This is a genomic window from Amycolatopsis sp. NPDC049868 (genome assembly GCF_044461365.1).
In the GTDB taxonomy this organism is placed as follows: domain Bacteria; phylum Actinomycetota; class Actinomycetes; order Mycobacteriales; family Pseudonocardiaceae; genus Amycolatopsis.
In genome coordinates this window covers 279268-363686 of record NZ_JBITKV010000010.1, presented here as the reverse complement: position 1 = coordinate 363686, position 84419 = coordinate 279268, and the positions used below count along the sequence as shown (strand labels likewise).

Annotated in this window: 89 protein-coding genes (1 of these 89 running past the window's edge); 40 read left to right on the top strand and 49 right to left on the bottom strand. The window is 69.0% G+C overall.

The genetic code is table 11. The features are described 5' to 3' along the window. The 4 genes from ACIBTM_RS34410 to ACIBTM_RS34395 form a co-directional block, all read right to left on the bottom strand. Nucleotides 1–290 (bottom strand): hypothetical protein (locus tag ACIBTM_RS34410; RefSeq protein WP_395881295.1); only part of this gene is annotated, 290 nt, incomplete at its 3' end. Nucleotides 291–300: 10 nt separating this feature from the next. Then, nucleotides 301–645, bottom strand: coding sequence for a hypothetical protein (locus ACIBTM_RS34405; protein WP_395881294.1), 345 nt, complete (start codon nucleotides 643–645; stop codon nucleotides 301–303). Between the two features lie 191 nt (nucleotides 646–836). Further along, a complete protein-coding gene (locus tag ACIBTM_RS34400) occupies nucleotides 837–2042 on the bottom strand; it encodes a class I SAM-dependent RNA methyltransferase (RefSeq protein WP_395881293.1) in 1206 nt (401 codons plus the stop codon). Beyond that, nucleotides 2039–4066, bottom strand: coding sequence for an APC family permease (locus ACIBTM_RS34395; protein ID WP_395881292.1), 2028 nt, complete (start codon nucleotides 4064–4066; stop codon nucleotides 2039–2041). Before ACIBTM_RS34395 ends, ACIBTM_RS34400 begins: the two co-directional genes overlap by 4 nt. Nucleotides 4067–4218: 152 nt before the next feature. On the opposite strand from ACIBTM_RS34395, the gene ACIBTM_RS34390 reads away from it, so the two are divergent. Further along, nucleotides 4219–4884, top strand: a complete 666-nt coding sequence (locus ACIBTM_RS34390) for a potassium channel family protein (RefSeq protein ID WP_395881291.1) — start codon at nucleotides 4219–4221, stop codon at nucleotides 4882–4884. Continuing rightward, nucleotides 4884–5540, top strand: a complete 657-nt coding sequence (locus ACIBTM_RS34385) for a potassium channel family protein (protein WP_395881290.1) — start codon at nucleotides 4884–4886, stop codon at nucleotides 5538–5540. The genes ACIBTM_RS34390 and ACIBTM_RS34385 overlap by 1 nt, the downstream gene beginning before the upstream one ends. Here the strand turns inward: ACIBTM_RS34385 and ACIBTM_RS34380 are convergent. Together ACIBTM_RS34380 and ACIBTM_RS34375 are read right to left on the bottom strand one after the other, a co-directional pair. Further along, a complete protein-coding gene (locus ACIBTM_RS34380; protein WP_395881289.1) occupies nucleotides 5537–6265 on the bottom strand; it encodes a DUF3159 domain-containing protein in 729 nt (242 codons plus the stop codon). The genes ACIBTM_RS34385 and ACIBTM_RS34380 overlap by 4 nt on opposite strands. A gap of 9 nt (nucleotides 6266–6274) precedes the next feature. After that, nucleotides 6275–6655 carry an OB-fold nucleic acid binding domain-containing protein gene (locus tag ACIBTM_RS34375; RefSeq protein WP_005164535.1) on the bottom strand — a complete coding sequence of 127 codons (381 nt, stop codon included), beginning with the start codon at nucleotides 6653–6655 and terminating at the stop codon, nucleotides 6275–6277. Nucleotides 6656–6758: 103 nt separating this feature from the next. Between ACIBTM_RS34375 and ACIBTM_RS34370 the strand changes: the two genes are divergently transcribed. Continuing rightward, entirely contained in the window at nucleotides 6759–7466 is a 708-nt protein-coding gene (locus ACIBTM_RS34370; RefSeq protein WP_395881288.1) for an alpha/beta fold hydrolase, read from the top strand. On the opposite strand, the gene ACIBTM_RS34365 is transcribed toward ACIBTM_RS34370, so the two are convergent. Both ACIBTM_RS34365 and dut read right to left on the bottom strand, forming a co-directional pair. Next, complete coding sequence (locus ACIBTM_RS34365; protein WP_395881287.1) at nucleotides 7463–8116, bottom strand: DUF3710 domain-containing protein; 654 nt, start codon at nucleotides 8114–8116, stop codon at nucleotides 7463–7465. The genes ACIBTM_RS34370 and ACIBTM_RS34365 overlap by 4 nt on opposite strands. Further along, nucleotides 8116–8598: a dUTP diphosphatase gene (dut, locus tag ACIBTM_RS34360; protein ID WP_007033571.1), complete on the bottom strand. Its 483-nt coding sequence runs from the start codon at nucleotides 8596–8598 to the stop codon at nucleotides 8116–8118. Before dut ends, ACIBTM_RS34365 begins: the two co-directional genes overlap by 1 nt. Nucleotides 8599–8622: 24 nt before the next feature. Between dut and ACIBTM_RS34355 the strand changes: the two genes are divergently transcribed. Further along, entirely contained in the window at nucleotides 8623–9117 is a 495-nt protein-coding gene (locus ACIBTM_RS34355; protein WP_395881286.1) for a DUF3093 domain-containing protein, read from the top strand. 108 nt (nucleotides 9118–9225) lie between these two features. On the opposite strand, the gene ACIBTM_RS34350 is transcribed toward ACIBTM_RS34355, so the two are convergent. Further along, nucleotides 9226–9534, bottom strand: a complete 309-nt coding sequence (locus ACIBTM_RS34350) for a DUF4193 domain-containing protein (protein ID WP_005164528.1) — start codon at nucleotides 9532–9534, stop codon at nucleotides 9226–9228. A gap of 454 nt (nucleotides 9535–9988) precedes the next feature. On the opposite strand from ACIBTM_RS34350, the gene cei reads away from it, so the two are divergent. Continuing rightward, on the top strand, nucleotides 9989–10672 hold the full coding sequence (cei, locus tag ACIBTM_RS34345) for an envelope integrity protein Cei (RefSeq protein WP_395881285.1): 684 nt from the start codon (nucleotides 9989–9991) through the stop codon (nucleotides 10670–10672). A gap of 68 nt (nucleotides 10673–10740) precedes the next feature. Here the strand turns inward: cei and ACIBTM_RS34340 are convergent, their stop codons facing one another. Next, nucleotides 10741–11559 carry an inositol monophosphatase family protein gene (locus tag ACIBTM_RS34340; RefSeq protein WP_395881284.1) on the bottom strand — a complete coding sequence of 273 codons (819 nt, stop codon included), beginning with the start codon at nucleotides 11557–11559 and terminating at the stop codon, nucleotides 10741–10743. 67 nt (nucleotides 11560–11626) lie between these two features. Here ACIBTM_RS34340 and ppgK point away from each other — a divergent pair, with 67 nt between their 5' ends. The 4 genes from ppgK to ACIBTM_RS34320 all read left to right on the top strand — a co-directional run bounded on the left by ppgK (nucleotide 11627) and on the right by ACIBTM_RS34320 (nucleotide 15186). Continuing rightward, nucleotides 11627–12388, top strand: coding sequence for a polyphosphate--glucose phosphotransferase (ppgK, locus tag ACIBTM_RS34335; RefSeq protein ID WP_395881314.1), 762 nt, complete (start codon nucleotides 11627–11629; stop codon nucleotides 12386–12388). Nucleotides 12389–12634: 246 nt separating this feature from the next. Then, the gene (locus ACIBTM_RS34330; RefSeq protein WP_016332951.1) at nucleotides 12635–14035 is read left to right on the top strand and encodes an RNA polymerase sigma factor; all 1401 of its coding nucleotides are present in this window, start codon (nucleotides 12635–12637) and stop codon (nucleotides 14033–14035) included. Between the two features lie 117 nt (nucleotides 14036–14152). Further along, nucleotides 14153–14584, top strand: a complete 432-nt coding sequence (locus tag ACIBTM_RS34325) for a hypothetical protein (protein ID WP_395881283.1) — start codon at nucleotides 14153–14155, stop codon at nucleotides 14582–14584. A gap of 83 nt (nucleotides 14585–14667) precedes the next feature. Continuing rightward, on the top strand, nucleotides 14668–15186 hold the full coding sequence (locus tag ACIBTM_RS34320) for a pyridoxamine 5'-phosphate oxidase family protein (protein WP_395881282.1): 519 nt from the start codon (nucleotides 14668–14670) through the stop codon (nucleotides 15184–15186). Nucleotides 15187–15289: 103 nt separating this feature from the next. Here the strand turns inward: ACIBTM_RS34320 and ACIBTM_RS34315 are convergent, their stop codons facing one another. Together ACIBTM_RS34315 and ACIBTM_RS34310 are read right to left on the bottom strand one after the other, a co-directional pair. Then, nucleotides 15290–16489 (bottom strand): hypothetical protein, encoded by a 1200-nt coding sequence (locus ACIBTM_RS34315; protein WP_395881281.1) that lies wholly within the window; start codon nucleotides 16487–16489, stop codon nucleotides 15290–15292. A 46-nt stretch (nucleotides 16490–16535) separates the two neighbouring features. Next, the gene (locus ACIBTM_RS34310) at nucleotides 16536–16913 is read right to left on the bottom strand and encodes a hypothetical protein (protein WP_395881280.1); all 378 of its coding nucleotides are present in this window, start codon (nucleotides 16911–16913) and stop codon (nucleotides 16536–16538) included. 16 nt (nucleotides 16914–16929) lie between these two features. Here ACIBTM_RS34310 and ACIBTM_RS34305 point away from each other — a divergent pair, with 16 nt between their 5' ends. Together ACIBTM_RS34305 and ACIBTM_RS34300 are read left to right on the top strand one after the other, a co-directional pair. Further along, nucleotides 16930–17766 (top strand): class I SAM-dependent methyltransferase, encoded by an 837-nt coding sequence (locus ACIBTM_RS34305; RefSeq protein WP_395881279.1) that lies wholly within the window; start codon nucleotides 16930–16932, stop codon nucleotides 17764–17766. Beyond that, entirely contained in the window at nucleotides 17763–18953 is a 1191-nt protein-coding gene (locus ACIBTM_RS34300; protein WP_395881278.1) for a hypothetical protein, read from the top strand. Before ACIBTM_RS34305 ends, ACIBTM_RS34300 begins: the two co-directional genes overlap by 4 nt. Here the strand turns inward: ACIBTM_RS34300 and ACIBTM_RS34295 are convergent. After that, on the bottom strand, nucleotides 18945–19154 hold the full coding sequence (locus tag ACIBTM_RS34295) for a hypothetical protein (RefSeq protein WP_395881277.1): 210 nt from the start codon (nucleotides 19152–19154) through the stop codon (nucleotides 18945–18947). The two genes, ACIBTM_RS34300 and ACIBTM_RS34295, sit on opposite strands and share 9 nt — an antisense overlap. After that, entirely contained in the window at nucleotides 19151–19735 is a 585-nt protein-coding gene (locus ACIBTM_RS34290; RefSeq protein ID WP_395881276.1) for a hypothetical protein, read from the bottom strand. Before ACIBTM_RS34290 ends, ACIBTM_RS34295 begins: the two co-directional genes overlap by 4 nt. A gap of 110 nt (nucleotides 19736–19845) precedes the next feature. Between ACIBTM_RS34290 and ACIBTM_RS34285 the strand changes: the two genes are divergently transcribed. The 3 genes from ACIBTM_RS34285 (at nucleotide 19846) to ACIBTM_RS34275 (ending at nucleotide 23190) form a co-directional block, all read left to right on the top strand. Further along, nucleotides 19846–21024, top strand: coding sequence for a sensor histidine kinase (locus ACIBTM_RS34285; RefSeq protein WP_395881275.1), 1179 nt, complete (start codon nucleotides 19846–19848; stop codon nucleotides 21022–21024). After that, a complete protein-coding gene (locus ACIBTM_RS34280; RefSeq protein WP_350594320.1) occupies nucleotides 21021–21683 on the top strand; it encodes a response regulator transcription factor in 663 nt (220 codons plus the stop codon). Before ACIBTM_RS34285 ends, ACIBTM_RS34280 begins: the two co-directional genes overlap by 4 nt. 67 nt (nucleotides 21684–21750) lie before the next feature. Next, nucleotides 21751–23190: an APC family permease gene (locus ACIBTM_RS34275; protein WP_395881313.1), complete on the top strand. Its 1440-nt coding sequence runs from the start codon at nucleotides 21751–21753 to the stop codon at nucleotides 23188–23190. On the opposite strand, the gene ACIBTM_RS34270 is transcribed toward ACIBTM_RS34275, so the two are convergent. From ACIBTM_RS34270 to ACIBTM_RS34260, 3 genes are read right to left on the bottom strand one after another with little or no spacing between them, the layout of a single operon-like run. Further along, nucleotides 23165–23833: a DUF6885 family protein gene (locus tag ACIBTM_RS34270; protein WP_395881312.1), complete on the bottom strand. Its 669-nt coding sequence runs from the start codon at nucleotides 23831–23833 to the stop codon at nucleotides 23165–23167. The genes ACIBTM_RS34275 and ACIBTM_RS34270 overlap by 26 nt on opposite strands. Then, a complete protein-coding gene (locus ACIBTM_RS34265) occupies nucleotides 23833–24249 on the bottom strand; it encodes a GNAT family N-acetyltransferase (RefSeq protein WP_016332939.1) in 417 nt (138 codons plus the stop codon). The genes ACIBTM_RS34270 and ACIBTM_RS34265 overlap by 1 nt, the downstream gene beginning before the upstream one ends. Before the next feature lie 46 nt (nucleotides 24250–24295). Then, on the bottom strand, nucleotides 24296–25090 hold the full coding sequence (locus ACIBTM_RS34260) for an EamA family transporter (RefSeq protein WP_395881274.1): 795 nt from the start codon (nucleotides 25088–25090) through the stop codon (nucleotides 24296–24298). A gap of 339 nt (nucleotides 25091–25429) precedes the next feature. Here ACIBTM_RS34260 and ACIBTM_RS34255 point away from each other — a divergent pair, with 339 nt between their 5' ends. The 3 genes from ACIBTM_RS34255 (at nucleotide 25430) to ACIBTM_RS34245 (ending at nucleotide 27166) form a co-directional block, all read left to right on the top strand. Further along, a complete protein-coding gene (locus ACIBTM_RS34255; protein WP_016332937.1) occupies nucleotides 25430–25609 on the top strand; it encodes a hypothetical protein in 180 nt (59 codons plus the stop codon). 107 nt (nucleotides 25610–25716) lie between these two features. Then, nucleotides 25717–26580: an alpha/beta fold hydrolase gene (locus ACIBTM_RS34250; protein WP_395881273.1), complete on the top strand. Its 864-nt coding sequence runs from the start codon at nucleotides 25717–25719 to the stop codon at nucleotides 26578–26580. Continuing rightward, the gene (locus tag ACIBTM_RS34245) at nucleotides 26561–27166 is read left to right on the top strand and encodes a TetR/AcrR family transcriptional regulator (RefSeq protein ID WP_395881272.1); all 606 of its coding nucleotides are present in this window, start codon (nucleotides 26561–26563) and stop codon (nucleotides 27164–27166) included. The genes ACIBTM_RS34250 and ACIBTM_RS34245 overlap by 20 nt, the downstream gene beginning before the upstream one ends. Before the next feature lie 82 nt (nucleotides 27167–27248). Here ACIBTM_RS34245 and ACIBTM_RS34240 read toward each other — a convergent pair whose 3' ends face one another. The 5 genes from ACIBTM_RS34240 to ACIBTM_RS34220 form a co-directional block, all read right to left on the bottom strand. Then, nucleotides 27249–28430, bottom strand: coding sequence for an ROK family protein (locus ACIBTM_RS34240; protein ID WP_395881271.1), 1182 nt, complete (start codon nucleotides 28428–28430; stop codon nucleotides 27249–27251). A gap of 11 nt (nucleotides 28431–28441) precedes the next feature. Next, nucleotides 28442–29902, bottom strand: a complete 1461-nt coding sequence (locus ACIBTM_RS34235; protein WP_395881270.1) for a sugar ABC transporter permease — start codon at nucleotides 29900–29902, stop codon at nucleotides 28442–28444. Between the two features lie 23 nt (nucleotides 29903–29925). Further along, nucleotides 29926–30699 carry an ATP-binding cassette domain-containing protein gene (locus ACIBTM_RS34230; protein WP_395881269.1) on the bottom strand — a complete coding sequence of 258 codons (774 nt, stop codon included), beginning with the start codon at nucleotides 30697–30699 and terminating at the stop codon, nucleotides 29926–29928. Between the two features lie 78 nt (nucleotides 30700–30777). Then, complete coding sequence (locus ACIBTM_RS34225) at nucleotides 30778–31911, bottom strand: sugar ABC transporter substrate-binding protein (protein WP_395881268.1); 1134 nt, start codon at nucleotides 31909–31911, stop codon at nucleotides 30778–30780. 325 nt (nucleotides 31912–32236) lie between these two features. Then, complete coding sequence (locus ACIBTM_RS34220; RefSeq protein ID WP_395881267.1) at nucleotides 32237–33991, bottom strand: DEAD/DEAH box helicase; 1755 nt, start codon at nucleotides 33989–33991, stop codon at nucleotides 32237–32239. A gap of 264 nt (nucleotides 33992–34255) precedes the next feature. Here ACIBTM_RS34220 and ACIBTM_RS34215 point away from each other — a divergent pair, with 264 nt between their 5' ends. Then, complete coding sequence (locus ACIBTM_RS34215; protein ID WP_395881266.1) at nucleotides 34256–35359, top strand: YihY/virulence factor BrkB family protein; 1104 nt, start codon at nucleotides 34256–34258, stop codon at nucleotides 35357–35359. Nucleotides 35360–35482: 123 nt separating this feature from the next. Further along, nucleotides 35483–38614 (top strand): efflux RND transporter permease subunit, encoded by a 3132-nt coding sequence (locus tag ACIBTM_RS34210; protein ID WP_395881265.1) that lies wholly within the window; start codon nucleotides 35483–35485, stop codon nucleotides 38612–38614. Between the two features lie 88 nt (nucleotides 38615–38702). Here the strand turns inward: ACIBTM_RS34210 and ACIBTM_RS34205 are convergent, their stop codons facing one another. Both ACIBTM_RS34205 and ACIBTM_RS34200 read right to left on the bottom strand, forming a co-directional pair. Beyond that, nucleotides 38703–39539, bottom strand: a complete 837-nt coding sequence (locus tag ACIBTM_RS34205; protein ID WP_395881264.1) for a hypothetical protein — start codon at nucleotides 39537–39539, stop codon at nucleotides 38703–38705. Between the two features lie 123 nt (nucleotides 39540–39662). Continuing rightward, on the bottom strand, nucleotides 39663–39905 hold the full coding sequence (locus ACIBTM_RS34200; RefSeq protein WP_007033595.1) for a DUF3039 domain-containing protein: 243 nt from the start codon (nucleotides 39903–39905) through the stop codon (nucleotides 39663–39665). A gap of 58 nt (nucleotides 39906–39963) precedes the next feature. Here ACIBTM_RS34200 and ACIBTM_RS34195 point away from each other — a divergent pair, with 58 nt between their 5' ends. From ACIBTM_RS34195 to ACIBTM_RS34180, 4 genes are read left to right on the top strand one after another with little or no spacing between them, the layout of a single operon-like run. Further along, the gene (locus ACIBTM_RS34195; protein WP_395881263.1) at nucleotides 39964–40770 is read left to right on the top strand and encodes a sporulation protein; all 807 of its coding nucleotides are present in this window, start codon (nucleotides 39964–39966) and stop codon (nucleotides 40768–40770) included. Then, nucleotides 40770–41414, top strand: a complete 645-nt coding sequence (locus tag ACIBTM_RS34190) for a hypothetical protein (RefSeq protein ID WP_395881262.1) — start codon at nucleotides 40770–40772, stop codon at nucleotides 41412–41414. Before ACIBTM_RS34195 ends, ACIBTM_RS34190 begins: the two co-directional genes overlap by 1 nt. A gap of 9 nt (nucleotides 41415–41423) precedes the next feature. Beyond that, nucleotides 41424–42341 carry a pseudouridine-5'-phosphate glycosidase gene (locus ACIBTM_RS34185; protein ID WP_395881261.1) on the top strand — a complete coding sequence of 306 codons (918 nt, stop codon included), beginning with the start codon at nucleotides 41424–41426 and terminating at the stop codon, nucleotides 42339–42341. Then, nucleotides 42338–43219 carry a carbohydrate kinase family protein gene (locus ACIBTM_RS34180; RefSeq protein ID WP_395881260.1) on the top strand — a complete coding sequence of 294 codons (882 nt, stop codon included), beginning with the start codon at nucleotides 42338–42340 and terminating at the stop codon, nucleotides 43217–43219. Before ACIBTM_RS34185 ends, ACIBTM_RS34180 begins: the two co-directional genes overlap by 4 nt. 80 nt (nucleotides 43220–43299) lie before the next feature. On the opposite strand, the gene ACIBTM_RS34175 is transcribed toward ACIBTM_RS34180, so the two are convergent. Then, nucleotides 43300–43653, bottom strand: coding sequence for a DUF3099 domain-containing protein (locus ACIBTM_RS34175; RefSeq protein ID WP_126731478.1), 354 nt, complete (start codon nucleotides 43651–43653; stop codon nucleotides 43300–43302). Nucleotides 43654–43670: 17 nt separating this feature from the next. After that, nucleotides 43671–44936: an amidohydrolase gene (locus ACIBTM_RS34170; protein ID WP_395881259.1), complete on the bottom strand. Its 1266-nt coding sequence runs from the start codon at nucleotides 44934–44936 to the stop codon at nucleotides 43671–43673. Between the two features lie 27 nt (nucleotides 44937–44963). Here ACIBTM_RS34170 and ACIBTM_RS34165 point away from each other — a divergent pair, with 27 nt between their 5' ends. The 4 genes from ACIBTM_RS34165 (at nucleotide 44964) to ACIBTM_RS34150 (ending at nucleotide 50136) form a co-directional block, all read left to right on the top strand. Beyond that, on the top strand, nucleotides 44964–46460 hold the full coding sequence (locus ACIBTM_RS34165; protein ID WP_395881258.1) for a methyltransferase: 1497 nt from the start codon (nucleotides 44964–44966) through the stop codon (nucleotides 46458–46460). Then, entirely contained in the window at nucleotides 46460–46894 is a 435-nt protein-coding gene (gene dtd / locus ACIBTM_RS34160; RefSeq protein WP_395881257.1) for a D-aminoacyl-tRNA deacylase, read from the top strand. The genes ACIBTM_RS34165 and dtd overlap by 1 nt, the downstream gene beginning before the upstream one ends. A gap of 247 nt (nucleotides 46895–47141) precedes the next feature. Next, the gene (locus tag ACIBTM_RS34155; RefSeq protein WP_016332919.1) at nucleotides 47142–48173 is read left to right on the top strand and encodes a sigma-70 family RNA polymerase sigma factor; all 1032 of its coding nucleotides are present in this window, start codon (nucleotides 47142–47144) and stop codon (nucleotides 48171–48173) included. Nucleotides 48174–48477: 304 nt separating this feature from the next. Next, nucleotides 48478–50136, top strand: a complete 1659-nt coding sequence (locus tag ACIBTM_RS34150) for a fumarate hydratase (protein ID WP_395881256.1) — start codon at nucleotides 48478–48480, stop codon at nucleotides 50134–50136. Nucleotides 50137–50309: 173 nt separating this feature from the next. On the opposite strand, the gene ACIBTM_RS34145 is transcribed toward ACIBTM_RS34150, so the two are convergent. The 9 genes from ACIBTM_RS34145 to ACIBTM_RS34105 form a co-directional block, all read right to left on the bottom strand. After that, entirely contained in the window at nucleotides 50310–50642 is a 333-nt protein-coding gene (locus ACIBTM_RS34145) for a hypothetical protein (RefSeq protein ID WP_395881255.1), read from the bottom strand. Nucleotides 50643–50876: 234 nt separating this feature from the next. Next, a complete protein-coding gene (locus ACIBTM_RS34140) occupies nucleotides 50877–51344 on the bottom strand; it encodes a hypothetical protein (RefSeq protein WP_395881254.1) in 468 nt (155 codons plus the stop codon). A 36-nt stretch (nucleotides 51345–51380) separates the two neighbouring features. Then, nucleotides 51381–52178 carry an ABC transporter permease gene (locus tag ACIBTM_RS34135; RefSeq protein ID WP_395881253.1) on the bottom strand — a complete coding sequence of 266 codons (798 nt, stop codon included), beginning with the start codon at nucleotides 52176–52178 and terminating at the stop codon, nucleotides 51381–51383. Next, nucleotides 52156–53010, bottom strand: coding sequence for a 2-aminoethylphosphonate ABC transporter permease subunit (locus tag ACIBTM_RS34130; protein ID WP_395881252.1), 855 nt, complete (start codon nucleotides 53008–53010; stop codon nucleotides 52156–52158). Before ACIBTM_RS34130 ends, ACIBTM_RS34135 begins: the two co-directional genes overlap by 23 nt. Continuing rightward, a complete protein-coding gene (locus ACIBTM_RS34125) occupies nucleotides 53007–54068 on the bottom strand; it encodes an ABC transporter ATP-binding protein (protein ID WP_395881251.1) in 1062 nt (353 codons plus the stop codon). Before ACIBTM_RS34125 ends, ACIBTM_RS34130 begins: the two co-directional genes overlap by 4 nt. Beyond that, complete coding sequence (locus ACIBTM_RS34120; protein WP_395881250.1) at nucleotides 54065–55084, bottom strand: 2-aminoethylphosphonate ABC transporter substrate-binding protein; 1020 nt, start codon at nucleotides 55082–55084, stop codon at nucleotides 54065–54067. The genes ACIBTM_RS34125 and ACIBTM_RS34120 overlap by 4 nt, the downstream gene beginning before the upstream one ends. Nucleotides 55085–55100: 16 nt before the next feature. Beyond that, nucleotides 55101–55775, bottom strand: coding sequence for a phosphonatase-like hydrolase (locus ACIBTM_RS34115; RefSeq protein WP_395881311.1), 675 nt, complete (start codon nucleotides 55773–55775; stop codon nucleotides 55101–55103). After that, nucleotides 55769–56881 (bottom strand): TIGR03364 family FAD-dependent oxidoreductase, encoded by a 1113-nt coding sequence (locus ACIBTM_RS34110; protein ID WP_395881249.1) that lies wholly within the window; start codon nucleotides 56879–56881, stop codon nucleotides 55769–55771. Before ACIBTM_RS34110 ends, ACIBTM_RS34115 begins: the two co-directional genes overlap by 7 nt. Nucleotides 56882–57063: 182 nt before the next feature. After that, entirely contained in the window at nucleotides 57064–57840 is a 777-nt protein-coding gene (locus tag ACIBTM_RS34105; RefSeq protein ID WP_016332909.1) for a GntR family transcriptional regulator, read from the bottom strand. 326 nt (nucleotides 57841–58166) lie between these two features. Between ACIBTM_RS34105 and ACIBTM_RS34100 the strand changes: the two genes are divergently transcribed. After that, the gene (locus ACIBTM_RS34100; RefSeq protein WP_395881248.1) at nucleotides 58167–58973 is read left to right on the top strand and encodes a S1 family peptidase; all 807 of its coding nucleotides are present in this window, start codon (nucleotides 58167–58169) and stop codon (nucleotides 58971–58973) included. Nucleotides 58974–59055: 82 nt separating this feature from the next. Here ACIBTM_RS34100 and ACIBTM_RS34095 read toward each other — a convergent pair whose 3' ends face one another. Further along, nucleotides 59056–60162: an NAD(P)H-dependent flavin oxidoreductase gene (locus tag ACIBTM_RS34095; RefSeq protein ID WP_395881247.1), complete on the bottom strand. Its 1107-nt coding sequence runs from the start codon at nucleotides 60160–60162 to the stop codon at nucleotides 59056–59058. 8 nt (nucleotides 60163–60170) lie between these two features. Next, nucleotides 60171–61787 (bottom strand): acyl-CoA synthetase, encoded by a 1617-nt coding sequence (locus tag ACIBTM_RS34090; RefSeq protein ID WP_395881246.1) that lies wholly within the window; start codon nucleotides 61785–61787, stop codon nucleotides 60171–60173. 73 nt (nucleotides 61788–61860) lie between these two features. Here ACIBTM_RS34090 and ACIBTM_RS34085 point away from each other — a divergent pair, with 73 nt between their 5' ends. After that, nucleotides 61861–62649, top strand: coding sequence for a crotonase/enoyl-CoA hydratase family protein (locus ACIBTM_RS34085; RefSeq protein WP_395881309.1), 789 nt, complete (start codon nucleotides 61861–61863; stop codon nucleotides 62647–62649). A 105-nt stretch (nucleotides 62650–62754) separates the two neighbouring features. Here the strand turns inward: ACIBTM_RS34085 and ACIBTM_RS34080 are convergent, their stop codons facing one another. Continuing rightward, a complete protein-coding gene (locus ACIBTM_RS34080; protein ID WP_395881245.1) occupies nucleotides 62755–64314 on the bottom strand; it encodes an acyl-CoA synthetase in 1560 nt (519 codons plus the stop codon). A 52-nt stretch (nucleotides 64315–64366) separates the two neighbouring features. On the opposite strand from ACIBTM_RS34080, the gene ACIBTM_RS34075 reads away from it, so the two are divergent. The 3 genes from ACIBTM_RS34075 to ACIBTM_RS34065 are packed head-to-tail and all read left to right on the top strand — an operon-like array spanning nucleotide 64367 to nucleotide 67619. Next, nucleotides 64367–65395, top strand: a complete 1029-nt coding sequence (locus ACIBTM_RS34075; RefSeq protein WP_395881244.1) for a Zn-ribbon domain-containing OB-fold protein — start codon at nucleotides 64367–64369, stop codon at nucleotides 65393–65395. Nucleotides 65396–65403: 8 nt separating this feature from the next. Continuing rightward, nucleotides 65404–66459, top strand: a complete 1056-nt coding sequence (locus tag ACIBTM_RS34070) for a thiolase domain-containing protein (RefSeq protein ID WP_395881243.1) — start codon at nucleotides 65404–65406, stop codon at nucleotides 66457–66459. Beyond that, nucleotides 66456–67619, top strand: coding sequence for a thiolase domain-containing protein (locus ACIBTM_RS34065; protein WP_395881242.1), 1164 nt, complete (start codon nucleotides 66456–66458; stop codon nucleotides 67617–67619). The genes ACIBTM_RS34070 and ACIBTM_RS34065 overlap by 4 nt, the downstream gene beginning before the upstream one ends. 111 nt (nucleotides 67620–67730) lie before the next feature. On the opposite strand, the gene ACIBTM_RS34060 is transcribed toward ACIBTM_RS34065, so the two are convergent. The 3 genes from ACIBTM_RS34060 to ACIBTM_RS34050 form a co-directional block, all read right to left on the bottom strand. Then, a complete protein-coding gene (locus tag ACIBTM_RS34060; protein ID WP_395881241.1) occupies nucleotides 67731–68753 on the bottom strand; it encodes a YhjD/YihY/BrkB family envelope integrity protein in 1023 nt (340 codons plus the stop codon). A gap of 222 nt (nucleotides 68754–68975) precedes the next feature. After that, nucleotides 68976–69764 (bottom strand): transglutaminase family protein, encoded by a 789-nt coding sequence (locus tag ACIBTM_RS34055; protein ID WP_395881240.1) that lies wholly within the window; start codon nucleotides 69762–69764, stop codon nucleotides 68976–68978. Nucleotides 69765–69786: 22 nt separating this feature from the next. Next, a complete protein-coding gene (locus ACIBTM_RS34050; protein ID WP_395881239.1) occupies nucleotides 69787–71013 on the bottom strand; it encodes a cytochrome P450 in 1227 nt (408 codons plus the stop codon). A 243-nt stretch (nucleotides 71014–71256) separates the two neighbouring features. On the opposite strand from ACIBTM_RS34050, the gene ACIBTM_RS34045 reads away from it, so the two are divergent. After that, the gene (locus ACIBTM_RS34045) at nucleotides 71257–72420 is read left to right on the top strand and encodes a steroid 3-ketoacyl-CoA thiolase (RefSeq protein ID WP_395881238.1); all 1164 of its coding nucleotides are present in this window, start codon (nucleotides 71257–71259) and stop codon (nucleotides 72418–72420) included. Between the two features lie 3 nt (nucleotides 72421–72423). On the opposite strand, the gene ACIBTM_RS34040 is transcribed toward ACIBTM_RS34045, so the two are convergent. Further along, nucleotides 72424–72909: a pyridoxamine 5'-phosphate oxidase family protein gene (locus ACIBTM_RS34040; RefSeq protein ID WP_395881237.1), complete on the bottom strand. Its 486-nt coding sequence runs from the start codon at nucleotides 72907–72909 to the stop codon at nucleotides 72424–72426. Nucleotides 72910–72949: 40 nt separating this feature from the next. Further along, nucleotides 72950–73795, bottom strand: a complete 846-nt coding sequence (locus ACIBTM_RS34035) for a hypothetical protein (RefSeq protein WP_395881236.1) — start codon at nucleotides 73793–73795, stop codon at nucleotides 72950–72952. 63 nt (nucleotides 73796–73858) lie between these two features. Between ACIBTM_RS34035 and ACIBTM_RS34030 the strand changes: the two genes are divergently transcribed. After that, a complete protein-coding gene (locus ACIBTM_RS34030) occupies nucleotides 73859–74734 on the top strand; it encodes a GNAT family N-acetyltransferase (RefSeq protein ID WP_395881235.1) in 876 nt (291 codons plus the stop codon). Between the two features lie 133 nt (nucleotides 74735–74867). Here ACIBTM_RS34030 and ACIBTM_RS34025 read toward each other — a convergent pair whose 3' ends face one another. Together ACIBTM_RS34025 and ACIBTM_RS34020 are read right to left on the bottom strand one after the other, a co-directional pair. Beyond that, nucleotides 74868–75773 carry an SDR family oxidoreductase gene (locus ACIBTM_RS34025; RefSeq protein ID WP_395881234.1) on the bottom strand — a complete coding sequence of 302 codons (906 nt, stop codon included), beginning with the start codon at nucleotides 75771–75773 and terminating at the stop codon, nucleotides 74868–74870. Next, nucleotides 75770–76567, bottom strand: coding sequence for an SDR family oxidoreductase (locus tag ACIBTM_RS34020; protein ID WP_395881233.1), 798 nt, complete (start codon nucleotides 76565–76567; stop codon nucleotides 75770–75772). The genes ACIBTM_RS34025 and ACIBTM_RS34020 overlap by 4 nt, the downstream gene beginning before the upstream one ends. A 92-nt stretch (nucleotides 76568–76659) precedes the next feature. On the opposite strand from ACIBTM_RS34020, the gene ACIBTM_RS34015 reads away from it, so the two are divergent. The 5 genes from ACIBTM_RS34015 to ACIBTM_RS33995 are packed head-to-tail and all read left to right on the top strand — an operon-like array spanning nucleotide 76660 to nucleotide 80857. After that, nucleotides 76660–77409 (top strand): enoyl-CoA hydratase family protein, encoded by a 750-nt coding sequence (locus ACIBTM_RS34015; protein WP_395881232.1) that lies wholly within the window; start codon nucleotides 76660–76662, stop codon nucleotides 77407–77409. Further along, on the top strand, nucleotides 77409–78269 hold the full coding sequence (locus tag ACIBTM_RS34010; protein ID WP_395881231.1) for a CoA transferase subunit A: 861 nt from the start codon (nucleotides 77409–77411) through the stop codon (nucleotides 78267–78269). The genes ACIBTM_RS34015 and ACIBTM_RS34010 overlap by 1 nt, the downstream gene beginning before the upstream one ends. Continuing rightward, nucleotides 78266–78991: a CoA-transferase subunit beta gene (locus ACIBTM_RS34005; RefSeq protein ID WP_395881230.1), complete on the top strand. Its 726-nt coding sequence runs from the start codon at nucleotides 78266–78268 to the stop codon at nucleotides 78989–78991. The genes ACIBTM_RS34010 and ACIBTM_RS34005 overlap by 4 nt, the downstream gene beginning before the upstream one ends. Beyond that, nucleotides 78988–80034: an NAD(P)H-dependent flavin oxidoreductase gene (locus ACIBTM_RS34000; RefSeq protein WP_395881229.1), complete on the top strand. Its 1047-nt coding sequence runs from the start codon at nucleotides 78988–78990 to the stop codon at nucleotides 80032–80034. The genes ACIBTM_RS34005 and ACIBTM_RS34000 overlap by 4 nt, the downstream gene beginning before the upstream one ends. 31 nt (nucleotides 80035–80065) lie before the next feature. Next, a complete protein-coding gene (locus tag ACIBTM_RS33995; protein ID WP_395881228.1) occupies nucleotides 80066–80857 on the top strand; it encodes an alpha/beta fold hydrolase in 792 nt (263 codons plus the stop codon). Nucleotide 80858: 1 nt separating this feature from the next. Here the strand turns inward: ACIBTM_RS33995 and ACIBTM_RS33990 are convergent, their stop codons facing one another. Then, nucleotides 80859–81335, bottom strand: a complete 477-nt coding sequence (locus ACIBTM_RS33990) for a DUF2000 domain-containing protein (RefSeq protein WP_395881226.1) — start codon at nucleotides 81333–81335, stop codon at nucleotides 80859–80861. A 103-nt stretch (nucleotides 81336–81438) separates the two neighbouring features. Between ACIBTM_RS33990 and ACIBTM_RS33985 the strand changes: the two genes are divergently transcribed. Then, the gene (locus tag ACIBTM_RS33985; RefSeq protein WP_378445247.1) at nucleotides 81439–81906 is read left to right on the top strand and encodes an Lrp/AsnC family transcriptional regulator; all 468 of its coding nucleotides are present in this window, start codon (nucleotides 81439–81441) and stop codon (nucleotides 81904–81906) included. Here the strand turns inward: ACIBTM_RS33985 and ACIBTM_RS33980 are convergent. The 3 genes from ACIBTM_RS33980 to ACIBTM_RS33970 form a co-directional block, all read right to left on the bottom strand. Beyond that, nucleotides 81903–82460: a sugar O-acetyltransferase gene (locus ACIBTM_RS33980; RefSeq protein WP_395881225.1), complete on the bottom strand. Its 558-nt coding sequence runs from the start codon at nucleotides 82458–82460 to the stop codon at nucleotides 81903–81905. The genes ACIBTM_RS33985 and ACIBTM_RS33980 overlap by 4 nt on opposite strands. Before the next feature lie 207 nt (nucleotides 82461–82667). After that, the gene (locus ACIBTM_RS33975; RefSeq protein WP_395881224.1) at nucleotides 82668–83804 is read right to left on the bottom strand and encodes a DUF1996 domain-containing protein; all 1137 of its coding nucleotides are present in this window, start codon (nucleotides 83802–83804) and stop codon (nucleotides 82668–82670) included. A gap of 202 nt (nucleotides 83805–84006) precedes the next feature. After that, nucleotides 84007–84419, bottom strand: the 3' portion of a protein-coding gene (locus ACIBTM_RS33970; RefSeq protein ID WP_395881223.1) for an anti-sigma factor family protein. It continues 343 nt past the right edge of the window; the window shows 413 of its 756 coding nt (coding positions 344–756); its start codon lies beyond the right edge, outside the window — the gene reads right to left on this strand; it ends in the stop codon at nucleotides 84007–84009.

Sequence of the window (84419 nt, the reverse complement as noted above, 5' to 3'; positions counted from 1 at the left end):
AAAACGCTCGACTGGTCAACACCAGCCGAGCGCATGCGTAATCTACTGACGACCACATAGGCCATCAGGTGTTGCGAGGACCCCAAGAATCCGCCCACCGGCGACGGGCTCCTCGGCATGCCCATATTCAGCCCCAAACGTTTGTGTGTCGCGAAAACCACTTTCGGGACATCACACGTCGCGAAAGTGGCTTTCGCGACACACGCCCAGACCGCGGGCCTCGCCAATGCCTTCACTGCCCCTGGACCGAGCGGGAAGAAATGCCAGCCCATTCCAACCCGAACCGCCACGTAGAACTCCTCAAAGGTAAATGGCCGCCGGAGTTCCCCGATTGCCCGTCATCTGGTCCAGCGCCCATGCCCGTCCGAAATCGGCCAGTGCGGGCCCCGACCAGTAAGCGGGAATACTGATTCCCTTCCACAAGGGCATCTTCGGCCCGCTCAGGGTTCCGTGACTGACCTGCACCTGGACCGCGCCTTCCACCCAGGTGAAGACGAAGTGCGCGTACATGAACATCCACGCTTGCCTGCCCAGCAGATCGCGCGCGAGCACCGGCCCCTCGGAGGGGTACGGCGCCGTGTAGATCACTTGCTTTCGGCCGCTGCGGTAGCTGATCTCCTGTGCCGTGACACCAGGAGGAAGCATTGAAGGCTCCACTCGATCAGTCCTCCACAATGGTGATCGTGCCGTGCCCATCACAGCCGGAACAACCTTTTCCATCACAGTCGCCACAGACTGAAGTAAGATAGTTCATGATGTGAGCAAGTTAGCGAGCACGACGACACCCGGACAAGCCGAACGAAGCCATTCCATTCCGACGGATTACAAATTCCGAATTATTGCAGCAACGCAACGCATTCGACGTGGTGCGTCATCGGGAAAGCGTCGAAAGCGCGCAAATCCACCAGCCCGTATCCGTGCTCCTTGAACAGCGCGATGTCGCGCGCCAAGGCGGCCGGGTCGCACGCCACGTAGACGATCCGGTCCGGAGATCCCTCCACAATGGACTCCACGACGGCCTTGCCCGCGCCCTTGCGCGGCGGGTCGAGGACGACGACGTCCACCGGTTTGGGGGCGTCGGCCAGCAGGTGTTCGACGCGACCGGAGCGCCAGCGGACCTGCGGGAGGTCGGCAAGGTTCTCCTCGCCGTCGGCGACGGCACGGCGGCCGGACTCGATGGCCAGGACACGCCCACGCGGGCCCACCTGCGAAGCGAGCACAGACGCGAAAAGACCGACGCCGGCGTACAGGTCCCAGGCCACGCCGTCGCGCGGCGCCTCCGCCCATTCCGCGACGACGGCGGCGAGCGCGTCCGCGGCGGCCGGGTGGACCTGCCAGAAGCCGTGGGCGTCCAGGCGCCAGTCGCGACCGGCGGCGTGCTGCACGGCGATGCCGCCCGCCAGCTGCCGCGACCGGGTCTTCCCGTGGACCGTCGAAAGGTCGCGAAGGTGCACCTGCTCCTCGCCGTCCTTGGTGACCTCGATTTCGCTGCCGGGCCGCCAGTTGCGCGACACGACGTCGTCGAGCGCGCCGGGGACGGTGATCGGGCAGTCGTCGACCGGGATCACGCGGTGACTGTGGTGCGCCCGGAAGCCCGCCTTGCCGTCCTTGCCCGCGACGAGCCGGACCCGGCTGCGCCAGCCCAGCGGGCCACCGTCGAGCGCTTCGACGACGACGTCGCGCTCGATCCCGGCGAGCCGCTTCAGCTGCTCCATGACCACGGCGGCCTTGAGTTCACGCTGATGTCCGGGCGTGGCGTGCTGCCAGTCGCAGCCGCCGCACTCCCCCGGCGCCGCGAGCGGGCACGGCGGCTCCACACGTTCGGGCGATGCTTCGAGCACCTCGATCGCGTCGGCGCGGCAGAACGAGCCGCCCTTGTCCTCGGTGACCGAGGCCAGGACCCGCTCGCCGGGCAGCGCGTGCCGGACGAACACGACCCGGCCCTCCGTCCGTGCGACGCAGTGCCCGCCGTGCGCGACCGCGCCGACCTCCAGCTCGATCGTTCGTCCGAGCCAGGTGCCGGTCGACGCGTCCACACTCATTCTGCTTTGTCCTTCTTCTTTTCAGGTTGCTTGGCCACCGGAGTGAACCCTCGGCGCACGTCGCCGGCCGCCGGACGGGCCTTCCGGTCGCGTTTGATCGCCTTTTCCGACGATTCGAGCTGCCACGGCACGCTGGTCACCATGACGCCGGGCTGGAACAGGAGACGTCCCTTCAGCCGCAGCGCGCTCTGGTTGTGCAGGACCTGCTCCCACCAGTGCCCGACCACGTACTCGGGGATGAACACGGTCACCACGTTGCGCGGATTGTCGCCGCGGACACGCTTCACGTAGTCCAGCACCGGTTTCGTGATCTCGCGATACGGCGATTCGATCACCTTCAGCGGCACCTTGAAATTGTGCTCGTCCCATTCCTGGACGAGTTTGCGGGTCTCGACGTCGTCGACGTTCACCGTGACGGCTTCGAGGACGTCCGGCCGCACGGCCTTGGCGTAGGAGACCGCGCGCAGGGTCGGCAGGTGCAGTTTCGAAATCAGCACGATCGCGTGGTTGCGCGAAGGCAATACGGCCGGTTTCCGGTCTATCTCACGCAATTCCTCGGCCACCCGGTCGTAATGCTTCCGGATCGCGGTCATCAGCACGTAGATCGCCACCATCGCCGCGATCGCGATCCAGGCGCCGAGCAAGAACTTCGTGACCAGCACGATCACCAGCACGGTGCCGGTCATGGTGAGGCCGATCGCGTTGACCGTCTGCGAACGCCGCATCCGCCGTCGCACCGTCGCGTCGGTCTCCCTGGCCAGCAGGCGGTTCCAGTGCCGGATCATGCCCGCCTGGCTGATCGTGAAGGAGACGAACACGCCGACGATGTAGAGCTGGATGAGCTTGGTGACCTCGGCGTCGAACGCGATGATCAGCACCAGCGCGAAGGCGGCGAGGAACAGGATGCCGTTGGAGAAGGCCAGCCGGTCGCCGCGGGTGTGCAGCTGACGCGGCAGGTAGCGGTCCTGGGCGAGGATCGAACCGAGCACCGGGAAGCCGTTGAACGCGGTGTTCGCGGCCAGCAGCAGGATGATGCCGGTGGCGAAGGAGATGTAGTAGAACGCCGGGGTGAAGTCGGCGAACACCGCCTGCGCGATCTGCGCGACGATCGTCTTCTGCTCGTAGCCCGCCGGAGTGCCGGTGAGCTGCGTTTCCGGGTGCTCGGCGAATTTGACGTCGGTGATGATCGCCAGCGTGATGATGCCGATCAGCATCGTCACCGCGAGCACACCCATCATCAGCAAGGTGGTCGCGGCGTTCTTCGATTTCGGCTTCTGGAACGCCGGGACACCGTTGCTGATCGCCTCGACCCCGGTCAGCGCCGCCGCACCGGAGGAGAACGTGCGCAACAGCAGGAAGAAGAACGCGAAACCGGTCAAAGAGGCTTCTTCGTGCAGCTGGAAGTCCGCGCTCTCGGCCCGCATGTCGGCTCCGGACACCGCCTCGATCAGGCCCCAGATCACCATGCCGAGGATGCCGATGATGAACCCGTAGGTCGGGATCGCGAACGCTTTGCCCGATTCGCGAACTCCGCGCAGATTCAGCGCGGTCAGCACGACCACGATGATGACCGCGGCGATCACCTTGTTCTGCGCCACCCACGGAATGGCCGAACCGATGTTCGCCACGCCGGACGACGTCGACACCGCGACCGTGAGCACGTAGTCGACCAGCAACGCGCTGGCGACGGTGAGGCCGAATTTGCCGCCCAGGTTGGTGTTCGCGACTTCGTAGTCACCACCACCGCTGGGATAGGCGTGCACGTTCTGCCGATAGGACGCCACCACGACCAGCATGACGAGCGCGACGGCGACGCCGATCCACGGCGCGAACGCGTACGCCGACAAACCGGCGACGCTGAGGGTCAGAAAGATCTCCTCAGGCGCGTAGGCGACGCTCGACAACGCGTCGGACGCGAAAATCGGCAGCGCGATGCGCTTCGGCAGCAGCGTATGCGAGAGGCGGTCGCTCCGGAATGGACGTCCGAGGACTAGCCGCTTCAATACGGTCGGGAACTTCGACACCACCGAAGAGTAACGGCGACGCGCAGCGTCTCGGTTGAGGGTGGCGGAGGGGAGGATGGTGGAGGTAACGGGCAGTGCCCAAGGTAGGTTCGGCGCTGGTCTGTCCGGGTACCTGCGGGCGGGTGAACGTCCGACGACGAAGGAGGCAAGGCGTGCACGTGGTGATCATGGGATGCGGCCGGGTAGGCGCATCCCTGGCCGCGGCGCTGGAGCGGCTGGGGCACGAAGTCGCCATCATCGACAAGACCCAGCAGGCGTTCCGGCGGCTCGGCAGTGATTTCCACGGTCAGCAGGTGGTCGGCGTCGGCTTCGACCGGCAGGTGCTGATCGAGGCCGGGATCGAACGCGCGGGGGCTTTCGCGGCGGTGTCCAGCGGCGACAACTCCAACATCATCTCGGCGCGGGTGGCCAGGGAGAACTTCGGCATCGACAAGGTCGTCGCCAGGATCTACGACCACAAACGCGCGGCGGTCTACGAACGGCTCGGCATCCCGACCGTGGCGACCGTGCCCTGGACGACCGACCGGTTCCTGCGCACCCTGCTCCCCGACGGTGTCGCCTCGGAGTGGCGTGATCCGTCGGGCAGCGTGGCGCTGCTGCGGCTCCCGCTGAACGAGGGCTGGGTCGGGCACAGCGTGCGCGACCTGCAGGACACCACCGGCGCGCGGGTCGCGTTCATCATGCGGTTCGGCACCGCGGTCCTGCCCGACACCAAGGCCGTGATCCAGGCGGACGACGTCGTGTACGTCGCCGCGAAATCAGGCACTGTCAGCGACGTGACCAGCGTCGCCGCTCGCGAACCGGAAGAGGAGAACTGATGCGGGTCGCGATTGCCGGGGCAGGCGCGGTCGGCCGGTCGATCGCCGCGGAGCTGATCGACGGGCGCCACCAGGTGATGCTCATCGAACGCGAGGCCGACCAGTTCGAGCCGCATACGGTCGAGCAGGCGGACTGGGTGCTGGGCGACGCGTGCGAGGTCTCGATCCTCGAGGAGTCCGGGATCGAGGAATGCGACGTCGTGATCGCCGCGACGGGCGACGACAAGGCGAACCTGGTGGTCTCGCTGCTCGCGAAGACCGAGTTCGCGGTGCGCCGGGTGGTGGCGCGGGTCAACAACCCGGCCAACGAATGGCTGTTCAACGACGCCTGGGGCGTCGACGTCGCCGTCTCGACCCCGCGGATGCTCGCGGCGATGGTCGAGGAGGCGGTGAGCGTCGGCGATCTGGTGCGGCTGATGACGTTCCGGCAGAGCCAGGCGAACCTCGTCGAACTCACCCTCCCGGAGGAGACGCCGCTGGCGGGCAAGGCGGTCAGCGAGATCAACCTGCCGCGTGACGCGGCGCTGGTGACGATCCTGCGCGGCGACCGGGTGATCGTGCCGCAGCCGGAAGACCCGCTGGAGCCGGGTGACGAGCTGCTGTTCGTGGCGACGTCGGACGTGGAGCCGGAGATCCGGTCCGCACTGGGTTACTAGTTCTCCGTGGCGGGCGCCTGCGCGTACTTCGCGCGCAGGCGAGCCTCCACCTCTTCGTCGGTCTCTTCGCGCGGGGCGGCTTCGGCCTGCGCCTTGAGGTGCTTGTCCGACCGCCGCACCGCCCAGACGACGGTGAGCAGGCCGAGCGCGTACAGCGGATAGCCCATCGCGATCTTCGCGAAGGCCAGCCAGCCGGTGTAGTCCTCGTCGTAGAGCCAGCGCTGGACGACGAACCGGGCACCGAAGATCAGCGCCATGGCTGCGGTCGCGATCGAGTAGGAGATCAGCGACTTCTTGTCCTTGCGCCAGGCGTGGCCGCTGCCGTTCAGCGCGTTCCACACCACGCCGGCGAGCGGCCAGCGGACGACGATCGACAGGACGAAGACGCCGCAGTAGACCAGGCTCGTCCAGATGCCGAACAGGAAGAAGCCCTTGGCCGAACCGGTCCGGTAGGCGATGAACGCCGCGATCGCCACGCCGAAGAACCCGGAGATCGCGGGCTGCAGCGGCTCCTTGCGGACGATGCGCAGCACGGTGATCGCCACCGCGCTGCCCACCGCTGCCCAGATCCCCACCGTGAGCCCGAAGATCGCGTTCGCGATCACGAACACGATGACCGGCAGCGAGGAGTAGAACAGCCCGGACAACCCGCCCATCTGTTCCAGCAGGGTGGGCTGGGGCTTCTTGTCTTCGGTCTTCTCTTCGCCGCCGACGGGTTCAGTCACGATGCGGGATCAACTCACAGGGCTCTGAAGTTCGTAATAGGGGTTGTAAAGCACCTTCTGACCATCACGTTCGGCCATCCGGCCGCGCACCTTGATGGTTCGCCCGGGTTCGATCCCGGGGATCCGGCGGCGTCCGAGCCAGATTAGCGTCACACCCTGTGTGCCGTCGAACAGCTCGGCCTGCAGCGTCGCCGCCTCGTTGGTCGGGCAGAGCTCCACACTGCGGAGTCTGCCGAGCACCGTCACCTCTTGACCCGACCGGCAGTCGCAGGCTCGCTGCGCTCCGCCGGCCTCGGATTTTTCGGACAGATCGTCGGCGTCGAGATCCTCGACGTCGCTGGTCAGCTTGCGGACCAGCCGGCTGAAGTAGCCGCCGTCTTTGGCGGGCATAACGGTGCTCCTGTGCTCCGGGGCCCCCGACTTGAACGGCCCGTGCGTAATCCAGCGTAACTGTGCACGGACCAGGACAACGGGTTTGGGAGAAGATCGCAACGTGACCTCCGCTATTCCGCCTACGACGGCAGTAGTACTCCCCGGCACCGGGTCCGACGAAGTGTTCGTGCGCGCCGTGTTCGCCGGTCCGCTGCGGGCGCTCGGCATCCGGTTGCTCGCCCCGCCTCCGCCCGCCGGCGACCGTCTCGCGGACGGCTATCTCGCGGAGCTGGACAGGCTGTCCGGCGAGCACGGTCCGCTGCTCGTCGGCGGCATCTCGTTCGGCGCGCACCTCTCGGCGGAGTGGGCGGCGCGTAATCCCGGTCGCTGCACCGGCCTGCTGGCCGCGCTCCCGGCCTGGAACGGCCCGGCCGGGCGAGCACCCGCGTCGCTCGCCGCGCGGCTGTCAGCGGATCTGGTGGCCGAAAACGGGGTCGACGGCGCGCTGGCGAAATCCTCCGACGGCGTCCCGGAGTGGCTCGCGGCGGAACTCGGCCGCGCGTGGCGGCGGCACGGTGCCGGGCTGGCGGCGAGCCTGCGGACGGCGGCGGCCCGTCCCGCCCCGTCGCTCGAAGACCTGAAGGGCCTCGACGTGCCCGTGGGGATCGGCGCGTGCGTGGACGATCCGATCCATCCGGCGGAGGTCGCCCGCGCGTGGGCGGACGCCCTGCCGCGCGCCGAGGTCGGCGAGTCGACGCTCACCGCCCTCGGCGCGGACCGGGAGTCGCTGGGCCGGGCGACCGTGCTGGCCTGGCTGAGGGTTCTTTAACCCTGCTGCTCGGCGATGTGCTGCGCGACGGCGTCGGGCAGCGTGATGGTCAGCGGGGTGCGGACCGGCATCGGCGCGTCACCGCGGTCGACGATGGTGTGCCGCACGATCTCCCGCAGTACGGCGGGCGCCTGCGACGCCTGCGACTGCGGACCGGCGATGACGCCGCGGAGCATCCAGCGCGGGCCGTCGACCCCGACGAACCGCAGCGCGACGTCGCCGATGATCGCGGACAGCTCCAGGCCCCATTCCCCCATGCCGACCGAGACCTTGGCGCCGTCGGCGCGCAGCTGCTCGGTGAGCTCGGTGCTGACGTCCTTCCACAGGCCGCCGGACCGCGGCGCCGCGTAACCGCTGACGGTGATCTGGCCCTGTTCGGTGACGACGTGCACCGCGCGGACGCCGCCGCTCTCCGGGTCCATCTCGACCTGGACCTGGGAACCGTCGGGCACCGGCACCTTCACCGAGCCGAGGTCGATCCTCGGGATGCCGTCCTCGGGCGCGTCGGCGAGGTCGAAGGGGCCGTCGGAGGTCTCCGACAGCTGCGACTCGATCTCCTCGTCCGCGTCATCGGTTACGGGACGCTCCTCGACGTCGGGCGCGGCGTGCCGTCCGCTCGGCTTCGCGCGCTTGCGTCCGAAAATCCCCACTAGTTCTCCGTTCCTTCCCTGGCTCCGGCTCCCAGTGTGGCGTGTCCGCCCGTGGAGCCATACCCTCCCTCGCCGCGCTCGGACGGCTCGAGCTCGGCGACCTCGACGAACTCGGCCTGTTCGACCCGTTGCACGACCAGCTGCGCGATCCGGTCGCCGCGGGTGAGCACGACCTTCTCGGAGAGATCATGGTTGATCAGGCAGACGCGGATCTCACCGCGGTACCCGGAGTCGATCGTGCCCGGGGTGTTGACGACCGAGAGGCCGACGCGGGCGGCGAGACCCGAGCGCGGGTGGACGAAGCCCGCGTACCCGGGCGGCAGCGCGATCGCGACACCCGTGCCGACCACGCCGCGTTCACCGGGCGCGAGCACGAGATCCGAGGTGGTGACGAGGTCGGCGCCCGCGTCACCGGGGCGCGCGTAGGCGGGAAGGGGGACCGAAGGATCGATCCGGGAAAGCAGTACCTGAACGGTGGACACGGGCGGCGAGACTACCCTGAAGACGTGGGTGAAAGTGTGAGCGCGGCCGAAGGCGGCGACGTCAAGCATTCAGAGCGGCTCTATGTCCCGTGGTGGGGCTGGCCGCTGCCGCTGCTGGGCGGCGGGTTGCTGGCGGCGGAGATCGACATGGGCTATCCCGGGCTGCGCGGGTGGCTGCCGTACGTGGTGCTGATCCCCGCGGTGATCGCGCTGATGGTCTCGCTCGGCCGGTCGAAGGTGAAGGTGACCGGCGGCGCCGAGCCGGAGCTGTGGCTACGCGACGCGCACCTGCCGCTCAAGTTCGTCGGCGACGTCGACGTCATCGACAAGGAAGCGAAGCGCAAGGCGCTCGGCCGCGACGCCGATCCGGCGGCCTTCGTGCTGCACCGGGGCTGGGTCGGCCCGGTCGTGCGGGTCTGGCTCACCGACCCCGACGACCCGACGCCGTACTGGCTGTTCAGCACCCGGCATCCGGAGAAGGTGGCCGCGCTGCTCCGCCACCCCGCCTCGAAGTCCTAGACACGGGCTCGTGCTTGTTCAGGAAAGGGGGCCGGCCACTCGGCCGGCCCCCTTATTCCTGTTTCAGTCCCCGAAGCCCCTGTCGCGCCGTCCCCTGTGCCCGTAGGCTCAGGCACAGTCGCGGCAGATGAGCCGTCCGCCACTCTCCTCGGCCAGCCTGCTGCGGTGGTGCACCAGGAAGCAGACGGAGCAGGTGAACTCGTCGGCCTGCTTGGGCACGACCTTGACGGTCAGGTCCTCCCCGGAAAGTCCGGAGAGGTCCGCGCCCGGCAGCTCGAAGTTCTCGGCGGTCGCGTCCTCGTCGACGTCCACGACGCCGGACTGGTTTTCGTTACGCCTTGCCTTCAGCTCTTCCAACGAGTCTTCGGCCAGCTCGTCGGCTTCGCTGCGGCGCGGAGCGTCGTAGTCGGTCGCCATTAGTCCCTCACCCCTGCGATGCTTTCGATGTCAGATGGCCCGGACCCGCGAGCGCGCGGCTCGTGAGTCCTTCGTGCCGCTGGTTAACGTCCCAGCGCCCCTGTTTGTGCCCGGCTGGGCAGTGAGCGAGGTCTCTCTTTTGCGCCTCTTACTGCCGCCTGAGCCCGCGAAGGGTAGCTCACGCCGATACCGGCTCTGCAACGAGTCAGACATTGCCGCGATTACGTCACCCAACAGGGGGAACCCTGCTGTCAAGACGCCTGTCGTCCGAATGGGTTGCCCCCGCGTCGGGTACCTCACCCCATGGGCTCGGCCGCTTGCCCGGAGTGGCCATCGCGTGGTGCTATCCGGAGGCCCGCGCCGATCATCCTCGCTGTAACGCATAGGCTGATCGGACACGATGGTGAGATGAAGCACCGTCCGGGGATCCGGGCTTTGGGGAAGGGACTGGCAGGTGGCGTCGGGGAACGGCATCGGGGACCGCGGGGCGAGGCCGTATCGCAAGCACAAGCCGCTGCCCGCGCTCATCGTCATCGGGGTGATGGCCCTCGTCGCGGTCATCGTCTGGGTGAACGTCGTCGCGAGCAAGTCCGACATCGACGCCAGGGTCCGCTGCGATCCGCCGCCCGTGCCGCAGCAGGGTGTCACCTACACGCCGCTGGCGCACAACGGCCTCGACGACCGCGCACCCGTCCCGCCGGACAAGGTCGCCGTCCAGGTGCTCAACGGATCCCAGGTCCGCGGCCAGGGCGGCATCGTCACCAACACGCTCCGGGAACTCGGCTTCTCCCAGATCGTCGAGCCGGACGTCGACCCGGCCTACAAGAACGCCGAAGCCAAGTGCCGCGGCCAGATCCGCTTCGGCGAGAACGGCGCGGCCGCGGCCCGCACGCTGAGCCTGGTGGTCCCGTGCGCCGAACTGGTCAAGGACAACCGCAAGGACGCTTCGGTCACCCTCACCACCGGCACCCTGCTCGGCGACATCCGCCCGAAGGCGGAGGCGCGCCAGGTCCTCGACCAGCTCACGCAGTGGTCGAAGGCGCAGCAGGGCAGCGGCGGCGGTGAGCAGTCCGCGGGCGGCGGTGCCCCGGTGCTCGACCAGGCGCTGCTGAAGGCCGCCCGCGAAGCCCCCTGCTGACCCGCTCTCAAACGCTATGAACGGGCCGTTCCTTGCAAATTTTGCAAGGAACGGCCCGTTCATAGCATTCAGATCGTGCCCACACCCGAGTCGATCAGCGCCTGCCGCAACGGAGCCGCGATCGACGGCGCCACCGCGAACGTCGCGTCCGGCCCCAGCTCCGCGTCCTGCCCCGGCAACGACACCTGAGCGCCCGCCTCGGCCGCGATGAGCGCTCCGGCGGCCCAGTCCCAGTGCCCGAGGCCGTGTTCGACGTAGGCGTCCAGCCAGCCCGCCGCGACGGCGCACAGATCCAGCGAGGCGGCCCCGTTGCGCCGGACGTCCCGGACCCGGGTCGCCAGTTCCGCGACGAACCGGGCCTGTTTCGTCCGCCGTTCGACCTTGTAGGCGAATCCGGTGCCGACGAGCGTCAGATCCAGCCGAGAGGGGGCGTTGACCGCCAGCGGCCGCCCGTCGAGGAACGCGCCCTGCCCGCGCGCGGCGGTCCAGCGGCGCCCGCTGACCGGTTCGACGACGGCGCCCGCCACCGACACCCCGCCGACCTGCGCGGCCACCGAGACGGCGAACCAGGGCAGCCCGTAGAGGAAGTTCACCGTCCCGTCGATCGGGTCGACCACCCAGGTCACGCCGTCACCGGCGATCCCCCCGCCCTCCTCGCCGAGCACGGCGTCGTCCGGGCGCAGCTCGGCGAGCCGGGCGCGCACCAGCCGTTCCGACTCGTGGTCCACCGCGGTCACCACGTCGGTGTCGGCGGATTTGGTGTCCACCCGCACCTCGCGGCCCGCGTTCATCCCGGTCCAGGCCTCGTGGACCAGCTCGGCGGCTTCGCCCGCGACACGCTCGGCGACACCCTTCAGCAACGTCTCGTCAACTCCCACGTCCGCCATGTCACCACATCCGGTTAAAGTCTCCGAGGCAGGCTTCTGAATCGTGCGAGAAGGGACCACGTCCGTGGTGGAGGCGACCCGAGGTTTCGGTATCGACATCGGCGGCAGCGGGATCAAGGGCGCGCTGGTGGACTTGGCGCAGGGACAGCTGATCGGCGACCGGATCCGGGTCGACACGCCGAAGCCGTCGACCCCCGAGGCGGTGGCGGACGTCGTCGCCGAGATCACCGGTCAGGCGGGCTGGGACGGCCCGGTGGGTGTCACCCTGCCCGCGGTGGTCAAGAAGGGGGTCGCGCACACCGCGGCCAACATCGACCGCAAGTGGATCGGCACCGACGCCGACGCCCTGTTCGCCAAGCGACTCGGCCGCGGCGTGGACGACATCGCGATGCTCAACGACGCGGACGCCGCCGGCATGGCCGAGATGCGCTGGGGCGACCCCGCGGCGCGGCGCGGCGTGACGGCGCTGCTGACCTTCGGCACCGGCATCGGCAGCGCGCTCTTCCAGGACGGCAAGCTCGTGCCCAACACCGAGTTCGGCCACATCGAGGTCGACGGCTTCGACGCGGAGAAGAAGGCCGCGGCGTCGGTGAAGGACAACGAGGAGCTGTCGTATCCCGAATGGGCGGAACGGGTGAACAGGTATCTCTCCGTGCTGGAAAATCTGATCTGGCCGGATCTGTTCATCGTCGGCGGCGGGGTCAGCAAGAAGTCGCACAAATGGGTCCCGCTGCTGGACATCCGCACACCGGTGATCGTCGCGTCGTTGCAGAACAACGCGGGCATCGTCGGTGCGGCGGCCGCCGCGGCGGAGGGCATCGAGCACTGACGCGACCACGCTGACATCAGCCCCGCGGATGTCACTTCGGCGCGTCGCACGGCGTGTCGCGCCCGCCGGTCGGTGGTCCGCGCCGCGACGCTGTCACGTATCGTCGTTACAATGGAACACGGCCCCCGGCGGCGGCACTCACGAGAACGAGGGAAACCGCAGGCCGAGGGGTGTTCCCCGAAGTTTGAGGCAGCCGAGACCATCACGCCTCGGCTCGTCATGATCGACCGCTGCGAAAGGGCGTAAGTGGCAGCCGCAAGAACCGCAACCCGAAGCGGGACGAAGACAGCGACCGCAGCCGGCGAGCCGGCCGACGAGGCAGCCACCGACGCGGCGAAGCCCGCGGCGCGCAAGACCGCCGCCAAGGCGGCCGGCGCGAAGAAGGCCCCGGCGAAGAAGGCTCCGGCCAAGAAACCCAGCACCAAGAGTGCGAAGACCGAAGACGGCGACCCGGAAGACGGTCCCGGCGACCTCGACGAGGCCGACCTCGAGACCCCGGATCTGTCCGACCTCGAAGAGGTCGAGGTGGATGTCGTCGACGCTTCCGTCACCGAGGAGACGGACGAAGACGCGGAGTCCGAGGAGGACGTCGAAGAGACGCCCGCCCGCGGGCGCCGCACGTCGACCGACAAGAACGCCGGCAAGTCTTCCGACAACCCGGACTTCGTCTGGGACGAGGAAGAGTCCGAGGCGCTGCGCCAGGCCCGCAAGGACGCCGAGCTCACCGCTTCGGCCGACTCGGTCCGCGCGTACCTCAAGCAGATCGGCAAGGTCGCCCTGCTGAACGCCGAGGAGGAGGTGGAGCTCGCCAAGCGCATCGAGGCCGGGCTCTACGCCGCCGAGCGCGTCCGCAACGCCGAGGAGGAGGGCGAGAAGCTCGTCACCCAGATGCGGCGCGACCTCAAGTGGATCGTGCGCGACGGTGAGCGGGCGAAGAACCACCTCCTGGAGGCGAACCTCCGGCTCGTGGTCTCGCTGGCCAAGCGCTACACCGGCCGCGGCATGGCGTTCCTGGACCTGATCCAGGAAGGCAACCTCGGTCTGATCCGCGCGGTCGAGAAGTTCGACTACACCAAGGGCTACAAGTTCTCCACGTACGCCACCTGGTGGATCCGTCAGGCGATCACCCGCGCGATGGCCGACCAGGCCCGCACCATCCGTATCCCGGTGCACATGGTCGAGGTCATCAACAAGCTCGGCCGTATACAGCGTGAACTGCTGCAGGACCTCGGTCGCGAGCCCACCCCCGAAGAGCTCGCGAAGGAAATGGACATCTCCCCGGAGAAGGTCCTCGAGATCCAGCAGTACGCCCGCGAGCCGATCTCGCTCGACCAGACCATCGGCGACGAGGGCGACTCGCAGCTCGGTGACTTCATCGAAGACTCCGAGGCCGTCGTCGCGGTCGACGCGGTGTCGTTCACGTTGCTGCAGGACCAGCTCCAGTCGGTGCTGCAGACGCTGTCCGAACGTGAGGCGGGGGTGGTGCGGCTGCGGTTCGGCCTCACCGACGGCCAGCCGCGCACGCTCGACGAGATCGGCCAGGTGTACGGGGTGACCCGTGAGCGCATCCGGCAGATCGAGTCGAAGACGATGTCGAAGCTGCGTCACCCGTCGCGTTCGCAGGTGCTGCGCGACTACCTGGACTGATCCCAGGATTCCCGGAAGACCCCGTCACCGCTCCGGTGGCGGGGTTTTTCGCGTCTCGCTCGTAACGTCATTCGATCCTCCGCCGACTCGTTCTGCAACGACGAGGAGGTGCCCTCCATGGCAGGCAATCGGGAAACGGCCGCGCAGCGCCGCCGGAAGCTGGCTGTGGTCGGCCCGTGCAGACCGATCGGGCAGAAGAAGACCAAAGCCGCGGATGCCCAGACGCCCGCTGACCGCACCAACGCTTCCAAAGTCATCCCGCTCAAGCGCATTCGCACCCTGCTCGACAGCTACTGTCAGCCTCCACCCGTACAGGCACAACGAGGTTTGAACAGGACCGCTCTCCTTACAGAGCTCTGCCGACTCACCAGGCAACCGGATGCGGCTTCAGCACTCCGTGTCGCACGGGACCTGATCCAGCGCACGCGGAAGTCCCCAAGAACAACCAGCCTGGCGGCGGCCGACACCCGGGGAGTCAACTTCGGAGAACGCTGCACTCGCATCCGCTCGGTTGTCGTCAACCCGGTCGGCAACGGCAAACGCCGTTGAGGTCCCGGTGCGTCGCACCGAATCCCAACGCGGGGTTTTCGTGCCTGGTGTCGAAACGCGGCCCGCCCGTTCGACGCGTGGGTATGACGAAACCTCACGCCACCAAGAACCTCGACCGCTACGGATCCGCGGAACTCCCCTGGAGCCGCGCGCGGGATGTCCTCGCCGAGGACACCCCGACCGCCGACCTGACCTTCTTCGTGACCACCGTGCGTCCCGACGGGCGCCCGCACTCGGCGGGCGTCGGCGCCGTGTGGGTGGACGACGCCCTGTACTTCAAGGGCGGGCCGGGCACCCGGCGGTCCCGCAACCTGGCCGCGAACCCGGTGTGCGCCGTTTCGGTGCGGTTGCGGGGAATCGACCTCACGATGGAGGGCGAGGCGCACCGGGTCACCGACCCGGCGACGCTGGAACGGGTCGCGGCGGTCTATCGGACGGGCGGCTGGCCCGCGACGGTGGAGGGCGACGCGCTCACCGCCCCCTTCAGCGCGCCCAGCGCGGGCGCCCCGCCCTGGTACCTGTACCGCCTCGCCCTGCGCCGGGCCATCGGCGTGGCGGGCGCCGAACCCCATGGCGCGACCCGCTGGGACTTCACCCCGTGAACCCAGCGGTCCGTGAAGGCCTCCTTGCCTACCCTGAAGGTCGTGAAGGCCTCCTTCCTTACCCTGAGAGTAGGGAAGGAGGCCTTCACGGACTTGCGAGACTTCAGGACCGACCGGTCAAGGTGGTCCACGGGACGTGCACGGTGACCCGCTCCCGGAGCTGTTCGTTCATCAGCCACAGCTCCCCCGTCGCCGGCCAGTACGACAGGTTCTGCGTGTTCACCGGCGCCCGGCCGCTCAGCCGCGACGTCGAGGTGCCGCCGACTCCGCCGTGCAGGCACGAAGGATGGTCGCCCGCCACCCCGGCGTACTCGGGGCACACGCCGGTCAGCACGAAATATCCGTTGCGCGCCACCGCTCCCTGCATGCCCCACACCGGTGACACGAAGCCTTCCTTCGCGTGCACGGTGCCGTCGGCCGAAAGCTGGGGCAGCCCGGTCGCGCGGTCGAACGGCCACCGCAGCACCCGGCCGCCCGCCGCGTTCGGGATGTGTTCCGCGGTCACGATCGAGCCGTCACTGTGGTCGAACGACATCGTCGCGAGACAAGGCCGTGTCCCGGGCGCGTTGGTGCAGGCGCCGCCGCCGGGGTACCAGTACGCGCCGATCTGCGGCATCGCGTAGTCGTAGAACGCCGCGTGGTACTTGCCGTCCGGGCCCTTGCCGACGACGCCGGAGCTGTCGTCGACCTTCCAGAAGTGCGTGGTGTCGAAGACCCGCACCACGCCCCCGGTGGTCGCGACGAACAGCCGGTTCCCGATCCAGGTCATGCCGTGTCCATGCCCTTGCACGACGGCGAAATTGTCGTTCGACGTCGGTTCGACGAGCAGCACGTGCCGATATCCCAGCCCGGTCGCGTCCACAAAGGACAGACGGACCATGGTGTCGCCGGGGGTGTGCCAGGACGTCGCCACCACCCGCTTGCCGCCGACCTTCCCGGTCGCCGCGTCGGCGTCGCCGGAACCGGTGAGTCCCTGCGGGATCCAGTCGTTGGTCTTGTCGTCGTTCGCGTCTTCCCAGCAGAATCCCGCCGGGTTCAGCGCCGCCGCGAGATACGTGGCGTGACACAGCGGCCGCGCCTTCCGGTTCGCCGACGACAGGATCTCCGGCAACCCGCGAGCCGGGAGGTGGTTCTCCAGCGCGGCGATCCGGGCGCCGTAGGTGCCGAAGCTCGAACCGGAGGTCCAGCGGAAACCGTCGACCGCGGCCGCGTCCAGCTTCGGGAAGGCGGCCGCGGCGGAGGCGACGCCCGGGATGAGCGCGAACACCAGCAGGAGTGAAGCGAGAAGTCCCAGCCTCTTCATGCCCGCGAGCTTTCCGGTCGCGCGCATACTTTCGATACAAACCGCGTCAGGACACGGAAAGCCCATGCTCGGCCAGGGATTCTTCGACGCGCAGCCGTTCGATCTCCCGGTCGAAACCCTCCGGCAGTTCGGCCAGCCGGTGATCGACCTCGACCTCCCGGCAGGCCTCGACGAGCAGCGCGTCGTACGCCTGCCTGGTGCCGTACCGGCGGACGGCGGAGGCGCCGGACGGAAGCTCCGCCAGCAGCCGGTGCACCCGGCGGAGATCGGCGGCGAGTTTCTCGATGGGTGGACCGGCCGGGAGTTCCGGTCGCCGGCGGCCGCGCCACCATCGCACCCCGGCCGGCACTTTCAGCGCGCACCAGAAAAGAGCCGAAGGCGCCACGGCGACAACGGCGTACAACGCGACAGGCCCGATGGCCATGACTCATGGTAATCCCGTGCGGAGCGGCGGAGAACCCGCGAATCCGGGCTATATTCGCGACGTGCTGACCGAGGGCTACCGCTATCCGGACGCCGGCGACCATGTCACCGGCGTGTTCATCCGACGGCACGAGCCCTACGACGGCTATTGGACGGCCAGCGAGGACCGCGCGCTCGGGAAGGTCGCCGAACGGCTCACCGCGATCCTCGGCCCGCGCGAACGGGTCAAGGCGCTCGACGCCGGTTGCGGGGAAGGCCGCCTTCTCCCCTGGCTCGCCCGGTTCGCCGCCGACGTCACCGCCGCGGATCCCGACCCGGACAGGCTGGCCAAGGCACGCGGGACCGTCGTCGAGGACACCGAGTTCTCCTTCGCCGTCTCGCCGATCACCGGCTTGGACGGCGGCCCGTACGACCTCGTGGTGTGCAGTCACGTCATCCAGCACGTGCCGACGCCGGACGTCGGGCCGATCCTGCGGCGGCTGGCCGGGATCACCGCGCCCGGCGGCGTGCTGGTGCTCGCCTACAGCCGGTCGCCGATCGGACAGGGCGCGTTCAGTCTCGACAGCGTCGAAGCGGGCGACGAAGTCCGTTCACGCCGTGTATCGCGCGAAGAGTTCGACAAAGCGCTGCACGACGGCGGCCCGGCGCTCCCGGTGCGCCACCTGGACCCGGTGGAGATCGCCGCCGACGCCGCCGAGGCGGGCTGGCGCACCGAGTGGGAGTGGACGTATCACGTCCTCGACGATCTCGGCCCGGCCGACGAGCACATCGACCGCGACGAGCTGGTCAACGCCTCCGGCCCGCTGCGCCGCCACCTCGGCCGCGACCTGATCACGCTGCTGCGCCGCGCATGACCGCGGTGCTCCTCACCTTCGCGTGGGCGGTCCCGCTGTCCGAGCGGGAGGCCGAGAAGGTGCTGGACGGCGGACGGGACCGCGGTCTGCTGGCCCACCTCGACGGGAAACTCGGCGACGAGTGGACGGCGGCGGAGGATTTCCTGGCCAGCTATACGAAACCGCCGCGAAGACGGGTGCTGCGCAAACGCAGGCTGGCGATCCGCGTCGGCGAGGCCGGCCTGCCGTGCGAACTCGTCGTCACCTGGCATCCCGGCTATCACGCGATGACACTGGTCCTCGCCACCACGATCACCGGCGCGGCGGCGAAGGGGCCCGCCGCCGAGTACGACCTCGCCATCGCCGTCCTGCAAAGCCTTCAGGGCCGGGAGACGACGAACGGCGAGAAAGGACTTCACGGCGGCTACGGCGACAAGACGTTCCCGTCGCTCCTCAAGGCCGTCACCCACATCTTCGAGGACCTGACCAAGGGCTGCGGCCTGACCGAGGGGCTCGGCCGCAAGGGCTGGTGCGTCGAACTGCGGTCCCACGACGGGCATCCGCCTGCCCAGCGGGTCGCCGCCGATCCCCGACCGTTCTACGGGATGGCGACCAGCGACGAGGGCTGGCGGTTCGTGCCTCGCGAGGTCGCCAGGGACGCGCTCGGCCCGTCATGGGGCACGCGTTCCTTCGTCGCCGCGTACACGATGGCGGGCGGAATCGTCTGCCTCAACAGCAAGGATTCCGAGTACGTCGAGCACCAGGCCGAGCTGATGCGCGGCACGTTCGGCGACGCCGAGCCGTACTTCGGCATCGACAGCGAGATCGGCGGGCTCGACCACGGGATGCTCTTCATCCTCGAACGTGTCCTGATCCGGATGGCGCTGGCCGACCAGTGGCTGGCGTCGATGAAGAAGACCGGGAGCCGCACCCGGCTGTTGCGCGGCTCGCTCGACGACATCCTCGAAATGCTGCATTCGGTGCTCCCGCCCGAGATCGATTCGCTGGAGCGCCGCCTGGTCACCAGCATGGGCGTGGAGCGGATCATCGCCCAGCTCGACCGCCAGGCCGAGGCGATGGACGAGGAGACCAGGTACGCCTACGAGAACACGGTGAGCGCGCGGGTCACGCGGCTCACCGTGGTGACCGTCGTGCTGACGGTCGTCACCATCGTCCTCGGGGTCTTGCAGGTGCTCGTCTCACTCTGACCGGCGGCGCTGCTTGCGGGCGCGTTCGGCGAACAGCACCCCCACGCCCGCCGCCACCATGAGCGCGCTCACCACCACGTGCATCCCCGGCGGGAGCAGGTGGAGCTGGACGAACCAGCTCGGGTTCGTGCTCCCCAGCAGCCGGTTGATCAGTCCGCCCCCGCCCTGTACCAGCAGGAGGATCCCCAGCAGTTCGATCATCGTCGTGCCCCTTCCTCGACGTTGGCCTTGGGTGAGAACTCCTGCCACAGCGGCCCGGTGGCGAACCAGATGGCGGTCAAGACCCCCAGCCTCGGCAGCCAGCCCCACAACGGGTCGACCTGCGCGGTGCCGCCGACCACGACGATCAGCAGGAGCAGCACCCCGGCGGCCAGCCCGCAGGCCAGCACGCATTTGAACCAGTCACGCCATTCGGCGCGCACCTTCTCCCGGCCCCTCGGTTTGGGCGGCGGTGGCGGCCCGCCCGCGAACCGGTGCGCGAACCGCACGTCGGCCCACTTGATCATCGAATGCCCGAACACCACGCTGAAGCCCAGGTACACCGCGGCGAGGCCGTGCACGAAGTTCGCCGTGGCACCGTTGCGCAGATCGATGACCGTCGCGACCAGCACGACGACGTCGATCACCGGGGTCAGGAGCAGCAGCGCGACACCGGTGCGCTTCAGCTTGAGCGGATAGCGGGCGACGAGGCCGGCGAGGATGGCGACCCAGAAACCGATCTCCCCGCCGGCGATCACGGCCGCCATCGGGTTTTCCGCGATGAAGTCCCAGATCTTGTTCACGAGCCGAGTCTGGCTCGCGAGATGACGAAGCCGCGTCGGCGGACGGCACGAGATCATCGTCATCAGTTCGTAGGACCCCGTGGCGTGTGCCGGTGTGCTGGGATGGAACGGTGCCCACGTTCGTCCCGCGCCTGAGCCACCTCGCCGAATGGAAACAGGACCTCGTCATCGCCTCCGGCACCTGGGTCCTCGGCGTGCTGGTCTATCTCAGCGGGATGCACGTGCTGCTCAACGGCAAGGACGACACGCCGTTGTGGATCCGGCTGAGCGAACTGACCGTGTTGTGCCTGCTGGAGGTGCTGCGCCGCAAAGTCCCCTTGGGACTGCTGTGCGGGCTCGCCGTCCTCGCCGTGGACATCGCGTTCGGTCCCTCGCTGCCGATCTTCGTCATCTTCACCGATTTCCTCTACGCGACGACGCTGTACGGGTCACGGCGGGTCAGCAGGGTGATGATCGGCATCGCCGCGATCGGGACGCTCGCGGCGGTCTGCCTGGCGCTCCTCTTCTCCGCGCAGTGGCGTACGGCGATCCTTGTCGCGTTCGCCTTCTTGCCGTTCCTGGTCACCCCGGTGTGGTGGGCGGCCAACGTCCGTCAGCAACGGGACATCGCCGACAACGAGCGGGCGAACGCGGTCCAGCTGGCCACGATCGGCGAACTGGACCGGAAGGCCGCCGTGGCGGGGGAACGGTCGAAGATGGCGCGGGATCTGCACGACGTCATCGCCGGGCATCTCTCGGCGATCGCGATCCAGTCCGAAGCCGCGCTGTCGATGGCCACCGCCGACCCGAAGCTGTCCAGGAAGGTCCTGGAATCGGTGCGGGAGAACAGTGTCAGCGCGCTGGAGGAGATGCGCGCGATGATCGGGCTGCTGCGCGCGGACACCGAGATCGAGACGACCGCGCCCGCCCGGCTGGCCGAACTGTCCAAATTGGTCGAATCGGCGCGGGCGAGCGGGCTGGTGGTCGAACTCGGGGCCGTGCCGGACCGGTCCGCCCACCTGCCCGCGGCGGTCGACCTGACCGCGTACCGGATCGCGCAGGAGGCGCTGACCAACGCGATGAAACACGCTCCCGGCGGGCGGGCCGTCCTCGACATCCGGTCGAGCGGCGGCATACTCACCGTCGAGGTGCGTAATGATCTTCAGCCGGGCCGCCCCGGCGACGGCGGGACCGGCCTCGGCCTGCTGAACATGCGGGAACGCGCCGCCGCGGTGGGCGGCACCTTCACCGCCGGGCCGTCCGGCGGTCGCTGGCTGGTCCGCGCCGAACTGCCTCTGGAGGGGTCTTGAGCGACGGGAACATCAGGGTGCTGGTCGCCGACGACCACGGCGCGATCCGGGCCGGGCTGATGATGATCCTCGGCAACGCCGAGGGCATCGAGGTGGTCGGCGAGGCCGCGGACGGCGCCATCGCCGTCCGCCAGGCGAAGGCGCTGAAGCCGGACGTCGTGCTGATGGACGTGCGGATGCCCGGGGTCGACGGCATCGCGGCCACCCGGGAACTGACCGCGGAGGGGCTGTGCGAAGTCCTCGTGCTCACCACCTTCGATCTCGACGAGTACGTCCACGCCGCGCTGCGGGCGGGCGCGGCCGGGTTCCTGCTGAAGTCGGTGGAGGCGTCGCGGCTGATCGAGGCGGTGAAGCTGGTCGCGGCGGGCGAAGGAGTGCTCGCGCCACAGGTCACGCGGAAGCTGATCGCCGCCTTCGCCGCCGGGACCCGTGAACCTTCCGTCGTCCCCGCCGGGCTCGAAGACCTGACCGAACGCGAGCGCGAAGTGCTGGCGTGCCTGGGCGGCGGCCTGTCCAACGCGCAGATCGGGACGCGGCTGCACATCGGCGAGACCACGGTGAAGACGCACGTCTCCCGGGTGCTGACGAAACTGGGGCTGCGGTCACGCGTGCAGGCGGCGATCCTGGCGCAGGAGAACGGCGTCGTGCTGGAGGGGTGAAACCCCACCGATCTGCGAGGTGGACGGTGATCTTCTAGCGTGACCCTTCATGCGGCGAACTCTGGACGTGGACGAGGTCCTGAAACGGCAGGATTCCGGTGAGCTGAAACGCCGCCTGCACGGGCGCGACCTGATCGGGTTCGGGGTCGGCATCATCATCGGCACCGGCATCTTCACCCTCGCCGGGGTCGAGGCGAAGACCCACGCGGGCCCGTCGGTCACGCTGTCGTTCGTGCTCGGCGCCGTCGTGGCGGGGATGGCCGCGCTCTGTTACGCCGAACTCGCCTCCAGCGTGCCGACGGCGGGAAGCGCGTACACCTACGCCTTCGCCACCCTCGGCGAGACCTTCGCCTGGATCATCGGCTGGGATCTGCTGCTCGAATTCGCCCTCGGCGCGGCCGTCGTGTCGCGCGGCTGGTCCGGCTATCTCGCGAATCTGATGGGGCTCTCCCCCGACTGGTTCGGCGAAGACGCGAAGGTCAACATAGGCGCGGTCGTGATCATCGCCGTGCTGACCGTGATCGCCGTCCTCGGCATCAAGGAGTCGGCGCGGGTGACGAATCTGCTCGTGCTGGTCAAGGTCGCGGTCTGCGTGCTGATCCTCGCGGTCGGCGTGTTCTACATCCGCGGTGAGAACCTCACCCCGTTCATCCCGGCCGCGCAGCCGCCGACGGAGACGGCCGGGACCCTGCACCAGCCGATCGTGCAAGCCGCGCTCGGGCTCGAACAGTCCGTCTACGGTATCGCCGGCATGGTGACCGCCGCCGCCGTCGTCTTCTTCGCCTACACCGGTTTCGAGGCGCTCGCCAACCTCGGCGAGGAGACCGTGAACCCCAAACGCGATCTGCGGGTCGGCATCCTCGGCGCGCTCGGCGTCTGCGCGCTGCTCTACATCGGTGTCTCGCTGGTGCTGACCGGGATGGTGCCGTTCGCCGAGATCGACACGGGCGCCCCGCTCGCCGACGCCTTCGACCGGGTCGGCCAGCACTGGGTGGGCGCGCTGATCTCGCTCGGCGCGGTCACCGGGCTGACGTCGGTGATGATGGTGGAACTGGTGACGATCGGCCGGATCGGGTTCGCGATGGGCCGCGACGGCCTGCTGCCGAAGAAGTTCGGCATGGCGCATCCGCGCTGGGGCACCCCGCACCGGATGACCATCGCCGGCGCGGTGCTGATCGCGGCGCTGGCCGCGTTCGTCCCGATCTCCGAACTCGCCGACATGGTCAGCATCGGCGCCCTGTCGGCGATGATCATCGTCGCGCTGGCCGTCCCGGTGCTGCGCAAGCGCCGCCCGGACCTGGAACGTCCGTTCACCGTGCCGTTCTCGCCCTATCTGCCCGTCGTGGCGGCGCTGGCGTGCTTCTACCTGATGCTGAACCTGGACGTGATGACGTGGCTGCGGTTCGCCGCGTGGCTGCTGCTCGGTCTGCTGATCTACGTCTTCTACGGGCGCAAGCATTCCCGTTTCGCGAAAGACGACCTCAGCTCCACAGACCTGCCGTCGTGATCGCGGCGACGGCGGCCTCGGCGTCGCCGTCGTCCACCACGACCAGCATCCGCTTCAGCGCCGCGGCCACCCATTCCACCGGCTGGTCGTGTAAACCGTTGTCCCCCAAGGACGGATAACCGTCCATAATGGACACCAGAGTGCCTTCGGCGCCGATCCGCATCCCGGCGGCCAGCACGTGATGCCCGCCGGGCGGGCGCCACCGCGACGACCACAGCGGCGGGATACCGGTGTCGAGATAGTCGAGCAGCGCTCGCGCCGGGGTGTCGTGCGCGCCGAATTCGGCCGGATCGACCTCCGCGATCAGCGCGACCCTCGGCAGCCGCCACAGCGCCGCCAGGAGCATGAACAACGAGTGCGGAGCCCAGTTCCCGGTGGCGGGCACGGCGACGAGCCGCCCGCCCGACAGCGTCCCGATCGCTCGCGCCAGACCTTCCGGCGTGGCGCCCGCCAGCGCCGCGACCTCGGCCTGGCCCGCGACGTCGAAGCCCGCCGCGCGCAGGGCGGCCAGCGCCGTGAACGGCCCGGCGAGCCCGTCCCGCTGCGGGAGTTCGGCCCGCGCGACGGCGACGAGGTGCTCGCCCCCCGGCAGCCAGCGGCGACCGGACAGCCCCGTCCGGTCGCCGTCGATTCCGGAGGACATCAGTCTTCGAACGTCCACGACTGCATGATGAACGGGCCGTCGTTCGACGCCCCGGCCGAGGTGTAGGTCGCCAGCGCGGCCTTGTTGTCCGTTTCGACCCCGACCCACATCCCGCGGCAGCCGCGCTCCCGCGCGATCCCGGCCAGCGCGTCGACGAGGTCGCGGCCGATCCCGCGCCGCTGATAGTCCGGGCTGACGTCGAGTTCGTTGAGGAACATCTCGGTGCCCTTGTCCGGATGCGTCACCTCGGTGCCGGTGATCATCCCCGCGGGCTCGCCGTCCTCGTAGGCGATCAGGAGGTGGTTCTCCTCCCCCGCGAGGAACTTCTCGGACGCCTCCCGTTGCGCGGGGCCGTCGAACAGGTGCTGAGCGGCGACGACCTCCTCGACGGTGCCGGCCCGCCGGATCTCGGCCACGTGTCCTCCCGGTGCTGAAAGCGCCACAGACCGCTCAGTATCCCGCTCAGAGGGGCGCCGAGTCATCACGTTTCCCCGGAGAGCGCAGTGCCACCCCGGCGACGACGGCCAGCGTGCCGAGCGCTTCGGGCAGGGCCGGGACCTGACGGAGCCACAGGAAGCCGATCACCCCCGCCGTGACCGGCAGCAACGCGAGCAGCAGCGCGAACCGCGCCTGCCCGGCCTTGCGCAGGACCACTTGGTCGAGCGCGTACGGCACGACGGTCGAGAGCACGCCCACTCCGACGCCGAGCAGCAGCAAACGTGGCGAACCCCACACCGCGCCGGTGCCGAGCGCCAGCGGTGACAGCACCACGGTGCCGACCGCGAACCCGACGGCCAGCCCGTCGATCCCGTTCCCGCCGACCGCGACCCGCTTCCCGAGCAGGATGTACCCGGCCCAGGCGGCCGCCGCGCCGAGGGCGAACAGCACGCCGAGCAGGCTGCCTTCGAGCCGGACGTCCGCGATGGCGAGCACGCCGGCCGCCACCAGCAGCAGCGCGAAGACGTCGCGACGAGTCCGCGAGCCGAACGCGGCCACCACCACGGGCCCGGCGAACTCGAGGGCGACCGCGGTACCCAGCGGCAGCCGCGCGATCGCCTCGTAGAAGAGCACGTTCATCCCGGCGGTGACGACACCGAAGGCACCCGCGAGCAGGAACGTGCGGCCGGTCCACGCCGAGCGGGGTGGCCTGCGCCACGCGAGGAGGACCACCGCCGCCCCGAGACAGCGGAGCCAGGCCACCCCCGCGGGGGAGGCGACCGAAAAGAGACCTACGGCGACGGCCGCACCGGCGTACATCGAAATTCCGCTGAGAACGAACAAGATCGGCGACGGCACGCTCGGAAGACGGTTCCGGACGACTGCGATTCCCACCCCCGCATGGTGCCTGACGTGGGGAAAGGTCCCTCGATGGGGAGTCTTCTCCCACGTTGCGTGATTACGCTACGGCATACGAGGTAATTACCAGTGACAAATGAGACACCCGCACGGGAACACTTGCGGGCCGCCAAACGTCTGGAAGAGTGGAAGCACGAACACGGCGGGGCCGGGAACGAACGTTGCCGGCATCAGTGCCGAAGTGGTCGTAGCTGGATCGATGGCACCGGGCCACCGGTGCCGGGACGGAGGGAGACTCCAATGACTTCACCGACGCTCACCCGCCCCGAACTGACCGCTGCCGACCGATGCGACCGGTGTGGAGCTGCAGCCCAGGTTCGAGCCATTCTCAGCACCGGTGGCGAGTTGCTCTTCTGTGGTCACCACGCCCGCGCACACGAGACGAAGCTCAAGGAAATGTCCGCGGACATTCAGCGGTAGCCCACCAGTCCACGACCACCGGCGGCCGGCTACTCCCCCAGGGGAGAGAGCCGGCCGCCCTGTTTTTGCCCTTCAAAAACATACAGACAGCATGTATGTTAGTTGCCATGACGACCAGCGACCTCCTCGGCGAAGCCCACGTGGCGGATCTCGGCGACGCCCGCATCCGCTACCGCGACCGCGGCGAAGGCCCTCCCGTGGTCTTCGTGCACGGACTGCTGACCAACGGCCTGCTCTGGCGCAAGGTGGCGCCCGCGGTCGCCGACGCCGGCTTCCGCTGCCTGACCCCGGACTGGCCGCTGGGTTCGCACGAGATCCCGGTCCCCCACGCCGAGCTGACCCCGCCCGGGGTCGCGGCGCTCATCGCGCGGTTCCTCGAAGCGCTCGACCTGACCGATGTGACCGTGGTCGCGAACGACACCGGCGGCGCGCTGACACAACTCCTCATGACCACGAACCCGGAGCGGGTGGGCCGGGTCGTGCTGACCCCGTCGGACTCCTTCGAGCGCTTCCTGCCGCCGTTGTTCGCGGGGCTGAGCCCGCTGGCGCGGATCCCCGGTGGCGTCGGGCTGGTGACCGCGGCGCTGCGCTGGCGGTGGCTGCTGAAGACCACGGACTTCCTCTGGCTGGCCAAACACCCGGTCCCGGACCACATCCTCGACGCGTATCTGCTGCCCAGCCGCCGGAGCGCGGAGATCCGCGACGATCTGCGCCGGTTCATGGCGAGCGTCGACAATCGCTACACCCTGACCGCCGCCGAGCGGCTGCCCGCCTTCCAGAAGCCCGTGCTGCTGGCCTGGGCGCCCGAAGACCGGCACTTCCCGTTGTGGGTGGGCCGCAAGCTCGCCGGGGTCCTGCCGGACGCCGAACTGAGGACGATCGAGGACTCCTACGCCTTCGTGCCGGAGGACCAGCCGGAGCGGCTGAGCGGCATGATGGTGGAATTCCTGCGTGCCCACGCCACGACGTAGCCAGACCGAACGTTCGCAGTCGACGCAGGCCGCGTTGATCACGGCGGCGCGGACGCTGTTCGCCGAGCAGGGTTACGCCGCCGTGCCCGCCGACGAGATCGTCCGGGCGGCGGGCGTCACCCGCGGCGCGCTGTACCACCACTTCGGGGACAAACAGGGGCTGTTCCGTGCCGTGATCGAGCAGATCGAAACGGGGATCACCGAGGAACTCCAGGCCGTCCGGGCGTCGACGGACGACCCGTGGGCGGGGGCGCTCGGGGTGCTGAGCCGGTTCCTGGACCTGTGCCTGCGGCCCGAGGTGGTGCGGATCGCGCTCACGGACGCCGTGTCGGTGCTCGGCTGGCAGGAATGGCGTGAGCTGGAGAACCGGTACGGGCTGGGCATGATCACGGAGATCCTGGAGTCCGCCGCGGCGGACGGGCTGCTGATCGACGCGCCGATCCCGGAGCTGGCGCAACTGGTGCTGAGCGCCTGCGCGGAGGCGGCGCTGATGATCGCGCACGCCGAAGACCGCGAAGCCGCGAAGGAGAAGGCCCTGGCCGCGCTGGTGGCCCTGCTGTCCGGCCTCGTGAAGCAGCCGGGCTAGTCCTCCGGTCACCAACGCCATGAACGGTCCGTTCCTTGCGAAATTTGCAAGGAACGGACCGTTCATGGCACGCGAGTGTGGCCTAGACGGTGTCCAGAATCATCTCGAAGGCCGCCTCAGCCGCCCCCAGCAGCTTCACGTCCGCCCCGAGCGCGGAGCTCACGATCTGCGTCCCGCCCACGGCCCGGCTGACCAGGCTCCGCCGCCGGACCTCGGCCGCCACCGACTTCACGACCGAATCGGGCAGCACGGTGAGCAGGTCGCCCAGCACCACCAGCTGCGGGCCGAGCAGGTTGACCACGTTCACCAGGCCCAGCGTCAGCCATTCCGCGAACTCCGAGAGCCGCTCCTCGGCCGCGTGCGGATCCCGGCCCAGCGCGCGCAGCTCGAACAGGATCGCCCCGCGCGGGGTGTCCTCGGGCAGATCGAGCGCTCGGCACAGTGCCGCCTCGCCGACCTCGGTCTCCCAGCAGCCGCTGGACCCGCAGTAGCAGGGACGGCCGCCCGGCCGGATCGCCATATGCCCGATCTCGCCGACGTAGCCCGCGCCGCCGCGCAGCGACGAGCCGTCCGCGATGATCCCTCCCCCGACACCGACGTCGGCGGAGACGTACACGGCGTCGGACGAGCCTCGCGCGGCGCCGCGCAGGTGTTCGGCGATGGCGCCGAGTTCGGCGTCGTTGCCGACCAGGATGGGAATACGCAGCACACCGCCGAGCCGTTCCCCGAGCGCCACGTCGGTCCAGCGCAGGTTGGGCGCCTCGTGGACGTGCCCGTCGGCCCGGCGGACGACGCCGGGCACGGACACGCCCGCGGCGATCGGCTGGACACCGAGGTCACCCGCCAGGACGGTGGTCGACTCGATCACGTGCGTGATCACCTCGTCGGCCTCCCGCGTCCGGCCGTGGAGGTTCCAGCTGTTGCGCCCGAGGATCTGGCCGCCGAACCCGACGAGCGCGATCGCCACGTGTTCGACCTGGAGGTCGACCGCGAGCACCACCGCCGCGTGCGGCTGCGGCAGGACCAGGAGCGAGGGGCGGCCCGCCCCTCGTCCCGGCCTCGGGACCCGCTCCTCGACGACCCCCGCTTCCGCGAGGCCGTCGACGAGGGTCTTGATGGTGCTGCGGTTGAGCCCCAGCTCGGTGGCGAGGGTCGCCCTGGTGCTCGGGCCGCTGACGTGCAGCAACCGGAGCAAGGTCGTGCGGTTGTGCCTGCGCACCTCGTCTGGTCGTGCAACGGGTGTGCTGGTCACGGGCTTCATCATTCCATGCGGACTCAGCGCGGCGACGCAGCCGCGCGGCGACGGGACAACGCGTCCACTGTGGCCGCGAGAAGCAGCACCAGACCGGTGACGATGTTGACCACCGCCGCCGACTGCTTCAGCAGGCCCAGCGCGTTCTCGACGACCGCGAGCACGAGACCACCGATCACCGCGTCGACGACCCGGCCCTTGCCGCCGAACAGCGACGTACCACCGATGACGGCGGCGCCGACCGCGAACAGCAGCGTGTTGAGGCCACCGGCCTGCGGGTCGACCGAACCGACCTTCGACGAGTAGACGATCGCGCCGACCGCCGCCACCGCCGAGCAGATGACGAACACCGAGGCGCGGATCTTCTCGACGTTGATACCGGCACGGCGGGCCGCCTCGCGGTTGCCGCCGACGGCGTAGATGTGGCGGCCGTACTGCGTGCGGTTGAGCACGTAGGTGCCGAGCACCAGCAGGCCGAGCACGATCGGCACGACGTACGGGACGCCCGAGATCACGATGTTCGGGTTCGGCGCGCGGTTCAGCGTGAGCAGATAGGTCGCGATCGCGGCGACCACGCCGATCGCGCCGACCTTGAACAGCACCATCGGCGTCGGCTGGGTGACCAAGCCCCGCTTGAGCCGCGAGAAGTGCTGGCCGAGTGTCACCGCGGCGAAACCACCGGCGGCGATCAGGAAGAGCACCCAGCTGCCCACTGTGGACAGATTGCCGTTGGCGACCTTGAACAGCACGTCCGAGGTGCTGATGCCGAGCGTGCCGCCCTCGCCGATGAACTGGAGGATGACGCCCTGCCAGGCGAGGAAGAGCGCCAGGGTCACGACGAACGAGGGCATGCCGATCTTCGAGACGAGGAAGCCGGTGAGGACACCGATCGCGCCACCGACGCTGATCGCGAGCAGCATCTCGATCCACGCGTTGGCCGCGGTTCCCGACAGCACGAGCGCGATGGCGAGCACGGCGAACCCGACGCCCGCCCAGATCCGCAGGATCACGCCGAGCAGCGCGGCGACGGCGAGGACGACGAGGAACGCGATGAACACGCCGTTCCCCATGCCGCCCAACAGGTTTCCGTTGCGCACGTAGTGCATCGCCAGCACCGCGGCGGTGACGCCGGAGGCGGTGCCCGCGGACAGGTCGATCTCGCCGAGCAGCAGCACGAACACGATGCCCATCGCGATGATCGCCTTGCCGGCGCCCTGCGCCATCAGGTTCGCGATGTTGTTCATCGTCAGGAAGGTGTCCGACAGCGAGGCGAACACGATCACCAGCACGAGCAGGCCGAGCAACGCCGGGAGCGAACCCAGCTGTCCCGCCTTGAGCCGGGAGAAGTAGTCACCGACCGCTTCGCGCGTCGACATCGATGTCGTGTCGATGCCGAAGTCCGTGATGGCCGCCGACGGGTTGAGCGCGGCGGCCGCCGACTTGCCCCCCTCCGGCGAGGCGGGCTTTGCAGGTGTCTCAGTCATTTCCGGTTCTTTCTCGCCTCGGGTCAGAGGACGGCGGCTTCGGGGCGGGCAAGGCCGAGGTCGCCGGAGCGACCGGCGGTGATCAGTTCCACGACCTGGCCGTGGGTGACGTCCTTGGTGTGCACCTCGGCGACGAGACGGCCGAGGTAGAGCACCGCGATCCGGTCGGCGACCTCGAAGACGTCGGCCATGTTGTGGCTGATCAGCACCACACCGAGGCCCTGTTCGGCGAGGCGGCGGACGAGGTCGAGCACCTGACGGGTCTGCGCGACACCGAGCGCGGCGGTCGGCTCGTCGAGCAGGACGACCTTCGAGTCCCACAGCACGGACTTCGCGATCGCGACGGTCTGCCGCTGCCCGCCCGAGAGGGCCGAAACGGGCGTGCGGACCGACTTCACGGTGCGGACCGACAGCGAGGCGAGCGTCTCGCGGGCGGCCTTCTCCATGCTGGCCTCGTCGAGCAGCCATTTGCTGCCGCGTTCCCGGCCGAGGAACATGTTCTGCACGATGTCGAGGTTCTCGGCGAGGGCGAGGTCCTGGTAGACGACCTCGATCCCCAGATCCGCGGCGTCACGCGGGCCGTGGATATGCACCGGCTTGCCCTGGAACTTCACCGTTCCCGAGTCGTAGCCGTGGATCCCGGCGATCGACTTGACCAAAGTGGACTTACCGGCGCCGTTGTCGCCGACCAGCGCGGTGACCTCACCGGCGCGCACGTTGAAGTCCACGTCGTGGAGGACGTGGACCGGCCCGAAGCTCTTGTTCAGCTGCTTCAGTTCGAGGATGGGTTCACTCATGGGGTTCTCCCGGCTGGGTACCGGGCCGGTGCGCTCCGTCGTGAGAACGCACCGGCCCGGTCGTCTGGATTTAACGGGTCAGGAGATACCGAGCTGCGTGCACGCCGCGGCCAGGTCGCCGCCGCAGATCTCGGCCGCCTTGACGTAGCCCTGCGTCACGACCTCCTTGACGCCTTCCTTGGTGGTCAGCTTCGGATCGAGGAGCACGGACTTGACCTCGCGGTTGCCCTTCGGGTCCTTCGCCTTGCCGGTGGCCAGCGCGTCGGCGCCCGCCTTGTCGCCCTTGGCCAGCAGGACGGCGAGCTTCGCCGCGGCCTCGGCCTCTTCCTTGATGGGCTTGAAGACGGTCATGTACTGGTCGCCGCGCAGGATCGCCATGAGGCCGTCCGCGGTGGCGTCCTGGCCGGTGACCGGGACCTTGCCGTTGAGGCCGTTCTTCTTCAGCACGGTGATGACCGCGCCGGCGAGACCGTCGTTCGCGGCGACGACGCCGTCGACCCTGCCCTTGTTGTCGGTCAGGATCTGCTCGAAGGTCTGGCCGCCCTTCTGGTTGTCCCAGTTGTCGATGGCCTGCTCGCGCACGAGCTTCAGGTCGCCGCTGGCGAACTTCGGCTGCAGGACGGACTTCTGGCCGTTGGCGAACAGCGTCGCGTTGTTGTCGGTCGGGGCACCCTCGATCATGACGACCTCGGCGCCCTTCTTGTCCTTCAGCGCGTCGGCGAGGCCCTGGCCCTGGAGCTGGCCGACCTTCTCGTTGTCGAACGAGACGTAGTAGTCGGAGCTGCCGCCGAGGTTGAGGCGGTCGTAGTCGATGGTCGGGATGCCCGCGGCCTGCGCCTTGCGGGCGACCGCCGCGCCGACCTCGCCGTTGATGGCGGCGATGATCAGGACCTTGACGTTCTGCGCGATCATGCCGTCGGCCAGCGTGGTGAACTTCTGGACGTCGCCCTGGGCGTTCTGGACGTCGGCGTCGAAGCCCGCGTCCTTGAGCGCCTTGGTCAGGAACGGCTTGTCGAAGGACTCCCAGCGCGCGGAGGTGGCGGTCTCCGGCAGGATGACGCCGACCTTGCCACCGGCGGCGGCGCCGCCCGGGGCGGGCGCGGACTGCGAGGAGTTGCCGCTGCCCGAGTCGGCGGTGTTGGCGCCGCAGGCGGAGAGCACCAGGCCGGCGCCCACCGTCGCGGCGAGGAGGGTAAGGGTTCTGCTGCGCATCCTCGTTCCTTCCGGATCTTGCCCGCGGGCGGCGATCCTGAGGGACCGGTCGCACCATCGCGCATATGTTGTGGGCGACAACATATGCCGCCGAACGGGTTTCGCGGAAGACGGCTGAATCGATTAAGCCTCGTCAAATGGACACGGTTTGGCAACGTGGCCGTAGCAAGACGTACGAAGTCTAAGTGCGTTGACGGTGTGACCGCCACCACTCACTCAGCGTGATCTTTGCAGCTCGGGTTCTCTGCCCCCGAACGCTATGAACGGTCCGTTCCTTGCAAATTTTGCAAGGAACGGACCGTTCATAGCGCTTGCTACGGGGCGGTCACCAAGAACGCAGCGTGACGATCCGCTCTTCGAGTTGCTCCACCGAAGCCATCGCCGTCGGCGGCCCGCCGCAGACCCGGCGCAGTTCGTTGTGGATCGCGCCGTGCGGCTTCTTCGTCCGGTGGTGGTGCACGCCCACCAGCGCGTTCAGCTCCTTGCGCAGGCTGCCGAGCCGCTCGCTGACCGACTGCGGCCGCGCGACCGGCGCGGCCTCTTCGGCCTTGGGCTTGCGCCGCTTCTCGTCGGAGAGCTGCTCCTCCTGCCGCTTCCGCAGCAGCGCGCGGACCTGGTCCGGTTCGAGCAGCCCCGGCAGGCCGAGGTACTCCTGCTCCTCGTCGGAACCGGAGAACACCGCCGTGCCGAACGAGTTCCCGTCGTAGATCACCTGGTCGAGCTCCGCGGAGGCACCCAGCGAGGTGAACGCCTTCTCCTCCTCGCCCGGCTCGTCCTCGGTGCGGTTGGCCTGGGCCAGGAGTTCGTCGTCCCAGCCCTCCTTCTCGCGGTGTGGCTTGCCGAGGACGTGGTCGCGCTGCGCCTCCAGCTCGCTGGCCAGTTCCAGCAGCACCGGCACACTCGGCAGGAAGACCGAAGCCGTCTCGCCGGGCTTGCGGGAACGCACGTACCGGCCGATGGCCTGCGCGAAGAACAGCGGGGTCGACGCGCTCGTGGCGTAGACACCGACGGCCAGGCGCGGGACGTCGACGCCTTCGGACACCATCCGGACCGCGACCAGCCAGCGGTCGGTCGAATCGGAGAACTCCTTGATCCGCCCGGACGCCTTGGGGTCGTCGGAAAGGACGACCGTCGGGTTCTGGCCGGAGATGCGCTGCAGGATCTTGGCGTAGGCACGCGCCGAGTCCTGGTCGGTGGCGATCACCAGACCGCCCGCGTCCGGGATGCCGTTGGCCCGAAGCTGCGTGAGACGCGTGTCCGCGGCCTGCAGCACCGACGGAACCCACTCGCCTGCCGGGTCGAGCGCCGTGCGCCAGGCCCGCGCGTTCTGCTCGGCGGTCAGCGGCTCGCCGAGCCGCGCGGTGAACTCCTCCCCCGCGCTGGTGCGCCAAGAGGCTTCACCGGAGTAGGCGAGGAAGACGACCGGCCGGACCACGCCGTCGGCGAGCGCGTCGGCGTAGCCGTAGGCATGGTCGGCCTTGCTGCGCTGGAAACCCGAGCCGTCGGCCTCGTAGGTGACGAACGGGATCGGCGAGTCGTCGCTGCGGAACGGCGTCCCGGTGAGCGCCAGACGGCGGACGGCGGGGGTGAACGCCTCGCGGATCGCGTCGCCCCACGATTTCGCGTCGCCGCCGTGGTGGATCTCGTCGAGGATGACCAGGGTCTTGCGGTTCTCGGTGCGCACGCGGTGCAGCGTCGGATGCGCGGCGACCTGCGCGTACGTGAGCGCGACACCTTGGTAGTCACGCGAGGTGACACCGGTGCCGTTGCGGAAGTTCGAGTCGATCGCGATCCCGGCGGCCGCGGCCGACGCCGCCCACTGGTGCTTCAGGTGCTCGGTCGGCGCGACGATGGTGATCTTCTCGACGGTCCGGTCGCTCAGCAGCTCGGCGGCGATCCGGAGACCGAACACCGTCTTGCCCGCGCCCGGCGTCGCCACGGCCAGGAAGTCCTGCGGCTTCTTCGTGAGGTACTTCGTCAGCGCTCGCCGCTGCCAGGCACGCAGCGGGCGGGCCGTGCTGTCCTTCGCCGCGGGAGGCGCGCCCAGCTCGCCTCGATCGCGTTCAACGGTTTCCGACATGCAGGTTCCCCTCCTCCCTCACCCGAAACGCCTGGTCATCCACCCTGACACAAGCGAAAACCCCCACTTGGGTATCCGGCCGCGACGCCGGCGCCTGAGGTGAGGGCACTCCGAGAACCCTACCTCGGAGCCCCGTGGAACGCCGGAAGCGCCACCCCCGTTGTCGGGTTACTCACCCGAAAACCCAGGGGTGGCGAGCCGAATGGCGTGGCATGGACCATGCTGGACACCGTCAAGGGCGCTCGGCGCCGGCGGAGGAGCTGCATGAGCGAGGAGAACGGCCGTCCCGACACGGCCGCCGAGGTCGCGAAGGGCCGCAGGGGGCCGTTGCGCCTGCTCAGCCGCACGCTCAGCAAGGCGTGGGACGGCAACATCTTCTCCGAGGCCGCCGAAGCCGCGTTCTGGCAGACGTTGTCCCTGCCCCCGCTGCTGCTCGGTCTCCTCGGTTGCCTGGGCTTCGTCGGCGACTGGTTCGGCCAGGAGGTCGTGACCGCGGTCCACGACCGGATCATCACCTTCAGCAAGACGATCTTCAGCGACAACGCCGTCCACGACATCATCGAGCCGACGGTCAACAGCATCCTCACCGTCGGCAAGGGCGAGATCGTCTCCGTCGGCTTCCTGATCTCCCTGTGGGCCGGTTCGTCGGCGATGTCGTCGTTCGTCGACGCGATCACCGTGGCGCACGACCAGTACGGCGTCCGCAACGACGTCTGGCAGCGGATCTTCGCGCTGCTGCTGTACCTGGCCGGGCTGGTCATCCTGGTGGTCGGGCTGCCGCTGCTGGCGATCGGGCCGGACCTGCTCCCCCAGTTCTTCCCCACCGACTGGCGCGGCACGGTGTCGTACTGGGTCGGCACGCTGTACTACCCGGTGCTGGCCGTGATGATCGTGCTGGCGCTGACGACGCTGTACAAGCTCGCCCTGCCGCGCAGGCTGCCGTGGCACCGGGGGCTGCCGGGCGCGATGCTCGCCATGGTCGTGTTCCTGCTCTCCAGCATCGGGCTGCGGATCTACCTGAACTGGATCACCAAGACCGGTTACACCTACGGCGCGCTCGCCGCGCCGATCGCGTTCCTGTTGCTGATGTTCTTCATCGGGCTCGCGGTGGTCGGCGGCGCGTACTTCAACAGCGCGATCCAGGAACTGTGGCCCGCGAAGGCGACGAAACGCCAGCGCCGGAAATGGCGGCGGCTGGAAATGGAACGCGCGAACGAACGCATCCGTGCCGAAGAGGGTCGCAAACTGTGGGAACGGACGACGGTCCCGCTCCGCCGTCCCCGCCAGAACAGCGAGAGCGAACCGGAACAATCGGTGAACGAAGAGACGCAGAGCGAAACCGATCAGGTGTCCGAACGGCGAAGCTGAGGGAAACCTCATCCCGAAGTCGTACTCCGATTCCACCCGTGGTGTGAATCCATTCCACCCCCCGCCGTGAAAAGCTCGCGGTAATCCGCACGTTCCCGAGCTGCCTTTCTGGGGGATCCCGTCATGTCCACGCTGGCCAGACTGAGCCTGCGCAACCGAAGTCTCATCGGGCTGCTCGCCCTGGTGGTGATCGGCTTCGGCGCCTTCGCCCTGCCGCAGCTGAAGCAGCAGCTGTTCCCATCACTGCAGTTCCCGCAGGCGCAGGTCATCACGCCGTACGCAGGCGCGTCACCGGACGCCGTCGACCGTCAGGTCACCGAGCCGCTCGAAGGCGGTCTGCAGGGTTTGAAGGGGCTCGAAGAGCTGAGCTCGACGTCGTCGGAGGGGCTGTCGCGGATCACCGCGCAGTTCGAGTTCGGCACAGACATCGACGCGGCCGTCGGGCAGATCCAGCGCGTCGTCGACGGGCTCAAGGCCCGGCTGCCGCAGAACAGCGAGCCGTCGGTGGCCGCGGGATCCACCGACGATCTCCCGGTCGTGCTGCTCGCCGCCGGGACCACCGGTGACCCGCAGGCGCTCGCGCCCGCGCTGACCGGGGAGGTCGCGCCGGAACTGCGCAAGATCGACGGCGTCCGCGAGGTCGACGTGACCGGTGCGCGGCAGCCGCGGGTCACCGTCGCGCTGGACTACGCGAAGCTGGCGGCCGCGGGTGTCGACCCGTCGTCCATCGCCACCACGCTGCAGACCGCCGGTGCCGCCGTTCCGGCCGGGACACTGACCGAAGGCGGCAAGACGCTCACCGTCCAGGTCGGCGGCGGACCGACCACAGTGGACACGATCAAGAACCTGTACCTGACGCCGTCGCAGCCATCGCGTCCCGGGGCGCCGGCGGGCAAGCCTGTGAAGCTAGGTGACGTCGCGGACGTCCAGGCCGGGTTCGCGCCGCCGACGTCGATCACGCGCACCAACGGCAAGCCGAGCCTCGGGCTCTCGATCACCATGGTGGAGAACGGCAACGCGGTCGCGATCTCGGAAGCGGTGCGGGACAAGCTGCCCGAGCTGTCGAAGAAGATCGGCGCCGAGATGAGCGTCGTGTTCGACCAGGGCACCCCGGTCAAGGACGCGATCAGCGGCCTGACCACCGAAGGCCTGCTGGGGCTGGCGTTCGCGGTCGTGGTGATCCTGCTGTTCCTGATGTCGGTGCGCTCGACGCTGGTGACGGCGGTGTCGATCCCGCTGTCGGTGGTCGTGGCGCTGCTGGCGTTGTGGACGGGCGATCTTTCGCTGAACCTGCTCACCCTCGGCGCGCTCACCATCGCCATCGGGCGGGTGGTCGACGACTCGATCGTGGTGCTGGAGAACATCAAACGACATCTGGCGTACGGCGAGGAGAAACAGCGCGCGGTCCTCGACGGCGTGCGTGAGGTCGCGGGTGCCGTGACGTCGTCCACCCTCACCACCGTCGCGGTGTTCCTGCCGATCGCCTTCGTGGGCGGGTTCGTCGGCGAGCTGTTCTCGCCGTTCGCGATCACGGTCACCGTGGCGCTGCTGGCGTCGCTGCTGGTCTCGCTGACGATCGTGCCGGTGCTGGCGTACTGGTTCCTCAAACCGCCCAAGACCCCGGCGGACGAGCGCGAGGCCGAGCTCACGCGTCAGGCCGCCGAGGACAAGGAACGCCGCGGGCTGCTTCAGCGCGGGTACGTCCCGGTGATCCGGTTCGCGACCCGGCGCCGCGTCACCGTCGTACTGCTGGCGCTGATCATCTTCGGCGGCACGGTCGGGCTGGCCTCGCAACTGAACACCAACTTCCTCGACCAGTCCGGCTCGACGACGCTGAGCCTTTCGCAGAAGCTCCCGCCCGGCACCAGTTCCGAGGCCAAGGAGAAGGCCGCGGGCGCGGTGGAGCAGGCGCTCGCCGCCGAACCGGCCGTCGAGACCTACCAGGTCAGCATCGGCGGGGGCGGTTTCTTCGGCGGCGGCGGGACGGCGACCAGCATCCAGGCCACCGTCGCCAAGGACACCGACCTCGACGCGCTGTCGGATCGCTTGCGGGGCAAGCTGGACAAACCGGAGCTCGGCGAGGTCAAGATCGGCGCGGAAGCGGGCGGGTTCAACTCCGACCAGGTCTCGATCACCGTCACCGCACCGGACGAAGCGGCGCTGAAGCCCGCCGCCGAGCAGGTCCGCCAGGCGCTTTCCGGTGTCCCGGACCTCACCGAGGTGACCAGTGACCTCGCGCAGGGCTCGCCGCGCGTGCAGGTCGAGGTCGATGCCGCCAAGGCCGCCGCGAGCGGGCTTTCGGCGACCACGATCGGCCAGATCGCGAACCAGGCCATCGCCGGCCGCACGGTGACGCAGCTGCCGGTCGATGGTCAGCGCACGGACATCGTGCTGCGCGCGGGCACGGCCCCGGTGTCGGTCGACGCGGTCAAGGCGCTGCCCATCCCGAGCGCGACCGGCGTGGTCCGGCTGGACTCCGTCGCCACCGTGTCCACAGTGGACGGGCCGGCCGCGGTGCACCGCACCTCGGGCGAACTGAGCACCACGGTCACCGCCAAGAACACCGGCGCGGACCTGGCCGCCACCACGAAGGCTATCCAGTCCAAGTTGGACGGACTGACCTTCACCGGTGGCGCGGCGTACAAGCTCGGCGGTGTCAGCGAGGATCAGCGCGAGGCGTTCGGGAACCTGTTCCTCGCGCTGCTGGCCGCGGTCGCGATCGTGTACCTGATCATGGTGGCGACGTTCCGCAGCCTGATCCAGCCGCTGATCCTGCTGGTGTCGATCCCGTTCGCGGCGACCGGCGCGATCGGGCTGCTGCTGGCCACCGGGACCGCGCTGGGCCTGCCCGCGCTGATCGGGATGCTGATGCTCGTCGGGATCGTGGTGACCAACGCGATCGTGCTGATCGACCTGATCAACCAGTACCGGGCCTCGGGGATGAGCGTCGCGGACGCGGTCGTCGAAGGCGGCAGGCGACGGCTGCGGCCGATCCTGATGACCGCGGCCGCGACCATCTTCGCGCTGATCCCGATGGCGCTCGGGCTGACCGGGCAGGGCGGGTTCATCGGGCAGCCGCTGGCGATCGTGGTGATCGGCGGGCTGGTCAGCTCGACCCTGCTGACGCTGATCCTGGTGCCGACGCTGTACACGATGGTCGAGACGCGGAAAGAGAAGCGCCGCGCGAAGAGGGCGGCCCGCCGGTCCCCGGCGGCTCCGCACTCGGAAGACCTCACCCCGGAACCCGCCCGGTAACCCGTAACTCGCGTGATCGAAGCCGTAACTCGCGTGATTGGAGCAGGTACGCCTCCAATCACGCGAGTTACGCGTCTGACCACGCGTGTCACGCCTTCCGGAACCGCCAGGTCTTGCTGTCGAAGGCCACACACCACGAAGGCGACAGCACGACGACCCGCAGGGTCCCGTCGGCGGCGACGTCGATGCCCTCGGTCTCGAAATTCCCGCTGCAGGTGCTCTTCAAGGGCAGCTGCCCCAGCGACGTCACCCGCCCGGTCACGTCCGAACCCGACAGCGCGCCGGAAAGATCCACCTGCAGCAGCGGCTTCGTGGTCCCGAACAGCGAACCCTCGGGATCGTCGGACGAGCACAGCAGCCGGGTCGCGGTGAGGAAGTCGCAGCCCTGGATGTCCCGCACCGGCTTGTCGAGCCGGATCGCGGACGAGTACGGCAGGTTCGCCGAAGGGTTCGTGTGCGCGACGCCGGGCATCGGGTGCACGAGGAGCCGGTCCATCGTGCCCCACTCGCCCGCCACCATCCAGCGCGCGTCCGGGGTCACGGCGGCGAACGAGTTGTTGTTCGCCTCCCATGATTCCAGCGTGTGCGTGTAGTTCGCCCACTGCCCGCCGGGCGACTCGACGCGGAAGAGCTTCGCGCCCCTGTCGTCGCGCTGGTACGGCTCGACGTACCAGCCTTGCGCGGAGCCCGGGTCGCCGACGTGGTTCCAGCCCTGGGTCGACAGGCTCATCGGGACGGTCGCGATCCCGGTGTAGCGGTAGATGGTCCCGGACGACCGTTCGATGGTGGCCAGGCCCTGGCCCTCGTCGAGCGGACGGGCGTTGTCCGAACCGACCGTGGTCCAGCCCGTGACGGCTTGGGCGGCGGCGGGTGAGAACACCGCGACCAACGCGGCGATGGCGAGCACGATCCCGGTTCTACGCATGAAGGCTCCGTCCCGGCTGGGTTTCGCTGGCGGGTACTGATTACCAGCGAAAACCGGGCCGGGCAGCCACCATGTGAAGGATTTTCAGATTTTGTCCGGTTTCGGACACCGGACGGCCATGGCTCAGTCGCCCGGCTTGAGACCGTCGTAGATCTTCTTGCAGTCCGGGCAGACCGGCGAGCCGGGCTTCGCCGACTTCGTCACCGGGAAGACCTCGCCGCACAGCGCCACCACGTGCGTGCCCATGACCGCGCTTTCGGCGATCTTGTTCTTGCGCACGTAGTGGAACATCTTCGGCGAATCGTCGTCGGTGCCGTCGGTGCCCTCGGGACGGGTATCCGGCTTCGGAAGGGTCTGTGTACTCACCCCTCCATAATGCCCCAAATCCTCCTGCGCACACCGACGACCTGGCAGGATCTCGCCCATGTTCCAGAAGGTGCTCGCGACGTTCGGCTCGGGCGGGGCCAAGATCGACGCCCGGCTGCTCGACCGCACGGTCTCCCCCGGCCGCCCGTTGCGCGGCGAGGTCCTGCTGCTCGGCGGCGAAGTCGATCAAGAGATCAACGGCCTCTCGGTGAAGCTGCTCGCCAGGGTCACGGTCCCGGACGAGCGCCGCCCCGGCGTCGAGGACCTCGAGTTCGGCACCCAGCAGCTGGCGGGCAACGAGCGGATCGGGCCCGGCCAGCAGGTCCGTATCCCGTTCGAGGTGGCCCTGCCCTGGGAGACGCCGATCTCCAGCGTCTTCGGCAAGCCACTGAACGGGATGGCGGTCGGCCTGCAGACCAGCCTCGACATCGCGAACTCCGTCACCGACCCGGTCGACGTCGACGGCGCCGCGATCGAGCCGCTGCCCGCGCAGAAACGGATACTGGACGCCTTCAGCCGGATCGGCTTCGTCTTCCGCGAGGCCGTGCTGGAACGGGGCCGGGTCGACGGCGCGGTCCAGCAGCTCCCGTTCTTCCAAGAGATCCGCTTCACCCCCTCGCCGCGGTTCGCGCCCGTCTTCACCTCGGTGGCGGTGACCTTCCTGTCCTCGCCGTCGGAGACCCAGGTCGTGCTGGAGGTGACCAAACGGGTCCGGGTGTCCAAGAGCGGCGGGTTCGGCGGACGCGGCCAGGAGTTCCTCGGCCTGTTCAAGGTCGACCACGCCGCGCTGGAACGGGTCAAGTGGGAGCCACAGCTCGAAGGCTGGCTGCACGAGGTGGCCAAAGCACGCGGAATCTTCGACTGATGGACTGGCCGACCGCGATCACCAGGCTCGGTGGCGATCACCAGATCGCCGCCGTCGCGTGGAACGACCTCCAGGCCCGCTACGCCGAACCGCATCGCCGCTACCACGATCTCCGGCATGTCACGGCCGTCGCCCGGGACAGCGGGGCCCTCGCCGTGGCTTTCGGCCTTGGCGCCCGTGAGCGGGCCCTCGTCGCCATCGCGGCGTGGACGCACGACGTCGTCTACGACGCCCGCCCCGGCGAGGACGAACAGGCGAGCGCGGCCTGGACGCGCGACGAACTCACCAACGCCGGTGTCCCCGCGGCCGACGTCGAGCGCGCCGGGGAGCTGGTCCTCAGCACGATCCACCACGCCGCCCCGGACGAAGACCTCCTCGCCACGGCGCTGCTGGACGCCGATCTCGCGATCCTCGGCGCCAAGCCGCAGGACTACGAGCAGTACGCGAACGGTGTCCGGGAGGAGTACTCCATCTACTCCGACGAGGACTGGCGGGCGGGCCGCGCGCACGTACTCGAGAACCTGCTGGCCAGGCCGCGGCTGTACCGCAGCGACATCGCGCGGGCACGCTGGGAGGGCAAGGCGCGCGAAAACCTCTCGAACGAACTGACCCGATGGCGTGACGCGGACCCACATCACCGATGATGTTCGTTCGTGACTCCGCAACTGTCCCTTCACGAAGAGGTCGCCTCCGCCCTCGACGGCGGTGACCCCGTCGTCGCGCTGGAGAGCACCATCCTCTCCCACGGTCTCCCGCCCGGCCGCAACCTCGACGTCGCCCGGCGGCTGGAGAAGGTCGTGCGCGACGGCGGCGCCGTCCCCGCCACCATCGCCGTCCTCGACGGCGTGCCCCTGATCGGCCTCACCGGCGAGCAGCTGGAACGCGTGTGCGCGCCCGGCGCGGACCTGGACAAGCTCTCCCTGCGCGACATCGGCCCCGCCGTCGGCCTCGGCCGCTCCGGCGCGACCACGGTCGCGAGCACCGCGGCGCTGGCCGCCGCGGCCGGGATCGGCATGTTCGCCACCGGCGGGCTCGGCGGCGTGCACCAGGGCGCGGCGCAGAGCTGGGACGTGTCGGCGGATCTGGGCGTGCTCGCGAAGGTGCCGACCACGGTCGTCTGCTCGGGGGTGAAGTCGGTCCTCGACATCGCCGCGACGCTGGAGGTGCTGGAGACCAACTCGGTGCCCGTGCTCGGCTACCGCACCGGCGAGTTCCCGGCGTTCTACCTGCGCTCGTCCGGATTCGAGGTGCCGTGGCGGGTCGACGACGCCGCGCAGGCCGCCTCGGTCATCGCCGCCCACCGGGCGCACGCGGCTTCCGGTGTACTGCTGGCGAATCCGATCCCGGAAGCGTCCGAAATGGACCGGGAACTGCACGACCGGCTGCTCGCCGAAGGGCTGGAACTCCTCAAGGCACGTGGCGTGCACGGGAAGGATGTCACGCCGGTGCTGCTGGAGCACTTCCACACCGCCAGCGAGGGCGTGAGCCTCGACGCGAACGAGGCCCTGGTGCTGTCCAACGCGGAACTGGCCACCGAAGTCGCCGTCGCGCTCGCCAGGACCGCGGCATGAGCGGCAGCGGCGCCATCGTCGTCGTGGGCGACGTCGGTCTCGACGTGGTCGCGCGGCACGAGGGCCCCATCCCGCACGGCGGCGACATCCGCGCGAAGGTCCACTTCACCAGCGGCGGCGCGGGTGCGAACACCGCGCTGTGGCTGCGGTCCGAGGACACGGAGACCACGCTGGTCGCGCGGATCGGGGACGACTCCGGCGGCCGCATGGTGAAGAGCGAACTGGAGGCGGCGGGCGTCCGCTGCGAGTTCGCGGTGGACCCCGAGGAGCCGACGTTCTGCGTCGTGGTGCTCGTCGACGGCGCGGGTGAGCGGAGCATGCTCGCCGACCGCGCCGCGAACGCGAAGTTCAGCCCGTCCGACATCACCGAAGCGGCGCTGAGCGGGGCGAGTCACCTGCACCTCTCGGGCTACGTCCTGCTGTACCCGTCGTCACGGCCCGCGGCGCTCGCCTCGCTGGCCGCGGCGAAGAAGGCCGGGCTGACGACGTCGGTCGACCCGCAGGCGGCGACGCTCATCACCGACCCCGCGGCCTTCCTCGACGACGTGCGCGGCGTGGACCTGCTGATGCCGAACACCAGCGAGCTGGTCGCGCTGACCGGGTCGAGCGATCCCGAGGCGGCGAAGGAACTGCTGGACTACGCCGGCGAGGTCGTGGTCACCGCCGGTCTCGACGGCGCCAGCTGGATCGACGCGAGCGGCACCATCACCTCGGTGCCCGCGCAGCCGGCGGAATGCGTCGACTCCACCGGTGCGGGGGACGCTTTCGACGCCGGTGTGCTGGCGGCGTGGCTGCGCGGCGAATCCACCGTGGAGGTCCTTCGGGCCGGGACGCGGCTGGGTGCCCGTGCGGTCTCGAAGGTCGGGCCGCAGCCGTAGTCCCTCGCCGGACGCTATGAACGGTCCTTTCCTTGCAAATTTTGCAAGGAAAGGACCGTTCATAGCACGCGCGAAACGAGTCAGCCGCCGTCGATGACGCGATGACCGGAGCTCTCGATACGGGTCGGTTCGGCCTGGTACCGGTTGACCTTCTCGCTCTTGCGCGGCGGCCGGTCGTTGGCGATCAGGACGGCGACCCACGGCAGCGGGATCGAGATCGCGATCAACGCCAGCGCGAGCCACCAGGTCTCGTAGAAGATCCCGGCGAGGATGAGACACGGGATGCGGAACGACATCATGATGATGTACTTCCGCTTCCGCTTGGCCAACTGGTCTTCGTAGGACGGGGCGGCTTCGGTGATCAGCACCGGAGCGGGTTCCCTCGGCTCGGGACCGTGGGCGGGCGCGTTCACAGCACCACCTCCGGCCTCCATGCTCCCACTCGCCCGGCTCATCCGACACCCGGGTGGGTGAGCCGGTGCCAAGCCGCGACCACGAGCGCCTCGACGCCGGTCGAAAGCGTCGGGTGCGGGATCGGCGCGAAAAGCGGCGAATGGTTCGACGGGATGTCCTGTTCGAAGCGCCCGGCGGTCATCGCGGCGATCACCTTGCTCTCGTCCAGGCCGCCGACCAGCCAGAACACCGACGGCACCCGGGCGGCGCGGCCGAATTCGCTGAAGTCCTCACTGCCGGTGACCAGCGGCGCGGGCATCACCCGGCCCTCGCCGAAGTGGTCACGGAAGGCGGCGGTGAGCCCCTCGGTGGCCGCGTCGTCGTTCTCGGTGACCGGGAACGCGCCGATCCGCTCGACCTCCGGCGGTTTCGGCGCGCCCGCGGTGGCCGCCTCGCCCTGGACGATCCGCTCGACCGCCGCGACGACCTTCTCCCGCACGGCCTGATCGAACGACCGGATGTTGACTTCGAGGACGGCGTGGTCGGCGATGATGTTGTGCGCGGTGCCGACGTGCAGCGATCCCACGGTCACCACCGCCGATTCGGTCGCCGAGATCTCCCGCGACACGATGGTCTGCAGTTTGAGCACCACGGACGCGGCGAGCACGGCGGGATCGACCGTGGTCTCCGGGCGCGAGCCGTGCCCGCCCCGGCCGTGCAGGGTGATGCGGAGCGCGTCGGTCGCCGCCATGATCACGCCCGGCCTGGTCAGCACCCAGCCCGCGGGACCGGGCACGACATGCTGGCCGAGCACGACGTCGGGTTCGCCGGCGGGCCCGAAGACCCCGTCGCGGACCATGCCGGCGGCGCCGTCCCCCGCTTCCTCTCCGGGCTGGAAGACGACCATCAGCGTGCCGGACCAGTGCTCGCGGCCGGCCGCGAGCAGCGAGGCGGCGCCGGAGAGCCAGGTGGCGTGCATGTCGTGGCCGCAGGCGTGCATCACCGGGACTTCGCGGCCGTCGGCGTCGACCCCGCGCGCGGTGCTCGCGTACGGCAGGCCGGTCTTCTCCTCGACCGGCAGCGCGTCGATGTCGGCGCGCAGCATCACCTTCGGCCCGGGGCCGTTGCGCAGCACGCCCAGCACGCCGGTGCGCCCGATGCCGGTGTGCACCTCGTAACCGTCGGCCTCCAGACGCCGCGCCAGTTCGGCGGCGGTGCGGGTTTCGGCGAACGACAGCTCCGGATGCCGGTGGAGGTCGGTGTACAGGTCTTCCAATCCGGGCAGCGCCGCCTGCAGCGGTGCCAGGACACGTTCGAGGCTCACCACGCCATCCTGGCAGTATTACCGAACGTGAGCACACGAGCGGCCCTCCCCGACCTGTCCGACGACGTTTGCGCGAGGCTCCGTGACGCCTTCCGCCGGACGGGTTACGACACCGATGGCGTGATGGACGCCCTCGGTTCCGCGCATGGCGCCCTCGGCCGCGGCGAACCCGAACTCGCCTACCGCGCGACCCGCGACGCGGGTGAACTCGGCACGCTGATCCGGCTGTTCCTGCTGGGTTCGACCGAGCCGGAGAAGGACGTCGAGGCCGCTTTCGCGCCGCTTTCCCTCGATGACGCGGTCGCCGCCACGCTGCTCGTGCCCGCGGCCGACGGTTACCGCGCCGGTCTCGACGTCCGCCCGCACGGCGACGACGAAGGCTCGTGGTGGGTCGTCGCCGACCCCGACGCCGACATCCTGGGCCGGACCGTGCCCGAAGACCACGTGCTCGGCGTCGGGCATGCCTCCCTCAGCCTGATCCGGGCCACCAGCCGCCGCGAGGTCGGCAGCCTGCTCGACGTCGGCACGGGTAACGGCGTCCAGGCGCTGCACGCCACCCGGCACGCGAAGAAGGTCACCGCGACCGACGTCTCGGCCCGTGCGCTGGCGCTGGCCGCGGCCACGTTCCGGCTCAACGAGCTGGACGTCGAACTCGTCCGGGGCGAATGGTTCGCGCCGGTCGCGCGGCGCCGGTTCGACCAGATCGTCTGCAATCCGCCGTTCGTGGTCGGTCCGCCGCGGGTCGACTACACCTACCGCGACTCCGGTCTCGCCGGCGACGACGCCAGCGCGCTCGTGGTGCGGCAGCTGCCCGGGTTCCTCAACGACGGCGGCACCGGTCAGCTCCTGGCGTCCTGGCTGCACGTGAAGGGCGAGGACTGGGGCGATCGGGTGACCCGCTGGCTGCCCGCCGAAACCGACGCGTGGTTCGTCCAGCGGGACATCGCCGATCCCGGCCTCTATGTCGGCACGTGGCTGCGTGACGCGGGCATCGACCCCCGCTCCCCCGAAGGCCGCGCGAAATCGGGCGCGTGGCTCGACTGGTTCGCCGAGAACGACGTTCAGGGCATCGGTTTCGGCTTCGTCACCCTTCGCCGGGCCGGCGGCGCGACTCCGACGATCGTGTGCGAGGACCTGCGCCAGGCCTACGACGACCCGCTGGGCGCCGAGGCCGCGAACTGGCTGGATCGGGTGGAATGGCTTCGCACTAACGGGGATTCGCTCCTCGATATCCGATTCCGGGTCCCGGAAACGGTTCTGCTGGAGAGCGTCGCCGAGCCGGGCGAGGAAGGTTGGGCCACGACCGTCCAGCGGCTGCACCGCACCGACGGTCCCGGTTGGTCGCACGAAGTGGACGAACTCGCGACACGGCTGCTCGCGGGCTGCCAGGGCGCGTTGCCGCTGGAGGACCTGATCGTGCTCCTGGCGGCCGCCCAGGGCCTGGAACCGGAGGAGCTGGCCGAAGCCGCGTTGCCCGTCGTCCGGGAACTGGTCCGGCACGGCATGCTGCTGCCCGCCGTCTGATGCGGGCGGTGGTGGCGAGGGTCACGGAAGCGAGCGTGACCGTCGGCGGCGAGGTGACCGGCGCCATCGACGAGCCGGGTTTGCTGGTGCTGCTGGGAATCCACGTCGACGACGAGGCATCGGCCGCGGCCAAGGTGGCGACGATGGCCCGCAAACTGCACGAAGCTCGCATACTTCGCGACGAGGAGTCGTGCGCCACCACCGGCGCTCCCCTTCTCGTCGTAAGCCAGTTCACTCTTTACGGCGACACCCGCAAAGGCCGCCGTCCGTCCTGGACCGCGGCCGCCCGGCCCGAGGTCGCCGAACCGCTCGTGACAGCCGTCGTCGACGCGTTGCGCGAACGCGGCGCCCGGGTCGAAACCGGCCGGTTCGGGGCCATGATGTCGGTCCGGAGCGTGAACGACGGTCCGTTCACCCTCCTCATAGAGGTCTAGACCACGTTTGTTTCTCCCGCGCACGGGCATTCTCAGGAAAAGCTCAGGGTTGGTGGAGCAACGCCCCAGGTCAGCCACCCGTCTCCTCTGTAGCGGCCGGGAACGTTTTCGGACCTCCCGGCGTTGAGCCAAGTGTCCAGCCAAGCTGGGCCGACGAGGAGTAGCGGGTTTTCCACAGGGCCTGCTACGCCGAGGCGGATCCGGCGGACACATCGCAGCACGTTCAGCCCGTGACCGGGGAGGCAGAATGTCAGTCCAGACTCTCGAACGCGAAGCGCGCGGGATTCGCGAGCGCCGTATCCCGGCGCAATCCACCCAGGAGCCGGTGAGCACGGGGGCGCTCACCGACGCCGACCTCGACGCCCAGAGCCCGGCCGCGGACCTCGTTCGCGTGTACCTCAACGGAATCGGCAAGACGGCGCTGCTGTCCGCCGCCGATGAGGTCGAGCTGGCCAAGCGCATCGAAGCGGGCGTGTTCGCCCAGCACATGCTGGACACGGCCGAAGGCCTCACGCCGAAGCGGCGTTCGGAGATGTCCGCCCTGGTGCGTGACGGCCACAGCGCGAAGAACCACCTGCTGGAGGCCAACCTCCGCCTCGTGGTCTCGCTCGCGAAGCGCTACACCGGCCGGGGGATGCCGCTGCTCGACCTGATCCAGGAGGGGAACCTGGGTCTGATCCGCGCGGTGGAGAAGTTCGACTACTCCAAGGGGTTCAAGTTCTCGACGTACGCCACCTGGTGGATCCGCCAGGCCATCACCAGGGGGATGGCCGACCAGGGACGCACCATCCGGCTGCCGGTCCACCTGGTGGAACAGGTGAACAAGCTGGCCCGCATCAAGCGCGACCTGCACCAGCAGCTCGGCCGGGACGCCACCCACGAGGAACTGGCCGCCGAATCGGGCATTCCGGCGCACAAGATCTCCGACCTGCTCGACCACTCGCGTGACCCGGTGAGCCTCGACATGCCGGTCGGCACCGAGGAGGACGCCCCGCTCGGCGACTTCATCGAGGACTCCGAGGCGACCGACGCCGAGAGCGCCGTGATCTCCGGTCTGCTCCAGGACGACCTGCGCCGCGTGCTCGCGACGCTGGACGACCGCGAGTCCCAGGTGATCCGCCTGCGCTACGGCCTCGACGACGGCCAGCCGCGCACGCTCGACCAGATCGGCAAGCACTTCGGGCTCTCCCGTGAGCGCGTTCGGCAGATCGAGCGAGAGGTCATGTCGAAGCTGCGCCAAGGCGAGCGTGCGGACCGCCTGCGCGCCTACGCTTCGTAGTGCTACGGAGCCTTTCGGCGCGGAAAAAGCAACACCCGTTCGGCAGCGTTGACTTATGACCTGCGTCACGAGACCGTCGAGCAGGTAAAAAGTCTTCGCGGTCGGGTGTTCGCGCCCGGATCGCTTTCCCCGGGAGGTCGGGTCCGTCGGGGTGGGCCCGGCCTCCCGAACTATTTGTGTGGCACGGCGACAAATTGCAGCGCGGGAATTGCATTTCCGCCTTCGCGCCGGACGTGCCGCCGGTCACGTGGGCGCCGCCTAGTACCGTGAGCGGGTTCCCGATGCCGGCAAAGGAGCCCGCGCAGTGGCGCCCACCACGTTCCAGTACACCGAAGTCCTTCCGCTCGCCAAGGACACCCGCACCGAGTACCGGCTGATCGGCACCGAAGGTGTCGAGGTCGTCGAAGCCGCGGGCCGGAAGTTCCTCAAGGTCGAGCCCGAGGCGCTGACCAAGCTCGCCAAGACCGCGATCACCGACATCCAGCACCTGTTGCGCTCGTCACACCTGGCGCAGCTGCGCGCGATCGTCGACGACCCCGAGGCCAGCGGCAACGACCGGTTCGTCGCGATGGACCTGCTGCGCAACGCGGCGATCTCCGCCGGCGGTGTCCTGCCGATGTGCCAGGACACCGGCACCGCGATCGTGATCGGCAAACGCGGCGAAGGCGTGCTCACCGGCGCCGACGACGAGCGTGCGCTGTCCCGCGGTATTTTCGACGCCTATCAGGAGTTGAATCTGCGCTATTCGCAGATGGCGCCAGTGAATTTCTGGGATGAGCGCAATACGGGCACCAACTTGCCCGCGCAGATCGAGCTCTATCACAAAGATGGCCAAGGCGACCCGAGCTATGAATTCCTGTTCATGGCCAAGGGCGGCGGCAGCGCGAACAAGACGTTCCTCTATCAGGAAACGAAAGCCGTCCTGAACCCGAAGCGGCTCGCGAAGTTCCTCGACGAGAAGCTGCGCAGCCTCGGCACCGCGGCCTGCCCGCCGTACCACCTCGCGATCGTCGTCGGCGGCACGTCGGCGGAGTTCAACCTGAAGGTCGCGAAGCTGGCCTCGGCCCGCTATCTCGACGACCTGCCCACCGAGGGTTCCGAGCTGGGTCACGGTTTCCGCGACGTCGACCTCGAACAGCAGGTGCTGGAGATGACGCGCCAGTTCGGCATCGGCGCGCAGTTCGGCGGCAAGTACTTCTGCCACGACGTCCGTGTGATCCGCCTGCCGCGCCATGGCGCGTCCTGCCCGGTCGGCGTCGCCGTGTCGTGCTCGGCCGACCGCCAGGCGAAGGCGAAGATCACCGCCGACGGCGTGTTCCTGGAGCAACTGGAGCGCGACCCGGCGCAGTTCCTGCCGGACGTCACCGAGGACGATCTGTCCGACGAGGTGGTGACCGTCGACCTCAACCGGCCGATGGCCGACATCCGCGCCCAGCTCTCGCAGCTGCCGGTGAAGACCCGCCTGTCCCTGACCGGTCCGCTCGTCGTCGCCCGCGACATCGCGCACGCGAAGATCGCCGAGCGGCTCGACGCGGGCGAAGAGATGCCTCAGTACCTTCGCGACCACCCTGTGTACTACGCGGGCCCGGCGAAGACGCCCGAGGGCTACGCGTCGGGTTCTTTCGGGCCGACCACCGCGGGCCGCATGGACTCCTACGTCGAGCAGTTCCAGGCCGCGGGCGGTTCGCTGGTGATGCTGGCGAAGGGCAACCGGTCCAAGAAGGTGACCGCGGCGTGCAACGAGCACGGCGGGTTCTACCTCGGCTCGATCGGCGGCCCGGCCGCGCGGCTCGCGCAGGACTGCATCAAGAAGGTCGACGTCCTCGAGTACGCCGAGCTGGGGATGGAAGCGGTCTGGAAGATCGAGGTCGAGGACTTCCCCGCGTTCATCGTCATCGACGACAAGGGCAACGACTTCTTCGAGGCCACCTCGGAACCGGTGCTGCAGATCAGCTTCCGCTGACCTGCTCCGGCCCAGTGTCATGAAAGGGTCGTTCAGGACGTTTTTCGTCCTGAACAACCCTTTCATGACATCGCGGGGATGTCCGCCCCAGCGCCAGGTGCAGGACGCTATGAACGGTCCGTTCCTTGCAAATTTTGCAAGGAACGGACCGTTCATAGCGCGCGCGTGGGGGGTCAGCGCATCTGCTTCAGCACCACGGTCCGCTCCCCCAGCGGCGCCGAAAGCGCCACCGAGATCACCGGATGCCGGATGTCCATCGTGCACATCTGGCCGGTCTGCCCCTTGAGTTCGGTCAGGTTGACGGTGACCCTGGTCCCGTCCTGCTGCGCGGCCTCCGCCGTCGCGTGCCCGCAGCCGCCTTCCTGGCCGCGGATGTTCAGGATCGTCCCGCCGTTGCTGGTGTACACCTCACGCGGGTAGTCCGCGGGCAGTGCCGACGCGTCGAGCTGCTTGTCCGGCAGCTTGGTGCTGCCTTCCGGAACCTCCTGGCGCGGCGCGCTCGGCACACCCGGCTGACTCCCCGGAGCGGGCGTCGGCGAGGAAGACGGCGGCGCGGTCGGGGACGGCGGAACGGTACTCAGGGTGCCGCTCCCGGGTCCGGCCGCGGGTTCCGCCGCCTGGTTCTGCGCCCCGCAGGCGGATACCGCAACGACGATCAGGCCAAGGCCGATGACATTCGTTAAGTACCTCATGTGACTGGGACGGAACGAAGCCGCCATCGGGTTGCATCCCGAACCCGGTCAAACGATGACCTTCCGGGTCCCGAGCGGCTGGGCGAGTTTCACCGGCAGGACGGCGTAGCGGATCACCTGCGGGCACATCTCCCCCGGCTTCGCATGGTCGATGGTCACGGTGACCACGACCCGCTGCGCGTTCTCCTCGGCGAGGTTCGCCCTCGCCTCGTCGCAGCCGCTCAGTTCGAGGTGCACGTTCAGGCCGCCGTTCTCGGCACTGACCTGCACAGGCAGTTTGGTCTCGACCTGGGACGGCGGCAGCATCTTGTCCGAGGGCGGCGGGCCGACGGTCGGGCGTGACATCGGCGGTTTCGTGCCCGGCGGGCTCGCCGGGAGCGAGGTGGGCAGATCCGAAGGTGTGGTGACGACCGGAGGGGTGCTCGTGTTCGCCGGCGCCCCGGGGCCGCCCGCGCCGCAGGCCGCCGTCGCGGCGAGCACGAACCCCGCGCCCAGCGTCTTCGCTGCGTTCATCATGGTGTCAAGACGGAACGAGCCTCGCGGAGGGTTGCATCATCGCTGTGCCGCGCGGCCACGGACCAGCCCGAGGAGCACCACCCCGGCGAGCGTGACGGCCAGCAGCAGCACGGTGCTCGCCGACGCGAGGAACACCTGCCCTCGGTCGGTGAGCGCGAAGATGCTCGCGGGCAGCGTGCGCCAGTCCGGCGGGTACAGCATCATCGTCGCGCCCAGTTCGCCCATCGACATCGCCAGCGCGAGGCTCGCCGACGCCGAGATCGACGGCAGCAGGACCGGCAGCCGCACGCGCAGCAGCACCCGGACCGGTGAGGCACCGAGACTCGCGGCGGCCTGTGCCAGGAGCGGATCCATCCGCGCGATCGCGGCGGAGACCGTGCTGTAGGAGAACGGCAGCAGGATCATCACGTGCCCCAGCAGCACGATCCAGCGCGTGCCGTTGAAGGCCAGCGGCGGACGGCTGAACGCGACGAGCAGCGCCAGCCCCAGCACCACCGACGGCACCGCGATCGGCAGGTGGAACAGGGTGTCGACGGCCTTCCTCAGCTTCGCAGGCGCGGACGGCGCCGCGAGCGCGGCCCACGTGCCGAGCAGTACCGACACCAGCGACGCGATGACGCCGGTCTGGATGCTCACCGAGAGACTCGCGAACGTCTCCCCGGACAGCGCTTGCGCGAAGTGCGAGCCGGTGAGCGCGCCCGGCAGCAGCCCCGTCCAGTTCCCGGCGACCGACGCCAGCACGATCATCAGCAGCGGTGCCAGCACGATCGCGGTGAACAGCACCGCGAACACCGCCCACAGCAGGACGCGGCTACGCCTGGTCCACAGCAGCACGACGGCCTCCCTTCGTCAATCGCCGGTAGGTTCCGTACAGGGCGAGCGAGAACACGACGTTGACCACCGCGATGACACAGGCCTGCGGGAAGTCGAACGTGACGATTCCCTTGCCGTAGACCAGCATCGGCAGTGTCGTGACGTCCTTGGCGCCGAGGAACAGCACGATGCCGAACTCGTTCATCGCCAGCAGCATGGTCAGGCAGGCACCGGAAGCCAGTGACGGCAAGGCCTCCGGCAGGATCACCTGGCGCAGCACGCGGCCGGGTTTCGCGCCGAGGCTGGCCGCGACCTCCATCTGCGCCGACGAGACCTGTCCGAACGCGGCGAGCGCGGGCCGCATCACGAACGGCGTGTAGAAGGTGATCTCCGCCAGCAGGATCCCGAACGGCGAGTACAGGAACCCGCCCGCGCCCAGGATCCCGGCGCTGCCGTAGATGAAGGTGAACGCGAGCGCGATGAGGAACGACGGGAACGCGAGCACGGTGTCCACCAGCCGCGAGAGCGTCCGCGCGCCGGGGAACGGCACGAACGCGATCACCAGCGCGAGGAACGTTCCCAGCACCACGCAGCCCGCGGTGGCGCCGAGCGCGAGCGCGACGGTCTTCCAGGCGGCGTCCCGGAATTCCGCCGAGCCGAGCACCTCCAGCCACACCGACAGCCCGGCTTCTCCGGTCTTCGACTCCAGTGATTGGAGAACGACCAGCACCAGCGGGTAGCCGAAGAAGCCGAGCAGGACGAGCACCGGCGGCAGCAGGAGCCAGCCGCGACCGGGCTGTTTCTCCCGCCGCCGTGACGGTGCCGTCGTGGCGGCGAGCGCGAGGCCGGTCATCCGACGCCCACCAGCGGGCAACCGTCCGGAATGGACACTCCGACCCGCTGCCCCACGTTCGGCAGGCCGTCGATGTCCGGCACCTCGGCCCGGACCTCGTTCCCGTCGTGCGCGAGTTCGAGGTCGAGCCGGAAACCCGTGCCACGCCACTGGACACCGCGCAGGACCGCGGGCAGCGCACCGGGGGCGTCCGCCGCGGTGATCCCGACCCGATGCGGCCGGACGCCGAGCGCGACGGGCTGGCCCGCCCGGAAGGTCCCGGACGGATCGGCCGCCAGCTCGCGGTCGCCGACGCGGACCCTGGTGCCGTCGGCCTGGATCAGCTCGACCGGGATGAGGTTGGAGGCGCCGAGGAAGCTCGCGGTGAACTCGGTCGTGGGACGCTGGTACAGCTCGCGGCTGGGCCCGAGTTCGACCAGTTTCGAATCGCGCATGACGGCGATCCGGTCCGCCAGCGCCAGCGCCTCGCCCTGATCGTGGGTGACGTAGATCAGCGTGGTGTCGGGCAGTTCGGCCCGCAGCCGCAGCAGTTCCGCGACCATGTCCTCGCGCAGCGCGGCGTCCAAAGCGGACAGTGGTTCGTCCAGCAGCAGCACGCGTGGCCGGATCGCCAAGGCCCGCGCGAGCGCGACGCGCTGCTGCTGGCCGCCCGAAAGCTCGCGGGGGTAACGGCGGGCGTACTCGCCCATCCCGACCAGCTCCAGTGCCTCGGTGACCCGGCCCGCCGTCTCGGCACGGGGTGTTTTCCTTGCCTTGAGACCGAAAGCGACGTTGGCCTCGACCCGCATATGCGGGAACAGCGCGTAGCTCTGCACGACCACGCCGAGGCCGCGCCGGTGCGGCGGCAGATCGGTGACGTCTTCACCGTCGAGCAGGACCCGGCCGGTGCTCGGCACGACGAAGCCCGCGAGTGCCTTCAGCGCCGTCGATTTACCGGAACCGGACGGCCCGAGCATCGCCAGCGTCTCCCCTCTCGCCACGGTGAGGTCCAGTGGCGAGAGGGCGGTCGTCTGGCCGAAACGGACGGATACGCCGCGGAATTCGACCGCCGGGGTCATCGGCCCACGGCCTTCTTGTACGCGGCGAGGTCGGCGTCGAGCTTCGCGAGGACGGCGTCCCAGTCCGGCTGCCAGATCTCGACTCCGGCGAGGGCGGCCTTCACCTTGTCCGCCCGCGGGCCGGACGGCGTGACGTCGGTCCGCGACGGGGCCCCGAAGGCGTCGACGGCCTTGCCCTGTACCTCGGGCGAGAGCAGGAAGTCCAGGAACTTCTTGGCGTTCTCGGCGTGCGGCGCGTTGTTCACCAGACCGGCGTAGTACGGGAGGGCGAAGGTGGAGCGCTTGCCCTGTGCGTCGGCCGGGAAGAAGACCTCGAACCCGCCGCTCTTCTCGATCGCGGCGAGGTTCATCTGGACGTCGCCGTTGGCCACCAGGATCTCGGCCTTGGCCACCTTCGGCTGGAGCTTGCCGGTGGAGGACGACGGGCCGACGTTGTTGGCTTCGAGCTTCGCGAGGTAGTCGAGCGCGCCTTGGTCGCCGAGGACGTGCTGGAGCTGCAACAGGACCGCGGTTCCGTCGCCTGCCTCGCCGGGGGTCGAATACTGGAGCTTGCCCTTGAGCGACGGGGACAGGAGGTCGTCCCAGGTCTTGGGCGAGGCCTGCGGGTTGCGGATGAAGCTGAGGTAGTTGTTCATGAGGGCGAAGTAACGGCCCTGGCCGTCCTTCTGCCCGGCGGGCACCTGGTCGATCCCGGCGGGCGACGTGGCGGCGAGCAGGCCCTGCGACGCGGCCCGCTGGATGAACGGCGGCAGCGTGACCAGGATGTCGGCCTGGGTGTTGGCCTTCTCCTTCTCCACCCGCGAGGCGACCTCGCCCGAGCCGGCGGTCACCGCCTGGACGGTGATCCCGGTCTTGGCCTTGAACTCTTCGATGCGCTGGGCGTACCAGTCCTCAAGACCGTCCACTGTGTACAGCGTGACGGTCTGGTCGCCCGCCGCGCCACCGGCGGTTCCGCCGCAGGCGCCCAGGGTGAGGGCGAGCAGACCGGCGAGGGCGGTGGCCGCGAGTTTCTTCATGTCGTCAAAGCTCCTTTTAGGACAGCAGGGCGGGGAGGTCACGGACGGATTCGAGGACGTGGGTGGCGCCGGCGGCTTCGAGTTCCGGCCTCTTCGCCGATCCGGTGAGCACGCCGGCGACGAGCGAGGCACCGGACCGCAGCCCGGTCTGGACGTCCGAAGGGGTGTCACCGACGACGGCGATCCGGCGGACGTCGGTGATTTCGAGCCGCAGCGCGGCGGCGAGGACCAGGTCCGGATACGGGCGGCCGCGGACCCCCTCGCCCGGCGCCAGCACGGCGTCGGCGAGGCCGTGCCAGCCCAGCGCGTCGAGGATCGCGTTCTGCGTGGCCGGCGCGAAACCGGTGGTGAGCGCGACCTTCACGCCGCGGGCGCGCAGTTCCTGGATCGTTTCCTCGGCGCCGGGGATCGGCTCGCAGTGGCCGTCGGCGACGAGTTTCTCGTAGGCGTCCTGGAAGGCGGTGTTCGCGCGCTGGGCGAGTTCTTCGTCCTCGTCGAGCAGGGCGCGGAAGACGACGATCTTGGACTGCCCCATGGTTTCGACGACGTAGTCGAGCATGCCGGGGAATCGGCTGTCCTCTTCGGACACTCCGGCGGCGGCGATCGCGGCGGTGAAGGCGCGGATCACCAGGCCGTCGTCGGCGACGGTGGTGCCTGCCATGTCCAGGACGACGAGTTCGGTGTTCACCAGGACAGCTCCTCAGCGGTGTCTTCGGCGATGGCGGGGGAACAGGTCATGCCGCGGCCTCCCGGCCCGGTGACGAGCCACGCGTTGTCCGCGACGCGGGCGCGGTGCACGATCCGAGAGGTGTCGGTGGTCTGGGCGTAGACCCCGGCCCAGCGGCGGGTGATCCGCGGCAGCGGGCGGCCGAGCAGTGCCCCGGCGACCTCGGAGAGGTGGTCGTACGGGGCCTCGATGGTGTCGAACGAGAACGGCTCGTCGTATTCGTGGGTGTCGCCGATGGTCAGCGAGCCGTCGAGGCGCTGGACCATGAGCAGCTGCATCTTGGCGGCCGCGGCGATCTCGCTCTGCGGCTGGCCCGTGTTGAGGCCGTCGAGCGCCTCGCCGCGGTACGCCGGGTAGTACCGGAAGCTGTCCGCGTCGGCGACCGTGGTGGTGAGGGTTTCCCCGAGTGGCTCGGTCTGGGCCATCTGCAGCCGCACACGGCGGACCGGCGTCGTCCCGGCGAGCTCCTTGACCAGGCCGCCGGTCCAGGCGCCGGTGCACAGCACCACGACGTCGCCCTCGTGGGCCTCACCCGTGTCGTCGACGACACCGCGGCCGGTCAGGTCGCGGATCTCGCGGCCGGGCACCCAGGTGTAGCGGCCGGACTTCGCGAGTTCGGCGCGCAGGGCGGGCTGGGCGACACGCGGTTCGACGGCGGCGTCGCGGTCGCACCAGAGCGCGCCGAGGAATTCACCGCGCAGGGCCGGGTTCAGCTCGCGGGTCTCGGCGGCGTCGAGCAGTTTGAAGCCGCGGTCCTCCGTGCTCGCGGCCGCGGCTTCGGCGACGGCGAGTTCGGCTTCGGTGCGGACGACGGTGAGTGAGCCGTTCGGGCGGAAGCCGATCCCTTCGACGCGTTCCCCGATGCGCTCCCACAGCACTCGTGCCCGGGCGGCCGTCTCCAGTTCGGGACCAGTGGCGCGGCCACCGACCCAGACCAGGCCGAAGTTGCGCACGGAGGCGCCCCTGGCCTCGGGTTCCCGTTCGATCTGGACGACGTCGTGGCCGCGTTCGACGGCCTGCCAGGCGTGCTGGGTGCCGAGCACTCCGCCGCCGATGATGAGGATTCGCACACCGCAGACGCTCGCCTGCGCGCACCAACGCTCCGTGACCCCAGCCCTAACCCCAGGTGAAGTGCCTCCGAAATGTGGACCAGACCTGTTATCTTCGCGTTACATTACCCCGCGTTTCGTCCTCTGGATGCGGTCGTTGAATCCGCAAATATCGCGTTCAGAGGACCGAATGCGGCGGGTGGCTACTCCACGCGGCCCAGTCGGGTCTCGAAGGAGAGCCGGTCGCCGCGGAACAGCGACCGCACGCGCTCGAACGGGACCCCGTCGGTCCCCCACGAGGTCCGGTGCATCAGCAGCATCGGCAGCGCCGGGTTCGTCCCGATCAGCAGTGCCTCCCGCGGCGTGGCGAGCACGGTCTCGACCCGCTCCTCCGCGCCGTCGAAGACCACTCCCAGCCTTTCCCGCAGGCAGGCGTAGAGCGACTGTGTGGGATCGAACACATCCATGAGCGTCGGGAATCGCGCGGCGGTGAGATAGGTCGATTCCAGCCCGACCCGCTCGTCGTCGGCGAGCAGTACCCGTTCGATGTGGATGACGTCGTCTTCGGGGTCGATTTCCAGTTCCGATGCCAGCGACGGACCCGCCTCCCGGCGTTCCAAAGAGATCAGATTCCGGCCCGGTTGAATGCCCTGCCTCCTGAGTCCTTCGGTGTAACTCACCAAAGCGAGCGGCTGGACGAGCTTGGGGCCGGCGACGTACGTGCCGCTTCCCTGCCGCCTGCTCAGCCGCCCTTCCAGCACGAGTTCACCGACGGCCTGGCGGACCGTCGCACGGGAAACCTCGAATCGTTCGGATAGTTCCCTTTCCGTGGGAAGTACCGCTCCTTGCCCTAATTCGGAGATCACGTCGAGCAGATCGACTTTGACCGCGTAATAGCGGGGAATGCGGCCGTGCTCGGGAATTCCGTCCCGGACCGGGCCGTCGGCGGGGGGATGCAGTCTAGGCGAACGCGCTTTCACGATCCAGATCCTAGGCCCGATTCCCCATGCCTGTACTGACCCGAACGAAGTGTTCATGACACGCTCACACTGGTGGCCGAAAGGGCACCTTCGCCGGGCGTTCAGCCTTCCGGCGGTTCCGGCGATCACCGCTCCGGGAGTAGGGCCGTTGGGCACTCCGGCCTACGCCATTCGTCGGCGGCCAGGCCCGGACGTCCGTTAATCACCACCATCGGCCGAAAGATCCGAAGAAAGTTGGTTGTCCCGGTGCGTACCCACCTGCTGTAGTCAGTTGGCCGCAGTCAGTCTCCCTGCCTCCACTGTGGACAGCCGGAAGGAATGAACCCTTGAACATCAAGCGTCGGTTCAGCCTGCTCAAAAAGACCCTGATCGCCGTCGCGGCGGCCGGAACCCTGGCGGGCCTCGCCACGGCTCCGCAAGCCGTCGCCGCGCAGCCGCCGTCCACCGACGTGGTCGGTGGCACCCGGGCCGCTCAGGGCGAATTTCCTTGGATGGTCAGGCTTTCCATGGGTTGCGGCGGTGCGCTCTACACCCCGCAGATCGTGCTGACGGCCGCGCACTGTGTGTCGCGGACGGGGGCCAACACGGGTATCACCGCCACCCTCGGTGTGGTGGACCTGCAGAGCACGGCGGCCAAGAAGGTCAAGTCGACCTACGTGCACCGGTCGCCGACCTACCCCACCTCCACCGGTGGTGACTGGGCCCTGATCAAGCTCGCCAGCCCGGTCAGCGGCATCCCGACGCTGCCGATCGCCACCACGACCGCCTACAACAGCGGCACCTTCACCGTCGCCGGCTGGGGTGCCGCGACCGAGGGTGGCGCGCAGCAGCGGTACCTGCTCAAGGCCAACGTCCCGTTCGTCTCCGACTCGACCTGCAAGGCGCAGGGCGGCAGCTACGCCGACCTGATCGACAGCGCCGAGATCTGCGCGGGCAACGTCGCCTCCGGTGGCGTCGACACCTGCCAGGGTGACTCGGGCGGCCCGATGTTCCGTCGCGACAGCGCCGGTGCCTGGATCCAGGTCGGCATCACCAGCTGGGGCGAAGGCTGCGCGCGGGCGCACGCTCCCGGCGTCTACACCGAGGTGAGCACCTTCGCGACCGCGATCAAGAACGCGGCCGCCGGTCTCTAGTCCCACCGCACGGCATGCCATGAACGGTCCGTTACTTGCGAAATTTGCAAGTAACGGACCGTTCATGGCGTTCGGGGGCACCTCAGCGAGTCTTGTCCAAACGCGACAGTGTCTCCTCGTACCCCGACACCAGTTCCGCGATCACGTCGGCGACCGGGCGCACCCGGTCCATCCGCCCGACGATCTGCCCCACCGGCATCGAGACCACACTCGGATCCGCCGCGTGGTGGATCCGGTTGTGCGCATGGGAGACCAAGAGGTTCTGCAGCGGCATCGGCAGCGGCTCCGGCGCGTCGGGCGCGGCCCACGCCTCGGTCCACCGCGTCTTGAGCAGCCGCGCCGGTTTGCCCGTGTAGATCCGCGTCCGGACGGTGTCGGACGACCCCGCCGCGACCAGCGCCCGCTGCATCGCCTCGGACTCCCCCATCGTCTGGAAGTATTCCTCCGTGGCGAGCCAGAAGGAGCCCATCCACACCCCGGACGCGCCCAGCGCGAGCGCGGCCGCGACCTGCCTGCCCGAGCCGATCCCGCCCGCGGCGAGTACCGGGACGCGGTCGCCGACGGCGTCCACCACCTCGGGCAGCAGGACCATCGACGCGATCTCGCCGGTATGCCCGCCCGCCTCATATCCTTGTGCCACAACGATGTCGACGCCGTTGTCGACATGCCGGACGGCGTGTTCGGCCTTGCCTGCCAAGGCCGCGACCGGCACACCCTTCGCGTGACACTGCTCGATGACGTCCACCGGCGGTGACCCCAAAGCGTTGGCGATCAACCGGATGGGGTGTTTCAGCGCGACCTCGACATGAGACCGGGCGACCGAATGCAGCCAGCCCAGCACACCCGCGCGTTCGTCGGTGTCGTCCGGCAGCGGGGGCACCGCGAGATCGCGCAGCGTCCGCTCCACGAAGTCGCGATGCTCCTGCGGGATGTGCTTCGCGAGATCGATCGACGTCCCTTCGGCCGGGATCTTGGCCGGCATCACGATGTCGACGCCGTACGGCTTCCCGCCGGTGTTCTCGTCCATCCAGGACAGGACGGCGTCGAGCTCGGCGGCGTCGTTGAACCGCACGCAGCCCAGCACGCCGAGACCGCCCGCCCGGCTGATCGCCGCGGCCACGTGCTCGGACGGGGTGAACCCGACGATCGGCAGATCGATCCCGAGCCGGTCGCACAGAGACGTCCGCATGAAACTCCTTACGCCGGTTGGATGGTGATGGGCTCGTGCTCGGAGGCGTAGCGCTGCGCCCAGGGATAGTCCGGCTTCCCGCTGGGCGAGCGCCCGATCTCCTCCGCGAGCCAGAGACTGCGCGGCACCTTGTACCCGGCGATCTCGGTCCGTACATGCGCTTCGAGCGCGGCGACGTCGAGCTCCTTGCCGGACCTCGGCTGGATCACCGCGGCCACCCGCTGGCCGAGCCGGTCGTCGGGGATGCCGATGACGAGCGCGTCGAAGACGTCCGGATGCGATTTCAGCGCGCCCTCGACCTCTTCCGGGTACACCTTCTCGCCGCCGGTGTTCACGCACTGCGATCCCCGGCCGAGCAGGGTCACCGTGAGGTCTTCCTCGTAGCGCGCGTAGTCGCCCGGGACGACGTACCGCTTGCCGTCGATCTCGACGAAGATCTTCTCGGTCTTCGCGGGATCCTTGTAGTACCCGAGCGGGACGTGCCCGCGCCGGGCGATCAGGCCGATCGCGCCCGGTTCCGGCTCGACGAGCGCGCCGTCGTCGTCCACCAGGATCGCGTCCTTGCCGAAGTTGACCCGGGGACCGGCGGAATGATCACTGTCCTTGCTGACCATGCCGATACCGGTGAACCCGCTTTCGGAGGAGCCGATCGCGTCGGTGATCACCACGTTCGGGAGCAGCGACAGGAATTCCTGCTTCACCGATTGGGAGAACAGGGCGGCGTGACTCGACACCGCCACGATCGACGACGCGTCGTAGTCGCCCTCGCGATAGGCGTCGATCAGCGGCCGCGCCATCGCGTCGCCGACGATGGTGAGCACCTGGACCTTGTTGTCCTGCACGGCTTTCCAGACCTCGTGCGCGTCGAACCGCGGGACGAACACGACCGGGCTGCCGGTGAACAGCGCGCCGAACGCGGCCCACTGCGCGGCGCCGTGGATCAGCGGTGCCGCCGGGAGCCGGACCAGGCTGCCCGACTTGCCCTGTTCGGCGAGGGTCCACTCGTCCGGCACGTACTCGCCGGTGACGAAGTTGATACCGCCGCCGAGCGCCCGCCAGATGTCCTCGTGGCGCCACAGGACGCCCTTGGGATAGCCGGTGGTGCCGCCGGTGTAGAGGATGTAGATGTCGTCGGCGCTGCGCTCGGCGAAGTCCCGCTCGGGTGAGCCTTCGGCGAGCGCGGCTTCGTAGTCCACGCCGCCGTAGGACGAGTAGTCGCCGTCGCTTCCGTCGTCGACGACGACAACGTGTTTCAGTTTCGGGGTTTCCGGCAGGACGGCGGCCACCTTGTCCGAGTAGCCGCGTTCGTGGACCAGCGCCACGAGGTCGGCGTTGTCGAACAGGTACCGCAGTTCGCCGTGGACGTACCGGTAGTTGACGTTGACCGCGATCGCGCGCAGCTTGTACGCGGCGATCATCGATTCCAGGGCCTCGATCGAGTTCCGGGAATAGACACCGATGTGGGATCCGGGTCCCACGCCGTGTGCGGCGAGGTGGTGCGCCAGCCGGTTGGCGCGCTCTTCCAATTCGGCGAAGGTGACCCGCCGATCGCCACAGACGACCGCGATGCGCTCCGGCACGGCGTCGACGGCGTGCTCGAGTAGATCCGCGATGTTGAGTGCCACTTCCTCAAAGTAGAACATGTTATCGTTCTGGGCAATGGCCGCTCTATGGGAGGCTGAAACTTTGGAAAACGTGGTGAACGAACCTCACGCGCTGGTGGAAAAGATCGGACACACCCTCGTGGTCACGATGAACCGACCGGAGGCCCGCAACGCGCTCAGCGGCGAGATGCTCGGGATCATGGTCGAGGCGTGGAACCGGGTCGACGAGGACGAAGACGTCCGGTGCTGTGTGCTCACCGGCGCGGGTGGCGCGTTCTGCGCGGGCGCGGACCTGAAGTCGATGTCGAAGAATTCGCCGTCCGACTCGTTCGAGAAGGGCACGTTCGACCCGAGCAGGATCGAGGGACTGCTCAAGGGGCGGCGCCTGACGAAGCCGTTGATCGCGGCCGTCGAAGGCCCCGCGATCGCGGGCGGGACGGAGATCCTGCAGGGCACGGACCTCCGTGTCGCGGGCGAGAGCGCGAGGTTCGGGGTGTCCGAGGCGCGGTGGAGCCTGTTCCCGATGGGCGGTTCGGCCGTGCGGCTCCCCCGCCAGATCCCGTACACCGTCGCCGCCGACCTGCTCCTGACCGGGCGGCACATCACCGCGGCCGAGGCACTGGAGATCGGCCTGATCGGCCACGTCGTGCCGGACGGCAAGGCGCTGGACAAGGCCATGGAGCTGGCGAGCCTGGTCGCCGCGAACGGGCCGCTGGCGATCCGCGCGATCCTCAAGACGATGCGCGACACCGAGGGCATGCACGAGGAAGAAGCCTTCAAGCTCGACGCCCAGTACGGCATCGAGGTCTTCGCGAGCGAAGACGCGAAGGAAGGCCCCCGCGCCTTCGCCGAGAAGCGCAAGCCCGTCTTCCGGGGTCGCTGACGGCGAACTCGCGTGATCAGACGGACGACACGCGTGATCAGACGGACATCACCGTGTCGTCCGTTCAATCACGCGTGATCTCCGCCTGATCACGCGAGTTCCGGGTTACGGGACGCGGTGGCCTTCCCAGTACGGGTCGCGGAGCTTGCGCTTGTAGAGCTTCCCGTTCGGGTCGCGCGGGAGTTCGGGCAAGTAGTCGACGGAACGCGGGAGCTTGAACTTCGCGAGCCGCGACGCCGCGTACTCGAGGATCTCCGCCGTCAGCTCCTCGGAAGGCACGACACCGTCCGCGGGCTCGACCACGGCCTTGATCGCCTCGCCCCAGTCCTCGTGCGGAACGCCGAACACCGCGACGTCGGCGATCTTCGGATGCATCACCAGTTCGCCCTCGATCTCCGCCGGGTAGATGTTGACGCCACCCGAGATGATCAGATCCGCCTTGCGGTCGTGCAGGAAGAGGTAGCCGTCCTCGTCGAGATGCCCGACGTCACCGAGGGTGAACAGGTCCCCGACCCGGGCCTTGTCCGTCTTGGCCCGGTCCTTGTGGTACTCGAACTTCGAGTCGCCCATCTTCATGTACACCGTGCCGGTCTCGCCGGCGGGCAGTTCCGTGCCCTCGTCGTCGAGGATCTTGATCGTCGAACCGGGCCACGGCAGCCCGACCGAACCCGGCTTCCTCAGCCATTCCTCGCCCGAGATCGCCGTCCCGCCGCCTTCGGTGGCCGCGTAGTACTCCGTGACGACCGGGCCCCACCAGTCGAGCATCCGGCGCTTGACCTCCAGCGGGCACGGCGCGGCGCCGTGGATCATCACGCGCAGCGAGCTCAGGTCGTAGGCCGCGCGGACGTCGTCCGGCAGCGCGAGCAGGCGGCGGAACTGCGTCGGGACCATATGGCTGTGCGTGACGCGGTGCCGGTCGATCAGCCGCAGCATGTCCTCGGCGTCCCAGCGGTCCATCAGCACCGCGGTATGGCCCAGCTGCAGGGAGATCGCGACGAAGTTGAGCACGGCCGTGTGATAGAGCGGCGATCCGCACAGATGCACGTGGTCGTCGTGCGGTGCCAGGCCGAAGATCCCGAAGAACCACGTCGACGCGCCGGGCACGGAGTCGGGATCGGCGCCGGTCAGCGGCCGCCGGACACCCTTGGGCCGCCCCGTGGTCCCCGACGTGTAGAGCATCGGCGAGCCCGCCGTGCGCCGCTCCGGACGGCCGTCGCCCTCGCCGGAGCCGAGTTCCTCGATCCGGCGGAAGCCCTCGACGTCGCCGACGGCGAACCGGCCGCGTTCCGGGATCCCGGCCTCGTCGGCGGCGGCGATCGCGACGTCGGCGAACCGTTCGTGCGCGAGGAAGGCCTTGGCGCCGCTGTCGGACAGGATGTAGGCGACCTCCGGCCCGACCAGATGCCAGTTGACCACCACGATGTACAGACCGGACTGGATGGCGGCGAAGTAGGCCGCCACGAGTTCGTCGCCGTTGGGTTGCAGGACGACGACCACGTCCCCGGCCTCGAGCCCGAGGGCCTGCAGCCCGCGGGCGTACGCGTTCGCTTTCGCGGCGAGGTCCCCGTAGCCGATCGAGCGGCCGTCCGGATCGACGAGCGCGACCCGCTCCGGCTCCTGCGCGGCGATGTTCCAGACCCCAAGTGTCCCGGTAGCAGTCGACATACCGCGAATCTAGAACGCGTTCCACTCAAGAGCAACCGCCAGTCAAGCCCAGATGGCCGATCTTGCCCATAAATCGAGAACATGTTTCACTCAGGATGTGAGCGCACCTGAACTCCCGCTGTCGGCCCCGCTCAACGTGGGCTTCGACTACACGCGTTCGGTCGGCCCGGTACTCGGCCGGTTCGTCAACGTCCTGCGCGAACGCCGCGTCGAAGGCGTCCGGGGCAGCGACGGCCGCGTCCACGTGCCCCCGCTGGAATACGACCCCGTCACCGCCGAAGCCTTGTCCGAGTTCGTTCCGGTGGCTTCCGAGGGCGAGATCGTCTCCTGGTCCTGGATCGCCGAACCCGTCGACGGTCAGCCGTTGTCGCGGCCGTTCGCGTGGGCGTTGATCCGGCTCGACGGCGCCGACACCTCGATGCTGCACGCCGTCGACGCCGGTTCCCCTTCGAATGTCCACACCGGACAGCGGGTCCGGATCCGCTGGGCGGACGAGACCGTCGGGCACATCCGCGACATCGCCTATTTCGTGCCCGCCGACGGGCCCGACACCGAAACCACGGAGGCGCCTCCCCCGGTCGCGAAACGCGACGAGGGCGCACCGGTCAGCGTGGTGATCACGCCGATCCACCTGCGCTACGAACATTCCGCGTCACCGGAGGAAAGCCGCTACCTGCGCGGGCTCGCGGAGGGGAAGCTGATCGGCCAGCGCTGCCCGTCGTGCGGGAAGGTCTACATCCCGCCGCGCGGCGCGTGCCCGACCGACGGTGTCCCGACCACCGACGAGGTCGAACTGCCCGACACCGGCATCGTCACCACGTTCTGCATCGTGAACGTGCCGTTCCTCGGCCAGAAGATCAAACCGCCGTACGTGGCCGCGTACATCCTGCTCGACGGCGCGGACATCGCGTTCCTGCACCTGGTCCTCGGCTGCGACGCGGCCGACGTCCGGATGGGCATGCGGGTCCGGGCCGCGTGGAAACCGCGGGACGAATGGTGGACGTCGCTGGAGAACATCGGCCATTTCGAACCGACCGGCGAGCCCGACGCGCCGTACGAATCCTTCGCCCACCATCTGTGAGGACCACCGTGCCAGATGTAGCAGTCGTGGGCTTCGCGCAGGCCCCCAACGTCCGCAGCACCCCGGGCACCACCAACGGCGTGGAAATGCTGGTGCCGATCTTCGCCGAGGTCTTCGAGCGGACCGGTCTGTCCAAAGAGGACATCGGGTTCTGGTGCTCGGGTTCCTCGGACTACCTCGCCGGCCGCGCGTTCTCGTTCATCGCCGCGGTAGACGCCATCGGCGCCTTTCCGCCGATCCACGAGTCGCATGTCGAGATGGACGCCGCCTGGGCGTTGTACGAGGCGTGGCTGAAGATCCGGATGGGCGAGGTCGACACCGCGCTGGTCTACGGCTTCGGCAAATCGTCGGCCGGGCAGTTGCGGCGGGTGCTCGCCCTGCAGATGGATCCCTACGTCGTCGCGCCGTTGTGGCCGGACTCGGTGAGCATCGCCGGGATCCAGGCGCGGCTGGGTCTCGAATCCGGGCTGTGGTCGGAAAAGGACCTCGCCGAGGTCGCCGCGCGCAGCCGCGCCGACGCCGCGGGCAATCCCGCCGCACAGGTCTCCGGAACGGTCGAGGTCGCGGAGCTTCTCGACGCACCGTACTTCGCGGATCCCTTGCGGGCCCACGACATCGCCCCCGTCACCGACGGCGCCGCCGTCCTCGTGCTCGCCTCGGCCGAACGGGCGGCGGACCTCGTCGACAGCCCCGCGGTGATCACCGGGATCGAGCACCGGGTCGACTCCCCCGCGCTCGGCGTCCGGGATCTCACCAAGTCACCTTCGACGGCGGCCGCCGGGCGTGCGCTCGACCTCGACGGCGTCGAGCTCGCCGAGCTGCACGCTCCGTTCACCCATCAGGAATTGATCCTGCGCGACGCGCTGGGTCTCGGCGACCAGGTGCGGATCAACCCCTCCGGTGGTGTGCTGACCGGCAATCCGATGTTCTCGGCGGGGCTGGCGCGGATCGGCGAGGCGGCGAACCGCATCCTCGACGGCAGCGCGCGCAAGACCCTCGCCCACGCGACCAGCGGCCCCGTCCTCCAGCAGAACCTGGTCGCGACCTTGGAGGTCCTCTCGTGAAGCACCTCGCGGCCGTACTGGGAACCGGCCAGACCCACCACAAGGCCAAACGCACCGACGTGTCCATGCCCGGCCTGCTCCGGGAAGCCATCGACCGGGCGATGCTCGACGCGGGGACCGGCTGGGACGACATCGACGCGGTCGTCCTCGGCAAGGCACCGGATCTGTTCGAGGGCGTGATGATGCCCGAACTGTTCCTCGCCGACTCACTCGGCGCGACCGGGAAACCGTTGCTGCGCGTGCACACCGCGGGTTCGGTCGGCGGGTCGACCGCGCTCGTGGCGGCGTCGCTGGTGCAGGCGGGCGTGCACAAACGGGTGCTGACCGTGGCTTTCGAGAAGCAGTCCGAGTCGAACGCGATGTGGGGCCTGTCGATCCTGCCGCCGTTCCAGATGCCGGTGGGCGCCGGTGCCGGCGGCTACTTCGCGCCGCACGTGCGGTCCTACATCCGGCGATCCGGCGCGCCCGACCATGTCGGTGCGATCGTCGCGGCCAAAGACCGCCGCAACGGGGCCCTCAATCCCTACGCCCACCTGCGGCAGTCCGACATCACGGTGGAGTCGGTCCAGGCGTCGCAGATGCTGTGGGATCCGATCCGCTACGACGAGACCTGCCCGTCTTCGGACGGTGCGTGCGCGATGGTGATCGGTGACGAGGCGTCGGGAGACGCCGTACCCGGTGGCGCCGCGTGGATCCACGCGACCGCGATGCGCACCGAGCCGACCACGTTCGCCGGACGCGACCAGGTCAACCCCCAGGCCGGCCGGGACGCCGCGGCCGCGTTGTGGCGGGACGCCGGTATCACCGACCCACTGTCCGAAGTGGACGCTGCCGAGATCTACGTGCCGTTCTCGTGGTTCGAGCCGATGTGGCTGGAGAACCTGGGATTCACCGACGAGGGCCAGGGCTGGAAACTCACCGAGGCGGGCGAGACCGCGCTCGGCGGGCGCCTGCCGATCAACCCTTCGGGCGGTGTGCTCTCGTCGAACCCGATCGGCGCGTCCGGGATGCTCCGGTTCTCCGAAGCGGCCAAACAGGTGATGGGCCGGGCCGGGGACTACCAGGTCGACGGCGCGCGGATCGCGCTCGGGCACGCGTACGGCGGCGGTTCGCAGTTCTTTTCGATGTGGGTGGTGGGGTCGGCCAAGCCCGGTTCCTGAGCTGTCCGGCCGTCCGATGTCAGGAAAGGGTCTTTCATGACGTTTTTCGTCCTGAACGACCCTTTCCTGACACGGCTGGACCTCGAACCCGGCATCGAACCCTCCTTCGGGTCAAGGACGACGGCGGGGCCGGAGGCGTTGCGCGGCCAGTGTCGCGAGCACCCCGGTCACCGCGCCCACCAGTACCGGCTTGAGCCCGTGCCGATCGGGCGCCGCGACGACGGGCCGGACCACCACGGGCGGCGGCGGCCGCACCGGGTCCGGCGGGGCGTCGCGCGCGGTCGCCGTCCAGGCCGTGACGAACACCAGCATCCGCGCCACCAGTGAGATGAAGAAGATCAGACCGATGATGGAGCCGAACGCGACCCCGGTCGGCGAGTTCCCGATCAAGCGCAGGTAGATCCCACCGGCCTGCTTCAGCAGTTCGAAGCCCAGCGCCAGCGCGACCGCGCCGCGCATCGCGCTGCGGACGCCGACCGGTTTCCGCGGCAAGCGGGTGAGCACCCAGAGGAACACGAGCCAGTTCGCCAGCAGCGCCAAGGGAATCGAGATCGCCGACAGCACGTTGTGGCCCCAGGCGGTGTCGTCCACCCCGGCCAGCCCCAGCAGATACCGGCCGAGCGCGGACCCGGAGATGGTGATGGCGAAGGAGACCAGGAGCGCGCTCGCGAGACCGAGCAGCGCGAGCAGGTCCGCGGCGATCGTGCGCAGCAGCGGGAGATCCGACCGGTTCTGGCCCCACATCGCGGTGAGGGCGTCGCGTAGCGAGTTCATCCAGTTCCAGCCGGAGTACAACCCGATGATCAGACCGATGACACCGACGCTGGTGCGCTGCTCGACGAACCCGGTGAGCAGCTCCCCCGCCTTGTCACCGAGGCCGCCGGGCAGCGTGCCGGTGATCGCGTTCAGCATCGATTCGATCAGCTGCGGCTGGCTCGCCAGCACGAAGCCCGCCACCGACACCGCGACCATGAGGATGGGCACCAGAGAGAACAGGCTGAAGTAGGTGATCGACGCGACGTAGTGGTAACCGGCGTACTCGATGTAGCGGTTCACCGCCCGCGCCACGTGGTCCAGCCAGCGGTAGCGCGCACGCAGCCGCTTCCATGTCGTCGGTGCTTGCTTCTCCCTCACACGCCAATGTCTACCTCAGAGCCTGTTGGCGAAGCTGGAGACTCACCCGCAAAGCGGCCAAACGCGTGGACCCGCCCGGCCGAAGGCCCCGCTATCGCGGTGGCAGGGCACCCGTTCACCCATCGTGACGTGACCACCCAGGCGTGCCCTGCCGACGTCGATCGCGGACGCGGGTTCACCGACAGACACTCAGCGAGGTCACGGGTCGTGGGCAACACGCGATCAAGCGAGCGCGACGAGCCGCGAGCCGTCGTCCTCCGGCAGCGACGGGCCCGCGGTCGCCAGCACGGTGTTGCCGAGAAAGTCCAGCTCACAGCCGAGGGTGGAGAGGAACGCGGTGTCGGCGGCGTCCCGTCCGGTGGCGATCCGGCAGAGGCTCTGCCTCGGCGCGAGGCCGGTGGCGTCGAACACGTACCAGCGGCCGTCGATCGCGGCCTCGAACACGGCGTGGAAGTCCATTGGGGACAGTCCGGGCGCGTAGACGGCGGCGAACCGGGCGGGGATGTCCAGCACACGGCACAGCGAGATGCAGACGTGCGCGTAGTCGCGGCAAACCCCTTCCCCGGCGAGGTAGGTGTCGACGGCGTCGTCGGTCGGCGAACCGGAACCGACCACATAGGACAGGTGCTCGCGTACGTGCCGGACGATCGCCTCCACCTGGGTGCGCGTGTCGGGCAGACCGCCGAAGCGGGACAGCGCGAGCCCGCCCATCCGGTCCGAGGGGCAGTACCGGCTGGGCCTGGTGTAACGGATGACGTCGTCCATGCCGGCGGGCTCGGCGTCGACCGGGCCGAGAGTGTGCCCGGCCCGGTATCGCACGACGTGTTCACCGGGCGGCAGATCGACGACCTGGGCCCTGGTCCCGTGTTCGAACGCCACCTGGCGCGGCGGCGCGGGATAGCCGAACTCCTCTTGCCCGGCCCCACCGGCGAGCGCGATCACGAACGCGGCGGAGCCGGGTTTCGTGACCCGGAAGGACATCTCGACGTCGACCTGCACGTGGGGACCCATGGCCCCATGGTGCCCCACGGCATCAGGCGTAGCGGACCTGGTAGTGCTTGATCCCGTTGAGCCAGCTCGACCGGAGCCTGTCGGGCGGGGCGAGTTCGGTGATGTTCGGCATGACGTCGGCGATGGCGTTGAAGATCAGATCGATCTCCAGGCGCGCGAGGTTGGCGCCGATGCAATAGTGCGAACCCGTGCCGCCGAAACCGACGTGCGGGTTGTCCTCGCGGAGGATGTCGAACTTCTCCGGCTGGTCGAAGTGGTCCGGGTCGAAGTTCGCGGAACTGTAGAACATCCCCACCCGGTCGCCCTTGCGGATGTGCTGTCCGCCGAGTTCGGTGTCCCGGGTCGCGGTGCGCTGGAAGGCGACCACCGGGGTGGCCCAGCGGACGATCTCGTCCGGTGCGGTCTTCGGGCGCTCCTTCTTGTACAGCTCCCACTGATCGGGGTGATCGAGGAACGCCTTCATCCCGTGGGTGATCGCGTTGCGAGTGGTCTCGTTGCCCGCGACGGCGAGCAGGATGACGAAGAAGCCGAACTCGTCCGACGCCAGCGATTCGCCGTCGACATCGGCCTGCACCAGCTTCGTGACGATGTCGTCCATCGGGCATTTGCGGCGTTCTTCGGCCATGTTCCAGGCGTAGCCGACGATCTCCGCGGACGCGGCGAGCGGCTCTACCTCGTACTCGGGGTCGTCGTAAGAGACCATCTGGTTCGACCAGTCGAAGATCTTCAGGCGATCTTCCTGCGGGATGCCGATCAGTTCGGCGATGGCCTGCAAGGGAAGTTCGCACGCGACGTCGACGACGAAATCGCCGGAGCCCTTCTTCTTGGCCTCGCTGACGATCCGCTCGGCGCGATCGCGCAGGGTGTCCTCCAGCTTCGCGATCGACCTCGGCGTGAAGCCCTTCGACACGATCCGGCGCAGCTTCGTGTGCTGTGGGGCGTCCATGTTGAGCAGGACCAGACGGTTGGCTTCGAGGCTGTCGTCGGTCATGTTCTCGTCGAACCGGATGATCGCGGTCTTCTCCCGGGAGGAGAACAGCTCGCTGTCCCTCGACACCGCCTTGACGTCATCGAGCCGGCTGACCACCCAGTAGCCGTCATCGCGGAAGCCCGCGGTGTTGTGCGGCTGAGGGTTCCACCAGACCGGCGCCGTACGGCGGAGTTCGGCGAACTCCTCCAGAGGCAGTCTGGTGGCGTACAGATCCGGATCGGTGAAATCGAAACCGGCGGGGATCAGGGGAGCGGCCACGGGCTACCTCCTACGCGGTTCGCCAATGAAACACGTTCTAGACCCGATTGAAGCATACGGCGTTTACCAAGTGAAGAGTTTCAGTGAAACCCGTTTACTCGACTCGCGTTGATCTTGCGACCCCTGCAAGAAGCGAAAACGACGACCAGTGATCAAAATCCGGCCAACCCTGGGGCAGCTTGCCCAAATCAAGAACGTGTTCTACTTTTCTGGGTAGTGAACAGTGTTTCCCAGGAGGCGAACGTGGGTAGTCCGGTGATCGTCGAGGCGGTCCGCACCCCTATCGGCAAGCGCAGGGGGCACCTGGCGGGGCTGCACGCCGCCGAGATCCTCGGCGCGGCGCAGCGCGCCCTGCTCGACCGCGCGGGACTGGATCCCGCGCTGGTCGAACAGGTGATCGGCGGTGCCGTGACCCAGGCAGGCGAGCAGGCGGGCAACGTCACGCGCACGGCGTGGCTGCACGCCGGGCTCCCGGAGACCACGGGCGCGACCACCATCGACGCCCAGTGCGGCTCGGCGCAGCAGGCGACGCATCTGATCGCCGGGCTCATCGCGGCGGGCGCGATCGACGCCGGCGTCTCGTGCGGCGTCGAGGCGATGAGCCGGGTCCCGCTGGGCGCGAACCGCGGCGAGGGCATCGGCACGCCGAGGCCCCAGTCGTGGTCGATCGACATGCCGAACCAGTTCGGCGCGGCCGAGCGCATCGCCCAGCGCCGCGGGATCACCCGCCCCGACGTCGACCGGTTCGGGAACGACTCGCAGGCCAAAGCCGCCGCCGCGTGGGCCGCAAGGCATTTCGATCGCGAGGTCGCCGCGGTGAAGGCACCCGTGCTCGGCGAGGACGGCACGCCGACCGGCGAGACCCGGCTGGTGTCGCGCGACCAAGGGCTTCGCGAGACGACCGTCGAAGGCCTGTCCAAGCTCAAGCCCGTCCTCGACGGCGGCGTGCACACGGCCGGGACGTCGTCGCAGATCTCCGACGGCGCCGCGGCGCTCCTCCTGATGGACTCGGACCGGGCCAAGGCACTGGGCCTCAAGCCGCGAGCGCGGATCGTCTCGCAGGCGTTGGTCGGCGCGGAGCCGTACTACCACCTCGACGGCCCCGTGCAGGCGACCGAACGCGTCCTCGCCAAGGCGGGGATGACGATCGGCGACCTCGACCTCTTCGAAGTCAACGAGGCGTTCGCATCGGTCGTGTTGTCGTGGCAACGGGTGCACCGGCCCGACGAGGCCAAGGTCAACGTGAACGGCGGCGCGATCGCGCTCGGGCATCCCGTCGGCAGCACCGGCGCCCGCCTGCTGACCACGGCGTTGCACGAACTGGAACGCCGCGACGCGAGCACCGCGCTGGTGACGATGTGCGCCGGAGGCGCGCTTTCCACCGGCACGATCATCGAACGGATCTAGCGTCTAGCCCAAGGCGACTTCGACCACCGGACCGTTGTCCGGCCTCGCGAGCCTTTTGAGCCCCTGGCCCTCCTTCCAGAAGTCGAAATAGATGGTGTTGCCCTCGACCCAGGTCAGCACCACCTCGGTGAGGTCGAGCCGGAAGACGTGCGCCTCTCCGTCGTCGCCCTGCAGGCGGGCGACCTCCGCCGGATCGGTGATCTCGACGGCCTTTCCCGACACCTTCGCGTCCGCGCCGCCCTCGTCGATCGCCGAGGCGGCGTGGATCGCGAACCTGCCGTCATGCCGCAGATCCTTCGCCTTCATCGCGCCGATCATCGAACCGATCAGCAGATCCTGCTCACGGAAATCGACTTCACTGCCACTGACCCGGGGCGAACCGTCCCGCCGGACCGTCGCCAGCACATGCGACTTCGCCGCGGTGAACCGCTCTTTGACCTTGGCCGCCACCACGGGTGCCTCTTCACTGAACTGCTGCCACGTCGCCATGCGCACCAGCGTCCCACCGGGGTCCGACAGTTTCGAGCGGTCAGGGCCGCGGCGCCCCCATCGGGTTCGGCAGCGGGATCGCGCCGGTGTCGAAGATCCGGCGGCTCAGCGGGACGGCGATCCGCATGACCTCGGCCGCCCCGTCCTCCCCCAAGGCGTCGAGCGGACCGGTGGCGAGGCGGTCGGTCTCGTCCTCGATCCGTTGGCGCAGCGCGATTCCCGGGTCGGTGAGGCGGAGATCGCCGTCGAGGATTCCCCGTCCGGACAGCCGCGCGACGCTCGCGTCCCACTCGTCGTCGGACCAGCCACGGTTGATCTGGATGACGTCGCGGGTCACCGCCCCACTGCCGATGTGGGTCAGTGTCGTGTCGAGCCCGCGCAGCCCGGCGGCGACGGCGGAAAGCACGTGACCGTCCCCGCGATGCTCGCGCAGCACCGTCGCCGCGAGCCAGACCCGGCCCGCCGGCGTCGCGGGCCTGGCGACCGAGGACCAGGCGGCGGCCAGCGGCCTGGCCGCGTAATCGCAGCCTGCGACGGCTTGTTCGAGCAGATCGGCGAGTTCCCCGAAAGGCGCGTCGGCGGGCAAGATACGGTTCAGGGCTTCTTCGACGGCGTCCATCCGGCTCCGGAGGACGATGGCCGGATCGGCGTACTTCCAAGCGTCCGGCAGGGATCGCGCGACCATCCTCGGGGCGAACCCGAAGAGCATCGCGGTCGCGGGTGCTTCCGGAAGCGGCCCCAGCGGCGCGACCCGGCCCGCGAAATAGCCCATCCACCAGCCGGGCAGGCCTGCCGCCTTGGCCGCGGCCGCGGTCTCGGGGGCGAAGTAGACGACGGCGTGCAGCGGCTCGACCGCTTCCCAGAGACGGCGCTGAAGTGACTTCACTCCCCCATCTTGCCCCGCCTAAAACCAGATGCGGCTCCCCGTGGCATGGTGTGTGATCACGAGATGCTGATCAGCTTGGAGAAGCCGGGACCCGCCGGACTGAACGAGGCCGTGGCCGCGTTGCGGGAGTGGCAGTCCGATGGGGTGGCGTGGCAACTGCATCCCGGTGACCTCGGCTGGTTCTGGCGTAACGGGGCGGCCGCGACGGCCGAGACGGTCCGGATCTGGCGCCGGGACGGCCGGATCCTCGCCGTCGGGTTCCTCGACGGAGCCGACCTCCTGCGGCTCACGACCGCGCCGGACGTCCGCCGGGACGAGGAATTGGCGCGACGGCTGGCCGAAGACGTGGCCACCCCCGAGCGTGGTGTCCTGCCCGCGGGAAAGGTCTTCGTCGAGGCGCCGATGGACGCGCTGCTCCATGACGTACTGCCCGGACAGGGCTGGCACGTCGACGAGGAGGAGCCGTGGACACCGCTGAGCCTCGACCTCACCGAGCCGGTGAAGGCCCCGGACCTGCGGATCGAGACGGTCGGAGCAGAGCTGGCGCCCGTGTGGGCCGGCGTGATCGGGGCGGCGTTCGACGGATCGACGTTCACTGCCGAAAAGTGGCGGACGATGACGGCCGGAGCGCCGTACGCCGATGCCCGGTGCCTGCTCGGCTATGACGACCGAGGCGACGCCGTCGCGGCGGTGGCCGTGTGGTCGGCCGGTCCCGGCAGTCCCGGGTTGCTCGAACCGATGGGCGTGCACCGGGACCAGCGAGGCCACGGGTACGGCCGGGCGATCACCCTCGCCGCGGCGGCCGCGCTCCAGGAGCTCGGTTCGTCGAGCGCGACCGTGAACACGCCCAGTTCCAACGTCGCCGCCGTGACAACCTACAAATCGGGCGGGTTCCGGCCGTGGCCCGAGATCCGGGACCTGACGCGAGACGCCTCGTAAGCGAAGGCGTGACTCGCGTGATCAGAGACGTGACTCGCGTGATTGGACGCCGCACTCGGGTGTTCCGCCTCTGATCACGCGAGTTCCGGCTTCGATCACGTGAGTGCGGCACTCACGAGACAGCACCGAAGAACTAAGCGCCGTAAACGGGTTCGGGCACAGGACCCTCCGCCAGCAGCTCCGCCACGACGGGACCGAGTTCGGCAGGTGACCACCGGGAACCCTTGTCCCGCACCGTGCCGTGCCGCCAGCCCTGCGCGATCGAGACGCGTCCGCCGTCGACCTCGAACACCCGGCCGGTGACCCCGGACGACTCCTCGCTGCCGAGCCATACCACCAGCGGCGACACGTTTTCCGGTGCCATGGCGTCGAAACCGTCCTCCGGCGCGGCCATGTCGTCGGCGAAGGCCACTTCGGTCATCCGGGTGCGGGCGGCCGGGGCGATCGCGTTCACGGTGACGCCGTAGCGCGCGAATTCGGTCGCCGCGACCAGCGTGAGACCCAGGATGCCGGATTTCGCGGCCGCGTAGTTCCCCTGTCCGACGCTGCCGAGCAGGCCGGCCCCGGAACTGGTGTTGATCACCCGCGCCACCCGTGTCCGGCCCGCCTTCGCCTCGGCTCGCCAGTACTCGGCGGCGTGCCGCGTCGGTGCGAAATGCCCCTTCAGGTGGACGCGGATGACGGCGTCCCATTCGTCCTCGCCGAGGTTGACCAGCATCCGGTCGCGCAGGAAACCCGCGTTGTTGACCAGGACGTCCAGTCCGCCGAAGGTCTCGACGGCCGTCCGCACCAGTGCCGCGGCGCCGTCCCAGGAGGCGATGTCGTCGGTGTTCGCCACCGCTTTGCCGCCGAGCGCCTCGATCTCGTCGACGACGTCCTGCGCGGGCCCCGCCGAACCGCCGCTCCCGTCGATCCCGGCGCCGAGATCGTTCACCACCACCCGCGCGCCCTCGGCGGCGAACGCGAGCGCGTGCGCCCGTCCGATACCGCGACCGGCTCCGGTCACCACCACGATCCGGCCGTCGGCGATCCCGCTCACACCGGCTCCTTTCGTTCTTTCACCAAGGAATTGGAAGCGGCGAGGAAGGCAGGCACCTCTCCCCCGCCGTGGACGGTCAGGCAGGCTCCGCTGACATAGGAGGCCAGCGGGGACGCCAGGAACACCGCGCAGGAACCGATCTCGTCCGGATCCGCCAACCGTCCTAACGGGACGGTCGCGCCGACGGCCTCGATTCCCGCCTCGTCGCCGTAGTGCAGATGCGAGTGCTCCGTCCGCACCATGCCGACGTCGAGACCGTTGACCCGCACCTTCGGCGCCCATTCGACGGCGAGCGACGCGGTCAGGTTGTCCAGGCCCGCTTTCGCCGCACCGTAGGACGCGGTCCCCGGTGATGGTCTCGTCGCGCTGACACTGCTGATGTTCACGATGACACCGCCGCTTTCCTGCTCCTGCATGACGGCGTTCGCCGCACGGGCGACGGTCAGCGGTGCCAGCAGGTTCAGCGCGACGATCTTCTCGTGGAACCGCGGCGACGCGTTCGCCGCCTCGGCGTACGGCGCGCCGCCCGCGTTGTTGACCACGACGTCGAGCCTGCCGTGCCGCCGGACGACCTCTTCGACGAGCGCGTCGACCTCTTTTGGGTCGCGGACGTCGCAGGAGATGAAGGTCGACGCCTTGTCCCCGGCGCAGACCGGCCGCTCTGGTTCGGTGCGGGCGCAGGTGACGACTTCGGCGCCGGCGCGCAGAAAAGTCCTGGTGACACCGGCGCCGACGCCGCGTACCCCACCGGTCACCAGCACCACGGCGCCGTCGAGCCGGAGTTCGAGTGCCATGCCGGGCCTCCTTCACGGTCGCTGTACCCGGGCCGGACGTCCTGCTAACGTACCAAGCAAGTGCTAGGTTTGGTAGCGGCGAAGGGTGCAAGATGACCGTTTCCACCCACTCACCGGAGCCCGGCATCGCCGTGGTCACGGTCGACGAGCCCCCGGTGAACGCGCTGAGCGTGAAGGGATGGTTCGCCCTCGCGTCCGCCGTCACCGAAGCCGGACGCGATCGGTCGACCCACGTGGTGGTGCTGCGCGCGGAGGGCCGCGGGTTCAACGCGGGGGTCGACATCAAGGAGATCCAGCGCGATCCGGGATACGGCGCACTGATCGGCGCGAACGAGGGCTGCGCGGCGGCGTTCTCCGCGGTGTACGACTGCGCGGTCCCGGTGATCGCCGCGGTGCGGGGTTTCTGCCTCGGCGGCGGGGTCGGCCTGGTCGGCAACGCGGACGTGGTGATCGCCAGTGAGGACGCGACCTTCGGGCTCCCCGAGGTCGATCGCGGCGCACTCGGCGCGGCGACCCATCTCGCGCGACTGGTCCCCCAGCATCTGATGCGGGCCTTGTACTACACGGCCTCCACGATCACCGCGGCCCAGTTGCACCACCACGGCTCGGTCTACGCCGTCGTCCCGCGAGAGGAACTCGACGAGACCGCGCTCGGCGTCGCGCGGCAGATCGCGGCGAAGGACACCCGCGTCATCCGCGCCGCGAAACAGGCCATCAACGGCATAGACGTCCAGCCCGTGCACCGCAGCTACCGCTTCGAGCAGGGATTCACCTTCGAACTCAACCTGGCGGGCGTCTCGGACGGCGCGCGCCAGGAATTCCTGGACGGTAAGGGGAAGTGATGGCCGACAAGCGGATGACGCCGGACGAGATCGCCGCCGAACTCGAGGACGGCATGACGATCGGGATCGGCGGCTGGGGCTCGCGGCGCAAGCCCATGGCGCTGGTGCGCGCGATCCTGCGCTCGCCGGTCAAGGATCTCACCGTGGTCTCCTACGGCGGTCCCGACGTCGGATTGCTGGCGTCGGCGGGCAAGATCGAACATCTCGTCTTCGGCTTCGTCACGCTCGACTCGATCCCCTATGACCCGTGGTTCTCCCGGGCGCGGGAATCCGCGGCGATCACCGTCACGGAATACGACGAAGGCGTTTTCGGCACCGGGCTTTCCGCTGCCGCGCAACGACTTCCCTTCCTGCCGACGCGGGCTGGCCTCGGCTCCGGCGTGCTGGACCTGAACCCGTCGTTGCGCACCGTCCGTTCGCCGTACGACGACGCCGAAGAGCTGCTGGCCGTGCCCGCGCTCAGGCTCGACGCCGCCTTCGTCCACCTCAACCGCGCCGACGCCCGGGGCAACGCGCAGTATCTCGGACCGGATCCGTACTTCGACGAGCTGTTCGCGCTCGCCGCCGACAAGTGTTACGTATCCACGGAAAAGATCGTCGAGACGGCCGAGCTCACCGAAGCGGGTCCGGTGCAGAGCCTGCTGCTGAGCCGGATGCTCGTCACCGGGGTGGCCGAAACACCGAACGGCGCGCATTTCACCACCGCCGTCCCGGACTACGGCCGCGACGAACGTTTCCAGCGCCACTACGCCGAATCGGCCAAGGACCTCGACGCGTGGCCGGGATTCGTCGACAGGTTCCTGTCCGGGGACGAAGCGCACTATCAGAAGGCCGTCGCCGAATTCGGGGAGTCCGCGTGAGTGACATCAGCCGTGCCGAAGTGGCCGTCGTGGCCTGTGCCGAACTGTTCCGCGGTGACGGCGAAATCGTGGTGAGCCCCATGGGTTTCATCCCGTCGCTGGGCGCGCGCCTCGCCAGGCTGACGTTCGAGCCGGACATCCTGCTGTCCGACGGCGAGGCGTACCTGATGACCCCGGACGCCGTCGTCGAAGGCTGGCAGCCGTTCCGCAAGGTCCTCGACACCGTGGTGCCACGCGGAAAGCGGCATGTGGTGATGGGCGCCAACCAGATCGACGGCGAGGGCAACCAGAACATCTCGGCGATCGGCGAGCATTCCCAGCCCAAGAAACAACTTCTCGGCGTTCGGGGCGGGCCGGGCAACACGGCCAACCACCGCACGAGCTACTGGGTTCCCAGGCACGGCAAGCGGGTCTTCGTCGATCGGGTCGACGTCGTGTCCGGTGTCGGCTACGCCAGGGCGCGCGAAGCCGGCTTGCGGTATCACGACGTCCATCGGGTCGTCACGAACCTCGGGGTCCTGGACTTCGGCGGCGAAGACCACGCACCACGGCTGCTTTCCGTACATCCTGGGGTTTCCGTGGACGAGGTCGTCGAAGCGACTTCGTTCCCGCTGATCACCGACGGTGTCACGGAGACCCGGTCGCCGACCGAGTCCGAACTGCTCCTGATCCGGACCAGCCTGGATCCGAAGTCCTTGCGGGACAAGGAAGTTCCGTCATGAAGACCGCGCTGACCGAACTGGCGGGCATCAAGCATCCGATCGTGCAGACCGGGATGGGCTGGGTCGCCGGGCCGCGGCTGGTGTCCGCGACGGCGGAGGCGGGCGGCCTCGGCATCCTCGCGTCCGCGACGATGACCTACGACGAGCTGGCGGCGGCGATCAAGGAGGTCAAGAGCCGCACGGCGGAGCCGTTCGGGGTCAACCTCCGCGCGGACGCCGACGATGCCGCACGCCGGGTCGAGCTGCTCATCACCGAGGAAGTCCGCGTCGCGTCCTTCGCGCTCGCGCCGAAGAAGGACATGATCGCGCGGCTCAAGGACAACGGCGTGCTCGTCGTCCCTTCGGTCGGCGCGGCCAGGCACGCGGAGAAGGTCGCGGGCTGGGGCGCGGACGCCGTCATCGTGCAGGGTGGCGAGGGCGGCGGGCACACCGGCGGGGTCGCGACGACGCTGCTGCTGCCCTCGGTACTGGACGCGGTCGACATCCCGGTGGTCGCGGCGGGCGGCTTCTTCGACGGCCGGGGGCTGGCCGCCGCGCTCGCCTACGGGGCGGCCGGGGTCGCCATGGGCACCCGGTTCCTCCTGACGAGGGAAAGCACCGTCCCCGACGAGATCAAGCAGGCGTACCTCGCCCGCGACCTCAACGGCACCGTCGTCACCCGCAAGGTGGACGGCATGCCGCATCGCGTGCTCCGGACGGAACTGGTCGACGCGCTCGAGTCCGCCGGTCCGGTGAGCGGGCTCGCCCGCGCCGCGCGCAACGCCGCGAAGTTCCGGAAGCTGACCGGGTTGTCGTGGCGTTCCCTGGCCACCGAAGGACTGCGGATGAAACGCGGCGGCGACCGGACGTGGTCGCAGGTCCTGATGGCCGCCAACACGCCGATGTTGCTGCGCGCCGGCCTGGTCGAGGGCGACCGGAGCGCCGGGGTGCTGGCGTCCGGGCAGGTCGTCGGCCTGCTCGACGACCTGCCCGCGGTCGCCGACCTGATCGAGACGATCGTCGCCGACGCCACCGGCATCCTGCGGCGGCTGGCCTCGGAGTGAGCGGCCGGGCGCGCTGTGCTTGACTTCGGCCATGATCTCGGAGAGTCGTTGTCCGGTCGAGGACGGTGAGCTGTACGTCCGCAGCACCGGTGAAGGGCCGCTTCTGCTCCTGATCGCGGGCGGGCTCGGCTCGGCGGACACCTTCCGGGCGATGACGAAGCTGCTCGCGGACGACTACACCGTCGTCACCTACGACCGGCGCGGTCACTTCCGCAGCACGGACACCAGCACCGGCCCGGTCAGCGTGCCGAAGCAGGCCGACGACGCCCACGCGGTGCTCCAGCACGTCGGGGGCGGGCCCGCGAGCGTGTTCGGGACCAGCGCGGGCGCCATGATCGGCCTCGACCTCGTCGCCCGCTATCCCGACGCGGCGACGATGCTGGTCGCGCACGAACCGCCCGCCATCCAGCTGCTGCCCGACGCGCTCGGCTGGCTCGACGAGGCCAACGCGCAGGTCCGGCTCGCCCAGGCGGGTGACCTGATGGGGGCGTTCAAGCGGTTCACCGACGGGATCGCCGGTGCCGCGCTGCCCGAACTGCGCGCGATCCGGCTGCCGAACGAGGAGGACTGGAAGCGGCTGTTCGGCCGCGAGTTGGCCGAGATCCTCGACTATCTTCCCGATCTGCGCGCCCTGCGCAGGAGCAGGACCGAGATCGTCCCCGTCGCCGGTGTCGGCAGCCGCGGGCACTACCACTACCAGCCTGCGAAAATCCTCGCGCTGGAGCTGGGATTGCCGTTCACCGAGGTACCCGGCGCGCATCTCGCGCCGCAGCGGAACCCCGCCCAGTTCGCCGAAGCACTGCGGAGTCTGCTCGAAGGCTGAGTCACGGCATCAGCGGCAGCTTCCCGACCAGCTTGTCGATCCGGTTGCGCGGGCCGACGATGCCGATCGCGCAGTAGTCCATCTCCTCGGTCGGGATCTCCTTCATCGTCGCGAGGAAATCGGTGTAGACCCGGATCTGCTGGGCCACGGCGGGCATGTCGGCGACGTGGCAGCCCGGCGAGGCCGCGGCCTTGGCGCGGATGGCCCGCAGCTTCCCGGCGTCGGCCGACAGGATCGAGCAGCCGACCCAGGGCAAACCCGTGTAGTGCTCGCCGCCGGCGTCGACCGCTTCGTCGCCGAGGAGACCGGTGACGCCCCGTGCGGTGGCGACAGCCGTGCAGACCGCCGCGTTGACCGCGCGGCCGGGCGGCAGCTCGCTGTTGACCACGATCACCCACTTCAAGCGGGCCGACCGGGTGGACGCGGTGAAGTCGATCTCCTCGGGGGCGAATCCGATGGCCGTACCGTACTCGGACATTCAGCTGGTCTCCTGCTCACTTCAACGGATGAACAAGGCCAAGTTAGGAGGACATACGAGTACAGTCCACCGGGTTCGTACTTAATACGGCGAGAGGGCTGCGATGGCGCGGTTGGACGAACTTGATAAGGCGATCCTGGCGCAACTGCAGTCGGACGCACGGAAGACCAACCGCGAGGTGGCCGCCGCGGTGGGCGTTTCGCCGACCACCGCACTGGACCGCACCCGAGGACTGCGCGAACGCGGCGTGATCCGCGGCGCGCTGCTCGACGTGGACCTGCCCTCGATCGGCCGCGGGGTGCAGGCGCTCATCGCGGTACGGGTGCGCCCGCCCTCGCGGCGGAACATCGAGGGCTTCCGGAACTGGGTCAACGCGCTGCCCGATCTCGTCGGGCTCTACGTGACCACCGGGACCGAAGACTTCATCCTGCATGTCGCGGTCCCCGACAACGACGCCCTCTACGCCTTCGTGATCGACAAGCTGACCGAACGTCCCGAAGTGGCCGACGTGCGCACGTCGATGGTCTTCGAGCACAGCAGGCGCACCAAGATCACGCCCGTGGACCGTTAGAGCGCCCGGATGACGCGGGCGGGGTTGCCCGCGGCGAACACCTTCGACGGCAGATCACGTGTGACGACACTGCCCGCGCCCACCACCACGTCGTCCCCGATGGTCACCCCGGCGCACACGATCACGCCGCCGCCGAACCAGACGTTGTCGCCGATGGTGATCGGCGCCGCCGACTCCCAGCGCTGCCTCCGCAGCTCGTGGTCCTCCATCGGGTGCAGCGCGGTCAACAGCTGGCAGCGCGGGCCGATGGAGCAGTCCGAGCCGATCTTGATCGGCGCGCAGTCGAGCAGGATGGCGTCGTAGTTGAGGAAACTGTTGGCGCCGATCTCGATCAGGTAGCCGTAGTCGCACTGGAACCGCGGCATGATCCAGGAACCCTCACCGAGTTTTCCCAGTAGTTCACGCAGAATCGTGTCCCGCTCACCGGTCTCCTCGGCGCCCGTGCCGTTGAACCGGTCGACGAGGGCCTGCGCGCGCCTGCGATCCGCGACCAGCTCGGGGTCGTTGTCCCGGTACAGCTCGCCACGCAGCATGCGGTCCTTTTGCTCACCCATGCCGCCAACCTACCGAAAGAGCCCTGCCGGCGAGCTTCCCTCGGGAAGCCGCCGGCAGGGCGAGGTGAATGCTTGCGGAGCGTTCTTCAGTTGTGTCGATCGGTTTCGAGTAGGGCCGGCCCGGCGGGTGGGTGAGGTGTAGGGGGGACCCGCCGGGCCGGAGATTCTTCCTTTCTCTTCGCAGGTTCCTGCTTCCGCTTCAGGGCGTCATTCGCGGCACTTGCGGCCTTCGTTGACGCAGTCGACGAGGCGGTCCATGACCCGGTCCGGCATCACGTTCGCGAAATCGTCGTGGTCGGAGAAGGGGTTGTGGTCCTCCTCCGGGAACGAGTCCACTTTGTACTGTCCGTTGACCTGGATCTGCCGCGGGATCCGGTAGGTCAGTGAGATGGTCAGCTCCGGGACGGCGGTCAGGCCGTTGGCGCATTCGCCGTTCTCGTCGGGGTATTTGATGTGGTCCCGGTGGTTCTCGCTGTCGATTTCGTTCCCGTCGAGACAGCTCGGGAACGTGTGCACCCGCTTGACGTCACTGCCCTCGGGACAGATCGGGTACTGCTTGATGATCCTGTCCTCGAAGCCGGTACACGTCCAGCTCTCCCGCGCGTTGGCGGGGCCGTTCGTGCTGACTTTCGCGTCACCGTAGAGGATCCGGAGGAACTTCGGCATCTCCTTCACCTTCTCCCTGGCGTTGCCCTTGAAGGTGATGTCGACGACCGCGGGGCGCTGGATCTCACCGTCGTTGCCGGCGAGTTCGTTGTCCGCGTTCGGTTCTTCCAGCTGAGCCTGCTCCTGCTCGTCGTTCTGGTTGTTCTGGTCCTGATTGTTCTGGTCCTGATTGTTCCGGTCTTGCTGTCGATTCCGGTCGCCGTCGCGGTTCTGTTGTCGCCCGCCTTCTTCTTCGGTGTCGATCCGCACCACCGGCCAGAAGTACGCCGACTCGTCACCGTTCCGGCAGGTGGTACCGGCGCCCAGCAGGCTGTCGTTGTCCGAATCCGCGTTCGCGGACAGGTTTCCGACGTAATCGTGCAGATGCTGGGCACCGTTGCGGATACCCGGCTGCGCGATGAAGTTGTCGGGATTGAAATGCCCGTTCTCGTTCCTGCCGCAGTCGACGGTGAACGAACCCGTGGACGCGTTCCGGCCCGGCCTCGGCTCGTCGACGTTCGGCCGTACCTTCGTGATGTCCACGAACTGCGACCTGTCCACCTCGTCCGCGGAGGCGCGCTCGGGGTCGCCGGTCGTGGTGGACACCACCAGCCCGCCGACCGCGATCGACAGGCCCAGCAACGCGGTCGCGATCTTGGTCCTGCGGGCGATACGATGGCGCCCTTGATTTCGTGCCATTGGCTGCTCACCTCATTCGTTTCCGGGCACGCCGATCACTCGCACCCGGGCATGAGCCACGCATTTGTCGAATACGGGAATAACCGAATTCGCGGCGAACCCTTCTGTTCGCCCGCCGATTCAGATCCGGCTATCTGGAGATACGGCCCCCAGGCGGATCCGGTTCAAAACGCGATCCGGCCGTTATCTTTCCGTTATAAGACTACCGGCGCACGACGGCCAGCACGGTGCCGTCGCGCTTGTGGACCTCGAACCGTTCGATGTCGGCCTTCTGCAACGCCGTCGAACCGGTGATGACGAGGGGATCCGGGGAACCGGGGACGCCGTACCCCTTGGACGGCACGCTCCAGTTGTTGACGACGTAGGCCTCTCCGCCGTGGGAGTAGGCGAAAAGCTGGCAGGTCATCGGCCCGATGAGGCCGCGCAGTTCGAGCTCGACGGCGCTGCCCCACTCCTTCTCCTGCACCGTGACCTCGGCCGCGACGGCGTTGCCGGCTTCCGACCAGCCGAACGGGGCGGCGCCGCCGTCCGGGCCCGCCTCGCGCTCACGGGACGACAACGGAGACGGCACCACCGACGTCACGACGGAGGGCGCGGCTTGCGTGGTGACCGGCT

What these genes read in the sequence shown, in the direction of transcription:
- ACIBTM_RS34405 (WP_395881294.1), bottom strand. Translation starts at nt 645, where the DNA reads ATGCTTCCTCCTGGTGTCACGGCACAGGAGATCAGCTACCGCAGCGGC.
- ACIBTM_RS34400 (WP_395881293.1), bottom strand. Translation starts at nt 2,042, where the DNA reads ATGAGTGTGGACGCGTCGACCGGCACCTGGCTCGGACGAACGATCGAG.
- ACIBTM_RS34385 (WP_395881290.1), top strand. Translation starts at nt 4,884, where the DNA reads ATGCGGGTCGCGATTGCCGGGGCAGGCGCGGTCGGCCGGTCGATCGCC.
- ACIBTM_RS34375 (WP_005164535.1), bottom strand. Translation starts at nt 6,655, where the DNA reads ATGCCCGCCAAAGACGGCGGCTACTTCAGCCGGCTGGTCCGCAAGCTG.
- ACIBTM_RS34350 (WP_005164528.1), bottom strand. Translation starts at nt 9,534, where the DNA reads ATGGCGACCGACTACGACGCTCCGCGCCGCAGCGAAGCCGACGAGCTG.
- ACIBTM_RS34340 (WP_395881284.1), bottom strand. Translation starts at nt 11,559, where the DNA reads ATGGCGGACGTGGGAGTTGACGAGACGTTGCTGAAGGGTGTCGCCGAG.
- ACIBTM_RS34325 (WP_395881283.1), top strand. Translation starts at nt 14,153, where the DNA reads ATGGCAGGCAATCGGGAAACGGCCGCGCAGCGCCGCCGGAAGCTGGCT.
- ACIBTM_RS34320 (WP_395881282.1), top strand. Translation starts at nt 14,668, where the DNA reads ATGACGAAACCTCACGCCACCAAGAACCTCGACCGCTACGGATCCGCG.
- ACIBTM_RS34315 (WP_395881281.1), bottom strand. Translation starts at nt 16,489, where the DNA reads ATGAAGAGGCTGGGACTTCTCGCTTCACTCCTGCTGGTGTTCGCGCTC.
- ACIBTM_RS34310 (WP_395881280.1), bottom strand. Translation starts at nt 16,913, where the DNA reads ATGGCCATCGGGCCTGTCGCGTTGTACGCCGTTGTCGCCGTGGCGCCT.
- ACIBTM_RS34300 (WP_395881278.1), top strand. Translation starts at nt 17,763, where the DNA reads ATGACCGCGGTGCTCCTCACCTTCGCGTGGGCGGTCCCGCTGTCCGAG.
- ACIBTM_RS34295 (WP_395881277.1), bottom strand. Translation starts at nt 19,154, where the DNA reads ATGATCGAACTGCTGGGGATCCTCCTGCTGGTACAGGGCGGGGGCGGA.
- ACIBTM_RS34270 (WP_395881312.1), bottom strand. Translation starts at nt 23,833, where the DNA reads ATGTCCTCCGGAATCGACGGCGACCGGACGGGGCTGTCCGGTCGCCGC.
- ACIBTM_RS34260 (WP_395881274.1), bottom strand. Translation starts at nt 25,090, where the DNA reads ATGTACGCCGGTGCGGCCGTCGCCGTAGGTCTCTTTTCGGTCGCCTCC.
- ACIBTM_RS34255 (WP_016332937.1), top strand. Translation starts at nt 25,430, where the DNA reads ATGACTTCACCGACGCTCACCCGCCCCGAACTGACCGCTGCCGACCGA.
- ACIBTM_RS34250 (WP_395881273.1), top strand. Translation starts at nt 25,717, where the DNA reads ATGACGACCAGCGACCTCCTCGGCGAAGCCCACGTGGCGGATCTCGGC.
- ACIBTM_RS34240 (WP_395881271.1), bottom strand. Translation starts at nt 28,430, where the DNA reads ATGATGAAGCCCGTGACCAGCACACCCGTTGCACGACCAGACGAGGTG.
- ACIBTM_RS34235 (WP_395881270.1), bottom strand. Translation starts at nt 29,902, where the DNA reads ATGACTGAGACACCTGCAAAGCCCGCCTCGCCGGAGGGGGGCAAGTCG.
- ACIBTM_RS34230 (WP_395881269.1), bottom strand. Translation starts at nt 30,699, where the DNA reads ATGAGTGAACCCATCCTCGAACTGAAGCAGCTGAACAAGAGCTTCGGG.
- ACIBTM_RS34225 (WP_395881268.1), bottom strand. Translation starts at nt 31,911, where the DNA reads ATGCGCAGCAGAACCCTTACCCTCCTCGCCGCGACGGTGGGCGCCGGC.
- ACIBTM_RS34220 (WP_395881267.1), bottom strand. Translation starts at nt 33,991, where the DNA reads ATGTCGGAAACCGTTGAACGCGATCGAGGCGAGCTGGGCGCGCCTCCC.
- ACIBTM_RS34215 (WP_395881266.1), top strand. Translation starts at nt 34,256, where the DNA reads ATGAGCGAGGAGAACGGCCGTCCCGACACGGCCGCCGAGGTCGCGAAG.
- ACIBTM_RS34210 (WP_395881265.1), top strand. Translation starts at nt 35,483, where the DNA reads ATGTCCACGCTGGCCAGACTGAGCCTGCGCAACCGAAGTCTCATCGGG.
- ACIBTM_RS34205 (WP_395881264.1), bottom strand. Translation starts at nt 39,539, where the DNA reads ATGCGTAGAACCGGGATCGTGCTCGCCATCGCCGCGTTGGTCGCGGTG.
- ACIBTM_RS34195 (WP_395881263.1), top strand. Translation starts at nt 39,964, where the DNA reads ATGTTCCAGAAGGTGCTCGCGACGTTCGGCTCGGGCGGGGCCAAGATC.
- ACIBTM_RS34190 (WP_395881262.1), top strand. Translation starts at nt 40,770, where the DNA reads ATGGACTGGCCGACCGCGATCACCAGGCTCGGTGGCGATCACCAGATC.
- ACIBTM_RS34180 (WP_395881260.1), top strand. Translation starts at nt 42,338, where the DNA reads ATGAGCGGCAGCGGCGCCATCGTCGTCGTGGGCGACGTCGGTCTCGAC.
- ACIBTM_RS34175 (WP_126731478.1), bottom strand. Translation starts at nt 43,653, where the DNA reads ATGGAGGCCGGAGGTGGTGCTGTGAACGCGCCCGCCCACGGTCCCGAG.
- dtd (WP_395881257.1), top strand. Translation starts at nt 46,460, where the DNA reads ATGCGGGCGGTGGTGGCGAGGGTCACGGAAGCGAGCGTGACCGTCGGC.
- ACIBTM_RS34155 (WP_016332919.1), top strand. Translation starts at nt 47,142, where the DNA reads ATGTCAGTCCAGACTCTCGAACGCGAAGCGCGCGGGATTCGCGAGCGC.
- ACIBTM_RS34140 (WP_395881254.1), bottom strand. Translation starts at nt 51,344, where the DNA reads ATGATGAACGCAGCGAAGACGCTGGGCGCGGGGTTCGTGCTCGCCGCG.
- ACIBTM_RS34130 (WP_395881252.1), bottom strand. Translation starts at nt 53,010, where the DNA reads ATGACCGGCCTCGCGCTCGCCGCCACGACGGCACCGTCACGGCGGCGG.
- ACIBTM_RS34125 (WP_395881251.1), bottom strand. Translation starts at nt 54,068, where the DNA reads ATGACCCCGGCGGTCGAATTCCGCGGCGTATCCGTCCGTTTCGGCCAG.
- ACIBTM_RS34120 (WP_395881250.1), bottom strand. Translation starts at nt 55,084, where the DNA reads ATGAAGAAACTCGCGGCCACCGCCCTCGCCGGTCTGCTCGCCCTCACC.
- ACIBTM_RS34095 (WP_395881247.1), bottom strand. Translation starts at nt 60,162, where the DNA reads ATGCGGACGTCTCTGTGCGACCGGCTCGGGATCGATCTGCCGATCGTC.
- ACIBTM_RS34080 (WP_395881245.1), bottom strand. Translation starts at nt 64,314, where the DNA reads ATGTCGACTGCTACCGGGACACTTGGGGTCTGGAACATCGCCGCGCAG.
- ACIBTM_RS34075 (WP_395881244.1), top strand. Translation starts at nt 64,367, where the DNA reads ATGGCCGATCTTGCCCATAAATCGAGAACATGTTTCACTCAGGATGTG.
- ACIBTM_RS34055 (WP_395881240.1), bottom strand. Translation starts at nt 69,764, where the DNA reads ATGGGTCCCCACGTGCAGGTCGACGTCGAGATGTCCTTCCGGGTCACG.
- ACIBTM_RS34040 (WP_395881237.1), bottom strand. Translation starts at nt 72,909, where the DNA reads ATGGCGACGTGGCAGCAGTTCAGTGAAGAGGCACCCGTGGTGGCGGCC.
- ACIBTM_RS34030 (WP_395881235.1), top strand. Translation starts at nt 73,859, where the DNA reads ATGCTGATCAGCTTGGAGAAGCCGGGACCCGCCGGACTGAACGAGGCC.
- ACIBTM_RS34020 (WP_395881233.1), bottom strand. Translation starts at nt 76,567, where the DNA reads ATGGCACTCGAACTCCGGCTCGACGGCGCCGTGGTGCTGGTGACCGGT.
- ACIBTM_RS34015 (WP_395881232.1), top strand. Translation starts at nt 76,660, where the DNA reads ATGACCGTTTCCACCCACTCACCGGAGCCCGGCATCGCCGTGGTCACG.
- ACIBTM_RS34010 (WP_395881231.1), top strand. Translation starts at nt 77,409, where the DNA reads ATGGCCGACAAGCGGATGACGCCGGACGAGATCGCCGCCGAACTCGAG.
- ACIBTM_RS34000 (WP_395881229.1), top strand. Translation starts at nt 78,988, where the DNA reads ATGAAGACCGCGCTGACCGAACTGGCGGGCATCAAGCATCCGATCGTG.
- ACIBTM_RS33995 (WP_395881228.1), top strand. Translation starts at nt 80,066, where the DNA reads ATGATCTCGGAGAGTCGTTGTCCGGTCGAGGACGGTGAGCTGTACGTC.
- ACIBTM_RS33990 (WP_395881226.1), bottom strand. Translation starts at nt 81,335, where the DNA reads ATGTCCGAGTACGGTACGGCCATCGGATTCGCCCCCGAGGAGATCGAC.
- ACIBTM_RS33985 (WP_378445247.1), top strand. Translation starts at nt 81,439, where the DNA reads ATGGCGCGGTTGGACGAACTTGATAAGGCGATCCTGGCGCAACTGCAG.
- ACIBTM_RS33980 (WP_395881225.1), bottom strand. Translation starts at nt 82,460, where the DNA reads ATGGGTGAGCAAAAGGACCGCATGCTGCGTGGCGAGCTGTACCGGGAC.
- ACIBTM_RS33975 (WP_395881224.1), bottom strand. Translation starts at nt 83,804, where the DNA reads ATGGCACGAAATCAAGGGCGCCATCGTATCGCCCGCAGGACCAAGATC.